General features: G+C 72.6%; 115 protein-coding genes, 1 pseudogene and 1 riboswitch (2 of these 117 cut by a window edge). Of the genes and pseudogenes, 47 read left to right on the top strand and 69 right to left on the bottom strand.

What is annotated here, in order from left to right:
- A protein-coding gene (locus JOD51_RS05235; RefSeq protein WP_204607330.1) for a TrkH family potassium uptake protein crosses the window boundary here: on the top strand, nucleotides 1-88 show its 3' portion. It extends 1349 nt beyond the left edge of the window; only the last 88 of its 1437 coding nucleotides appear in the window; its start codon lies off the left edge, out of view; it ends in the stop codon at nucleotides 86-88.
- Nucleotides 81-776, top strand: coding sequence for a potassium channel family protein (locus tag JOD51_RS05230; protein WP_204607329.1), 696 nt, complete (start codon nucleotides 81-83; stop codon nucleotides 774-776). Before JOD51_RS05235 ends, JOD51_RS05230 begins: the two co-directional genes overlap by 8 nt.
- A gap of 30 nt (nucleotides 777-806) precedes the next feature.
- Here the strand turns inward: JOD51_RS05230 and proC are convergent, their stop codons facing one another.
- Complete coding sequence (proC, locus tag JOD51_RS05225) at nucleotides 807-1637, bottom strand: pyrroline-5-carboxylate reductase (protein ID WP_204607328.1); 831 nt, start codon at nucleotides 1635-1637, stop codon at nucleotides 807-809.
- Between the two features lie 75 nt (nucleotides 1638-1712).
- Here proC and JOD51_RS05220 point away from each other — a divergent pair, with 75 nt between their 5' ends.
- A complete protein-coding gene (locus tag JOD51_RS05220) occupies nucleotides 1713-2669 on the top strand; it encodes a cation diffusion facilitator family transporter (RefSeq protein WP_204607327.1) in 957 nt (318 codons plus the stop codon).
- Between the two features lie 27 nt (nucleotides 2670-2696).
- Here the strand turns inward: JOD51_RS05220 and JOD51_RS05215 are convergent, their stop codons facing one another.
- Complete coding sequence (locus JOD51_RS05215) at nucleotides 2697-3128, bottom strand: nucleoside deaminase (protein WP_204610858.1); 432 nt, start codon at nucleotides 3126-3128, stop codon at nucleotides 2697-2699.
- 102 nt (nucleotides 3129-3230) lie between these two features.
- On the opposite strand from JOD51_RS05215, the gene upp reads away from it, so the two are divergent.
- From upp to JOD51_RS05185, 6 genes are all read left to right on the top strand, one after another.
- On the top strand, nucleotides 3231-3866 hold the full coding sequence (gene upp / locus JOD51_RS05210) for a uracil phosphoribosyltransferase (RefSeq protein ID WP_111074383.1): 636 nt from the start codon (nucleotides 3231-3233) through the stop codon (nucleotides 3864-3866).
- A 528-nt stretch (nucleotides 3867-4394) separates the two neighbouring features.
- A complete protein-coding gene (locus JOD51_RS05205; protein WP_204607326.1) occupies nucleotides 4395-5192 on the top strand; it encodes a winged helix-turn-helix domain-containing protein in 798 nt (265 codons plus the stop codon).
- Nucleotides 5193-5439: 247 nt separating this feature from the next.
- Nucleotides 5440-5928, top strand: coding sequence for a MarR family winged helix-turn-helix transcriptional regulator (locus tag JOD51_RS05200; RefSeq protein ID WP_258376664.1), 489 nt, complete (start codon nucleotides 5440-5442; stop codon nucleotides 5926-5928).
- Nucleotides 5925-7274: a cryptochrome/photolyase family protein gene (locus JOD51_RS05195; protein WP_204607325.1), complete on the top strand. Its 1350-nt coding sequence runs from the start codon at nucleotides 5925-5927 to the stop codon at nucleotides 7272-7274. Before JOD51_RS05200 ends, JOD51_RS05195 begins: the two co-directional genes overlap by 4 nt.
- A complete protein-coding gene (locus JOD51_RS05190) occupies nucleotides 7271-8785 on the top strand; it encodes a serine hydrolase domain-containing protein (RefSeq protein ID WP_204607324.1) in 1515 nt (504 codons plus the stop codon). Before JOD51_RS05195 ends, JOD51_RS05190 begins: the two co-directional genes overlap by 4 nt.
- Before the next feature lie 192 nt (nucleotides 8786-8977).
- Nucleotides 8978-9559 carry a TetR/AcrR family transcriptional regulator gene (locus JOD51_RS05185; protein ID WP_204607323.1) on the top strand — a complete coding sequence of 194 codons (582 nt, stop codon included), beginning with the start codon at nucleotides 8978-8980 and terminating at the stop codon, nucleotides 9557-9559.
- Nucleotides 9560-9757: 198 nt separating this feature from the next.
- Here the strand turns inward: JOD51_RS05185 and JOD51_RS05180 are convergent, their stop codons facing one another.
- The 5 genes from JOD51_RS05180 to JOD51_RS05160 all read right to left on the bottom strand — a co-directional run bounded on the left by JOD51_RS05180 (nucleotide 9758) and on the right by JOD51_RS05160 (nucleotide 16035).
- Complete coding sequence (locus JOD51_RS05180; protein ID WP_204607322.1) at nucleotides 9758-10372, bottom strand: superoxide dismutase; 615 nt, start codon at nucleotides 10370-10372, stop codon at nucleotides 9758-9760.
- A 45-nt stretch (nucleotides 10373-10417) separates the two neighbouring features.
- A complete protein-coding gene (locus JOD51_RS05175; protein WP_239539781.1) occupies nucleotides 10418-10984 on the bottom strand; it encodes a flavin reductase family protein in 567 nt (188 codons plus the stop codon).
- A gap of 223 nt (nucleotides 10985-11207) precedes the next feature.
- The gene (locus JOD51_RS05170; RefSeq protein WP_204607321.1) at nucleotides 11208-12731 is read right to left on the bottom strand and encodes an MFS transporter; all 1524 of its coding nucleotides are present in this window, start codon (nucleotides 12729-12731) and stop codon (nucleotides 11208-11210) included.
- A 281-nt stretch (nucleotides 12732-13012) separates the two neighbouring features.
- A complete protein-coding gene (locus JOD51_RS05165; protein ID WP_204607320.1) occupies nucleotides 13013-14029 on the bottom strand; it encodes a LacI family DNA-binding transcriptional regulator in 1017 nt (338 codons plus the stop codon).
- A complete protein-coding gene (locus JOD51_RS05160) occupies nucleotides 14008-16035 on the bottom strand; it encodes an aldo/keto reductase (protein ID WP_204607319.1) in 2028 nt (675 codons plus the stop codon). The genes JOD51_RS05165 and JOD51_RS05160 overlap by 22 nt, the downstream gene beginning before the upstream one ends.
- 124 nt (nucleotides 16036-16159) lie before the next feature.
- On the opposite strand from JOD51_RS05160, the gene JOD51_RS05155 reads away from it, so the two are divergent.
- A complete protein-coding gene (locus tag JOD51_RS05155; RefSeq protein WP_204607318.1) occupies nucleotides 16160-16708 on the top strand; it encodes a TetR/AcrR family transcriptional regulator in 549 nt (182 codons plus the stop codon).
- Between the two features lie 66 nt (nucleotides 16709-16774).
- Nucleotides 16775-16945, top strand: coding sequence for a hypothetical protein (locus tag JOD51_RS05150; RefSeq protein ID WP_181439189.1), 171 nt, complete (start codon nucleotides 16775-16777; stop codon nucleotides 16943-16945).
- 85 nt (nucleotides 16946-17030) lie between these two features.
- Here JOD51_RS05150 and ribH read toward each other — a convergent pair whose 3' ends face one another.
- The 7 genes from ribH to JOD51_RS05115 all read right to left on the bottom strand — a co-directional run bounded on the left by ribH (nucleotide 17031) and on the right by JOD51_RS05115 (nucleotide 27272).
- On the bottom strand, nucleotides 17031-17510 hold the full coding sequence (ribH, locus tag JOD51_RS05145) for a 6,7-dimethyl-8-ribityllumazine synthase (protein ID WP_204607317.1): 480 nt from the start codon (nucleotides 17508-17510) through the stop codon (nucleotides 17031-17033).
- On the bottom strand, nucleotides 17507-18235 hold the full coding sequence (gene ribB, locus JOD51_RS05140) for a 3,4-dihydroxy-2-butanone-4-phosphate synthase (RefSeq protein ID WP_372377684.1): 729 nt from the start codon (nucleotides 18233-18235) through the stop codon (nucleotides 17507-17509). The genes ribH and ribB overlap by 4 nt, the downstream gene beginning before the upstream one ends.
- On the bottom strand, nucleotides 18235-18909 hold the full coding sequence (locus JOD51_RS05135) for a riboflavin synthase (RefSeq protein ID WP_204607316.1): 675 nt from the start codon (nucleotides 18907-18909) through the stop codon (nucleotides 18235-18237). Before JOD51_RS05135 ends, ribB begins: the two co-directional genes overlap by 1 nt.
- A gap of 85 nt (nucleotides 18910-18994) precedes the next feature.
- Nucleotides 18995-19128, bottom strand: a riboswitch (FMN riboswitch).
- 195 nt (nucleotides 19129-19323) lie between these two features.
- Nucleotides 19324-21933, bottom strand: a complete 2610-nt coding sequence (locus tag JOD51_RS05130) for a DUF2156 domain-containing protein (protein ID WP_204607315.1) — start codon at nucleotides 21931-21933, stop codon at nucleotides 19324-19326.
- Nucleotides 21930-23294 (bottom strand): alpha/beta hydrolase, encoded by a 1365-nt coding sequence (locus JOD51_RS17510; protein ID WP_204607314.1) that lies wholly within the window; start codon nucleotides 23292-23294, stop codon nucleotides 21930-21932. The genes JOD51_RS05130 and JOD51_RS17510 overlap by 4 nt, the downstream gene beginning before the upstream one ends.
- A 342-nt stretch (nucleotides 23295-23636) precedes the next feature.
- Nucleotides 23637-25643 carry a hypothetical protein gene (locus tag JOD51_RS05120; RefSeq protein ID WP_204611385.1) on the bottom strand — a complete coding sequence of 669 codons (2007 nt, stop codon included), beginning with the start codon at nucleotides 25641-25643 and terminating at the stop codon, nucleotides 23637-23639.
- Nucleotides 25644-25730: 87 nt separating this feature from the next.
- Nucleotides 25731-27272 carry a hypothetical protein gene (locus JOD51_RS05115; RefSeq protein ID WP_204611383.1) on the bottom strand — a complete coding sequence of 514 codons (1542 nt, stop codon included), beginning with the start codon at nucleotides 27270-27272 and terminating at the stop codon, nucleotides 25731-25733.
- Between the two features lie 107 nt (nucleotides 27273-27379).
- Here JOD51_RS05115 and JOD51_RS05110 point away from each other — a divergent pair, with 107 nt between their 5' ends.
- A complete protein-coding gene (locus JOD51_RS05110) occupies nucleotides 27380-27811 on the top strand; it encodes a GNAT family N-acetyltransferase (protein WP_204607313.1) in 432 nt (143 codons plus the stop codon).
- Nucleotides 27812-27866: 55 nt separating this feature from the next.
- Here JOD51_RS05110 and JOD51_RS17505 read toward each other — a convergent pair whose 3' ends face one another.
- Genes JOD51_RS17505 through JOD51_RS05095 form a run of 3 tightly spaced genes read right to left on the bottom strand, consistent with a single transcriptional unit; the run spans nucleotide 27867 to nucleotide 29312 of the window.
- On the bottom strand, nucleotides 27867-28397 hold the full coding sequence (locus JOD51_RS17505; RefSeq protein ID WP_110902582.1) for an Lrp/AsnC family transcriptional regulator: 531 nt from the start codon (nucleotides 28395-28397) through the stop codon (nucleotides 27867-27869).
- A gap of 19 nt (nucleotides 28398-28416) precedes the next feature.
- Complete coding sequence (locus JOD51_RS05100; RefSeq protein ID WP_204607312.1) at nucleotides 28417-28926, bottom strand: hypothetical protein; 510 nt, start codon at nucleotides 28924-28926, stop codon at nucleotides 28417-28419.
- An 8-nt stretch (nucleotides 28927-28934) separates the two neighbouring features.
- A complete protein-coding gene (locus JOD51_RS05095; protein ID WP_239539779.1) occupies nucleotides 28935-29312 on the bottom strand; it encodes a DUF5997 family protein in 378 nt (125 codons plus the stop codon).
- A gap of 33 nt (nucleotides 29313-29345) precedes the next feature.
- On the opposite strand from JOD51_RS05095, the gene JOD51_RS05090 reads away from it, so the two are divergent.
- Complete coding sequence (locus JOD51_RS05090) at nucleotides 29346-30131, top strand: LysR family transcriptional regulator substrate-binding protein (protein ID WP_204607311.1); 786 nt, start codon at nucleotides 29346-29348, stop codon at nucleotides 30129-30131.
- A gap of 2 nt (nucleotides 30132-30133) precedes the next feature.
- On the top strand, nucleotides 30134-30637 hold the full coding sequence (locus tag JOD51_RS05085) for a GNAT family N-acetyltransferase (protein WP_204607310.1): 504 nt from the start codon (nucleotides 30134-30136) through the stop codon (nucleotides 30635-30637).
- Between the two features lie 14 nt (nucleotides 30638-30651).
- On the opposite strand, the gene JOD51_RS05080 is transcribed toward JOD51_RS05085, so the two are convergent.
- On the bottom strand, nucleotides 30652-31248 hold the full coding sequence (locus JOD51_RS05080; RefSeq protein ID WP_204607309.1) for a DNA-3-methyladenine glycosylase I: 597 nt from the start codon (nucleotides 31246-31248) through the stop codon (nucleotides 30652-30654).
- Between the two features lie 169 nt (nucleotides 31249-31417).
- Between JOD51_RS05080 and aroQ the strand changes: the two genes are divergently transcribed.
- Nucleotides 31418-31852: a type II 3-dehydroquinate dehydratase gene (aroQ, locus tag JOD51_RS05075; protein WP_204607308.1), complete on the top strand. Its 435-nt coding sequence runs from the start codon at nucleotides 31418-31420 to the stop codon at nucleotides 31850-31852.
- A gap of 53 nt (nucleotides 31853-31905) precedes the next feature.
- Here the strand turns inward: aroQ and JOD51_RS05070 are convergent, their stop codons facing one another.
- A complete protein-coding gene (locus tag JOD51_RS05070; RefSeq protein ID WP_204607307.1) occupies nucleotides 31906-32502 on the bottom strand; it encodes an NAD(P)H-dependent oxidoreductase in 597 nt (198 codons plus the stop codon).
- A gap of 106 nt (nucleotides 32503-32608) precedes the next feature.
- Between JOD51_RS05070 and JOD51_RS05065 the strand changes: the two genes are divergently transcribed.
- Complete coding sequence (locus tag JOD51_RS05065) at nucleotides 32609-33073, top strand: MSMEG_6728 family protein (RefSeq protein ID WP_204607306.1); 465 nt, start codon at nucleotides 32609-32611, stop codon at nucleotides 33071-33073.
- Nucleotides 33074-33196: 123 nt separating this feature from the next.
- On the opposite strand, the gene JOD51_RS05060 is transcribed toward JOD51_RS05065, so the two are convergent.
- The 5 genes from JOD51_RS05060 to JOD51_RS05040 are packed head-to-tail and all read right to left on the bottom strand — an operon-like array spanning nucleotide 33197 to nucleotide 38984.
- Nucleotides 33197-34336: a cysteine desulfurase family protein gene (locus tag JOD51_RS05060; RefSeq protein WP_204607305.1), complete on the bottom strand. Its 1140-nt coding sequence runs from the start codon at nucleotides 34334-34336 to the stop codon at nucleotides 33197-33199.
- A gap of 10 nt (nucleotides 34337-34346) precedes the next feature.
- Nucleotides 34347-35303, bottom strand: a complete 957-nt coding sequence (nadC, locus tag JOD51_RS05055; protein ID WP_204607304.1) for a carboxylating nicotinate-nucleotide diphosphorylase — start codon at nucleotides 35301-35303, stop codon at nucleotides 34347-34349.
- On the bottom strand, nucleotides 35300-36937 hold the full coding sequence (gene nadB, locus JOD51_RS05050; RefSeq protein WP_204607303.1) for an L-aspartate oxidase: 1638 nt from the start codon (nucleotides 36935-36937) through the stop codon (nucleotides 35300-35302). The genes nadC and nadB overlap by 4 nt, the downstream gene beginning before the upstream one ends.
- Before the next feature lie 2 nt (nucleotides 36938-36939).
- A complete protein-coding gene (nadA, locus tag JOD51_RS05045; protein ID WP_204607302.1) occupies nucleotides 36940-38274 on the bottom strand; it encodes a quinolinate synthase NadA in 1335 nt (444 codons plus the stop codon).
- A 29-nt stretch (nucleotides 38275-38303) separates the two neighbouring features.
- Nucleotides 38304-38984, bottom strand: a complete 681-nt coding sequence (locus JOD51_RS05040; RefSeq protein WP_204607301.1) for an NUDIX hydrolase — start codon at nucleotides 38982-38984, stop codon at nucleotides 38304-38306.
- A 135-nt stretch (nucleotides 38985-39119) separates the two neighbouring features.
- Between JOD51_RS05040 and JOD51_RS05035 the strand changes: the two genes are divergently transcribed.
- From JOD51_RS05035 to JOD51_RS05025, 3 genes are all read left to right on the top strand, one after another.
- Nucleotides 39120-39401 (top strand): acylphosphatase, encoded by a 282-nt coding sequence (locus tag JOD51_RS05035; RefSeq protein WP_204607300.1) that lies wholly within the window; start codon nucleotides 39120-39122, stop codon nucleotides 39399-39401.
- 131 nt (nucleotides 39402-39532) lie between these two features.
- A complete protein-coding gene (locus tag JOD51_RS05030) occupies nucleotides 39533-41032 on the top strand; it encodes an MDR family MFS transporter (protein WP_204607299.1) in 1500 nt (499 codons plus the stop codon).
- Nucleotides 41033-41128: 96 nt separating this feature from the next.
- Complete coding sequence (locus JOD51_RS05025; protein WP_204607298.1) at nucleotides 41129-42427, top strand: D-arabinono-1,4-lactone oxidase; 1299 nt, start codon at nucleotides 41129-41131, stop codon at nucleotides 42425-42427.
- Here the strand turns inward: JOD51_RS05025 and JOD51_RS05020 are convergent.
- Complete coding sequence (locus JOD51_RS05020) at nucleotides 42411-42908, bottom strand: 2'-5' RNA ligase family protein (RefSeq protein WP_204607297.1); 498 nt, start codon at nucleotides 42906-42908, stop codon at nucleotides 42411-42413. The genes JOD51_RS05025 and JOD51_RS05020 overlap by 17 nt on opposite strands.
- Before the next feature lie 228 nt (nucleotides 42909-43136).
- Here JOD51_RS05020 and JOD51_RS05015 point away from each other — a divergent pair, with 228 nt between their 5' ends.
- Genes JOD51_RS05015 through JOD51_RS05005 form a run of 3 tightly spaced genes read left to right on the top strand, consistent with a single transcriptional unit; the run spans nucleotide 43137 to nucleotide 45804 of the window.
- Nucleotides 43137-44099, top strand: coding sequence for a MetQ/NlpA family ABC transporter substrate-binding protein (locus JOD51_RS05015; RefSeq protein ID WP_204607296.1), 963 nt, complete (start codon nucleotides 43137-43139; stop codon nucleotides 44097-44099).
- On the top strand, nucleotides 44099-45136 hold the full coding sequence (locus JOD51_RS05010) for a methionine ABC transporter ATP-binding protein (RefSeq protein WP_204607295.1): 1038 nt from the start codon (nucleotides 44099-44101) through the stop codon (nucleotides 45134-45136). The genes JOD51_RS05015 and JOD51_RS05010 overlap by 1 nt, the downstream gene beginning before the upstream one ends.
- Complete coding sequence (locus JOD51_RS05005) at nucleotides 45133-45804, top strand: methionine ABC transporter permease (protein WP_204607294.1); 672 nt, start codon at nucleotides 45133-45135, stop codon at nucleotides 45802-45804. Before JOD51_RS05010 ends, JOD51_RS05005 begins: the two co-directional genes overlap by 4 nt.
- A gap of 744 nt (nucleotides 45805-46548) precedes the next feature.
- Here the strand turns inward: JOD51_RS05005 and JOD51_RS05000 are convergent.
- Together JOD51_RS05000 and JOD51_RS04995 are read right to left on the bottom strand one after the other, a co-directional pair.
- Nucleotides 46549-47256 (bottom strand): endonuclease/exonuclease/phosphatase family protein, encoded by a 708-nt coding sequence (locus tag JOD51_RS05000; protein WP_239539777.1) that lies wholly within the window; start codon nucleotides 47254-47256, stop codon nucleotides 46549-46551.
- A 211-nt stretch (nucleotides 47257-47467) separates the two neighbouring features.
- Nucleotides 47468-48916 carry an MFS transporter gene (locus tag JOD51_RS04995; RefSeq protein ID WP_204607292.1) on the bottom strand — a complete coding sequence of 483 codons (1449 nt, stop codon included), beginning with the start codon at nucleotides 48914-48916 and terminating at the stop codon, nucleotides 47468-47470.
- Nucleotides 48917-49123: 207 nt separating this feature from the next.
- Between JOD51_RS04995 and JOD51_RS04990 the strand changes: the two genes are divergently transcribed.
- Nucleotides 49124-50365 carry a putative hexosyltransferase gene (locus tag JOD51_RS04990; protein WP_204607291.1) on the top strand — a complete coding sequence of 414 codons (1242 nt, stop codon included), beginning with the start codon at nucleotides 49124-49126 and terminating at the stop codon, nucleotides 50363-50365.
- A 90-nt stretch (nucleotides 50366-50455) separates the two neighbouring features.
- On the opposite strand, the gene JOD51_RS04985 is transcribed toward JOD51_RS04990, so the two are convergent.
- From JOD51_RS04985 to JOD51_RS04975, 3 genes are all read right to left on the bottom strand, one after another.
- Nucleotides 50456-50947, bottom strand: a complete 492-nt coding sequence (locus JOD51_RS04985; protein WP_181439222.1) for a pyridoxamine 5'-phosphate oxidase family protein — start codon at nucleotides 50945-50947, stop codon at nucleotides 50456-50458.
- A 550-nt stretch (nucleotides 50948-51497) separates the two neighbouring features.
- Nucleotides 51498-52124: a hypothetical protein gene (locus JOD51_RS04980; protein ID WP_204607290.1), complete on the bottom strand. Its 627-nt coding sequence runs from the start codon at nucleotides 52122-52124 to the stop codon at nucleotides 51498-51500.
- A 275-nt stretch (nucleotides 52125-52399) separates the two neighbouring features.
- Nucleotides 52400-53509 carry an LLM class flavin-dependent oxidoreductase gene (locus JOD51_RS04975; RefSeq protein ID WP_204607289.1) on the bottom strand — a complete coding sequence of 370 codons (1110 nt, stop codon included), beginning with the start codon at nucleotides 53507-53509 and terminating at the stop codon, nucleotides 52400-52402.
- A 101-nt stretch (nucleotides 53510-53610) separates the two neighbouring features.
- Between JOD51_RS04975 and JOD51_RS04970 the strand changes: the two genes are divergently transcribed.
- Nucleotides 53611-54528, top strand: a complete 918-nt coding sequence (locus JOD51_RS04970; RefSeq protein ID WP_204607288.1) for an SDR family oxidoreductase — start codon at nucleotides 53611-53613, stop codon at nucleotides 54526-54528.
- A gap of 136 nt (nucleotides 54529-54664) precedes the next feature.
- Here JOD51_RS04970 and JOD51_RS04965 read toward each other — a convergent pair whose 3' ends face one another.
- The 3 genes from JOD51_RS04965 to JOD51_RS04955 form a co-directional block, all read right to left on the bottom strand.
- Entirely contained in the window at nucleotides 54665-54973 is a 309-nt protein-coding gene (locus tag JOD51_RS04965) for a transcriptional regulator (protein ID WP_204607287.1), read from the bottom strand.
- Nucleotides 54970-55401, bottom strand: coding sequence for a chemotaxis protein CheY (locus tag JOD51_RS04960; protein ID WP_204607286.1), 432 nt, complete (start codon nucleotides 55399-55401; stop codon nucleotides 54970-54972). The genes JOD51_RS04965 and JOD51_RS04960 overlap by 4 nt, the downstream gene beginning before the upstream one ends.
- Nucleotides 55402-55471: 70 nt before the next feature.
- Nucleotides 55472-56230, bottom strand: a complete 759-nt coding sequence (locus JOD51_RS04955; RefSeq protein ID WP_204607285.1) for an NRDE family protein — start codon at nucleotides 56228-56230, stop codon at nucleotides 55472-55474.
- A 54-nt stretch (nucleotides 56231-56284) separates the two neighbouring features.
- Here JOD51_RS04955 and JOD51_RS04950 point away from each other — a divergent pair, with 54 nt between their 5' ends.
- The 6 genes from JOD51_RS04950 to JOD51_RS04925 all read left to right on the top strand — a co-directional run bounded on the left by JOD51_RS04950 (nucleotide 56285) and on the right by JOD51_RS04925 (nucleotide 61708).
- Entirely contained in the window at nucleotides 56285-57667 is a 1383-nt protein-coding gene (locus tag JOD51_RS04950; protein WP_204607284.1) for a bifunctional phosphopantothenoylcysteine decarboxylase/phosphopantothenate synthase, read from the top strand.
- A gap of 125 nt (nucleotides 57668-57792) precedes the next feature.
- Nucleotides 57793-58194 (top strand): DoxX family protein, encoded by a 402-nt coding sequence (locus JOD51_RS04945; RefSeq protein ID WP_204607283.1) that lies wholly within the window; start codon nucleotides 57793-57795, stop codon nucleotides 58192-58194.
- Entirely contained in the window at nucleotides 58191-59015 is an 825-nt protein-coding gene (locus JOD51_RS04940; protein WP_204607282.1) for a DUF2071 domain-containing protein, read from the top strand. The genes JOD51_RS04945 and JOD51_RS04940 overlap by 4 nt, the downstream gene beginning before the upstream one ends.
- A gap of 148 nt (nucleotides 59016-59163) precedes the next feature.
- Nucleotides 59164-59814, top strand: coding sequence for a GntR family transcriptional regulator (locus JOD51_RS04935; RefSeq protein WP_204607281.1), 651 nt, complete (start codon nucleotides 59164-59166; stop codon nucleotides 59812-59814).
- A 188-nt stretch (nucleotides 59815-60002) separates the two neighbouring features.
- On the top strand, nucleotides 60003-60458 hold the full coding sequence (locus JOD51_RS04930) for a MarR family winged helix-turn-helix transcriptional regulator (protein WP_204607280.1): 456 nt from the start codon (nucleotides 60003-60005) through the stop codon (nucleotides 60456-60458).
- 365 nt (nucleotides 60459-60823) lie between these two features.
- Nucleotides 60824-61708 carry an aggregation-promoting factor C-terminal-like domain-containing protein gene (locus JOD51_RS04925; protein ID WP_239539776.1) on the top strand — a complete coding sequence of 295 codons (885 nt, stop codon included), beginning with the start codon at nucleotides 60824-60826 and terminating at the stop codon, nucleotides 61706-61708.
- Nucleotides 61709-61813: 105 nt separating this feature from the next.
- Here the strand turns inward: JOD51_RS04925 and JOD51_RS04920 are convergent, their stop codons facing one another.
- From JOD51_RS04920 to JOD51_RS04910, 3 genes are read right to left on the bottom strand one after another with little or no spacing between them, the layout of a single operon-like run.
- On the bottom strand, nucleotides 61814-62173 hold the full coding sequence (locus JOD51_RS04920) for a hypothetical protein (protein WP_204607279.1): 360 nt from the start codon (nucleotides 62171-62173) through the stop codon (nucleotides 61814-61816).
- Nucleotides 62170-62898: an Asp23/Gls24 family envelope stress response protein gene (locus tag JOD51_RS04915; RefSeq protein WP_204607278.1), complete on the bottom strand. Its 729-nt coding sequence runs from the start codon at nucleotides 62896-62898 to the stop codon at nucleotides 62170-62172. Before JOD51_RS04915 ends, JOD51_RS04920 begins: the two co-directional genes overlap by 4 nt.
- Complete coding sequence (locus tag JOD51_RS04910; RefSeq protein WP_259558839.1) at nucleotides 62895-63461, bottom strand: RNA polymerase sigma factor; 567 nt, start codon at nucleotides 63459-63461, stop codon at nucleotides 62895-62897. The genes JOD51_RS04915 and JOD51_RS04910 overlap by 4 nt, the downstream gene beginning before the upstream one ends.
- 153 nt (nucleotides 63462-63614) lie before the next feature.
- On the opposite strand from JOD51_RS04910, the gene JOD51_RS04905 reads away from it, so the two are divergent.
- Nucleotides 63615-64250, top strand: coding sequence for an MOSC domain-containing protein (locus tag JOD51_RS04905; protein WP_204607277.1), 636 nt, complete (start codon nucleotides 63615-63617; stop codon nucleotides 64248-64250).
- 43 nt (nucleotides 64251-64293) lie between these two features.
- Here the strand turns inward: JOD51_RS04905 and JOD51_RS04900 are convergent, their stop codons facing one another.
- Nucleotides 64294-64677: an MmcQ/YjbR family DNA-binding protein gene (locus JOD51_RS04900; RefSeq protein ID WP_204607276.1), complete on the bottom strand. Its 384-nt coding sequence runs from the start codon at nucleotides 64675-64677 to the stop codon at nucleotides 64294-64296.
- Between the two features lie 125 nt (nucleotides 64678-64802).
- Here JOD51_RS04900 and JOD51_RS04895 point away from each other — a divergent pair, with 125 nt between their 5' ends.
- A complete protein-coding gene (locus tag JOD51_RS04895; protein ID WP_204607275.1) occupies nucleotides 64803-65102 on the top strand; it encodes an excalibur calcium-binding domain-containing protein in 300 nt (99 codons plus the stop codon).
- Nucleotides 65103-65136: 34 nt separating this feature from the next.
- Here JOD51_RS04895 and epsC read toward each other — a convergent pair whose 3' ends face one another.
- The 4 genes from epsC to JOD51_RS04875 form a co-directional block, all read right to left on the bottom strand.
- Nucleotides 65137-65721 carry a serine O-acetyltransferase EpsC gene (gene epsC / locus JOD51_RS04890; protein ID WP_307839398.1) on the bottom strand — a complete coding sequence of 195 codons (585 nt, stop codon included), beginning with the start codon at nucleotides 65719-65721 and terminating at the stop codon, nucleotides 65137-65139.
- Nucleotides 65718-66656 carry a cysteine synthase A gene (gene cysK / locus JOD51_RS04885; RefSeq protein WP_204607274.1) on the bottom strand — a complete coding sequence of 313 codons (939 nt, stop codon included), beginning with the start codon at nucleotides 66654-66656 and terminating at the stop codon, nucleotides 65718-65720. The genes epsC and cysK overlap by 4 nt, the downstream gene beginning before the upstream one ends.
- Before the next feature lie 215 nt (nucleotides 66657-66871).
- The gene (locus JOD51_RS04880) at nucleotides 66872-67909 is read right to left on the bottom strand and encodes a dipeptidase (RefSeq protein WP_204607273.1); all 1038 of its coding nucleotides are present in this window, start codon (nucleotides 67907-67909) and stop codon (nucleotides 66872-66874) included.
- A gap of 50 nt (nucleotides 67910-67959) precedes the next feature.
- Nucleotides 67960-69069, bottom strand: a complete 1110-nt coding sequence (locus JOD51_RS04875; RefSeq protein ID WP_204607272.1) for a YeiH family protein — start codon at nucleotides 69067-69069, stop codon at nucleotides 67960-67962.
- Nucleotides 69070-69105: 36 nt separating this feature from the next.
- Between JOD51_RS04875 and JOD51_RS04870 the strand changes: the two genes are divergently transcribed.
- Nucleotides 69106-69633: an SRPBCC family protein gene (locus tag JOD51_RS04870; RefSeq protein ID WP_204607271.1), complete on the top strand. Its 528-nt coding sequence runs from the start codon at nucleotides 69106-69108 to the stop codon at nucleotides 69631-69633.
- Here the strand turns inward: JOD51_RS04870 and JOD51_RS04865 are convergent.
- The 8 genes from JOD51_RS04865 to JOD51_RS04830 form a co-directional block, all read right to left on the bottom strand.
- Nucleotides 69600-70427 carry a MurR/RpiR family transcriptional regulator gene (locus JOD51_RS04865; RefSeq protein ID WP_204607270.1) on the bottom strand — a complete coding sequence of 276 codons (828 nt, stop codon included), beginning with the start codon at nucleotides 70425-70427 and terminating at the stop codon, nucleotides 69600-69602. The genes JOD51_RS04870 and JOD51_RS04865 overlap by 34 nt on opposite strands.
- Entirely contained in the window at nucleotides 70424-71809 is a 1386-nt protein-coding gene (locus tag JOD51_RS04860) for an allantoate amidohydrolase (RefSeq protein WP_259558831.1), read from the bottom strand. Before JOD51_RS04860 ends, JOD51_RS04865 begins: the two co-directional genes overlap by 4 nt.
- Nucleotides 71806-73074, bottom strand: coding sequence for a pyridoxal-phosphate-dependent aminotransferase family protein (locus JOD51_RS04855; protein WP_239539775.1), 1269 nt, complete (start codon nucleotides 73072-73074; stop codon nucleotides 71806-71808). The genes JOD51_RS04860 and JOD51_RS04855 overlap by 4 nt, the downstream gene beginning before the upstream one ends.
- A 43-nt stretch (nucleotides 73075-73117) precedes the next feature.
- Nucleotides 73118-74770: an AtzH-like domain-containing protein gene (locus JOD51_RS04850; RefSeq protein WP_259558829.1), complete on the bottom strand. Its 1653-nt coding sequence runs from the start codon at nucleotides 74768-74770 to the stop codon at nucleotides 73118-73120.
- A complete protein-coding gene (locus JOD51_RS04845; RefSeq protein WP_204607269.1) occupies nucleotides 74761-75831 on the bottom strand; it encodes an acetamidase/formamidase family protein in 1071 nt (356 codons plus the stop codon). The genes JOD51_RS04850 and JOD51_RS04845 overlap by 10 nt, the downstream gene beginning before the upstream one ends.
- On the bottom strand, nucleotides 75824-77203 hold the full coding sequence (gene allB, locus JOD51_RS04840; protein ID WP_204607268.1) for an allantoinase AllB: 1380 nt from the start codon (nucleotides 77201-77203) through the stop codon (nucleotides 75824-75826). Before allB ends, JOD51_RS04845 begins: the two co-directional genes overlap by 8 nt.
- A complete protein-coding gene (locus JOD51_RS04835) occupies nucleotides 77200-77961 on the bottom strand; it encodes an aspartate/glutamate racemase family protein (RefSeq protein WP_204607267.1) in 762 nt (253 codons plus the stop codon). The genes allB and JOD51_RS04835 overlap by 4 nt, the downstream gene beginning before the upstream one ends.
- A gap of 156 nt (nucleotides 77962-78117) precedes the next feature.
- Nucleotides 78118-79677, bottom strand: a complete 1560-nt coding sequence (locus JOD51_RS04830) for an NCS1 family nucleobase:cation symporter-1 (RefSeq protein WP_204607266.1) — start codon at nucleotides 79675-79677, stop codon at nucleotides 78118-78120.
- A gap of 247 nt (nucleotides 79678-79924) precedes the next feature.
- On the opposite strand from JOD51_RS04830, the gene JOD51_RS04825 reads away from it, so the two are divergent.
- Nucleotides 79925-80854 (top strand): ABC transporter ATP-binding protein, encoded by a 930-nt coding sequence (locus tag JOD51_RS04825; RefSeq protein ID WP_204607265.1) that lies wholly within the window; start codon nucleotides 79925-79927, stop codon nucleotides 80852-80854.
- A complete protein-coding gene (locus tag JOD51_RS04820) occupies nucleotides 80851-81729 on the top strand; it encodes an ABC transporter permease (protein WP_204607264.1) in 879 nt (292 codons plus the stop codon). The genes JOD51_RS04825 and JOD51_RS04820 overlap by 4 nt, the downstream gene beginning before the upstream one ends.
- A gap of 115 nt (nucleotides 81730-81844) precedes the next feature.
- Here the strand turns inward: JOD51_RS04820 and JOD51_RS17500 are convergent, their stop codons facing one another.
- Nucleotides 81845-82582, bottom strand: a complete 738-nt coding sequence (locus JOD51_RS17500; protein ID WP_204607263.1) for a FadR/GntR family transcriptional regulator — start codon at nucleotides 82580-82582, stop codon at nucleotides 81845-81847.
- A gap of 115 nt (nucleotides 82583-82697) precedes the next feature.
- On the opposite strand from JOD51_RS17500, the gene JOD51_RS04810 reads away from it, so the two are divergent.
- Genes JOD51_RS04810 through JOD51_RS04800 form a run of 3 tightly spaced genes read left to right on the top strand, consistent with a single transcriptional unit; the run spans nucleotide 82698 to nucleotide 85983 of the window.
- Complete coding sequence (locus tag JOD51_RS04810; protein WP_204607262.1) at nucleotides 82698-83612, top strand: proline iminopeptidase-family hydrolase; 915 nt, start codon at nucleotides 82698-82700, stop codon at nucleotides 83610-83612.
- A 41-nt stretch (nucleotides 83613-83653) separates the two neighbouring features.
- On the top strand, nucleotides 83654-85045 hold the full coding sequence (locus JOD51_RS04805; RefSeq protein ID WP_204607261.1) for an APC family permease: 1392 nt from the start codon (nucleotides 83654-83656) through the stop codon (nucleotides 85043-85045).
- The gene (locus JOD51_RS04800; protein ID WP_204607260.1) at nucleotides 85042-85983 is read left to right on the top strand and encodes an acetamidase/formamidase family protein; all 942 of its coding nucleotides are present in this window, start codon (nucleotides 85042-85044) and stop codon (nucleotides 85981-85983) included. Before JOD51_RS04805 ends, JOD51_RS04800 begins: the two co-directional genes overlap by 4 nt.
- Before the next feature lie 134 nt (nucleotides 85984-86117).
- Here JOD51_RS04800 and JOD51_RS04795 read toward each other — a convergent pair whose 3' ends face one another.
- The gene (locus tag JOD51_RS04795) at nucleotides 86118-86840 is read right to left on the bottom strand and encodes a VIT1/CCC1 transporter family protein (RefSeq protein ID WP_111074707.1); all 723 of its coding nucleotides are present in this window, start codon (nucleotides 86838-86840) and stop codon (nucleotides 86118-86120) included.
- A 152-nt stretch (nucleotides 86841-86992) separates the two neighbouring features.
- Between JOD51_RS04795 and JOD51_RS04790 the strand changes: the two genes are divergently transcribed.
- On the top strand, nucleotides 86993-87784 hold the full coding sequence (locus JOD51_RS04790) for an SGNH/GDSL hydrolase family protein (protein WP_204607259.1): 792 nt from the start codon (nucleotides 86993-86995) through the stop codon (nucleotides 87782-87784).
- A 473-nt stretch (nucleotides 87785-88257) separates the two neighbouring features.
- Here the strand turns inward: JOD51_RS04790 and JOD51_RS17495 are convergent, their stop codons facing one another.
- From JOD51_RS17495 to JOD51_RS04770, 4 genes are all read right to left on the bottom strand, one after another.
- Complete coding sequence (locus JOD51_RS17495; protein ID WP_204607258.1) at nucleotides 88258-88803, bottom strand: GNAT family N-acetyltransferase; 546 nt, start codon at nucleotides 88801-88803, stop codon at nucleotides 88258-88260.
- 30 nt (nucleotides 88804-88833) lie between these two features.
- A complete protein-coding gene (locus JOD51_RS04780) occupies nucleotides 88834-90192 on the bottom strand; it encodes an LLM class flavin-dependent oxidoreductase (protein ID WP_204610838.1) in 1359 nt (452 codons plus the stop codon).
- Nucleotides 90193-90360: 168 nt separating this feature from the next.
- The gene (locus JOD51_RS04775) at nucleotides 90361-92832 is read right to left on the bottom strand and encodes a beta-glucosidase (RefSeq protein WP_204607257.1); all 2472 of its coding nucleotides are present in this window, start codon (nucleotides 92830-92832) and stop codon (nucleotides 90361-90363) included.
- Between the two features lie 58 nt (nucleotides 92833-92890).
- A complete protein-coding gene (locus JOD51_RS04770; protein ID WP_259558817.1) occupies nucleotides 92891-94159 on the bottom strand; it encodes an MFS transporter in 1269 nt (422 codons plus the stop codon).
- A gap of 130 nt (nucleotides 94160-94289) precedes the next feature.
- Between JOD51_RS04770 and JOD51_RS04765 the strand changes: the two genes are divergently transcribed.
- From JOD51_RS04765 to JOD51_RS04750, 4 genes are all read left to right on the top strand, one after another.
- Nucleotides 94290-94880, top strand: coding sequence for a TetR/AcrR family transcriptional regulator (locus JOD51_RS04765; protein ID WP_204607256.1), 591 nt, complete (start codon nucleotides 94290-94292; stop codon nucleotides 94878-94880).
- A 130-nt stretch (nucleotides 94881-95010) separates the two neighbouring features.
- The gene (locus JOD51_RS04760) at nucleotides 95011-95547 is read left to right on the top strand and encodes a P-loop NTPase family protein (protein ID WP_204607255.1); all 537 of its coding nucleotides are present in this window, start codon (nucleotides 95011-95013) and stop codon (nucleotides 95545-95547) included.
- 46 nt (nucleotides 95548-95593) lie between these two features.
- Nucleotides 95594-96094 carry a GNAT family N-acetyltransferase gene (locus JOD51_RS04755; protein WP_204607254.1) on the top strand — a complete coding sequence of 167 codons (501 nt, stop codon included), beginning with the start codon at nucleotides 95594-95596 and terminating at the stop codon, nucleotides 96092-96094.
- A gap of 250 nt (nucleotides 96095-96344) precedes the next feature.
- Nucleotides 96345-96551: a hypothetical protein gene (locus JOD51_RS04750; RefSeq protein ID WP_204607253.1), complete on the top strand. Its 207-nt coding sequence runs from the start codon at nucleotides 96345-96347 to the stop codon at nucleotides 96549-96551.
- 130 nt (nucleotides 96552-96681) lie between these two features.
- On the opposite strand, the gene JOD51_RS04745 is transcribed toward JOD51_RS04750, so the two are convergent.
- Together JOD51_RS04745 and JOD51_RS04740 are read right to left on the bottom strand one after the other, a co-directional pair.
- A complete protein-coding gene (locus JOD51_RS04745; protein ID WP_204607252.1) occupies nucleotides 96682-97008 on the bottom strand; it encodes a hypothetical protein in 327 nt (108 codons plus the stop codon).
- 152 nt (nucleotides 97009-97160) lie between these two features.
- Nucleotides 97161-97556, bottom strand: a complete 396-nt coding sequence (locus JOD51_RS04740) for a hypothetical protein (RefSeq protein WP_204607251.1) — start codon at nucleotides 97554-97556, stop codon at nucleotides 97161-97163.
- A gap of 211 nt (nucleotides 97557-97767) precedes the next feature.
- Here JOD51_RS04740 and JOD51_RS04735 point away from each other — a divergent pair, with 211 nt between their 5' ends.
- Nucleotides 97768-97869, top strand: a complete 102-nt coding sequence (locus tag JOD51_RS04735) for an Lsr2 family DNA-binding protein (protein ID WP_425551840.1) — start codon at nucleotides 97768-97770, stop codon at nucleotides 97867-97869.
- A gap of 230 nt (nucleotides 97870-98099) precedes the next feature.
- The gene (locus tag JOD51_RS04730) at nucleotides 98100-98999 is read left to right on the top strand and encodes a toll/interleukin-1 receptor domain-containing protein (protein WP_204607250.1); all 900 of its coding nucleotides are present in this window, start codon (nucleotides 98100-98102) and stop codon (nucleotides 98997-98999) included.
- Between the two features lie 356 nt (nucleotides 99000-99355).
- Here JOD51_RS04730 and JOD51_RS16910 read toward each other — a convergent pair.
- Nucleotides 99356-99562 (bottom strand): annotated as a pseudogene (locus JOD51_RS16910) (LbetaH domain-containing protein); the annotation flags it as partial.
- 88 nt (nucleotides 99563-99650) lie between these two features.
- Nucleotides 99651-99878: a VOC family protein gene (locus tag JOD51_RS17655; protein WP_372378309.1), complete on the bottom strand. Its 228-nt coding sequence runs from the start codon at nucleotides 99876-99878 to the stop codon at nucleotides 99651-99653.
- A 178-nt stretch (nucleotides 99879-100056) separates the two neighbouring features.
- Here JOD51_RS17655 and JOD51_RS04715 point away from each other — a divergent pair, with 178 nt between their 5' ends.
- A complete protein-coding gene (locus tag JOD51_RS04715) occupies nucleotides 100057-100299 on the top strand; it encodes a hypothetical protein (protein ID WP_204607249.1) in 243 nt (80 codons plus the stop codon).
- 277 nt (nucleotides 100300-100576) lie between these two features.
- On the opposite strand, the gene JOD51_RS04710 is transcribed toward JOD51_RS04715, so the two are convergent.
- Entirely contained in the window at nucleotides 100577-100945 is a 369-nt protein-coding gene (locus JOD51_RS04710; RefSeq protein WP_204607248.1) for a VOC family protein, read from the bottom strand.
- 61 nt (nucleotides 100946-101006) lie between these two features.
- Between JOD51_RS04710 and JOD51_RS04705 the strand changes: the two genes are divergently transcribed.
- The gene (locus JOD51_RS04705) at nucleotides 101007-101498 is read left to right on the top strand and encodes a MarR family winged helix-turn-helix transcriptional regulator (protein WP_204607247.1); all 492 of its coding nucleotides are present in this window, start codon (nucleotides 101007-101009) and stop codon (nucleotides 101496-101498) included.
- A gap of 3 nt (nucleotides 101499-101501) precedes the next feature.
- On the opposite strand, the gene JOD51_RS04700 is transcribed toward JOD51_RS04705, so the two are convergent.
- The 9 genes from JOD51_RS04700 to JOD51_RS04660 all read right to left on the bottom strand — a co-directional run.
- Entirely contained in the window at nucleotides 101502-102188 is a 687-nt protein-coding gene (locus JOD51_RS04700) for an alpha/beta fold hydrolase (RefSeq protein WP_204607246.1), read from the bottom strand.
- Between the two features lie 106 nt (nucleotides 102189-102294).
- Nucleotides 102295-102639 (bottom strand): hypothetical protein, encoded by a 345-nt coding sequence (locus JOD51_RS04695; RefSeq protein WP_204607245.1) that lies wholly within the window; start codon nucleotides 102637-102639, stop codon nucleotides 102295-102297.
- Nucleotides 102640-102842: 203 nt separating this feature from the next.
- Nucleotides 102843-104039 carry a cellulase family glycosylhydrolase gene (locus JOD51_RS04690; RefSeq protein WP_204607244.1) on the bottom strand — a complete coding sequence of 399 codons (1197 nt, stop codon included), beginning with the start codon at nucleotides 104037-104039 and terminating at the stop codon, nucleotides 102843-102845.
- Between the two features lie 241 nt (nucleotides 104040-104280).
- Nucleotides 104281-104730: a Fe-S cluster assembly sulfur transfer protein SufU gene (sufU, locus tag JOD51_RS04685; protein WP_204607243.1), complete on the bottom strand. Its 450-nt coding sequence runs from the start codon at nucleotides 104728-104730 to the stop codon at nucleotides 104281-104283.
- Nucleotides 104727-106052: an aminotransferase class V-fold PLP-dependent enzyme gene (locus JOD51_RS04680; RefSeq protein ID WP_372377669.1), complete on the bottom strand. Its 1326-nt coding sequence runs from the start codon at nucleotides 106050-106052 to the stop codon at nucleotides 104727-104729. The genes sufU and JOD51_RS04680 overlap by 4 nt, the downstream gene beginning before the upstream one ends.
- 108 nt (nucleotides 106053-106160) lie before the next feature.
- Nucleotides 106161-106373, bottom strand: a complete 213-nt coding sequence (locus JOD51_RS04675) for an antitoxin (RefSeq protein ID WP_204607242.1) — start codon at nucleotides 106371-106373, stop codon at nucleotides 106161-106163.
- A 126-nt stretch (nucleotides 106374-106499) separates the two neighbouring features.
- Nucleotides 106500-107783: a chloride channel protein gene (locus tag JOD51_RS04670; protein WP_204607241.1), complete on the bottom strand. Its 1284-nt coding sequence runs from the start codon at nucleotides 107781-107783 to the stop codon at nucleotides 106500-106502.
- A 112-nt stretch (nucleotides 107784-107895) separates the two neighbouring features.
- The gene (locus tag JOD51_RS04665; protein ID WP_204607240.1) at nucleotides 107896-110031 is read right to left on the bottom strand and encodes an alpha-galactosidase; all 2136 of its coding nucleotides are present in this window, start codon (nucleotides 110029-110031) and stop codon (nucleotides 107896-107898) included.
- Between the two features lie 101 nt (nucleotides 110032-110132).
- Nucleotides 110133-110653, bottom strand: the 3' portion of a protein-coding gene (locus tag JOD51_RS04660; RefSeq protein WP_259558793.1) for a magnesium and cobalt transport protein CorA. The gene runs 463 nt beyond the window's last position; only the last 521 of its 984 coding nucleotides appear in the window; its start codon lies beyond the right edge, outside the window — the gene reads right to left on this strand; the stop codon is at nucleotides 110133-110135.

Below are 110653 nucleotides of genomic sequence, written 5' to 3'. Positions count from 1 at the left end.
CGGTACAGTGACCATCGCCGCCGCGCTCGCAGCCAGTCAGAGCCGGCAGCTGTTCCGCCGTCCCGAGGAGAGGCCGATCGTTGGCTGACCGAAACCGCACGCACCACCAGCAGGGCCCCGTCAGCCACGACGCCCCGGTGCTGGTCATCGGACTCGGCCGCTTCGGTGCCGCCACCGCCGGGCAGCTCGAACGTCAGGGCCGCGACGTCCTGGTGGTCGACACCGACGCCGCGCTGGTGCAGAAGTGGTCGGACCGGGTCACGCACGCGGTGCAGGCCGACGCGACCGACATGGACGCGCTCCGGCAGATCGGCGCGCAGGACTTCGCGATCGCCGTCGTGGGCACCGGCTCCGACCTCGAGTCGAGCGTCCTGATCACCGCGAACCTCGTCGACCTCGGCGTGCCGCAGATCTGGGCGAAGGCGATCAGCCGCTCGCACGGCACGATCCTCAGCCGCATCGGCGCGAACCACGTGGTCTACCCGGAGCGCGAGGCCGGCGAACGGACAGCACACCTGGTGTCCGGCCGGATGCTCGACTTCATCGAGTTCGACGACGACTTCGCCGTGGTCAAGATGTTCCCGCCGCGGGCCGTCCGCGGCCGGGACCTGGCGACGACGGTGATCCGCACGCGCTTCGGCCTGACGGTGCTCGGCATCAAGCCACCCGGGCAGGCGTTCGTGCCGGCGACCCCGGACAGTGTGATCGGCGAGGACGACGTCATCATCGTGTCCGGCACCGAGACCGACCTCGAACGCTTCGCCGCACTCGAGTAGATCCGGTTGCCGGTTCGCGGGCCCGCCCGCTCAGAGCCGGGACAGCTCCTCGGCCCGGGCGATGGCGGCCCGCGCTGCCCGCTCGAGCGTCTCCGCCAGGTCGGCGTCCTGCAGCACGGCGACCGCGCGCTCGGTGGTCCCCTTCGGGCTCGTCACGGCGCGTCGGAGGTCCGCCGGCTCGCTGCCGGACCGGGCCAGGAGTTCGACCGCGCCCCGGACGGTGCCCTGCACCATGGTCCGCGCCTGCTCGTGCGTGAACCCGAGCGCCTCGGCGGCCTGCTGCCACTGTTCGACGAGCAGGAAGACGTACGCGGGGCCGGAGCCGGACACCGCGGACAGGGCGTCGAGCTGGGACTCCGGCACCTCGATGACCTCGCCCGAGACGGCGAACACCTGCGACGCCAGCGCGGTGGCGTCAGCGTCCGCCGATGCCCCGGCGCTGATTCCGGTGACCCCGAGGCCGACCCCGATCGGGGTGTTCGGCAGCGCCCGGACCACACGGACCCCCGCGGGCACGTGCGCCTGCATCGTCTCCGTCGTCACCCCGACGGCGACGCTGACGACGACCGTGTCCGGCGCCAGGTCCTCGGCGACCTCGTCGAGCAGGTCGACGATGCCGAACGGCTTCACCCCGAGGACGACGAGTCCGGCGCCCCGGACGGCCGCCCGGTTGGCGTCCGCGTCGGTCTCGGTCGCGGTGGCGTGGAGCCCGGTGGCACGGTGTGCCGCCGCCGAGGACTCGGAGCGGGTGGTCACGACGACCGTGTCGGGCGCCACGCCGGACGCCAGGAGGCCCTGCAGGACCGCGCCGGACATGGAACCGACGCCGAGCATGGCGACGCGGGGCAGTTCGAAGGTCATGGCCTCCAACCTAGCGACGACCGGCCGCCTAGGATCGTGGTCCAGGTCGGGTGAGAGAAGGGGTCGGACAGCCACATGAGCGCTTCCGGAGGGACGAAGGCGATCTTCGCCGCACTCGGTGCGAACATCGGGATCGCGGTCGTGAAGTTCATCGCGGCGGCGATCAGCGGATCCGCGTCGATGCTCGCCGAAGGGGTGCACTCCCTGGCGGACTCCGCGAACCAGCTGCTCCTGCTGCTCGGTGGCCGGAAGGCGAAGAAGGCCGCGGACGAGGAGCACCCGTTCGGCCACGGCCGCGAGCGCTACGTGTCCGCCTTCGTGGTCTCGATCGTGCTGTTCTCGGTCGGCGGCGTGTTCTCGCTCTACGAGGGCATCGAGAAGTTCAGCCACCCGCACCCGCTCGACAACTGGTGGCTGCCGGTGGTGGTGCTCGTCATCGCGATCGGGCTCGAGGGGTTCTCGCTCCGCACCGCCCTCAAGGAGGCCGCTCCGCAGAAGGGCGGGCAGTCCTGGATCCAGTTCGTCCGTCGCGCCAAGGCCCCGGAGCTGCCCGTCGTGATGCTCGAGGACACCGCGGCCCTGATCGGCCTGGTGTTCGCGCTGTTCGGCGTCGGCCTGACCGCGATCACCGGCAACGGGGTGTTCGACGCGATCGGCACGGTGCTCATCGCGGTGCTGCTCATCGCCGTGGCGCTCGTGCTCGGTGTCGAGACGAAGAGCCTGCTCGTCGGCGAGGGCGCGGGCTCCGGCGACGTCGAACGGATCAAGCAGGCCGTGCTCGACGGCCCCGAGGTCGACTCGATCATCCACCTCAAGACCCTCTACCTCGGGCCCGACGAACTGATGGTCGGCGTGAAGGTCGCCGTCGACGGCGACCGGCGACTCGGTGACGTGGCCGCCGGCATCGACACCGTCGAGCAGCGGATCCGCACGGCCGTCCCGATCGCCCGGGTCATCTACATCGAGCCCGACGTCCGCCACGACGGCCCGCAGCCGACGACCGAGGCGATCGTCCTGCGCGCCGCCGACTGAGGGAGACGCCTCGGGCTCGCTCTGGGGTCAGCGCCGCTCGGCGAAGAACGTGTCGAGGACGGCCGCGCAGTCGTCCTCGAGCACGCCGGCGACCACCTCGGCCCGGTGCGGCAGCCGGCGGTCCCGCGCGATGTCGTAGACGCTGCCGCTCGCCCCGGCCTTCGGGTCCCAGGCACCGAACACGATCCGCGGGACGCGTGCCGCCAGGGCTGCGCCGGCACACATCGGGCACGGCTCGAGCGTGACGACCAGGGTGTGCTCGGCCAGGTGCCAGTCCCCGGTGACGGCCGCGGCGGCGCGGAGCGCGAGGACCTCGGCGTGCGCGGTCGGGTCCTGGCGGGCCTGGCGTTCGTTCCGTCCGACCGCAACCACCGCACCGGAGGCGTCGAGGACCACGGCCCCGACCGGGACGTCGCCGGTGGCGAGACACGCGCGGGCCTCGGCCAGGGCGCGTTCCATCGCGGGGACGAAGGGGCGGTGCGCCGGGTGGTCCACGGGTGCTCCGATCGTCCGGTGGGACCGCGACCGACGGGAGGGGTGCGGCACGGTACGCTCGACCCTATGCGAGTCCACGTCGCCGACCACCCGCTCATCACCCACAAGCTCTCGGTGCTCCGCGACCGGACCACTCCCTCCCCCACGTTCCGTGCCCTGACGGAGGAGCTCGTCACGCTCCTGGCGTACGAGGCCACGCGCAACGTCCGGGTGACGGCCACGCCGATCACCACCCCGGTCGCGCAGACGATGGGCGTCGCGATCGCGAAGCCCCGCCCGCTGGTCGTGCCGATCCTCCGTGCCGGCCTCGGCATGCTCGAGGGCATGGTCAAGCTGGTCCCGACGGCCGAGGTCGGGTTCCTCGGCATGGCCCGCAACGAGGTCACGTTCGAGCCGCAGACCTACGCCGAGCGGCTGCCGGACGACCTGTCGAACCGACAGTGCTTCGTGCTCGACCCGATGCTCGCGACCGGTGGCACGCTCGCCGCGGCCATCGACTTCCTCTTCGCCCGGGGCGCCGTCGACGTCACCTGCGTCTGCATCCTCGGTGCTCCCGAGGGCCTCGCCGCGCTCGAGGCGGCCGTCGGCGACCGTGACGTGACCATCGTCCTGGGTGCGCTCGACGAGCGCCTCGACGAGAACGGCTACATCGTGCCGGGTCTCGGCGACGCCGGCGACCGGCTCTACGGCCTGGCCGAGTAGCCACCGCACCACGCCCCGGACGGGAGGCTGCCCACCGGACCGGTGGGGAGCCTCCCGTCCGTCGTCCGGCACTGTCCGCATCCGTCGACCGTCCGTGCGGACGGTTGACACGGCGTTGGTATACCGCGGATACTCCTTCCATGACTGCAACCGTGTCCACTCGCGCCCTCCACGAGGCCTCGGGGACCGTCGGCACGATGATGCCGACCACGGCGGTCATGCGTTGTCGAATGTGTGCCTGATCGGTACCCGTTCCAGCCGGATCCCCCGCGACACCACCCCCGTCGCGCGCGTGTGATCCCTCGGTGACGACCCCGTCGACGACGCGCACCACCGTCACGAGGTCGGACCCCGCTCCCCCGGATCAGCCCCGGTCCCCCGCGGACCGCAGGGCCACCCGGCGACCGCCGCCGCAGCCACTGCTGCGTGGACGGTCACCGACACCACCGCCGATCCGGGCCGACGCATTCGACACCGGCCGCTGCACCACCGCACTGCACGGCCCCTGCACCACCCGGAGACCGCACCATGTCGCTCACCATCGCCCAGCCCCGCACCACCACGACGCTCCGCACCGCCGCGCCGGCCGCCACCGACCTCGGCAGCGTGACCCCGATCCGCGGACGCCGCCCCGCCGTCCTGCCGGCGCAGCCCGCCCGCCCGGTCGCCGACCGCTCCGCCGTGCCGACCAGCCCGGCCGTCGCCCCGCCCCGCAACCGCGCCCTGCCGGAGGGCACGGAGGCCCGTGGGTTCGCCCTGTACGTCGGCCTCGACGAGGCCACCGCGGCCGCCGCCGGCACGACGCTGGCCGCCGTCGTCGAGCAGCTGAAGGCCCTGACCACCCAGCTCGTGCCCGGCGCCGAGACCTACGCGGCCGTCGCCGTCGCGGCCGAGGGGTCCGGCGGGCGTGACGTCGACGTGGTGCGCCTGGCCCTGCAGGACCGTTCGGCGGTCGCGGCACGCAAGCAGACCGAGAAGCCCGAGCCGGAGGAGACCGGGGTCGTCATCGACATCTCCCGGAAGCGCGTCGTGCTGGACGGCGAAGCGGCCCCGCTGACCTTCAAGGAGTTCGAGCTCCTGCAGTTCCTGGTCCTCCGCGAGGGCCGCACGGTCGACCGGTCGGCGATCATCGAGGGCCTGTGGTCCGACGGTGAGGACGAGACCCCGAACGAGCGCACCATCGACGTGCACGTGCGACGCCTCCGGTCGAAGCTCGGCGCGTTCGAGGAGATCGTCCGGACCGTCCGCGGTGTGGGCTACCGGTTCGACCGGCACGCCGACGTCTCGGTCCGCTACGCCTCCACCCCCTCGCCCGACCTCTTCTGAAACTGCTCTCGTGCGCCGATCGGACAACTCGCAGGATTCGACGGCGAGGCGCCCTTCCCCGGCGTTACCGCACCGTTATACAGTCGGTCGTGCAGACGGTGTTTGCTGTGGCACCGGCTGTGGAATGTGATTGCAGGAATCTCTTGGTGCAAGGGAGCGGGCCGGTCGTCCACCAGGACGGCCGGCCCGCATTCTGTGTCCGACCCCGTCGGTAGGGTGGTGGTCCACCAGACGGAGGGAAACACCCGTGAGCGATCACCGCACGGAGAAGGCCACCGCGGTCGCGGCATGGGAGTCGCTGTTCCGCGCCCAGGTCACCGTGATGCGGAACCTCAACACCGAGTTCCCGTCCGCCGAGATCTCGTTCAACGAGTACGACGTGTGCTTCAACCTGTCGACGCAGCCCGGCCGTCGCTGCCGCATGCGTGATCTGACCGGTCACCTGCTGCTCACCCAGCCGAGTGTCAGCCGACTGGTGGACCGGCTCGCCGCCAAGGGCATCGTCGAGAAGCAGCCCGACCCGACGGACGCCCGCGGGGTCATCGTCGCCCTCACCCCGCACGGCTTCGACGTGTACCGCACGGTCGCGGTGCAGCACGCCTCCACCATCGCGGCCCAGGTCGGCGCCGGGCTCGACGACGCCGAACTCCGGACGCTCACCGAGCTGTGCACGAAGCTGCGGGTCGGCGCTGCGGCGACCACCCCGACCCGTCGGTCCGTCGGGGCCCCGGCATGAGCGGCTCCCTCGTCTGGCTGCGGGACGACCTGCGCATCGCCGACAACCCGGCACTCCGCTCCGCCACCGACCGCGACGGCCCGGTCACGATCGTGTACGTCCTCGACGAGCAGAGCGACGGCATCCGCCCGTTCGGCGCGGCCGCACGCTGGTGGCTGCACCAGTCCCTGAGCGCGCTCGACGCGGACCTCCGCGAGTACGGCTCGCGACTGGTCCTGCGACGGGGTCCGGCGGCCGAGGTCGTCCCCGCCCTCGTGCAGGAGTCCGGCGCCGACGCCGTGTTCTGGAACCGGCGGTACGGCCTGGTGGAGCGTGAGCTCGACACGGGTATCAAGGCCGGCCTCATCGCGAGCGGTGTCGAGGCCCACAGCGCGGCGGCGAACCTGCTCTGGGAACCGTGGACGGTCCTCAGCGGCAAGGGCGAGCCGTTCAAGGTCTTCACCCCGTTCTGGCGTGCGGCGCAGGCGATGCCCGAACCCCGGCACCCCTGGCCCGAGCCGGACACCATCGCGGCACCGCCGGACGTGCACTCGGACACGCTCGACGACTGGGGCCTGCTGCCGACGACACCGGACTGGGCGGGCGGCATGCGCTACGCCTGGACGCCCGGCGAGCACGGCGCGTCGGACCGCCTCGAGCGATTCGTCGACGAAGCCCTCGCCGACTACGAGCAGCGTGACGAACCGGCCCAGGCCGCGACGAGCAGCCTGTCCCCGCACCTGCGCTGGGGCGAGATCAGCCCGTACCAGGTCTGGCACCGGATGCACGAGACGCTCGAGCCGGACCAGCGCCGCGCTGCCCCGGCGTTCCTCCGGCAACTCGCCTGGCGGGAGTTCAACTGGAACGAGTACTTCCACTGCGACGACATCGCGCGGACCAACGTCCGGCGCGAGTTCGACGCGTTCCCCTGGCGCGACGCCGACGAGTCGGAGCTCGACCGCTGGCGGCACGGCACGACCGGCTTCGACCTGGTCGATGCCGGCATGCGGGAGCTCTGGCACACCGGCGCCATGCACAACCGGGTCCGTCTGGCCACGGCGAGCTTCCTGGTGAAGAACATGCTCGTGGACTGGCGCATCGGCGAGCAGTGGTTCTGGGACACCCTGGTCGATGCCGACGCGGCCAACAACGCGGCGAACTGGCAGTGGGTCGCGGGCTCGGGCTTCGACGCGGCGCCGTACTTCCGCGTGTTCAACCCGGACCGGCAGCTCGAGCGGTTCGACCCGCACCGGGAGTACGTCCGCCGCTGGGTGCCCGCCGACGAGGAGCGTGCGGAACCGATGGTCGACCTCAAGGCCACCCGGCAACGTGCACTCGACGCCTACGCCGAGATGCGGCGCGCATGACCCGGCCGTCCGCCGCGGTGATCGACGCGGTCGACGCCCTGCACCGGCAGCGCGTCGCCGACGGCATCGCCCCGAGCAGCGTCTGGGGCGTGTTCGACCGGGACGGACTCGTCGCCTCCGGCGGCGCCGGCGACCGTGGGGACGGCAGCGCGCCGGACGCGGACACCGTGTACCGGATCGCCTCGTGCACGAAGAGCGTCACGGCGACCACGCTCCTGGGCCTCGTCGGCGACGGGCTGCTCTCGCTCGACGCCCCGGTCACCGACTTCGTGCCGGCGTTCCGGTCCGTGGCCCTGCCGACCGCGGACTCCCCCGTCCCCACCGTCCGGATGCTCCTGACGATGTCCGCGGGCTTCCCGACCGACGACCCGTGGGGTGACCGGCAGGAGAGCATCTCCGACGACGAGCTCGACGCCGTCCTGCGTGCCGGGCTGCTCTTCGACTCGGTGCCGGGCACACGCTTCGCCTACTCGAACCTCGGGTACGCGCTGCTCGGCCGGGTGGTCGCCGTCGTCGCCGGTGTGCCGTTCACCACCGTCGCCCACGAACGGGTCCTGGGTCCGCTCGGGCTCGACGACACCGTGTTCGCCGCGTCGGACGCGCGCGGACACGTCGTCACCGGGTTCCGCCGACACGGCTCGGAGTGGGAAGCCCTGACCACGCCCGGTCCCGGGGCGTTCTCGCCGATCGGTGGGCTCTTCTCCACCGTGCGGGACCTGGCCCGGTGGGGGTCCTGGCTCGCGGGGGCCTTCGACGGCACCACGCCGCCGTTCCCGGAGCGCGTCGCGGCCGCCCGCGGGCCCCTCGGCACGGCCGAGCGCCGCGCCATGCAGCAGGCGATGCGGATGGTGCCGCCCGAGTCCCTGCCCGGGTCGACCCGCTCGACCGGGTACGGCTTCGGGCTGTTCGTCGAGCACGACCCCGTCGTCGGGTCGATCGTGTCGCACTCCGGCGGCTACCCGGGGTTCTCGGCGCACATGCGCTGGTCGGTGTCGACCGGCATCGGTGTCGTCGCCTTCGAGAACGCTACGCAGGCGAAGGTCTCGGTGGCGGCCACGCGGGCGCACGACCTGGTCCTCGCCGACGTCCGGTCGACCGGCGGCACGTCGACGGGTGCCGGGGCCCAGACGTCAGCGCAGACGTCAGTGCAGACATCGGCGCAGACGTCGGCGCAGACGTCTGCGGTGCTGCCGGAGACGCGGGCGGCGCAGGGTGCCGTGCAGCGCCTCCTGGCCGACTGGGACGACGACCGGGCCGCGGTGATCTGCACGCCGAACGTGCCGATGGACGTCCCCTGGGACCGTCGGCGTGCGGCCCTCGCGGCCGCGGTCGCCGCGGTCGGTGCCGACCTCGCCGCGGCCCCCGTCGCCGAGGAGTCGACCACCCCGACGCACCTGCGGTGGTGGCTGCCCGGGGAGCACGGACGCCTGCGCGTCGAGATCCGCCTCGCGCCGCTGGCCGTCGGCCTGGTGCAGACGCTGACCGTGCGGGCGGAGCCGACCCCCGCCTGACCGCGACCGGAGGACCGGCCCGCCGGACATGCGTCGGCGGACACGAGTCGGCGGGCACGAGGCGGCCTGCCCTGCGCGAGCGGTGCCGCGGCGAGCGGTGACGAAGTCATCAGGACCGTCCGGTAACATGCGACATGTCCGCTCGGTCATCGTGGCGGTCATCGTCACGAACCACCGCCTTCGGAAGAGACCATGCCACGCAAACCGGACCCGACGCTCAAGCCCGCGATCGTCTGCAAGGTCACGGACCACCTCCACCACACCCGGGTCGAGGACGTCTCCGTCCGCAGCCTGGGACGGGTCCTCGGGACGAGCGCGTACCCGATCGTGTACCACTTCGGCTCCCGCGACGGCCTCATCGACGCCGTCGTCGACCACCTCAGCCGTCCGGTCGTGTCGGTCTGCCTCGACCCGGACGCGGACGAGCGGTCACTCGCCGAGCACCTGGTCCGGGTGTTCGGTGGCCTCGACGACGCCGAGCGCTTCCTGGCGGCACGCCTGACCTTCGAGCTCGGCTCGGTCGAGTGCCTGTCCGGCCACGAGCGGCACCGCCGGGTGCACCGCACCCACGTGGACGCTCTCGCCGCGTGGTGCCGCGCCCACGGAGCCGACGACGCCACGGCGCTCCGCGCGGCGCAGGCGGCCGTCCTCGCGGCGCGGGGAGCGCAGTGGGGCGCGGTCCTCGACGGCGACGTGGCCCAGACCGACGTGGTCCTCCGCGGGGTCGCCCGGCGCCTCGCGGCCGAGGTCGGCGCCGGCGTCGCCGCACGCTGACCGCGGTCCGCGGTCCGCGGTCCGCGGTCCGCGGTCCGCGGGACAGCCCGCACGACGGCTCGCGGCACCGCACGGCACAGCACGACACGACACGAAACGACACGACCGCACCACGGAACGACGGGAGGCCCGGTACCGACTGGTACCGGGCCTCCCGTTCCGTCAGGTGGTCGCCTCAGCGACCCGCGTCAGGGACGCTCAGAGCGTGACGAAGCTCTGCGACTTGGCGTTCTCGAAACGCGCGGCGACGTTCTCCCAGTCGACGATGTTCCACACGGCCTTGACGTAGTCCGCCTTGACGTTGAGGTAGTCGAGGTAGAAGGCGTGCTCCCACATGTCGAGCATGAAGATCGGGACGAGACCGAACGGGATGTTGCCCTGCTGGTCGAACAGCTGGAAGGTGGTGAGCTTCTGGCCCACGACGTCCCAGGCCAGGACGGACCAGCCGGAGCCCTGGATGCCGTTGGCGACCGCGGCGAACTGGGCCTGGAACTTCTCGAACGAGCCGAAGAACTCGTCGATGGCCGCGGCGAGCTCGCCCTCGGGGACCTTGGTGTCCGGGCCGAGGTTGGTCCAGAAGATCGAGTGGTTCACGTGGCCACCGAGGTGGAACGCGAGGTCCTTCTCGAGCTTGTTGATCGCACCGAAGTTGCCGGACTCGCGGGCCTCGCCGAGCTGCTGCAGGGCGGTGTTGGCACCGGTGACGTACGCCTGGTGGTGCTTGTCGTGGTGCAGCTGCATGATCTTGCCGCTGATGTGCGGCTCGAGGGCGGCGTAGTCGTACGGGAGCTCGGGCAGGGTGTACTCAGCCATGGGCGGTCCTTTCGATCGGTGGTGTGGGGTGCGGGGCTCCGCGGCTCACGAGAGCCGGGAACGATCGGTCAGGGAGTGGAATTCCCGGTTGTGGTAGACCAGCGGCTCGCCCCGGTCGAGCCCGACGACGATGTCGAGCACCTCGGCGACGACGACGGTCGAGCTGCCGATGGGCGTGGTCGAGAGCGGTCGGCAGCGCAGGGCGCTGGCGGCGTCGGGCAGGTACCGGTCACCCGAGGGCAGGCGTCCCCAGATCGGGTCGTCGGCGGCGGGGCTGCCGGTGGAGGCGAAGCGCTTGGCGAGGGCGACACCGCGGGCGTCCATCAGGTGCACGACGAAGGTCGGCGCGCCGAGGACGACGCCGGCGGACCCGGAGTTGGTGGACAGCGAGAACACCAGGACGGGCGGGTCGACCGCGACCGAGGCGACGCTCGACGCGGTGAGACCGGTGGGGCCGTCCGGGCCCTCGGCGGTGATCACGGCGACGCCGGCGGGGTGGCCCCGGAAGGCCTCCTTGTACGCGGCGGCGATGTCGGCCGTGCTGGCGTCGACCGTGGGCGGGACGGCAGGGGTGCCGGGCTGGGGGACGTCGACCGGGGCGGCGTCGGGCATGTCAGTCGTGGTCGTTCCTCGTTCGTGGGTGCGGCCGCGGTCGTCGCGGCCACCTCCCAACGTAGGACCTGGGACCGGGTGCCGGTCCACGATTCACAGGATCGGTGCACCTCCGGGCGTGCCGTGGTGCCGGCGGCGCGGCGCTCGCGGTGCCCGCCGCACGGCTCCCGCGGGGCCCGCAGCACTGCCGCCGCAGCGCCCGGGTCAGCGGGTCCACTCGGGGTCAGCGCCGCCGCAACATCACGACGGCACCCGCCGCCGCGACGACCATGAGCGCCGCCGCGACACCCGCCGTCGTCGTGACCCCGGAGTCGAACGCGGCACGCGCGGACTCCAGGAGCGCCTGACCCGCCGACCCGCCGAGCTGCGTCGCCGCGGTGACGGCACCGCCGAGGGTCTCCCCCGCGGCGGTGTGCGCCGTCGAGGACAGCCCGTCCGGGACGACGACGTGCGCTCGGTAGGCCGTGGCCAGGATCGTCCCGAGCACGGCGGTGCCGAGGACGGCACCGATCTCGTACGCGGTCTCCGAGATCGCCGAGGCGGCACCGGACTTGTGGGCCGGAGCGGTCGAGATGATGAGGTCGTTCGTGACCGTCTCGGACGCGCCGATGCCGATGCCGAGCAGCACGAACGCGAACGCCAGCGCGGCGATCGAGGCGTGGTGGCCGAGCACGGCGACGAGGGCGTACGCGGCGGCCGAGAAGAGCAGCGACACGGACACGACCCAGCGCGGTGCGACCCGGGCGACGACCGGCACGACGGCGAGGCCGGCGATGATCGTCAGGACCGCACCGGGGATGAGCACCACACCGCTGGCGAACGGGTCGAGGCCGGCGACGAGCTGCAGGTGCTGGGCGATGAAGAACAGGAACCCGGTGAGCGAGAACATCGCGGCCATGTTCATCAGCACGCTGCCGGTGAAGGCGGTGCTGCGGAACAGGCGCATGTCGAGCATCGGCGTGCGGGAGCGCAGCTGGCGGCGGACGAACGCGATGCCGCAGAGCACCCCGACGGCGACCATCGCGATCGCGAGGCCGCGCTCCTCCGGGTGGACGAGGGACTTGATCGCCCAGACCGTGGGGGCGAGGGCACCGAGGGACAGCAGCATGCTCGGGACGTCGACGGGCCCGGGCTCCGGGTCGCGGGACTCCGGCACGCAGAACGGCACGGCGACGAGCATCACGACGAGGATCGGCACCGCGACGAGGAAGACGCTGCCCCAGTGGAAGTGGGCGAGTAGGACGCCGCCGACCAGCGGGCCGAGGGCGTTGCCGGCGGCGAACATCGTCGACCAGACCGCGAGTGCCAGGCGCCGTTCACCGGCGTCGGGGAACACGTTGCGGATGATCGACAGCGTCGCGGGCATGAGCATCGCCCCGAAGACACCCATCACGAGGCGGGCCGCGACGAGCATCCAGGCCTCGGTGGCGAAGGCGGCCGCGGCGGACAGCAGCGCGAACCCGGTCGCGCCGATGACCAGGATCCGACGCCGGCCGATGCGGTCCCCGATGCTGCCCATCACGACGAGCAGGCCGGCGAGGACGAGCGGGTACGCGTCGACCATCCAGAGCTGGGTGGTGGCGTCGGGGTGCAGGGCGCGCGAGATCGAGGGCAGCGCGAAGCTCAGGACGGTGTTGTCGACCGAGATGAGCAGCACCGGCAGCATGAGCACCGCGAGCGCGGCGAACCGGGAGCCACGGCTGGCGGTGATCCGGGTGGCGACGGGGCTGGTGAGCAGGGCGGACATGGCGGACTCCAGGACTTCGAGCGTGTCGCGCCGTCGGCCGCGAGGGGCTGAGCGCAGACGAGACGGGACGCGGAAGTCGTCACGCGCCCCGTCAGGGTTCCGTTAGTGTACCGTCCGGACGGTGGTGGTTGCAACTGCAACCAATGGCGGACGGGAGGCGCGGGTCGGGGCCGCCCCGTGCCTCCCGTCCGGCGGTCGGCCGGTCTCGGGATCGGGCCGTCAGGCGATCCGAGGACCGGCCGTCAGGCGGAGCGAGGACCGGTCGTCGGGCCGTGCGCCGGTCAGGCCGACTCGCGCACCACCAGCCGGTGGCGGACCACCCGCTCGACCGACGGGCCGGACCGTGGCAGTGCGCCGTCCAGCATGCCGAGCGCCAGGTCGACCGCGTGGCGGGCCACCTCGTCGAGGTCGACCGCGAGCGTGGTGAGCGTCGGTGCGACGAGCGTGCCGAGCGTCAGCCCGTCGATGCCGACCACGCGGACGCGGTCCGGGACCTCGGCGCCGGCACGACGGCAGGCGGCGAGCGCACCGAGCGCCATCACGTCGTTGAACGCGACGACGGCGTCGAGCCGGGCGTGACGCTCGAGTGCCGCGGTCGTGCCCGCGGCACCGGCGTCGGCCGAGGCGGCCTGGGCGTGGACGTGCTCGGGCAGGTACCCGCGGCGGCGGAGCGCGTCGAGCAGGAGGGCGCCGCGGGTGCTCGGCTCCCCCGGTGCGCTCGCGGGCGCGTCGAGGACGAGCGGGTGCTTCACGCCGACCGCCACCAGGTGGTCGGCGAGGGCCTCCACCGCGTCCGTCGGGTCGAGCCGGACGGCACCGCGGGCGGGGACACCGTGCGGGTCGAGCTCCACGACCGGCACCGAGCCGAGTCGCTCGATCCACTCCGGTGCGCGCGCCCCGAGGTAGCCGATGACGACGTCACTCTGGGCGCCGAGGTCCTGCACCGACCGGTCCGAGTCACCCGCCAGCCCGACGTCGGCGAGCAGCACGTTCCACCCGCGCGCGGCCGCCAGCCGGAGGACCGCCGCAGCGAGTTCGGGCGAGTACGGGTTCCGCAGGTCGTCGACCAGCAGCCCGAGCTGGTGCGCGCCGCCGGACACGAGCCCCCGACCGAAGCGGGAGGGCCGGTAGTCGAGTGCCGCAGCGGCGGCGAGGACGCGCTCCTTCGTGGCCGTGCTGATCCCCGGCAGCCCGTTCACCGCGCGGGTCACGGTCTGCCGGGAGACCCCGGCGGCCGCGGCGACGTCGAGGATCGTCGCGCGGCCGCCGGTGCCGGTCAGCTGCGGAGGTCGAGCCATGCCACCTGCTCGGGCGTGAGGTCGACGGTCAGCCCGAGCATCGACGAGCGGGCCTCGGCGATGGTCCGCGGGCCGAACAGCGGGAACGTCGGGAACGGCTGGTGCAGCACGTAGGCCAGGGCGATCGCGGTGGCCGGGACGCCGTACTGCGCGCCGAGCTCCTCGGCCCGGCGCAGGCGCTCGAAGTTGGCGTCCGAGTAGTAGCAGCGGACGAGCTCGGCGTCGCTGGTGTCGTCCGGACGGGCCCGGCCGGTGAAGAACCCGCGGGCCTGCGACGACCAGGGCAGCAGCGGGACCTGGCGCTCCTCGAGCCACTGCTTCGAGGCGGCGTCGGTGACGTGTTCGCAGCCGGCCCAGGGGACGTCGAGGGCCTCGGCGAGCCCGAAGTGGTTGCTGAGCACCTCGAACCCGTGCTTGCCGTTCGCCGCGGCCCAGGCGTTCGCCTCGTCGAAGCGGGCGGGGGTCCAGTTCGACCCGCCGAAGACCCGGATGCGCCCGGCTCGGCGGTGCTCGTCGAGGACGTCGACGAACTCCCCGACCGGGATGTCCGGGTTGTCCCGGTGCATCATGTAGACGTCCGCGTAGTCGGTGCCCTGGCGTTCCAGGCTCTCGAGCAGCTGGCGGGTGAGCGACTCCGGGTCGCAGTACGGCGTGTGGGCGCCCTTGGTGATGACGACCACGTCCTCGCGGATGCCGCGGTTCCGGATCCAGGCACCGAGTCGGCCCTCGAGCACGCCGCCGCCGTAGATGTAGCCCGTGTCGAAGACGGTGCCGCCCTGCTCCACGAAGTGGTCGAAGATCGCGCTGGCGTGGGCCAGGTCGGGCTGGTTGTCGACACCCATCACGAGACGGGAGACGCGCTTGTCGATACCGGGCAGTCGGCCGTAGGCCATCGGGGCGTCCGACGCGACGGTGAGCGGGCGGCCGCTGACCGTGGGGATGTCGGCGGTCTCGGCCTCGAACGGGTAGCGCAGGCCGATCGCGGCGCGCCAGCGGTCGAGCGTGCGGGCCGCGGCCAGGCTCTCGTCGGTGGTCATCTGCGGCGCGTCGACCCGGCCGGCACGGAGTGCGTCGATGGTGGCGTCGGCCTCGAGCCCGTAGGGGGCGGCACCGGCGAAGGACGTCTCGGTCGGTGCGGCGTCGACGGTGCGGACCGCGATGACGGGGTCGCCGCCGATGGTCCAGGGGTCGCGGAGCGTGATCGTGCCGCGGGTGCCGTGCACCACGACGGCGTTCGTGTCCTCGACCTGGACGCCGGTGCGGAGGCTCGCGGTGATGCCCGTCGCGTACGTCGCGCTGGCGACGGTCCACTCGTCCACCCCGGTCGGCCCGAGGGTCCCGACGGCGTGCAGCTCGACCGGTTCGGCGACGGCGACCCCGGTGGCGGCCTGGACGATCGCCGCGGCCATGGTGACCGGGTAGCAGCCGACGTCGAGGATCCCGCCGCCGGCCGTCTCGACGTCGAAGAGCCGACCGGAGCGTTCCTCGGTCCGGAAGGCGAACGAGGCGTCGACGTGGGTGACCGTGCCGACCGCGCCGTCGCGGACCAGGTCGAGGAAGGCGGCGGTCTGCGGGTGGAAGCGGTACATGAACGCCTCGACGAGGGGCAGCCCGGCCTGTCGGGCGGCGTCGACGAGCGCCATCGTCGTGCCGTGGTTCGGCGTCAGCGGCTTCTCGCAGAGCACGGCCTTGCCGGCCCGGAGCGCCGCGAGGACGAGGGCTGCGTGCCCGGTGTGCACGGTCGCGATGTAGACGGCGTCGACGCGCGGGTCGGCGAGGACCTCGTCGTACGAGCCGGCGGTGACGTCGAGGAAGCCGTGCTCGGCGGCCTCGTCCGCGAAGGCCTGCGCTCGCTCCGGGGACGAGCTGCCGGCGGCGACGAGCCGGCCACTGCTCGTGGACAGCTGCGCGAGGAACCGGCGGGCGATGCCCCCGGGGCCGAGGACCGCCCAGCCGGGGGTCGAGTCGTTCGTGGTGGGCGTGGGGGTCGCGGTCTGCGCTGACATGCGGATCCTGTTCGTCGTGAACCTTCACGGTCGGAGCGAGGCTAGCGACTGTGGACCCAGCCGACAAGGGGCCGTGAACGTTCACGGCCCCTGCTGCGTCCGGTGGGTCCCTAGACTCGTGCGCATGGCAAGTGCTCGCGACCGCGTCCTCGACAGCTTCGTCGCCATCGTGTGCGAGGAGGGCGAGCGTCCCGCGACCCTCGACGCCGTCGCCGCGCGTGCCGGTGTCTCGAAGGGCGGACTGCTCTACCACTTCGGCTCCAAGGCGGCCCTGGTCGAGGGGCTGTGCGAACGGCTCACCGACCTGTCCGCGCTGGACATCGAACGGATGCGGGCGGCCGAGGACGGCCCGGCACGCTACTTCGTCGAGAACTGCCAGTTCGTCGGCAGCGAGCTCGACCTCGCCCTGCTCGCGGCCTCGCGCCTGCAGCAGGCCGGGTACGAGGAGGCCGGCCGGACCCTCGACGACACCGAGAACGCCTGGCTCGCCACCCTCGTCGAAGCGCTCGGGGACGTCCCCACAGCGCAGGCGGTCAAGCTCCTCGGCGACGGGCTGTACCACGCGGCGTCACTCGGGGCCGCGAGCGACGTCCGCCCGGACCGGGCCTCGGTCGACATGGCGGCGCTGCTCCAGGTCGTCGACCGCCTGATCGCGACGAAACCCGCTCCGTGAACCGACGGACCCGGTCCTGGGGATAGACTGAGTTCGTTCAACCCGCTGATTCCCGGAGGTACCACCGTGGGCCGCGTCATCGCTGCTGTCTTCTCGATCCTGCTGCTGCTGGTGTCGATGTACCTGTTCGGGTTCGCGTTCCAGGTCGCCTCCGGTCAGGCGTTCGTGTTCATCGCCGGCGTGCTGCTGATGAGCCTCTCCTTCTTCCTGCCGATCCACGTGTTCGGCAAGCGGTAGTCCCACACCGCACCACGCAGAACGGCCCCGTACCTCTCGGTACGGGGCCGTTCTGCATGCGGGCCGTTCTGCATTCCGCCACGGGCTAGGCGTCGGCGCGCAGCTCCCGCAGGGTGACGGCCGTGGCGATCGCGGCGTGTGCGGCCTCGGCGCCCTTGTCCTCCGTCGACCCGGGCAGTCCGGCGCGGTCGATGCCCTGCTGCTCGTCGTCGAGGGTGAGCACGCCGAAGCCGACGGGCTTGCCGGTGTCGATCGCGACCTTGGTCAGCCCGCTCGTCGCCGCGTCCGAGACGTACTCGAAGTGCGGGGTGCCGCCGCGGATGATGACGCCGAGGGCGACCGCTGCGTCGAAGCCGGACTCCAGCGCGGCCTTCGCGACGACCGGCAACTCGAAGCTGCCCGGCACGGGGACGACCTGGGCGGTGGCGCCGAGTCGTTCGATCTCGCGCTGGGCCCCGGCCAGGAGCCCGTTCGCGATGACGTCGTGCCACTGTCCGGCGATGACCGCGACCCGGATGCCGCTGCCGTCGACGAGCTCGCGCTCCGCCGCTCCTGCTCCGCTCATGCGTGTGTCCCTTCGGTGCGGGCGACGTCCGCCGCCCGGTCGGCCGCGTCGAGCCAGGAGGCCAGCGCGGCGATGGTGATGACGGGCACGCCCTCGCGTGTCCCGAGTCCGACGAGCTCCGGCAGACGCATCATGCCGCCCTGCTCGTCGACGATCTCGCAGATCGCCGCCGCGGGCCGGAGCCCGGCAGCGGTGACGAGGTCGATCGCGGCTTCGGTGTGGCCGGCACGCTCGCGCACCCCGCCCGGCCGTGCCCGCAGCGGGACGACGTGCCCGGGGCGGTGCAGGTCGTCGCGCACCGAGGTCGCGTCGGCGAGGACCCGCAGCGTGCGGGCCCGGTCGTGGGCGCTGATGCCCGTCGTCACGCCGACGGCCGCGTCGACGGTGACGGTGTAGGCGGTGCCGCGGACGTCCTCGTTGTGCTCGACCATCGGCGGCAGGTCGAGGGCATCGGCGATCTCGGTGCTGACGGGTGCGCAGATGAACCCGGACGAGTGCGCGACCGTCCACGCGATCCACTCCGGGGTCGCGAGTTCGGCGGAGAGGACGACGTCGCCCTCGTTCTCACGGTGTTCGTCGTCGGCGACGATGACCGGGCGGCCGGCGGCGATGGCGGCGATCGCCTGCTCGACGGAGGACAGCCCCGGGGCGGCGGCGGCCGGCGCGGTGGCGGGAGCGGGCGCGGTGGGGACCGCCTGCGAGACGGGGGCGGTGTCGGCGGCCATCACCGGGCCTCCACCCCGACCGGAGCGCCCACGGCACCGATGGCACCCACGGCACCGGCCGCGGCGTCCAGCCGCAGCATCCGGCGGACGTGCCGTGCCAGGACGTCGGTCTCGATGTTGACGCGGTCGCCGGGCACACGCGCGCCGAGGGTGGTGGCGGCCAGGGTCTCGGGGATCAGGCTGACCTCGAACCAGGCGGCGTCGGGTGCGACGGACTCCGCGGACACCGCGCTGACGGTCAGCGAGACCCCGTCGATCGCGATCGATCCCTTGTCGACGACGAGCGGGCTGAGCTCCGGGGTGAGCGCGAACCGCACCCGTCGCCAGCCGTCCCCGTCGTCGGTCTCGAGGACGGTCGCGGTGCCGTCGATGTGGCCCTGCACGATGTGGCCACCGAGGCGGTCCCCCACCGAGGCCGCACGCTCCAGGTTCACCCGGTCGCCGGACCGGAGCGACCCGTGCGCGCTCATGTCGAGCGTCTGCTTCATGACGAAGGCGGTGAAGCTGTCCGGAGTCTGCTCGACGACGGTCAGGCAGACGCCCGAGACCGAGATGGAGTCGCCGTGCTGCGCGTCGGAGACGACGAGCGGGCCGCGGACGGTGAGCGCGACGGAGTCGCCTCGTTCGTCGACGGCGGTGACGGTTCCGAGTTCCTCGATGATGCCGGTGAACACTGGTGTCCTCTCAACGGGACTCCAGGGCGCGCGACGGTCGTCGGCGGACGGCAGGCGGGGTCGCGGAACGACCATCACCTTCCGTCAGCGCTTCCTCCCGTCCGGACTCTCACCGTCGGTCCCGGAGTTTCACCGGGTCAACCCCGCACCGGGCGGACCCGGCGCGGCGCTCGTGGACTGTCACCACCGGTTCGGACTTGCACCGACCCCGGAGCGCTTGCGTGTCCCCGACGATACCCCAGCCCCCCGACCGTCGCGGGCGGAGCATCCGCCGGACGTCACGCGGCGTCTCGGAGGTGTGGCGGGCCTCCCGTCCGACGGCGGAACCGCCGCCCGCGGGACGGCGCACCCACCGCCCACGGGACCGCGCAGCCACCGCCCACACCACGGCGGCACCGCCGCCCGCGGGACCGCTCAGCCGCGCCCGCGGACCAGCGCGAGCGCCTGCCGGAGCGACAGGTCGGGCAGGTAGGCGCGCACCACCGCGACACCGATCGCGGGCAGCGCCACCGGGTCCGGGTAGGCCAGGACGAGCGGCTCGAGTTCCGGGCCGAACTTCCGCTTGAACCGGAGCAGCGACCGGAACCCGTAGACCGGCTCGAGGACCCCGCCGACCAGTTCGAGCAGCGTCTCGACACCGTCCCCGGTCGACCCGGTGCCGGGCGTGCGGGCGAGCGGCGCGGCGGAGAGGCCGAGCCGTTCCGCGCCCTGTTCCCGCATCACCTCGGCGGCGGAGGCGACCAGGAACTCCATCACGCCGTTCGGGGCGTCCGCCCGACGCCGCATCACGTCGAGTGTCCAGCCGACCACGCGGCCCTCGCGGTGGGAGGGCAGCCAGCTGGTGACGCCGAGGACGGTGCCCTCGGCGTCCTGGGCGACCAGGGTCCGGACGGCGGGGTCGCGCATCTCGTCCAGGCTGCCGAGCGTGAAGCCCATCTCGGGGAGCTCGCGGTCGGCGACCCACTCCTCGGAGATCGCCTCGATCTGCCGGGTGGTCGCCACGGGCAGTTCCTGCCACGACGACCAGGTGGCGGTGAAGCCCGAGCGGCGTGCCTTGTTGACGGCGGTGCGGACGTCCTGCTTCCGACTGCCGCTCGTGGTCCAGTCCCGCGGGTCGAACGACGCGTCCTCGGCGACCGGCAGGGTGCGCCAGCCGAGTCGGGTGAGGGCCGCTGCGCTCGTCGTGTCGATGCCGTGGAAGACCGCGGTCCAGCCGTTGTCGTCGCAGTGTCGGGCGAACTCGGTGAGGGCCGACACCCGGGCGTCCGGCCAGCCGAACGGGCCGAGCGCCACCGCGACGGTACCGGTGCGGCGGTAGGCGACGCCGGCGCGGCCGTCGGCGCTGAACCAGTGCGCGCTGCCCGGCCACGTCGCCATCCAGCCGAACGTGTCGCCACCGCCGGCGACGAGCAGCGCCCGGGCACGGTCGCGGTCCGCGGCGGAGACGTCGGCGTCGGCGTCGGCCACACCGGGTGCCGCACCGGCGGGCCGGATCGCGGCGACGGCGACGACGGCCCAGAGCAGCGGGCCGACGAGGCTCAGCACCGTCCTGAGGCCGGGGTCCCGGATCGGCAGGTCGCGGTGGTGCACGACCGGCGAGAGCGGTCCGAGCACGGCCACGACCAGGCCGAGCGGGTCGTGCACCCGCACCGGCGCGGCGTCGGCGACGACGAACACGAGCGTCGCCAGGACCGCGGCGGCGGCCAGGACGGTCACCGCGAACGCGAGGACACGACTGCGGGCGACGGCGACCGTGAACGACCGCCGCAGCAGGACGAGGACAAGCGCGGTGACGAGCGGTACCGCGATCGACGCGGCGATCGAGAGCACCACGACGACGTCGTCCTCGGACCCGCGGAGCTGCTCGACCCGACCGGGCACGTCGGTGTACGTGACGGCGGCGGCGATGCCCGTGACGGTGTCGACGACCACGACGAGCCACACCGCGAACCGGCTGCCACGGAACAGCCCGACCGCACCGACGACGAGCACGAGCAGCGGGGCGATCGCGAGCAGCAGGGACCACGGGTCCGTCGCACGGTAGGTCAGCAGGCGGTGCAGGCACTCCCCCGCGACCCCGCCGGCGCGACAGACCGACGGCTGGTCGGCCGGCCCCATCCCGACGACCGCGGCGATCGGCGCGAGCAGACCGACCCGGGCGCGGGAGACGAGGGCGATCACCGGTCCGACCGCCGACACCAGGACCACCGTGCCGAGCAGCACCCGTGTCTCGCGGTGCGAGCTGCGGGTCCAGCCGGTGCGCTTCGGGGTGCGGCGGAACACCTCGCCGAGCCCCCAGCCTGCGGCCGTCGCGACGACGGCGGACAGGTCGGCGGTGTGCCCGGCGTAGAGGAAGAGCGCCAGGACGACCGCCACCGCGTTCACCCGGATCCGACGACGCCAGAGCGGTCCGGCGAAGGCACTCGCCGTCGTGATCGTGCCGAGGATCGCCGTCCACGGGTCGAGTCCCTCGGCGCCGGAGAGCAGGGCGGCACCGCGCCGGCCGTCCGGGTCGATGACCCCGACGACCGCTGCGGCCGCCGCGCCGACGACGCTCGTCGCCAGGAACGCGGAGACGGTCCGGCGCGACCCCATCAGCCGCTCGGCGGCACCGACCAGCACGACGACCCCGGCGAGCGTCAGGATCAGCGCCAGGACGCCGGTGGTGACGGCGAACACGCGGAAGGGCACGAGGGCGTCCGGCACCGGCCGGCCGTCGGCGAACCGCAGGACCGCGGCGGTGACCGACGCGACGAGCACCAGCAGGAGGAGGACGGCGGTCACCGGCTGGCGGGTGACGGCGCGCCGGAACGTCCGGGAGGCCCGCCCCACGTCCCGCAGGACGCGTGCGGTGGCCGCGTGGCCGGCGCCGGTCGCGGTCCCGGTCGTGGCGGGGCGGGCTGCGTCGGGGGTCGTCGTGGGCTTGTCCGGAGCGGTCGTCGGCTTGTCCGGAGCGCTCGTGGGCTTGCCCGGACCGCTCGTCGGCGTGCCCGGAGCGGTCGCGCGCTCGTCCGGGCCGGTCATCGTCGGACCCCGTCCACGGGCAGGCCGAGGTGCGCGATCACGGCCGGGAGGCCGCGGCCGAGGACGTACCGGACGGTGTTCCAGTCGTGGGCGGAACCGGGCGAGACGATCAGGCGCGTCGTGATCCCGGCGCGGTCAGCAGCAGCACGGAGCGCGAGCGTCGACGCCTTGTACGGGGCGTCGTCCTCGCCGTACCCGAACACGGTGAGGTGGTCGTGGTAGGGCGTGTGGGCGGCGAGCAGCGCCTCCGGGGTGGCCCGGACGTAGGCCTTGCGGGAGCCGGCGAACCCGACCTCGATGGTGTGCTGGAGGTCGCCGTTCGCCGGGGCCAGCTCGCTGGAGATCGCGAGGGTCGTGCCGAACACCTCCGGGTACGCGCTCGAGAACTGCATGGCGCAGGTCGCCCCCTGCGAGAAGCCACCGATGCCCCAGGCGGCGCTCCCCGAGGCCACGTCGAGGTGCTGGTGGATCCAGCGGACCGTGTCCGTCATCACGTAGGTCGCACTCCGTCCGAGGCGGCGGCTGTCGACGCACATCGGGTTGTGGCCCGGTGCGCCGAGCTGGTCGGGCGAGACGACGATCGGCGCGATGCCGTGGTGCGCGGCGGCGTAGTGGTCGAGCAAGGCCCCGAGCCGGCCGGTCTGGAACATGTCGGCCGGCTGCCCGGGCTGCCCCGAGAGCGCGACGAGGACCGGCAGGGTCGGCGGGTCCGCGACCTGCGCCGCCGGCGGCAGCCAGACGACGGCGGGCCGGGCGTGGAAGTGCGAGACCGTCGCCGGGATCCGGACCGACACGGTCCGGCCGTGCCTGGGCATCCCCTTCGGTGCGGTCCAGGTCGCCGCGTCGACGACACGGGCGGCTGGTCGGGCCGCGTGCTCGTGGCCGAGGCTGCCCATCGGGTAGGGGTTCGGCGTGACGGCCTCGCCGATGGTCCGGTACGCGCCGAAGTCGACGTTGATGCCGAGGCCCGCGGTCAGGGCGACGGCCAGTGCGGCTCCGAGCCCGACGATCCGCCGGCCGTTGCCGCCCTGCACGAGGACGACCAGGAACAGCAGGACCGCGGCCCCGAGGAACGCGACCCACATGCGGGTCACCGGCGTGAAGGACACGCCGAAGAGGTCCTGGACGTCGCCGAACCACCACACGGCGACCAGGCCGATGCCGGAACCCACCGCCATCGCCGCGATCCGCACCAGCACCGCCGGCAGGCCCCGGTTCCAGCGTCGTCGCGGCGCGGCAGCGTCCTTCGACCGACCGCGCGGTGCGAAGACGGTCAGGAGGACGAGGACGAGGGCGACGACGTCCACCGGCACGAGCACGGCCGGGACGACGATCGGGAGGTGGAGCAGTTCTGATGGCACGGGTTCATCGTGCTGCCGTCCAGCTGACGCACAGCCACTGGTCGGCTGCCGCTGTGCTCAGCAAGTGGTGACGGTCGCTCAGGAGGCCCACAGCAGTCGTGTAGGAGGGGTCGCGATCACGACGTGTCGACTCGGGGCGGCCGGGCTGGGCGGGCTCGTGCGGGCGGGCTCAGGCGGGCCAGCTCGGGCGGGCCGGTTCGTGCGGGCGGGGCTCGCGCGGGCGGGCTCGTGCGGGCGCGGCTCGCGCGGGCGGGCGGGCTCGTCCGCGGCGGCTCCTCCGGGCACGCGGGTGCGGAGCACCGTGGAGGTCCCGGTGCTCCGCGCCCGTGCAGCGGGTCGGTGTCAGTGGCGGCGCCGCAGGGTCATCGTCCCGAGACCGGCCAGGAGCAGCAGCAGTGCCGCGAGGGCCGGCAGGACCGGACGGTCCGCTCCGGTGTAGGCGAGCGTGCCGTTGGTGCCGGCGGTGCCGGCGGTGCCGGCAGTGCCCGCTGCCGTGCGTGTCGTGCTGACTCCGGTGCCCGTCGCCGCGGTGTCGACCGTGGTGGCCGCGGTGCGGGTGGTGACCGGTGCGGCCGGGGTGACCAGCCCGGCCGGGACGGTCGTGCTCGGGGCGGTGGCCACCGGGGTGGCCGGGGTCGTACCCGTCACGGGCGTGCCACCGGTGCCGGGGTCGGTCGTCCCCGGGTTCGTGGTGCCCGGGTCAGTGGTGCCGGGATCGGTCGTCCCCGGATCGGTCGTGCCCGGGTCAGTCGTCCCCGGATCGGTCGTGCCCGGGTCAGTCGTCCCCGGATCGGTCGTGCCCGGGTCAGTCGTCCCCGGGTCGGTCGTGCCCGGGTCAGTCGTCCCCGGGGTGCTGCTGGAACCGCTGCCGATGACGCCGATGCCGTTCCCACCGATCGTGACCGGGAGGGTGATCACCGGGATGATCTGCGTCCCGGAGCCGATGCCGCCCGCACCCGAGGTGGTGCCGCCGCCGACGGTGGTCGTGCCGGTACCAGTGCCGGTGCCGGAGTTCGAACCACCGGTGCTCGTGCCGTCACCGACGATGCCGATGCCGTTCCCGCCGATCGTGACGGGGAGGTCGAGCACCGGGAGGACCTGCGTTCCCGACCCGATGCCGTCCGAGCCGGAGGTGCTGCCGCCGGAGACCGTTGTGGTGCTGGTCCCCGTGCCGGAGCCGGTGGTCGAGCCGCCGGTGCTCGTGCCCTCGCCGAGGACCCCGATCCCGTTCCCGCCGATCGTGACCGGGATCGACACGACGGGCGAGACCTGCGTGCCGGAGGCGACACCGTCCTCCCCCGAGGTCGTCCCACCCGAGACCGGCGTCGTGCCGGACCCGGTCCCCGTGCCGGTGGTCGAGCCACCGGTGCTCAAGCCACCGGTACTCGTGCCCTCGCCGAGGACGCCGATGCCGTTCCCGGTCACCGTGACCGGGACGGAGACGGTGCCGAGCAGCTGGGTACCCGAGATGAGACCGTCGGAACCCGACGTCGTCGGGGAGGACGAGCCTCCCGTCGAGCCGGAGCTGGACGGAGCGCCGGGAGCCGACGGCCCCGCGGTCGCGGACCCGTCCCCGAGGACACCGATGCCGTTGCCCGACACCGTGACCGGGACCGAGACGTCCGGCAGGACCTGCGTGCCGGACAGCAGTCCGTCGTCACCCGAGGTGGATGCCGGCGCAGCTGCCGGAGCGGCCGGTGCCGGAGCAGCGGATGCCGGAGCAGCGGTGCTCGAGCCGGTGCTGGCTGCGTCACCGGCGACGGCGACGGCGTTGCCGCCGACGGTCACCGGCAGGTCGACGTCGCCTGCGACCTGGGTGCCGGAGAGGACGCCGTCCTCGCCGGTGGTCGACGGAGCAGGTGCCGGGGCCGGTGCAGGTGCAGGTGCAGCCGACACCGGGGCCGGAGCGGGTGCTGCGGGTGCCGGAGCAGCCGGTGCCGGAGCCGGAGCGGCCGGTGCCGTCGCGGTGGCGTCGCCGAGCACGCCGACGGCGTTGCCGGTGGCGGTCACGGGAGCCGTGACCTCCGGCACTGCCTGCGTGCCGGAGGCAACGGCGTCAGCGCCGCTGGTCGTCGGCGCCGCCGGAGCTGGAGCAGGTGCAGGTGCAGCAGGGACGGCGGGAGCCGGCGCAGCCGCCGGGCTCGTGACGGTCGAGACCGCGTCGCCGACGATGCCGAAGGCGTTGTTCGTGACGGAGACCGGCGCGTCGACGATCGGCGCGATCTGGGTCCCGGAGGCGATGCCGTCCGCTCCGGTGGTCGTCGCCGCGTTCGCCGCGACGGCTCCACCGAGCGTCAGCCCGCCCACGCAGAGGGCGAAGAAGAGCCCTCGGGTGACGTTCTTGTTCATGGTCGTTCACTCCTGATCGAGATGGTTGGTCGACCGCGATGGTGCGGTCGGTGGCGCGTCCTGCCGTGGCGGGCAGGTGCGCCGATCTCAATCGGGAGCGACGTCGTGGTCGCCGACGAGCGATGCCGGGAGGGCCTCGTCGGTGACCGGGCCGCGGTGACCCGCGGCGAGGGGGGAGGTCTGTGCGTCGGCACCGACAGTGCCGATCGGGGTCGCGCCGCCCGAGCTGCCCGCGGCGGTTCCGCCTGCGGTGCCGCCGGTGGCACCCTCGAAGGGTGCGTGCACCGGCACGCCACCCTCCGGGAGGACGAGGGCCTGGCCGCCGAAGGTCGCGGCGGCGAGGGGGGTCGAGGGCGTCGCGGCGGCGAGCGGGCCGGCGACGATCGCCGAGGTGCTCGCGCGGACGACGGACGGGGCGGTCCAGGCGGCCGGCTCACCCGGAGCCACAGCGCGCACGGCGAGGGCGGTCGACACGTCCGTGGTCGTGACGGCAGGCGCGGTGCCAGCAGACGCGGGCTCGATCGGCCAATATCCGACGGGTCCGGAGACGCCCGGCCCGGAGGTACTCGGCACGGAGCTGCTCGGCACGACCGCGCCACCGGTACCGGGGGCGACCACGACGGGGACCGAGGGGACGTCGACGACGGGGAGGGAGCCTCCCGGCAGGAGGCCGCCACCGACGTCGGGCAGGTCGCCGACGACGTCGGGCACCTCGGACACGACGCCCGGCACGGCACCGACGACGACGCCGACCGCACCCAGCGCGTCGTCGACGGTGCCCGTGACGGGCGCCGTGACGGTGCCGAGGGTGCCGTCGCCGAGCAGTCCGTCGACGACCGGGAGGCTCCCGACCACCCGGTCGACGACGGCCACGATCGCGGTCACCGGACGGTCCTCCGCGACGTCCTGCACGGCCCCGGTTACGGGGTCGAGGACGGTCGCGACGGTGTCGGTGACGGGACGGGAGGCGCCGCTCACGGCCGACACGACACCGCCGACGAGCGAGGTGCCCGGGCGGGTCGTCGGCGTGGCTGCCTGCGGTGCGGGTGCGTTCCCCGGTGTGGCGGCGGGGTGCGTCGGCTGGCCGGCCGAGGCCGGCGCGGGGGCCGGGGCGGCGGCGGGGCTGGTGTGCGTGTCGGCGGAGACGGGGTCTGCGGCGGCGGGAGCGGCCTGGGCGGGCGCTGCCGGTGCGGGGGCTGCGGGAGCGGGTGCCGAGGGGGCCGGTGCTGCCGCGGGAGCCGGGGCTGCCGGAGCGGGCGCTGCCGGAGCCGGGGGTGCCGGTACGGGCGCTGGTGCTGGTACCGGGGGTGCCGGTACGGGTGCTGGTGCCGGCCGGGCCGGGACCGGCGCCGGCCGGACCGGAGCGACGACGCGCTCGACGGCCCGTCCGACACCTTCGACCGTGCCGCCGACGCCGGACACGACGCCGCCCAGCAGGCCGTCCGAGCGCTGCGACGAGGTCGTCGGTGAACCGCTCGTGGGCGACCCACCCAGACCGAGTCCGCCGGCCGCCGCAGCGGGACGGGCACCGAAGGCGAGCGAGAGCAGCACCAGTGCCACCGCGATCCCGGAGGCCATGAGAGCCCAGCGGATGACCGCGTTCAGGGGTGCACGCATCGATGCGTCCATGCGCTCACCTCCTGATCTCGGCTGCGCACGTAGAGTGGTTGACCGGCACGGTACGCCTCGACGGGCATCGTGCGGAACCCATTCCCAAGGAAAAGTCAGGAAACGACGTGCCCTCGACCTTCAGCGCCCCGACCCGCAACCTCGACGTCGTCACGCTGCACGAGATCCTCCGCCTGCGACAGGACGTGTTCGTGGTCGAGCAGGACTGCGCCTACGACGACATCGACGGCCGCGACCTGGAGCCCGGCACCGTGCAGTTCTGGGCCGGCAGCGGTTCGGTCGACGCGACGCTGCGCCTGCTCCGCGAGCCCGACGGCACCGAGCGGATCGGCCGGGTCGCGACGGCGGCGCACGCCCGTGGGAAGGGCCTGGGCGCCGCGCTGATGCAGGCCGCGATCGCCGAGAGCCGCTCGGAGAAGATCAGCATCAACGCGCAGGCGCACCTCGCCGAGTGGTACGCGCAGTTCGGCTTCGTGCGCTCGGGTGAGGACTTCCTCGAGGACGCCATCCCGCACACCCCGATGGTCCGGACCCGCTGACGGTCGGCTGTAGCGGCGGCGGCGGCGGCGGCTGCGGCGGCGGCGGCGGCGGCGGTCAGGCCTGCCAGCGGCGCAGTTCGCCGTACGACCGGGCCTGGTGCTCCCGGTCCGCGACCAGCCGTTCGAACACGATCGACGTCTGCGTCGTCGCGACCGACGGGTCCCCGCTCAGCTCGTCGGCGACGAAGTCCCGCAGCTGCTCGGTCGACGTGCACGCGATGTGCACGAGGAAGTCCTTGTCGCCGGCCAGGAACGACACGTCGAGCACCACCGGCACCCGGAGCAGGCGTTTCGCGAACTCCCGCAACTCGTGCCGTGCGGCGGCGTGCACCCGGACGGAGACCATCGCCTCGATCGAGAACCCGAGACGCGCGATGTCGACCTCGGCCCGGTAGCCGGTGATGATGCCGGCGTCCTCGAGCGCCCGGACCCGCACCAGGCAGGTCGACGGGGCGATGCCGACGGCGGCCGCCAGCCGGTTGTTCGGGATCCGGGCATCGGACGCGAGGACCCAGAGGATCCGCTCGTCGACCTCGTCGAGGCGCGGCGGTGGTGCGTCGGGGCGGCGGACGATGCGGTCGGACACGGCACCACCGTAACGCCGGTCACATCGCCAGGGTCATCCCGATCACGGCGACGGTCATCGCGAAGACCTCGCCGCTCCGGACCGCGCGTCGGTCCTCCCGGGCCCACTCGTAGCGGAGCAGCCACCCGCTGAAGGCGCAGTAGCCGATGACCCCGGCACCGAGCACGGCGGTCAGGACCAGGGCGTGCGCGTGCACGCCACTGCCCGCGAGTTCGGACGCGTGCCCCATCAGGAGCATGCCCGCCATCACCACGGCGGACAGCGCGCGGTGCACGTCCATCGGTTCGGCGCGTCGCCCGTCCTGCCGACGCCGGCGCATCACGGGCATCGGCGCGAGGAACAGCAGCAGCGCCGCGGCCAGGATCGTCCACGACGGACCGGCCTGCACGACCGGCATGAGCATGGCGACGAGCATCACGGCCGCAGGGACGATCACGCCGGGACGCGGGCGGTACCGGTCGCCGACGATGCAGCACACCGAGGCGAACTGCGGCACGACGAGCATGGCGTCGGCGACGGTCCCGTGCACGGGTGGGGTCAGCCCTCGGTGCGGGCGGCGCGCTCCTGCTTCACGCGCACGTTCTCGGTGCGGACCGCGGCCTGGGTCGACCGCTCCTGCACGAGCCACGCGGGCATCTCCTGCAGCAGCTCCTTGATCTGCTCCGTGGTGAGGACGTCGTCCACGCCGGCGCGGACGAGTCCGGAGATCGACACCCCGAGGCGCGCGGCGACGACCGGGCGGGGGTGCGGACCGTCACGACGGAGGTCCTGCAGCCACGTCGGCGGTTCGCTCTGCAGTTCGTCGAACGTCGTGCGAGCGATCGGGCCCGCACGGAACGACTCGGGCGTCGCCGAGAGGAGGATGCCGAGCTTCTTGGCAGCGGTCTCGGGCTTCATGGTCTGTTCCTGGGCCATGGTGACCAGAGTACGGCCCCTATGCTCGGGTGCATGACCGCGCTCTCCATCGCCTTCGTACCCGGGGTCTCCCCCGCCAAGTGGGTACGGGTCTGGCGTCAGCGCCGACCGGACGTCGACCTGGTCCTCATGCCGGTCACCGCGGACGACGTCCTCGACGTCATCGAGGGTGACGCCGACATGGTCTTCGCCCGGATGCCGGTCCCCGAACGGGCCGACGGCGAGCAGCCGCACGCGATCCCGCTGTGGACCGAGACGGCCGTCGTCGCCGCGCCGAAGGACTCCCCCCTCGCCGAGCTCGAGGAGGTCACCGAGGCGGACCTCGCCGGCGTCACCGTCCTCGACGCCGGGCCCGTCCCGTCGGACGTCGCGGCAGCACTCGACCTCGTCGAGGCCAACGTCGGCGTCGTCGTCCTCCCCCAGTCCCTGTTCCGCGCCGAGAGCCGGAAGTCCCTGGTCTCCCGGCCGCTCGCCGGCTCCCCAGGTACCCGCGTCGCGCTCGTCTGGCGTGACGAGGACGCCTCGGAGCTCACCGAGGAGTTCATCGGCGTCGTCCGTGGGCGCACCGCGAACAGCTCTCGGCAGCAGGACCAGCCAACAGGCGCAGATCCGGACGAGCAGGACGGCGCACGACAGAAGGCGTCCGGCAAGGCACCGGGTGGCAAGGCCACGGCGGCGAACGCGAAGACCGTCGCCAAGCGGAGCGCCACGAAGGGCACCGGCGCGAAGAGCGGCGGCGGCAAGAACTCCACCGGTCGCGGCCGCACCCCGCGTGGCATGTCCGGCAAGCCGAAGCGCGGCTCGAAGGGCAACCGCTGACGATGGACCAGACAGCGCCCGACACGACGCCACGCGGCAGCGGCGTGCGCCTCGTGCCGATGCCCGGAGAGCGGATGCCGGGCTGGTTGGACCGCGCGATGGCGGACTACGTCGCCTCGCGGATGCGGAGCGGTGAGAGCCGCGAGGCCGCCGAGGCGAACAAGCGGCAGTCGCTCGACAAGTGGTTCCCGGGCGGCTCGCCGGCAGCGGGTCACCACGTGTGGGAGCTGACGCTCGACGACGACACCGTGGTGGGGCAGCTCTGGGTGGGCCCGTTCACGGCGGGCAGCACCGAGTGGTGGGTCTTCGAGATCGAGGTCGACGCGGCACACCGACGGCAGGGCCACGCGCGGCGGGGGCTCGAGCTCGCCCACGTCATCGCGCGGGACGCCGGTGCGACGAGCATCGGGCTCAACGTCTTCGGCTACAACACCGGCGCGCGCCACCTGTACGAGGAGCTCGGGTACGAGGTCGCCTCGTTGCAGATGCGGCTCCCGCTCACCTGATCGTCGACCGGACCTCAGTCCGGCCAGATGCCCGAGGTCGCCCGTCGGTGGCTGCCGAGCAGGTGCGTGTCGACGATGCCCAGCGCCTCCATCAGGGCGTGCATCGTGGTCGGCCCGACGAAGGCGAAGCCGCGCTTCCGCAGCGCCTTCGACAGCGCGGTCGACTCCGGGCTGGTCGTCGGCACCTCGGCGGCGGTCCGGGGCCGGGGCGTGTCGGCCGGCTGGAAGGACCACACGAAGTCGGCCAGTCCCCCGTCCGCCCGGAGTGCGACGGTCGCGTTCGCGTTGGTGATCGTCGCGGCGATCTTCGCGCGGTTGCGCACGATGCCCGCGTCGCCGAGCAGCCGAGCGACGTCGTCGTCCCCGAAGTCCGCGACGACGTCCGGGTCGAAGTCGGCGAAGGCGGCCCGGAACGCCGGACGCTTCGCCAGGATGGTCCGCCACGACAGCCCGGACTGGAACGCCTCGAGCGAGAGCCGCTCGAACACGCCCCGTTCGTCGCGGACCGGCATCCCCCACTCGGTGTCGTAGTACGCGCGGAGCATCGGGTCGGTCGATGCCCAGAGCGGGCGGGCGAGCCCGTCCGCACCGGTCACCAGGTCGTCGGTCATCCCCCCATCCTGCCGCCGCCCTCCTCCGCAACACGCAACCCCGGCGCTTCCTCGCAGCGGTGTGCCCTTGCGGGACGCCGCCGGGGTTGCGTTTTGCGAGGGGTCTGGGCCGGAACGCCCTCGACGTCGCAGGGAGCCGCGCACCCGGGGCGCTCGGTAGGCTCCGGGTATGCGCATCCTCGTCCTCAACGGCCCGAACCTGGACATCCTCGGCCGCCGGGACCCGGCGCAGTACGGAACCGTCACGCTCGCCGACCTCGAGGGCATCGTCCGCGCCGAGGCCGCCGAGCACGGGCACGAGGTCGACTTCCGCCAGACCAACCGCGAGGGCGAGCTGGTCGACTGGCTGCACGAGGCGCTCGACGACCACGACGCCGTCGTCATCAACCCCGCCGCCTACGCGCACACCTCGGTCGCGCTGCACGACGCGGTCGAGGCGCTGAGCGTCCCCGTCGTCGAGGTGCACCTGTCGAACACGTGGAAGCGCGAGCCGTTCCGGCACGTCGACCACGTCGCCACGGCGGCCACCGCGGTCATCGCCGGCGCGGGTGCGGACGGGTACCGCCTGGCGGTCGCGCACGTCGCCACGCTCCTGCGCGGCTGACCCTCCTGACCGGCTGACCGGACCGGACCGGCGCCAGCCAGCCGGGAGGCCCGTCAGAACTCCGCCGGCCGCCGCACCTCGTCGACGCCCGCCGCCACGAACCCGCCGCGGATGATCGGCATCGCCCGACGGACGGCCTGGTCGATCCGCAGCTCGAGGTCGACGCTCGCGATGTCGTAGCCGCCGACGCGCTTGTCGAAGTCCCGCTCGTTGCCGAACACCGCCAGCGGCAGCGTCGTCGACTGGAAGAACCCGAACAGCGGCCGCATCTGGTGCTCGACGAGCAGCGCGTGCCGGTCGCTGCCCCCGGTCGCGGTGAGCAGCACCGGGGTGTCGACCAGGTCGTACTGGCCGATCCAGTCGAAGAAGAGCTTGAACGCCCCGGAGTACGCGGCCCGGAAGGCCGGGCTGCCGACGACCAGGACGTCGGCGGCTTCGACCGCTTCGAGCGCCGCACGGGTGGTGTCGGACATGTGCTCGCGGTCGACGGCGGCACCGAGGTCGGCCAGCAGCGGGCCGATCTCGACGACCACGGTCTCGGCGTCCGGCAGCTCGGCGGCGAGCCGGTCGACGGTCGCGGTGACGAGGGTCGAGGTGCGGGACGGGTCGGACGGGCTGCCGCTGACGCCGACGACGAGGGAACTGCTCATGCGGACGATGCTCACACGCCCCGCACGCGCCGGTCCGCGATGTGACGACATGTGTCGGCCCGCCGACGCGGGGCGTTCCCCGGCCCGCGGGCGTACCGTCCAGCAGATGCAGACCTTCCTGCCTTTCGCCGACTTCCGCGCCTCTGCCGAGGTCCTCGACGACAAGCGCCTCGGCAAGCAGCGGGTCGAGACCCTGCAGGTGATGCGGGCGCTGATCTTGCCGGACTACGGCTGGCAGCACCACCCGGTGACGGCGATGTGGCGGGGCTTCCGGCCGGCGCTGATGGCCTACCAGGAGGCGACGTGCCGGGTGTGGCTCGAGCGTGGGCACGCGGACACCTGCCTCGAGAAGACCCTGGCCGACCTGGCCCTCGTGCCCGAGGACCTGGCGGCCTACGAGCGCGGCGACTTCGAGGTGCCCTCGTGGAACACCGACGAGCGGGTGCACCTGTCGCACCGCTCGAAGCTCGTGCAGAAGGCCCCGGAGCACTACCGGCCGCTGTTCCCCGACGTCCCCGACGACCTCGACTACCGGTGGCCCGGGACGGTCGAGCACCGCACGACCACCTGAGCGAGACCGAGCCCACCCCGCCCCAGGGGGAACGGGACGCATCGTTCAGGGGTCGATGGCCCGGGAGGCCGCGGCGGGCCCGGTCGTTCCGGGACGACCCGGCAGAACGTCTGGTACACCGCGTCAGGCGAGCGACCGGACCGCCGTGACGGCGGTGACCACGGCCTCCACGACGACCGTCGCGTCCGCCGTCGTGAGGGTCGCGTCGAAGGTCAGTCGGACGGCCGAGCGGGCGAGGTCGTCCGGGAGGCCCAGCGCCAGCAGCACGTGCGAGGCCTCGGTGCTGCCGGCGGCGCAGGCGCTGCCGGAGGAGGACACGACGTCCCGTCGTTCCAGCTCGAGCAGCACCGTCTCGCCGTGGACGCCCGGGAAGCAGAAGGAGGCGTGCCCGGGTAGGCGGTCCTCGGCCGAACCGGTGAGCCGGGCGCCCGGCACCCGGTCGAGCACCCCGGCGACAACGAGGTCCCGGACGGCGGTCGCGTGTGCTGCCGCGGCCTCCCGCTCGAGGAGGACGCTCCGCCAGGCGGCGGCGAGGCCGACCGCTCCGGCGACGTCCTCGGTGCCCGAGCGTCGTCCACGTTCCTGCCCGCCGCCGTGCACGAGCGGTTCGAGCGGGACCCCGGCACGGACGGCGAGCGCGCCGGTCCCCTTCGTGGCGCCGAGCTTGTGCCCGGAGACCGACACCGCGTCGACCCCCAGGACGTCGAGGCCGACGGGCAGCCAGGGTGCGGACTGCACGGCGTCGGTGTGGAAGCGTGCCCCGACCTCGTGGGCGATCGCGGCGAGCCGCGCGATGTCCTGGACCGTGCCGATCTCGTTGTCGGCGTGCGCGATCGAGACGAGCGTGGTGTCGGGGCGGAGCGCGGCGCGCAGGGTGTCCGGCGCGACGGTGCCGTCCGGTTCGACCGGCAGCTCCGTCACGTCGAAGCCGTGGAACCGTTCGAGGTACCGGCAGCTCTCGAGGACGGCCTCGTGCTCGATCGCGCTCGTGACGACGTGGCGACCGCGGGGTGCGGCGAGGGCGATGCCCTTCACCGCGGTGTTCGCCCCCTCGGTGCCGCCGCTCGTGAAGACGACCTCGCCCGGGCGGCAGCCGAGTGCGCCGGCGACGACGGTCCGGGCGGCGGCGAGACCCCGTGCGGCCGCGTCCCCGATCTCGTGGGTCGACGACGGGTTGCCGAACGTCCCGATCAGGTAGGGCCACATCGCCTCGAGGACCTCGCGGCGGACCGGCGTCGTGGCCGCGCGGTCGAGGTAGAACACGCCTCGCGCCTCAGGCGGTGACGTCGACGTCGAGCCCGAGGTCGAGCGCCCGTGCCGAGTGGGTCAGGGCACCGACCGAGACGATGTCCACCCCGGTGGCGGCGATCGCGGCGACCGTGTCGAGGGACACCCCGCCCGAGGCCTCGACGAGTGCCCGGCCGGCCACGAGGGCGACGCCGTCCCGGAGCATCGGCACGGTGAAGTTGTCGAGCATGATCGTGTCGACGCCGGCGCTGACGACGGGTTCGATCTGGTCGATCCGGTCGACCTCCACCTCGAGGTGCACGGTGTGGCCGAGTCGGGTCCGGGCGGCACGGATGGCGTCCCCGATGCCGACCCCCTCGGCGAGCAGCACGGCCAGGTGGTTGTCCTTGGCGAGCACCGCGTCGGACAGTGACGTGCGGTGGTTGTGGCCACCACCGCAGCGGACCGCGTGCCGTTCGAGTGCGCGGAGACCGGGCGTGGTCTTCCGGGTGTCGACGATCCGGGCGCCGGTGCCGACCGTGGCGTCGACGTACCGCGCCGTCAGGGTGGCGATGCCGGACATCCGCTGCACCAGGTTCAGCGCGACCCGCTCGGCCCGGAGCACCGAGCGTGCCGACCCGGTGACGCTCGCGATGACGTCCCCGGCAGCGAAGGGCGCACCGTCGCGGAGTGCGAGCGCGACGACGAGGCCCGGGTCGACGGCGTGCATCACCGCGACGAAGACCTCGCCGCCGGCGAGCACGCCGGGTTCACGGGCCGCCAGGGTCGCGGTCGCGGTGGCCGAGGCGGGGATCAGCGTCTCGCTCGTGACGTCACCCCAGGGTGCGTCCTCCTCGAGGGCGGTCTCGATCACCCGGCGGAGTGCGTGCGGCGGGATCGTGCCCGGGTCGAGGACCGCCACGGGCGGTGCGACGGTCGTGCTGGTCGTGCTGGTCGTGCCGGTCGTGCCGGTCGTGCCGGTCGTGCTGGTCGTGCTGGTCATGCGAGTGCTCCCTGTCGGGCGGACGTGCGGAGGGGTGCGTCGGCGGCCGGCGCGGGCGTCGCGGTGACCCAGGCGGTCGTCGCGGGTGCGGACGGGTCGGTGTCCGGGTGGTCGGTGCGGGCGTGGGCACCGCGGGACTCCGTGCGCGCCTCGGCCGCGAGGGCGGTGAGCCGGGCGAGGTCGAGCAGGGCGCGGTCCTCGGCGTCCCGCACGGTGGTCGGTGCCGGCGCGGACAGTCCGGCCAGGGCAGCGCGGGCCCCGGCGAGCCCGGTCGCGTCGCGGAGCAGGCCGACGCGGTCGGTCATGACGGACTGCAGGGTCTGCCGGACCGGGGCGGTCCGGCCGAGGTGGGTCGGGCCTCCCGTCCGGTCGTCGACGGATGCGACGACGGCCGGGACGACCCGCGGGACGAGCGTCGCGTCGCCGCGCAGACGGAGCCGGCCCGGTCGCGGGCCGCCGAGCGCGTCGGCCGCACGGACCGCGAAGACGAGCCCCTCGAGCAACGAGTTCGACGCCAGTCGGTTGGCGCCGTGCACGCCGGTGCAGGCAGCCTCGCCGACCGCCAGGAGACCCGGGAGGCTCGTGCGGCCCTCCGTGTCGGTCGCGATCCCGCCCATCGCGTAGTGCGCGGCCGGGGCGACGGGGACGCCCTCGCGGGTCCAGTCGAGGCCGGCCGCCCGGGTGGCGCGCGTGAGTCCCGGGAACCGGCCGATGAGGAAGGCGGGGTCGAGTCCGGTCGCGTCGAGGAGGACCGGTCGGCCGTCCTGTGCCCGCACGGCCGCCGCGATGCCGCGCGCCACGACGTCCCGCGGGGCGAGCTCGGCGTCCGGGTGGACGTCCGTCATGAAGCGGTGCCCGGTCGCGTCGCGGAGGACGGCGCCCTCGCCGCGGACGGCCTCGGAGACCAGCCCGCCGTCCGGCACCGCGAGTCGGGTCGGGTGGAACTGGACGAACTCCAGGTCGGCGACGACGGCGCCGGCACGCCACGCGGCCGCGGTGCCGTCCCCGGTCGCGACGAGCGGGTTCGTCGTCTCGCGGTACAGGTGCCCGGCGCCCCCGGAGGCGATCAACACGGCGTCCGCGTCGAGCCGCCGGGGTTCGCCGAGCAGGTCGACGACGTCGATGCCGACGACCTGACCGTCGCGGACCACGAGGTCGGTGAGGCAGGTCCGTTCGAGGATCGTGACGTGTCGGCGGTGCAGGGCGGCGACGAGGGTCCGCTCCACGGCGGCCCCGGTCGCGTCGCCGTCGGCGTGCAGGACCCGCCAGCGGGCGTGTGCGGCCTCGCGTCCGCGGGCCAGGTCGTCGCCGTACCGGTCGAGGGTCGCCGGGTCGGTGCTGCGGTCGAACGGCACGCCGAGTGCGAGCAGGTCGCGGACCCGGGCCGGGCCGTCGGTGCAGAGGACGTCGACGGCGCGGGCATCGGCACTGCCCGCGGCGGCGAGGTGCGTGTCGTGCTCGTGCAGGGCGGCGGAGTCGTCCGCGCCGAGCGCCACCGCGATGCCGCCCTGGGCCCACGCGGTGGCGCCGTCGGCGAGCGCGCTCTTCGTGACGAGGGTCACGTCGTGCAGCGCGCTGGCGCGGATGGCGGCGGTGAGGCCGGCGATGCCCGACCCGACGACGACGACGTGCATCGTCAGGCCCGGACGTCGGTGGTCGTGGCCGTCGTCGCGGCGGGGCCCGGGTCGCGCTGGCCGGCGAGGGGGCGGGGCCTGGCGGCGAGCATCCGCTCGAGGGCGACCTTCGCGTCGACCTGCACCGCAGCGGGCACCACGATCTCGTTGAGGACCTCACCGCGGACGAGCGCTTCGAGCACCCAGGCCAGGTAGCCCGGGTGGATCCGGTACATCGTCGAGCACGGGCAGACGACCGGGTCCAGGCAGAAGATCGTGTGCTGCGGGTACTCGGCGGCCAGGCGGTTCACCATGTTGATCTCGGTGCCGATCGCGAACGTCGTCGGCTCGGTGGCGGCGGCGACCGTCTTCCGGATCAGGTCCGTGCTGCCGGCGACGTCGGCCGCGTCCACGACGGCCATCGGGCACTCCGGGTGCACGATGACCGTGACGCCCGGGTGCTCCCGACGGGCCTGTTCGATCTGGTCCACCGTGAAGCGGCGGTGCACCGAGCAGAAGCCGTGCCACAGGACGACCTGCGCCTCGAGCAGCTCGGCCGCGGTGTTGCCGCCGCCGGCCAGCCGCGGGTTCCACATCGGCATCCGGTCCGTGCTGATGCCCATCGCCTTCGCGGTGTTCCGGCCCAGGTGCTGGTCCGGGAAGAACAGCACGCGCTGCCCCCGCTCGAACGCCCACTCGAGCACGGTCGCGGCGTTCGAGGACGTGCAGACGATGCCGCCGTTCCGCCCGCAGAACGCCTTGAGGTCGGCGGCGGAGTTCATGTACGTGACGGGGATCACCGGCACCCGGCCGTCTGCGTCGGGCTCGGTGCCGTACAGCGCGGTGAGCTCGGCCCAGGCAGCCTCGACGCTGTCGATGTCGGCCATGTCCGCCATCGAGCAGCCGGCGGCCAGGTTCGGCAGGATCACCCGCTGGTCGTCGCGCGCCAGGATGTCCGCCGTCTCGGCCATGAAGTGCACGCCGCAGAAGACGATCGCCTCGGCGTCGGGCTTCGTCAGCGCCGCGTTCGCGAGCTGGAACGAGTCGCCGAGGAAGTCCGCGTGCCGGACGACCTCGTCCCGCTGGTAGAAGTGCCCCAGGACGACCACGCGGTCCCCCAGCGTCGCCTTCGCCCGCTCGATGCGCTCGTGCAGTTCGTCGTCGGGGGCGTTCCGGTACTCGTCCGGGATCACGCCCTGGCGCGGGGACGAGGTCGGGATGACGTCGGACATCGACGAACCGGGGCCGTAGCCGGGGACGCTGTCGAAGTCCCAGGTCGGCGCGGCGAGGTCGGGCGTGCAGGTGGTGCCGGCCGCCCGGCCGTTGGAGATCAGTTCGATGGTGGTCGCGATGGACACGGCGGTTCCCGTCTCGGCTCAGGGGTAGGTCAGGGCGTCGTCAGCGGGCCGTTGTCCGCGTACGACAGGTCGGGGTTCGAGCGGTACAGCCGGGCCGGTCGGTGCCGCCCGCCGCTCGTGGTCTCGTCGGTGGGCAGGACCGCGTCGCTCTGGGCGACCTGCCGACGGAAGTTCGCGGGGTCGAGCGTCTGCCCGAGCACCGCCTCGTACACGCCGCGGAGTTCGGCGAGCGTGAACCGGTCGCCGAGGAACGCCTGCGCGATCCGGGAGTACGACATCTTGTTGCGCAGGCGCCAGAGCGCGTACTCGACGATGCGGTCGTGGTCGAACGCCAGCGGCGGGTGTTCGTCGGCGAGGAACCACCGAACGTTCCAGTCGTCCGGTACGACGCTCGCCTCGTCCGGGTGCACGAGGGCCCAGTAGACGACCGACACGACGCGGGTCGGCGAGCGGTCGACGGCGCCGAACGCGTAGAGCTGCTCCAGGTAGCGCGGCTGCACCTTGGTGGTCTCGCGGAGGCGCGCGGCGGCCGAGTCGTCGAGGCCCTCGTCCGCCCCGACCCAGCCACCGGGCAGCGCCCAGGAGCCCGCGAACGGTTCGGTCACCCGGCGGACCAGCGGCATCCAGAGTGCGGGGACGCCGGTGTCCGGGTGCGGCCGGAGCGCGACGATGACGGTCGAGACCGCGAGCCGGATGCCGGTGTCGTCCATCGCTGCCCTCCGTCCTGCTGGGTTATGGTCATTTTGACCTGAACTGTTCAGGTACTGATGACCGTATCACGATGGTCACCGGACCGGAACGCAGCCGTGACGCCCGGGTAACACGCCGCTCGTAGCATCGGCCGCATGGGCAGCACCACGAGGAAGCACGCCGTCGTGACCGGGACCGTGCAGGGCGTCGGGTTCCGGTACTGGACGGCACGGAAGGCCGACGGGCTCGAACTCGTCGGGTACGCACGGAACCTGTTCGACGGCACCGTCGAGGTCGAGGCGGAGGGCCCCGGCCCCGCGGTCGACGCCCTGGTCGTGATGCTCCGCTCCGGCCCGTCCTCGGCCACCGTCACGGATGTCGCCGTCCGCGAGGTCGCACCGCTCGGCGAGGACGACGGCTTCCGCATCCTGCACTGAACCGGGCAACACGCGGAGTTCACCCCGCGTTCGGCGGCAGTCGGGAATGCTGTGGTCCTGTCAGCTCTTGCAGCCTCGGTACCCACCCCTCGTGGGTCCACCGTCACACCACGAAGACACCAGGAGCCCCCTTGACCCAGGCCGTCGACTCCGCACCCCGCACCGGGTCCGTCGAAGAGTCCTCCCCCGCGGGCAACCGCCTCGTGATCGGACTGCTGCTCGTCTCGGCGTTCGTCGTCATCCTCAACGAGACGATCATGGGCGTGGCGCTGCCGCGGCTCATGGACGACCTCGGCATCAGCGCCGCGACCGGGCAGTGGCTGACCACCGGCTTCCTGCTCACCATGGCCGTCGTGATCCCGATCACCGGCTACCTGCTGCAGCGCTTCAACACCCGTCCGGTGTTCGTCTGGGCGATGAGCCTGTTCTCCGTCGGGACGCTCATCGCACTGCTCGCGCCGGGCTTCACGATGCTGCTCATCGGGCGCATCGTGCAGGCCAGCGGCACCGCGATCATGATGCCGCTGCTCATGACCACAGTCCTGACCCTCATCGAGCCGTCCCACCGCGGCCGCGTGATGGGCAACATCTCGATCGTCATCTCGGTCGCCCCCGCGATCGGCCCGACGATCTCCGGCCTCATCCTCAACGCGTTCTCGTGGCGCTGGCTGTTCGGGTTCGTCCTGCCGATCGCCCTCGCCGCCCTCGTGCTCGGCATGGTGAAGGTCCGCAACGTCTCGACCCCGCGCAAGTCCGCGATCGACGTGTTCTCCGTCGTCCTGTCCGCCTTCGCGTTCGGCGGCATCGTCTACGGCCTGTCGAGCATCGGCGAGGCCGGCGACACCGGGTACGGCGTGCCGATCGGTGCACTCGTCGTGGGCTTCGTCGCCCTCGCCGTCTTCATCGTCCGCCAGACCCGCCTGCAGCGCCGCGACGCCGCACTCCTCGACCTCCGCACCTTCAGCACCAAGGGCTTCACAATCCCGATCGTCGCGATGGCGATCAGCTTCATGGCGATGTTCGGCACGCTCATCCTGCTGCCGATCTACCTCGAGCGCGTGCTCGGCCTCGAGGTCCTGCAGGTCGGACTCCTGCTGCTCCCCGGTGGTCTGCTGATGGGCCTGCTGTCCCCGATCGTCGGCCGTCTCTACGACCGCTACGGCCCGCGCATGCTGCTCATCCCCGGATCGATCATCATCAGCGCCGTGCTCTGGGCGCTCTCGACGGTCACCGCGGACACCAGCGTCACGTTCGTCCTCGTCGCCCACATCGTGCTGAGCCTCGGCCTGGCGCTGACCTTCACGCCGCTGTTCACCGCCGCACTCGGTGGCCTGCCGCCGCGCCTGTACTCGCACGGCAGCGCAGTCCTGGGCACCGCCCAGCAGCTCGCCGGTGCGGCCGGCACGGCACTGTTCGTCACGCTGCTGACGCTCGGCGCCACCGCCGCGGCGACGAACGGCGACGTCGCCGGTGCCGCGACCGCCGCCGAGGCAACCGCCCGGGCGACCGCGTCCGGCGTGCACTCGGCGTTCCTCGTCGGCGCAGTGATCTCGATGCTCGGCATCATCGCCTCGGCCATGGTCCGGAAGCCGGCCACCCCGGAGGGCGCACCCGCACCCGCCGTGCACTGACCGCTCCCGGAGCACCGAACGCTCCTGGACAGACCGCGCGCCCCCTCTTCCGGAGGGGGCGCGTCGTCGTTCCCAGCGACGTGGCATCGTGGGCACATGCGGTCGACGACGAGCGAGCTGAACTGGTCCGGCACGGTCACCTACACCGCCGAGCGGGTGGTGCGGCCGACCTCGCTCGACGACGTCGCCGACCTCGTCGCCCGCAGTCCCCGCATCCACGGGCTCGGCACCCGCCACTCGTTCAACGACGTCGCCGACACCCCGGGCGTCCTGCTCGACCTGACCGCCGTGCCGACCGACCTGGTCGTCGCCGCCGACCGCCGCACCGCCACGATGGGCGCCGGCACCCGGTACGGGCTCGTCGCGCCCGAGCTCGACGCGGCCGGGGTCGCCCTGCACAACGAGGGGTCGCTCCCCCACATCTCGCTCGGCGGCGCGATCGCCACCGGCACGCACGGCTCCGGCACCGCCCTCGGCTCGCTGAGCACCGCCGTCGCCGCGCTCGAGCTGATCGGCCCCGACGGCAGCACGACCACGATCCGACGCGGCGACCCGGACCTCGGCGGCGCCGCGATCCACCTCGGGCTGCTCGGCATCGTCACGCGCGTCACCGTCGACGTGCAGCCCGCGTACCGGATGCGCCAGGACCTCTACGGGCCGATCCCGTGGGACACGTTCACCGCCTCCGCCGCCGAGGTCTTCGCCGCCGGGTACTCCGTCTGCGCCTACACGCTGTTCGGCGACACCGTCTCGGAGGTGCTCGTGAAGTCGCGCGTGCCGGACGGGGCCGACGACGTCGAGGTGCCCACGGGCCTCCTGGGCGCGCCCCGCCTGCCCGGCTCGCCCGGTGACGGGCACCACACCGCGCACGACGGCTCGGTCGGGCCGTGGTGGGACCGGCTGCCGCACTTCCCGATCGAGTCGGTGCCCTCGGTCGGGTCCGAGGTGCAGAGCGAGCACTTCGTGCCGCTCCGACACGCGGCCGGCGCGCTCGACGCGCTGCGCGGGCTGGCGGACCGGATCCAGCCGCACCTGCACGTCTGCGAGCTGCGCACGATGGCGGCGGACGACCTGTGGCTCAGTCCGACACAGGGCGAGGACGTGCTCTGCATCGCGTTCACGTGGCGGAAGCACCCGGACGAGGTCGCGGCCCTGCTGCCCGACCTGGAGGCGCGACTCGCCCCGTTCGGTGGCCGTCCGCACTGGGGGAAGATGAGTTCCCTCGACGGCTCCGCCGTCGCGGCGCTGTACCCGCGGCTGGGCGCGTTCCGCGACCTGGTCGCGCGCCGTGACCCGTCGGGCAAGTTCGGCTCCGCGTTCGGCGAGCGGGTGCTCGGGCTGGAGAGGTCCGGGTCCGGGTCCGCGTCCGCGTCGGGGGTCAGCCGACCGGTGTGACGGTCGTCGTCTTCCCGTCCCAGTGCCGGACGCCGGCGACACCGAGGGTGTCCGGCAGCGGGACCGATGCCAGCACCTCGAGCATCCGCGGCAGGTCGACGTCCCGCGGACGGCGTGCGAGCGTCAGGTGCGGCGCCCACCGACCCGGCAGGGACGTGTCGACGCCGCCGGGGGCCGCGCGGTGCACGGCCTCGTGGAACGCGGCGAGCGCGCGGTCGACCACGACGGAGACCCCCAGGACGTGGCGGCCCGGACCGGCCGGGAACAGCAGGAGTCCGGCGGGGCGGAGGGCCGTCGGCCGGGGTGCGTCGAACCCCGACGGCACGGCCAGCGTCTCGCCCGCCGTCAGGGTCAGGTGCGGGGCGTTCGTCGCGGAGGTGTGCCGGCCCATGCTCGGCAGGTCGGCGGCGACGAGGGCCGCCCAGGCGTCCCGGACCGCCCGTTCGGCGTCCGGGTCGAGGACGAGTTCGATGCTGCGCATCCGTCGAGCCTGCCCGACGGCGAGCGCCGGCGTCACCTGACGACGCTGGCTGTGCGGCGACCCTGGCCCGTCGTGCGGCGACGCCGGTCGTAACACGGCGGAACGCGAATCGACCCGGTCCGGGGCCGCCGGGCACACTCGTGGCTGTCCCCGCCGGGCGACACCCAGCGTCGGGACCCACACAGCACCGTCCCTGCCACCAGGGCGACCCCCTCACGAGGAGCACCCATGTCCGCGACCCCCGTCCTGCCCGACCGTCCGCAGCGCAAGCGCCCGCTCGGGTGGATCATCGCCGCTGCCGTCGTCGTCGTCGCGATCATCGTCGCCGTCGTGGTCGTCGCCGTCCGCGGTGGCGGCTCCGACCAGGCCGGAGCCGCCGGCAGTGGTTCGGACCGGAAGGCGCAGACCGTCACGATCGGCGTCGCGGACAAGGCACTGCCGTACTGGAATACCTACACGGCGCTCGCGAAACAGCGGCTGAACGTCACCGTGAAGCTGACCAACTTCGCCGACTACTCGCTGCCGAACCCGGCGCTGAAGGACGGCCAGGTCGACATCAACCAGTTCCAGCACATCCAGTACCTGGCGAACTACAACGTCACCGCGAAGGACGACCTGCAGCCGATCGGCTCCACCGCCGTCTACCCGCTCCCCCTCTACGCCACGAAGTACGACGAGGTGTCCGCGATCCCCGAGGGCGCGAAGGTCGCGATCCCGAACGACGCCATCAACGAGGCACGGGCCCTGCTCGTCCTGCAGTCCGCCAAGCTGATCGAGCTGCGGGACGGCGGCAGCGCGTTCTCCACCACCGACGACATCGCGTCGCACAAGGTCGACGTGCAGCCGCTCGACGCCTCGCAGACCGCGAACGCGCTGCAGCAGGGATCGGTCGCCGCGGCCGTCGTGAACAACAACTTCGCCACCGCCGCCGGGCTGCCCGCCTCGGACAAGGTCTTCACCGACGACCCGTCGAGCTCATCCGCCGCCCCGTACGTCAACGTCTTCGCGGTCCGCAACGAGGACAAGGACAACACCACCTACCGGGACCTCGTCGAGCTGTTCCAGGACAGCGCCGTCCAGAAGGACTTCACGAAGGACTATCCGGACGCCGTCGCCCGGGACGAGAAGGCATCCACCCTGCAGGACGAGCTCGCGACCGTCGAGCGGGACGCGAAGGCAGCAGCCGAGTAGTGGCTGCCCTCGTCGAACTCCGCGGTGTCACCAAGAGCTACCGCCGCGCCGACACCGGAGAGACCGTCACCGCGGTCGAGGGTGTCGACCTCGACGTCCACCAGGGCGAGGTCCTCGGGGTGATCGGGTACTCCGGCGCCGGCAAGTCGACCCTGGTCCGACTCGTCAACGCACTCGAGCTGCCCACCTCGGGCACCGTCACCGTGGCCGGGCAGGAGCTGACCGCGATCCCCGAGCGGGAGCGCCGTCAGGCCCGCCGCCGGATCGGGATGGTCTTCCAGCAGTTCAACCTGTTCCGCTCCCGCACGATCGCCGGCAACGTGGCGTACCCGCTCAAGGTCGCCGGTGTCGCGAAGGCCGAACGGGACCGCCGCGTCGCGGAACTGCTCGACTTCGTCGGACTGCTCGACCGCGCCTACGCCTACCCCGAACAGCTGTCCGGCGGGCAGAAGCAGCGCGTCGGCATCGCCCGGGCGCTCGCGTCGAACCCCGAGCTGCTGCTCGCCGACGAGGCGACCAGTGCCCTCGACCCGGAGACCACGTCGGAGGTGCTCGCGCTCCTCCGTCGCGTCAACCGCGAGCTCGGGGTCACGATCATCGTCATCACCCACGAGATGGACGCCGTCCGCCGGATCGCGGACCGCGTCGCCGTGATGGAGCAGGGCCGTGTGGTCGAGGTCGGCGACGTCTACGACGTGTTCTCCGCCCCCACCACCGAGGCCACGCAGCGCTTCGTCCGCACCGCGCTGCACGACCGCCCCTCGGCCGAGACCGTCGCACGCCTGCACGAGCGCCACCCCGGCCGGATCGTGTCCGTCCGGATCACCGACGAGTCCGGGCTGCAGGGTCGCATCGACCAGGCGTTCCGCGACACCGCGGTCACCGCCGAGCTCGTCTTCGGCGGGGTCAGCGAGATCCGCGAGCGCCGCATCGGGTCGCTCACGTACGAGCTCGGGGGCCGCAACACCGACGTCGACCGGGCGGTCGGTGCCCTGCGTGCCGCCGGCATCACCGTCGTCGAGGAGGCACGCGCATGAACAACTCGTTCCAGAGCGTCATCGACTCGTTCGACGTGTTCCTGGCCGCGACCCGGGACACGATCGTCATGTCCCTGGTGTCGCTCGTCATCGCGGGCGTCATCGGCCTGGCCCTCGGCCTGCTGCTCTACGCCACCCGACCGGGCAACCTGCTGTCGAACCGCACCGCGTACACGGTCATCAACCTGGTCGTGAACCTGGTGCGTCCGATCCCGTTCGTGATCTTCCTCGCCGCGATCGCACCGCTGTCGCGCGTCGCCGTGCAGACCACGATCGGCGTCCCCGCGGTGACGTTCGCGATCTCGCTCGCCGCGGCGTTCGCGGTGTCGCGGATCGTCGAGCAGAACCTGCTCGCCATCGATCCGGGCGTCGTCGAGGCGGCACGGGCCTCCGGTGCGCACCCGGTGTCGATCCTGCTGACCGTGCTGATCCCCGAGGGGCTCGGTCCGCTGATCCTCGGCTACACGTTCATCTACATCGGCATCGTCGACATGACCGCGCAGGGCGCCCTGGTCGGCGGTGGCGGGCTCGGCGAGTACGCGATCACCTACGGGTCGCAGCGGTACGACTGGTGGGTCGTCTACGTGTCGGTCGCCGCGATCGTGGTCATCGTGCAGCTCGGCCAGTTCGTCGGCAACCGCCTGGCGCGGGCCACGCTCCGCCGCTGACGCCTGCCCCGGCTGCGCCGCCCGCCGACCGGTCACGAACCGTCGCTCCGGGCGCGCCAGAACGACCGTTCGTGACCGCTCGGCGGAGCGCGTGCGGGGTGTCGTGACCGGTGAGGCGGCGGGCTACCGGCGCGCAGGCCGCCGCCCGCACGCCCGGCTGCCGCCGTCGACCGGTCACAAATCGTCGCTCCGGGCGCGCCAGAACGACGATTTGTGACCGCTCGGCGGAGTGCGCGCGGGGTGTCGGACGGGAGGCGCGGGGCGGGCCCATCACGCGCCTCCCGTCCGGCAGGGGCGCAGGCACGCCCGGCTGCCGCCCGCCGACCGGTCACAAATCGTCGCTCCGGGCGCGCCAAAACGACGGTTCGTGACCGCTCGGCGGAGCGCCTGCGGGGTGTCGTGACCGGTGAGGCGGCGGGCTACCGGCGCGCAGGCCGCCGCCGGCACGCCCGGCTGCCGCCCGCCGAGTGGTCACGAACCGTCGCTCCAGGCACGCCAGAACGACGGTTGTCGACCGCTCAGCGGAGTGCGCGCGGGGTGTCGGACGGGAGGCGCGGGGCGGCCCCGTCACGCGCCTCCCGTCCGGCAGGGGCGCAGGCACGCCCGGCTGCCGCCCGCCGAGTGGTCACGAACCGTCGCTCGAGGCACGCCAGAACGACGATTCGTGACCGCTCGGCGGAGCGCAGGCGGGGTGTCGTGACCGGTGAAGGGGCGGCCTCGGCAAGCGCCTCCGACCGGCAGGGGTCAGGCGACCGCGGACGCCGTCCCGGCAGCCGACGCGGGCGCCTCGTAGTTCGCGCGCACCAGGATCGGCCGGTGGTCGGAGATGCCCGCGGGCAGGGTCTCGACGCCGGCGATGTGCAGCCCGACGCTCGTGGCGAAGTCGAAGTGCCCGGTGAACTTGCGGTAGCGCAGGTACGTCGGCTGGTCCGAGAGGGACAGCGCGAACCCGGACTCCTCGATCTTCCGGCGCAGGTTCGTCTGGAACCACGGGTAGTTGAAGTCGCCGACCATGATCGCCGGGGCCTCGCTCGACAGGTCGCGGACGAAGTCGTGCGCGGCCTCGATCTGCTTGCGACGCAGCGAGTTCGTGGCGGTCAGGGGTGAGGCGTGGAACGAGGCGACGATGACCTCGGCCTCCGCCTCCTTGTCGTACAGGTGCATGGCGATCAGACGCTCGTGCGCGGGCGACAGGACCCGGTCGTGCAGGGACTTCTGCAGTGAGTGGATGCCGAAGTCCTGCACCTCGAAGCGGTCGTCGCGCTTGTAGATGGCGAGACCGAGGCGGTTCGCCTGGGTCGACGCGGCGAGGGTGAGTCCGCCGACGGAGCTGGCGAGGTCGGTGCTGTCGCACTCCTGCACGCAGAGCACGTCCGCCTGGGACGCCTCGGCCAGGGCCGCGAGCTCACTGTTGGCGGTGTGCTCACGGAGGTTGTAGCTCACGACGCGCAAGGTCCTCTGTCCGACTCCGGTGGTCGGTTCGGTCGATCCCTGCTCGTGTGGCGCCGCCATGCTGCCTTCCGTCCTGGGCCCTGAACGGCCCGCTCTCCTGCCGCGGTCACGGTACTCGGGGATGGCAGCAGGTAGCTGAGACTGTAGCGTGCTGCGCATCGCGGACACGTGACCTGCGGGTGCACGATCGATGACGAGCCGTGGTGCCCGATCAGTCCTGCGACGCACCCCGAGGACCGGCCGGAACCGCTGGCCGGACACGTCGCTCCGGCCGCACCGTCTCCCCCGCCGTCCGGCTCATCAGGAGCCCCTCGACACAGGCGACGACGAGCAACACCGCGATGACGACGAACGCGACCGCGTACGGACCGGAGCCGGCGAGACCCTGACCGCCGACCCCGGCGGCGGCGCGGAGCACGACGGCGGCGACCGCGACGCCGAACCCGGCGGCGGTCTGCTGCAGCGTCGAGGACAGCGTGTTCGCCGCGGTCATGTCGGGCTGCTCGACGTCGGCGAACGCGATGGTGTTGTAGGCGGTGAACCCGACCGAGCGCGCGGCCCCGCTGACGACGAGGAGCACGACGAGCAGCCAGAACGGGGTCGACGGCGTGAGGAACACCATCGCCACGACGGACAGTGCTGCGACGGCCGAGGACACCACGATCACCGGCCGGTACCCCCACCAGCGGAGGAACGGCGTCGTCGCGGGCTTGATGCCGAGGTTGCCGACGAAGACCCAGAGCACGGCGGACCCGGCCTCGAGCGCGGTCCACCCCCAGGCGTCCTGGAACAGCAGCGGCAGCACGAACGGCACGGCCGACACGGCCAGGCGGAACAGGCTGCCGCCGGCGTGGGACACCCGGAACGTCTCGAGCCGGAACGCCCCGAGCCCCATGATCGGGTGCCGGGCCCGCAGGAAGTGACGGATCGCCAGCCAGGTGCAGAGCGCCCCGACGACGCCCGCCAGCACGGCGGGCACGACCGGCACGGTGTCGAGTGCGAGCAGCGAGGCCATCACCACGAGGGCGCCGAGCCCGAGGCACGCCAGCACCGACCCGAGCCAGTCGAACGGCACCCGCTCCGGCGCGCGCTCCTGCGGCACGAGCAGGAGTGCCGCGACGAGGGCGATCACCCCGAGCGGGATGTTGACGAGGAAGATCCAGTGCCACGACAGCGTGTCGACGAGCACCCCGCCGAGGAACGGGGCGATCACCGGCGCCGCGAGCGCCGGCCAGGTGAGGATCGCGATGGCCGTGACGAGTTGGTCGCGACCGGCGCTGCGGAGGACCACGAGCCTCCCGACCGGCACCATCAGCGCGCCGCCGAGGCCCTGCAGGATCCGCCAGAGCGTCAGCTCGACCAGTCCGGTGGACGCGGCGCAGAGCGCGGACGCGATCGTGAACAGCGCGATGGCGCCGACGAAGACGGTGCGGGACCCCACGCGGTCGGTGATCCACCCGCTGACGGGGATGAAGACGGCGAGCGTGACGAGGTACGCGGTGATCGCGACGCCGACGGCCGCCGAGTCGACGCCGAGGTCCCGCCCCATCGCGGGCGCCGCGGTGGCCAGGATCGTGCCGTCCAGGAGCTCCATGAAGTAGGTGCCGGCAACGAGCACGGCGACCGCCGTGCTGCTCGTCCGTCGTGTCGTCGTCGTCATCGCCCTGGATGCTAGTCCGGCTCGGGTCCTGCCCGACGCAGTCGGCGCCGCCGCGACCGGTCCCGCCGCGGACGTGTCAGGGCCGGTCGGGAGGCCCGGATCTCCTCCCCGGGGACGCCACGACACGGCGTGTCCCGGTTCTCCAGGGATCGCCGACTAGCGTGGGGTCGTGCAGTCTGCCGACACCGACCTCCGCGGATCGCGCGCGTGAGCCGCCTGGACGGGGTCCTGTCGGGCTCGGTCGCCGCCGGCCGTCGCCGCGTGGTCGACACGGTCGTCAGCCTGCCGGCGTGGGCCGCCGTCCTGCTGCTGTGGGCCGTCGGGCGCTTCGTGTCCACGATGTGGCTGATGGCCGCCTACCCGCTGATGGCGCGCGTCCAGCCGGACAACGCCCTGTGGGGCAACGACCAGGGGTTCACGGCGTTCCTGACCTCGTGGGACGGCCAGTACTACGAGGCGATCTCGCTGCACGGCTACCCGTCGGTCCTGCCGCTGGACGCCACGGGGCACGTCGCCCAGAACGCGTGGGCGTTCCTGCCGGCGTTCCCCTTCACGATCCGGCTGCTGACGGTCTCCACAGGTCTGCCGTTCACGATCGGCGGGCCGGCCGTCGCGATCATCGCCGGGCTCATCGCCGCGTTCCTGCTGCACCGACTCGTCCAGGAGCACGCCGGCGACACGGCGGCGCTCTGGGCGGTCTTCTTCTTCACGTGCGGTCCGCTGTCGTTCCTGCTGCAGGTCGGGTACGCCGAGACCGCGTTCCTGGCGCTGACCTTCGGGGCGCTGCTCGCCATGGAGCGGCGGCGGTACGGGCTGCTCACCGTGCTCGGGGTCGTCGCCGCGTTCACCCGACCCGGTGCGCTCGCGATCCCACTGACCCTCGGCGTCATCGCTCTGGTCCGCTACGTCGGTGCCCGTCGCTCCGGCACCCGGACGCTCGACGAGTTCCCGGTCCTCGAGCGCGTCAAGGTCGTGGCCGCCGGCGTCGTGATGGCCGCCGCCGGTGCCGCGTGGCCGGTGATCGCGGGCTGGGCCACCGGTCGGCCCGACGCCTACCTGGCGACCGAGATGTCCTGGTGGGTGAACTTCATCGGCCGGGTGCACTTCGTCCCGCTGTCGCCGTGGTTCCTGACCACCGCGAAGTGGCTCGGCGTGGGCGGGGTGCTCATGGTCGTCGTGCTGCTCGTGCTCTACACGGTGTGGTTGTCGCGCCGGTCGACGCGGAAGCTCGGGACGACCACGATCGTGTTCGCCGCCGGGTACGCGCTCTACGTGTTCGCGGTGTCGCTGCCGATGGCGTCGACCCCGCGGCTGCTCATGCCCCTGGCGCCGCTGATGGGGTCGCCGGGGATCGTGGCGAAGCCGGCGATGCGGTGGACCCTGGTCACCGGGGCGCTGGTGCTGCAGCCGGTGTTCGTCGCGGTGCTCTGGCTGCTCGGACCGCCCTGACCTCGTTATGTGATGTCCGGACACGCCGGACGCGCCGAACGCTCCGGACGCTGGAACGCCCGGGCGTGCGAGCCCGGGCGTCCGGCGTGGCTAGACCTCGAGCGTGCCGTGGCTGCCGAGGTCCGGCTGCGACTGGTGCCCGAGTGCGGCCTTGAGGGTCTGCACGAGCGACCCGACCGGCCCGGTGTCCTGCGTCCAGTACTCGACCGAGACGCCCTCGACGGTGAGCAGTCGGATCGAGGGGTCGTCGCGGCCGTCCGGGAACCAGGCCTCGGCGAACGGCGACCACAGTTCGTCGATGACGGCACGGTCCTCGCTGACCGTGGCCGTGCCGGCGATCGACAGGTAGCCGCCCTGGGACTCGATCGCGACGTTGACGTGCGGGTTCCGGGCGATGTCCTCGACCTTCTCGCTGCCGTCCTGCACGAGGAACCGCAGGCTGCCGTGGAAGGACTTGTCCTGCACGGCGAGGGGTCGGGCGTGCAGCTGGCCGTCCTCGCTCACCGTCGTGAGGAGGGCCGTGCGGGCACCGTGGACGATGTCCGAGATGGCGGCGCGGTGGTCGGTCTGGGTGTCGGTCATGATGCTCCTTTGCGTCGTGCGCCCCGTCCCCACTGACACGTCAGCCGGGCACCGGGCGCGAACCGTTCCGACCAGTGTGCCCCCGCTCACTGGACGCGCGCGCGGTACCGGCGCCGTGCCTCCCGCCCGGTGCTCCGCTGCGCCGGCCGCACGCCGAGCGCCGAGGCTCGGCCGAGCGGACACATTGCGGCATCCGCGCGGCGCATCCTGTCCGCCAGGCCGAGCCTCGGCGCCAGCGGCCCGCGCCCGCGGCCGCGCCAGCGGCACGCGACTGCCCGCCGGCCGGCCGCCGAGGCTCGGCCGAGCGGACACATTGCGGCATCCGGACGGCGCATCCTGTCCGCCTGGCTGAGGCTCGGCGCCAGGGGCCAGCGGCCAGCGGCCGGCGCCGGCAGCCGCGCCAGCGGCCGCCAGCCTGCGAGTGCCGAGGCTCGGCTGGGCGGACACCCTGCGGCATCCGGACGGCGCATCCTGTCCGCCAGGCCGAGGCTCGGCGCCAGCGGCGCGCCAGCGGCGCGCGCCAGCGGCGCCGGCGGCGGCGGCGGCCGCGTCAGGGGCGCTCGCGGATCGTGGTCTCGACGTCGACGACCTGCGGGATCCGCGGCAACGAGGCGAAGCCGAACCGCACCGGCGGGTCGAGCGGCGCGAGCTCGCCGAGCGGCTCCCCCGCCCAGGTACCGCGGACGCCGACGACGTCGTGCGCGCCGGTGACGCCGTAGTACTCGCGGCGGCCGTTGCCCGCGGTGCCGGCGGTCCCGGCCCCCGGCGCGACGAGCTTCGCGACGGGGTCGATCACGGTGAGCCAGCGGGGGTCGCGGGCGATGCGCTTGGGGACGATGCGCAGGACCCGGCCGAGCGGCGAGATCGCGCCGACGTCGACCGAGGCGACGAGCGGGCCGGCGTCGAGTTCGAGACCGCGGGCGGTGCGGCGGGCCTCGATGTCGACCACGGACACGGCGTCGAAGCGGTAGGTGCCGGAGACGTAGGCGGCGACGATCTCGTCCGGTGCCAGCAGGACGCTCGAGCCGTCGGGCAGCTCCACGAACACGTCGGTGAACGCGCCGAACGGCGAGGACTCCCACATGCCGACGACGAACCGGACGCCGGAGGTGCTCCCGGCGCCGAGGATCCGCCCGCGGAACCGTCGTTCGGTGGTCTCGTTGCTACTCGGCGACATGCGCCCGACGCTACCCGCGTCGCCCCGGGAGCCGCCGTGCGGGCGTGCCCCGCGCCTCCCGGCCGAGGCGCCTTCCGGCCGCGGCACCTTCCGCGCCGACATGCGCACAACGGAAACCGGCCCGAACCATGGGATCCCATGGTTCGGGCCGGTTGTCGCTGTGCGCATCCACCGCGCGCCGCCCGGCCGCGACCGCGACCGCGACCGCCCACCGGACCGGAGGCGCCGCTCAGGCCGGACCGGAGGCGCCGCACCGCCAGGACGGGAGGCGCGGCTCAGGGCACCGGGACCGGCTCGGCCAGCAGCTCGCGGACCCGCGGCGCGACGCGCGTGCCGTAGAGCTCGATGGACCGCATCATGTCGGCGTGCGGCAGGTGCCCGGTGGCGTAGCGCATGTCGAACCGCGAGACGCCGAGGATCCGCATGTTGCGGGCGACCTTCCGGGCGACCGTCTCGGGCGAGCCGACGTAGAGCGAGCCGCCGGCGGAGAGCCCGGCGCGGTACCCGGCCTGGTCCAGGGGCGGCCAGCCGCGCTCCCGGCCCAGCTGGTCGGTGACGGCCTTGTGGTACGGCCAGTAGCGCTCGGCCGCTTCCTCGTCGGTCTCGGCGATGAAGCCCGGGGAGTGCATGGCGATCGGCTGCTGCGGGAGCTCGAGCTGGTCGAGTGCCTGGCGGTAGAGCCGCGCGAAGGGGGCGAACTGCGCGGGCTGACCGCCGATGATCGCGAGGAACAGCGGCATGCCGTAGGACGCGGCACGGATGACCGACTGCGGGGAGCCGCCGACACCGATCCAGGTCGGGATGGGGCCGTGCTCGAGCTTCGGGAAGACGTCCTGCTCGACGAGCGAGGCGCGCTTCGTGCCCTGCCAGGTGACGGTGTCGCCGCCGCGGAGGGCACTCCACAGCTGGAGCTTCTCCTCGAACAGCACCTCGTAGTCCTGCAGGTCGAAGCCGAACAGGGGGAACGACTCGGTGAAGGACCCGCGGCCCAGGATGACCTCGGCGCGGCCGTTCGAGAGGGCGTCGACGGTGGCGAAGCGCTCGTACACGCGGACCGGGTCGTCCGAGGACAGCACGGTGACGGCGGAGCCCAGGCGGATGCGCGACGTGCTGGCGGCGATCGCGGCGAGGACGACCTCGGGGGCGCTCACCGAGTAGTCGGCGCGGTGGTGCTCGCCGACGCCGATGAAGTCGATGCCGACCTGGTCGGCCAGGACGGCCTCGTCGACGAGGTCGCGGAGGGTGGCGGCGTGGGTCTGCACGCCCCCGTCGGCGGACTCGGTGACGTCGCCGAACGTGTCGAGGCCGAGCTGCACGGGGCCGACGCGGTCCGGTGCGGGGGGCGGGACGTCCGAGGGACGGTCGGTACCGAAGGCGTTGCTCATGTGACCCTCCCGGATCTCGCAGTCGATCAATGCGAACGCATGAAAACTAGCACGATCTGCCCGTGCCCGCACCCCCAGCACGACTGTGTACGGTCCGACGCATGGTGCAGCCCTCGAACCTCCCCGACCAGACCGGCCGACGCATCGTCGTCACCGGGTCCAACAGCGGCACCGGCAAGGAGACCGCACGCCGGCTCGCCGGGGCCGGCGCGAGCGTCGTCATCGCCGTCCGCACGGTGTCCAAGGGCGAGGCCGCTGCCGCCGAGATCCGCCACGAGCACCCCGACGCCGACCTCGAGGTCCGCGAGCTCGACCTCGCCGACCTGTCGAGCGTGCACCGCTTCGCCGACGGGATCATCGCCGACGACCGCCCCCTCGACGTGCTCGTCAACAACGCCGGCGTGATGGCCCCGCGGGAGCGCTTCGAGACCGTGGACGGCTTCGAGCTGCAGTTCGGGACGAACTACCTGGGCCCGTTCGCCCTGACGAACCTGCTGCTGCCGACCCTGCTGCGCGCCGAGGCGCCCCGGGTCGCGACGATGTCGAGCCTCGCCGCCGTGCCCGGCAAGATCCACTTCGACGACCTGCAGTGGCAGAGCGGCTACCAGCCGTGGCTCGCCTACGCACAGTCGAAGCTCGCCGACCTGCTCCTCGGTCTGCACCTGCACCAGGTCGCGGTCACCCGCGGCTGGGAGCTGTCGTCGACGTTGGCTCACCCCGGCTTCACCCGTACGAACCTGCAGACGGCCGGGCGCTCCCTGGGCCGCGACCGTCCGGTGCGGTCGAGCGACCGGGCGACGCCCTTCACGCAGGACGTCGAGCAGGGCACCGAGCCGCTGCTCTACGCGACCGTGGGCCGCAACGCCGCCTCGGGCGCCTACTACGGGCCGGCTGGGGCGCTCGGACTGACCGGGCCGACGACCCTCGCCTCGATCCCCCGCTCGGCGCGTGGCGTCGACCTCGCACGCTCCCTGTGGGCCGTGGCCGAGGACCTCACCGGCACGCGCCTGCCGGAGTGACACGAGCGGGCCTCCCGACCGGTCGGCACACGCCGCTCCGGCCGGGAGGCCCGCCACACCCCCGTCCCGCTCCCCCGGTCCGGCAGTCGGTCACCCCCGGTGATCAGCCGTCCCGACGGCGTGGCCGTGCCGCCGGTCAGTCCGTCCCGGCGATCTGGCGGAGCGCCGCGAGGTGCGAGCGCCAGGCGGCCCGGCCGGAGCGGCTGAGCACCAGGGTCGTCCGCGGCACCTTGCCGACGAAGCCCTTCTGCACGTCGACGATCCCCGCGGCCTCGAGCGCCGACACCTGCTTGCTGAGCACGGAGTCGCTGACCTCGACCACGTCCCGCACCTCGGCGAACCCGAGCTTCTCGGCCTTGTCGAGCGCGGCGACGATCGAGAACCGCACCGGGTGCTGCAGGACGTCGACCAGGCGGTGTCGCGGGTGCACCTGCTCCGCGGTCACCGACGGGCCTCCACGGCGGCGCACACGGTCGTGACGAGCAGCACGAGCCCCGAGGTGACGGCCGCCGCGACGACGTTGCCGTGCGCCCACCCGACGACCGCGATCGCCCCGAGGTAGGTGACCACCCAGGCGCCCATGTAGAGCGACCAGCGGCGGCTCCACGAGAACGCCCGTCGGCCCTGGATCGTGATGCAGAAGAAGATGATCAGCGCGAACACGGCGACCATCGTGCCGACGTAGGCGACACCGAAGGCCGACCCCTCGGTCAGGGCCATCGCCAGGGTGCCGAACGCGGTGCTCGTGCCCAGCCCCACCAGGAACGTGACGTAGGGCCAGCGGGTCGCGTCGTGGGCCCGGCGGCTGACGCGGTCGGCCTCGTCGAGCAGTCGACGGGCCTCGGTCGGGCTGAGCTGCGTTTGGTCGGTCATGGTGTGCCTCCTTCGGCTGCCTCCAGCATGACCGGTACTTTCCAATTTGGCAAGTACTTTCCAGAACTGGTCAGCGGGGCTGCAGCTCCCCCGGCTCCGCGAGCCGCGTGTGCCGGAGCACCGTCCGCCCGGGCCCGACCGCCGCGGCCACGATCGACAGCGTCGCGAAGTGCCCCTCCGGCTCGACGGTGTCGCGGAGGATCGCGTCCCGGTCGTCCGGCGCCAGCGCGGTGGACCCGGCGAGCACCCCGAACCACGGCGCCCACCCGTCGTCCGGCGACGTGCGGAGTTCCTCGGCCGGCGCCGCGTCGGGCGGACCGGTCGGCGCCGGCACCGCTCGGAACGCGTCGAGCCACCGCCCGATCCGAGGTGCGGCCGGGTCGTCCGGTTCGCCGTGCGTGACCATGTGCACGCCCGGCCCGAGCACCGTCGTCCGGACCTCGGCGCCGTCCCACGTGACGACCTCGGCACCCTCGGCGGTGCCGCGGACCAGGTTGAACGCCCGACTCGTCGGCAGCGCACCGTCCGCACCCGGGACGACGTCGTCCGCGACCGCGTCCAACGGCAAGGTCCCCCGGGTGCTCCACGTGCCGCCGACGCCCGGGGTCGGCTCCCACCGGTTCAGCACCACGGCCAGACCGTTCCGGTCCGAGGCGGCCAGCCACGCGCCTCCCGCCTGCTGGTCGCGGACACCGACGACGCCCGGGTCACGCTCCGGCCACCACACGGCCGGCGGGTCCCACGGCCGGTCCGGCGACTCGTCCCGGAGCGCGAGGACGGTCACGGGCCACGCCGCGCCGGGATCGACACGGACGACGACGGTGCACATGGGTGCGATCCTGCCACCCGGTCCTCCGCACCCCCGCCGGGTAGCGTGAGCGGTGTGAACGACGCAGCCCCGCAGCCCGCCCGTCCCCGCACCGTCGTCGTCGGCATCACCGGCGGGATCGCCGCCTACAAGGCCGTCGGCGTCGTCCGCGACCTCGTCAAGCGCGGCCACGACGTGCACGTCGTCCCCACCGAGGGAGCGCTGCGGTTCGTCGGGCTGCCCACCCTGGAGGCCCTCAGCCGCAACCCCGTCTCCACCAGCGTCTGGGACGACGTCGCCGAGGTCCGGCACGTCGCGCTCGGCCGCCGCGCCGACCTCGTCGTGATCGCCCCCGCCACCGCGGACAGCCTGGCGAAGATGGCCGCCGGACTCGCGGGCGACCTGCTCGGCACCACCCTCCTGGCCACCGAGGCACCGGTCGTCGTCGCGCCGGCCATGCACCCGCAGATGTGGGAGCACCCCGCCACCCGGGCGAACCTCGCCACCCTGCGCGAACGGGGCGTGCACGTCGTCGGACCGGTCGTCGGCGCCCTGACCGGGGACGACGCGGGCATCGGGCGGATGTCCGAGCCGGAGGACATCGTCGTCGCAGCGCTCGCCGTGCTCGAAGCATCCGAGGCGGCCGAGGCGGCCGAGGCGGCCGAGGCGGCCGGGGCGGCCGAGGCGGTCGAGGCGGTCGAGGCGGTCGAGGCGACCGACACCGACGAGCGCGCCGACACCGACGGCACCACCCCGGCCCGCCACACCGCCGCCCGCGGCGAGCAGGGCGACCTGGCCGGCGTCCGCGTCGTCGTCAGCGCCGGCGGCACCCGCGAACCCCTCGACCCGGTCCGCTTCGTCGGCAACCGGTCGAGCGGCCGACAGGGCGTCGCGCTCGCCGCCGAGGCCGCCCGCCGCGGTGCGGACGTCACCCTCGTCGCCGCGAACACCGATCCCGGGCTCACCGAGGGGCTGCCGATCCGGATCGTCCGGGTCGGGTCGGCACAGGAGCTCGCGGCCGCCATGCACGCGGCAGCGCCGGACGCCGACGTCCTGGTGATGACCGCCGCGGTGGCCGACTACCGCCCGGCCGAGGTGCTCGAGTCGAAGCTCAAGAAGGAGCAGCAGGGCGACCGGATGACGCTCGAGCTGGTGCGGAACCCCGACGTCCTCGCCGAGCTCGTCGCCGCCCGCCGGGTCGGTCAGGTCGTCGTGGGGTTCGCCGCCGAGACCGAACCCGACCGCGAGGCTCGCCTGGAACTCGGCCGCGCCAAGATCGCCCGGAAGCCGGCCGACCTGCTCGTCGTGAACCACGTCGGCTGGGCGCACGGGTTCGAGCGCGAGGAGAACGCCATCGAGGTGCTCGTCCCCGGCGGCCAGGTCGTCCGTGAGACCTCGGGCACGAAGGCCGAGGTGGCCACCGCGGTGCTCGACCTGGTCGCGACCGCGCTGGCCTGATCAGAGGTGGCCTGACCAGAGCTGGCCTGACCAGACGCGATCTGCAGGGACACGACCTGCGCTCGTCCGGCCGCGCCTGGGCCACAGCTGGGCACGGGCACCGTCCGATCGGGCACGATGGGACGATGCGACGGCGGACCGAACGTGCACGACGTGCCAGGAGGACCGCCGGTGTCCTCGCCCTCATCCTCGGCGGCGCCGGGGTGACCCACTTCCTGCGGCCCGCGGGCTACGACCGGATCGTCCCGGAGACGCTGCCGCCCCGGACGACGACCCTCGCCTCCGGCCTCGCCGAACTCGGCATCGCCGTCGGCCTCCTCGTCCCCGCCACCCGGCGACGCGCGGGCTGGGCGGCGGCCGCCCTGTTCCTCGCGGTGTTCCCGGCCAACGTCAAGATGGCGAGCGACCTGCTCGACAGCCCACGGGCCTCCCGGGCGGGACGACTCGTCGCGGTCCTCCGGCTGCCGCTGCAGGCGCCGCTGGTCGCGTGGGCGGTGCGCGTCGCGCGCCACGCCCCGCGACGATGACCGACGACCAGGAGCAACCCGCCGACCTCGGACCCGGTACGGCCGATCCGCGCACCCGGGCCGCGGTCGCCCTGCGGCACCGACCGGTGACCGTGCACGCGTGGGACGACGTCGTCTTCGCGCACTGGCGGTCCGAGCCGGAGGCGCTCGCCCGCCTGGTCCCCCGGGGCACACGGCCCGACGTCGTCGACGGCAGCGCCTGGGTCGGCCTGGTCGCGTACGTGTTCCGCGAGACGCAGGTGCCGCCGTTCCCGCCGTCCACCCGCCTGGGCTCGATGACCGAGGTCACCATCGAGGTCCTCACCGTCGACGACGCCGGCCGACACGGCATCGCGTACCTGACCGTCGACACCCCGAACGTACCCGCGATCGTCGCCGCCCACGCCCTGCTCGGCGTCCCCTACACGTTCGCGTGGGCGCGGTCCCGCCGCCGAGGCGAGACCGTCGGACACCGGTCGGTCCGCCACCCGGACCGCGTCCGGCACCCGATCCGTGCGGTCCGTCAGGCCCGCCGGACGGGAGGCACGTCCGGCCCCCGCCACGCCGCCTCGGTCCGCGTCGTGGCCGGTGAGGTCGACCGGTCGCCGCTGGCCGCGGAGCTCACCACCCGTGCCGGGATCCACGCGCGACTGCTCGCCCAGACGCTGTTCTGGCAGCGCCAGCACCCGCCGCTGAGCGTCCGGTCGGCCACGCTGGAACGCCTGGAGGGTGACCTGCCGGACGCCGTCGGGCTGCCGGGGTTGTTCGACCGTGCGCCCGACTCGCTGCTCGTGGTCGACGGCACCACCGTGCGGTACGCGTGGGGGGACGTGGTCCGGTGAGTGATCCGGCGCGGGACCCGTTCGAGGGCGCCGAGGACCCGGAGACGCTGCGGCTGCTGGCGCGGTGAACGTCCGTGGTCGCGGCAACCGTCCGGTACCACATCAGGTACGGTGAGCGGGCACCCGTCCCGAACCCGGAAGGTCCCCCATGCCGGTCCCCAGCAGCGCCCCGACCGAGCACAAGCTGCTCCGCGACACCGTCCGTCAGAAGATCCACGAGGCGATCATGGACGGCACGCTCGAGCCCGGGGAGCGGCTCAACGACGACGAGCTCATCGCGTGGCTCGGGGTGTCCCGCACGCCGATCCGCGAGGCGCTGAGCCAGCTCGCGCGCGCCGGCCTGATCGAGATGGCGCCGAACCGGTACACGCGGGTCACGACGCCGGACCCGACCGAGGTCATCGAGGCGATGCAGACGCTCGGTGTGCTCTTCGGCGGGGTCGTCCGGCTGGCGGTCCCCCGACTCGGCACGGCGTCGCGGAAGCGGATCCTCAGTGCGCTCGACAAGACGATCACCGAGCTCGAGGCGCACGACGTCCCGGCCGTGAACCGCGACGCCCTCGGGGTGTTCGCGCTGTACGTCGACGAGTGCGGGAACGAGAACCTGCAGCGGGTCTGCCAGGACACGATGGACGGTCTGGCGTTCCGGCTGCGGCTGCCGAACCTGGACGAACTGCTCGACTGGGACCAGATGACCGAGGACTTCCGACGCCTGCGCGCGGCGACGGCGGACGGCGACAACATCGCCGCCGAGCTGGCCACCGAGGCGATCCACATGCTCCCCGGGGAGAAGCGCTGACCGTCGCGTCCGGAACCTGCTGAACATCCGTACAGGGAACCGCCCACCTCGGCCGATCGAGGTGGGCGGTCCGCGTTCCCCGGCCAGGACGTCCCCCGCGGTGGCGGACTCGGTGTCCCCCGATCGGCGTGCGTTCGCCGACCGATACGATCGTGCAGACCCATCCGAACGACACCCGCGGAGCGACCATGACCGACCTCGACCCGGACCGCACCGAGGTCGCCGCGCGCCTCGCCGCGGCCGTCGGCCGGATCAACCGACGAGCACGGACCGACTCGGCCTCGCTCGGCTACGGGATCGTGTCGGCGCTGGCGTCCATCGTCCAGCACGGACCCCTGCGCCCCGGCGACCTGTCGCGGATCGAGGTCGTCACCAAACCGACGATGACCCGCATCCTGATCGAGCTCGAGCAGCGTGGGTTCATCGCGCGCGATCCGGACCCTCGGGACGGTCGGGCGTTCATGGTGAGCGCCACCCAGGCGGGCATGGACGCCGTCGACACCGCCCGGTCGCAGCGCACCGGCATCGTCGCCGAGCTCATCGCCGACCTGTCCCCCGATGACGTCGACGCGATCGCCCGGGCACTCGACGCCCTGGAGCGGGTCGCGCAGAGTCCGACGACCCCGGCGACGCCCGCGCGCTGATCCCGGGCGGGTCGTTACCGAACCGTTACCGCCCGGTGGACCGACCGTTCTGGGAGCGTCTGTTGACGGGGCGCCCAGACTCGCGGGTCATCGTTGCCGCTTCGCCCCCGCGAGTGACGTGATCGTCACCGCACCGAGGCGGAACGGACGGGCCCCACATCACCGTCCGGTCCTCCCCCGGCTCGCGGGTCCACGCGACGACGCGACGACCGCAGGTCCCCCACCCTGCTGTCCACCCCGGCGTCCCGGCCGTCCCCCGACGGCCCACAGACACCGGTGACCGGCGCGCGCACCACCCGCGTGCGCCCGTCGTGCCTCGACGCCCCGACGGACCCGCACCACGAGCCGGCTGACACCCGGAAACGATGACGAGAACCACTCCCCGCACCAGTACCCCGGCTCCCGGCACCCGCCGCGCAGCCCTCGACACCCCGTCCCGACGGATGCGCCGGACCCTCCGCAAGCACGGCATCGCGATCGCCGGCGGCGCAGCGGTCGTCGCCATCGCCGGCGGTGCCCTCACCATGACGCAGCCCGCACTCGGCGAGGCGCTCGGCGTCCCCAGCGCCTCCGCCACGCCCCGCCTGTCCGGCACCGAGCTCGACCGGGCCCAGGCGGCCGCCACGCTCTCGACGGCCCGCACCGTGGTCCGGGACGCGAACGACAAGACCGACACCGGGCGACTCGAGCAGCGGATCGCGTCGCTGTCCGACTACAGCTCGCTCTCCGGCGCTGCCCTGACCGAACGGATCGCCTCGACGGTCGACACCGTGCAGGACGTCGCCCAGGCGAGCGCCGACCAGGACCACGCCGATGCCCAGGCAGCCGCCGCCCGCGAGGCCGCTGCGAAGCGTGCCGAGGACGCCGCCGCAGCCGCGAAGGCCGCCGCCGAGAATGCCGCGGCGGAGCAGGCAGCCGCCGAGGCCCAGGCGCGGGCGAACACCCCCGCCGGCGCCAAGGCCGCCGCTGCCGCGCTCGCGTCGTCGCAGTACGGCTGGGGCTCGGACCAGTTCCAGTGCCTCGACAGCCTGTGGACCAAGGAGTCCGGCTGGAACTACCGTGCGGTCAACCCGAACGGCGGCGCGACCGGCATCCCGCAGGCGCTGCCCGGCTCGAAGATGGCGTCGATCGCCGCGGACTGGCAGACGAACGCCGCCACGCAGGTCGCCTGGGGTCTGCAGTACATCAAGGGCTCGTACGGCACGCCGTGCAGCGCGTGGTCGCACTCGCAGTCGGTCAACTGGTACTGAGCCGGGCCCGTCCGGTCCGGTCCAGCGTGGTCTGCTCCGGCCTGGCCCGCTCCGGCTCGGTCTGCTCCGGCCTGGCCCGCTCCGGCTCGGTCAGCTCCGGCCCGGTCAGCCGATGCGCGCGACGCGGACGTCGATGCGCGTCGGCTGCCGGCCGGACGCCCGTGCCGCTGCCAGCACCGCGTCGTGCACCGCGTGCGCGACCGTCGGTGCCGGCGCTGCACCGTCCGTGCCGATGACGATCCGGAGCGCCGTGCCGTCGACCGCGATCCGCGGTGCGGCCTCGGACGACCCGAGTCGGCGGACCGCGGCGACCGCACTCCCGACCGCGTTGCCGACCGACGTGCGCCCGCGGTAGAGGTCGGTGACGCCCGGCACGTCGAGGACGACCGCCTCGACGGCGAGCAGGGCGTCGTTGGTCCAGGCGAGCTCCGGAGCCGGCTCGGTGCCCAGGGTGTCGTCGGTCATCGTGCTGCCTCCTCGTCGGTGCCGGTGCCGGTGCCGGTGCCGCTGGTCGCCGACCCGTCCGCGGTCGCGGTGCTGTCGGCAGTCGGGACCCCGTCCGCGGTCGCGACCCCGTGCGCGGTCTGGGTCTGGGGTGCGATGAGGTCGCGCACGAGCACGTCCACGGCCTCGACCGTCAGGTCCGTCTGGGCGGCCAGGATCTCCTCCACCGCCAGGCGGACGGCGTCGGCGGTCGGCACGATCCGGTGGCCGGCGACGACCGCGATCTCGACGCTCACGCGCACCGGCGAGGCAAGCTCGGTGACGTCCCCGTCGAGCACGCAGCGGGACACCACGACGCCGGGCACCTCGTCACCCGCACGGCGCACCAGCGATCGGACGGCGCCCTCGGTCATCACCGGGTGCTCCGTCGGCGCCGCGGCACGCAGCGGGATGTCCCGGCCCGCGCGGACCTCGAACGAGATGTTCGCCAGGACCCCGCCGATCCAGGACTCGTCGGCGGGGGCCTCGGCCTTCGCCGCTTCGTCCAGGGACCCGAGCGAGGCGTGCCGCAGGCGCATGATCGCGGCGAGGGCGTTCTGGCACGCCGGGGAGTCGTCGATCGTCGGGTCCGCGGGCACCATGCCCGCGTCGAGGTAGTCGGCGAGCTCGTCGATCGTGTGGCCGTCCAGGTCCTCGGGTTCGAGGGCGGCGAGGTCGGGCTCGTGTGGTCCGGGTGCGGCGGTCATCGCCATCCCTCCATGAGTCTGATCATGTTCTTCCGGGCACGGGACAGCAGCCCGCGGACGGTCGAGGTCGGCAGGCCGAGCTCCTCGGCGATGTCCTCGTACCGGTACTCCAGCACTTCCTTCATCACCCAGCAGCGCCGTTGGTCCGACGGCAGCTCGGCCAACGCCCGGTCGACGGCGTCCTCACGGGACCGCGCCTCGGCGACCCGTTCGGGAGCGCCGTCGGGCGGTGCCGGCACCTCGAGCTCGGTGACGTCGTCGTGGTCGCGCCGAGCCCGGATGCGGTCCAGGCACTTCCTGCTGAGGATCCGCATCAGCCACGCCTTGACGCGACGTCGGTCCTCGAGCGCGTCCAGGCGCTCCCACGCCGTGATGAACGTCTCCTGCACCACGTCGTCGAGCTCGTCCGTCGAGCCGAGGGTCCGGCGGGCGTAGGCGCGGAGCAGGGGCGTGTGCCGGCGGATGAGCACCTCGAACGCCCGGACGTCGCCGTCGGTGGCACGGGCGGCGAGCACCTCGTCGTCGAGGTCGACGAGTTCCGTCCGGTGTTGCAGCGGTTGCACGGTTTCCTTCTACTGGTGCCGGGGTGGATCGGCCCGCGTGTCGAGTGCGGACACGGATGTGACGTGTTCCGAGCCAGGATCGTCACACCGTCCCGCGATCGTCCAGGTGACTGCCAGGTGTGCACCGGGTCCGCGGTACGGCAGGGTGGACCCATGCCCCTCGTCACCGCCGTCTGCCGCGTCGAACAGCTGCTCCGTGACTCCGGCACGATCGGCATCACCGCGATCGACAAGCGCCCCGTCGACGGCCCCGTCCGCGTCCGTCCGCTCGGCCTGCACGCGGACGTGCAGGCCGACCGCAAGCACCACGGCGGCGAGGACCAGGCCGTCTACGTCTACGCCGACGAGGACGCCACGTACTTCGCGGAGCAGCTGGACCGGCCGATCCCGCCCGGACTCTTCGGTGAGAACCTCCGGACGACCGGCGTCGACGTCACCGGCCTGGTCATCGGGGAGCGTCTGCGCATCGGCGAGACCCTGGAGCTCGAGGTCACGATCCCCCGGATCCCGTGCGGGACCTTCGCGCGGCGCATGAAGGTCGACAAGTGGGTCAAGCGCTTCGCCGAGGAGGGCCGCCCCGGCGCCTACCTCCGGGTCCGCAGGTCGGGTCCCGTCGCCGCCGGCGACGCGGTGACGGTGCTCGAGCGGCCCGAGCACGGGGTCACGATCGGGCAGATGTTCGCCGGGCTCACGGCGGAACAGGCGACCGCGGTGCTCGCCGTGGGCGACCGGCTCGCGCCGAAGGTCGTCCGGGAGGCCCAGCTCGCCCTCCGGCGCGCAGCCGTCTGACCGCAGGGCCTCGCCCTGGCCACCCGCCAGGTCATGCAGCGCATCAGGCCGGTCCGGCGCCCCGGCCCGGGTCGAACGGCCGGCGAGCCCGCGGCAGGCCGGCGACGACGAGGTCCCAGGCGTTCGCGACGAGGTCCTCGACCATCTGCTCGTCGATCGCCTCGCCCGGTGCCAGCGTGATCCAGTGCCGCTTGTTCATGTGCCAGCCGGGCGTGACCTCGGCGAAGTCCCGCACCAGTGCGGCCCCGTGCGGTGGGGCGCACTTGAGGTTCACGATCGCCACACCCCGCAGTTCCGAGGTCATCGCGAACATCTTGTCGACCACCTTGTAGACGTCGGCGCCCTCGCCGAACGGCTGCGTCGCGGTCACCGCCGGCAGCGCCATCGCGGTCCTGGCGACGACCGCGTGCAGCGTGCTCCCGTCCATGCTCCCAGGATGCCCGATGCCACCGTCTCCCGCCTCGTTGTGGGGGTGAAGTTCTCTCACAGAACGGCAGTAGCCTCGTCGTGCCGCGTACCCGACGTCGGCGACCACCCCTCCAGGAGGAACCCGTGCAGACCGCCCGCACCCTCGGCATCGCCGCCGTCACGCTCGCACTGACCATCGGCGGTGTCGCCGGCACCGCCACGAGCGCCTCCGCCGCGCCGAAGACCTACGCCAACTGCACCGCCGTCAACAAGGTCTACTCGGGCGGCATCGCGAAGAAGTCCGTCACGAAGAACAAGGTGACCTCCGCCGGGAAGACCACCTCCCGCGCGCTCAAGGGCACCGTGAAGAAGGACGACGCCCTCTACAACGCGAACAAGAAGATGGACCGCGACGCCGACGGGATCGCCTGCGAGAAGAGCTGACGCTGCCCTCCCCGGGACACCGGGGCGCTCCGCTTCAGAGTTCCGGCACGCCCTCGCGCCCGGACCGCGGCCGCGCGGTGCCGGCGACCCCGGTCACGACCGAGTGCGCCGGCACGTCCTTCGTGACGACGGTCCCCGCACCGATGACGGCGTCGTCGCCGACCGTGATGCCGCCGATCAGCGCCGAACCGGCGCCCAGGACGACCCGGTCGCCCACGGTCGGGTGACGCCGGGAACCCGGCCCCGGGCCTCCACCCCGACCCCCCAGGGTCACGCCGTGGAAGACGAGGACGTCGTCACCGACGACCGCCGTCTCGCCGATCACGACACCGATGCCGTGGTCGATGAAGAACCGGCGGCCGATGCGGGCGCCGGGGTGGATCTCGATGCCCGTCAGGGTCCGCGTGACCTGCGCGAGGATCCGCGCCACCGTCCGTGCGCCCGGTAGCCCCTCGGCGATCCAGAGCCGGTGCGTGATGCGGTACGCCCAGATCGCGTGCAGCCCCGAGTACACGATCGCGTTCTCGAGGTCCCCGCGCGCGGCGGGGTCTCCGCGGCGAGCGGCGGCGAGGTCCTCCCGGACGGTCCGCAGCACGCCGCGACGTGGAGCCTTCCTCACGCAGTGAGCCCCTCGTAGAGCACGGTCGACAGGTACCGCTCGCCGGTGTCGCAGACGATCGCGACGATGCGCTTGCCGGCGTTCTCCGGACGGGCCGCGACCTGCAGCGCCGCGTGGATGATCGCGCCCGACGAGATGCCGGACAGGATGCCTTCCTCGGTCGCCAACGCCCGCGCCACTCGCAGGGCGTCGTCGAGTTCGACGTCGATGACCTCGTCGATGACGGAGCGGTCGAGGACCTCGGGGATGAAGTTCGCCCCGATGCCGGCGATCTTGTGCGGGCCGGCGGTGCCCTTGGTGAGGAGGGGCGAGTCGGCCGGCTCGACGGCGATGATCTGGACCCCGGGCACGCGCTCCTTGAGCACCTGACCGACGCCGGTGATGGTGCCGCCGGTACCGACGCCGGCGATGAACACGTCAACGTGCTCCTCGGTGTCGCGGAGGATCTCCTGCGCCGTCGTCTTGCGGTGGATCGCGGCGTTCGCCGCCGTCTCGAACTGGTGGGCGAGGATCGCGCCCGGCGTCTCGTCCACGATCTGGGCCGCGCGGGAGACCGCGCCCTTCATGCCCTCGGAGCCGGGGGTCAGGACGATCTCGGCACCGTAGGCGCGCATGACGGCTCGACGCTCGACACTCATGGTCTCGGGCATCGTCACGATGACGTCGTAGCCGCGGGCGGCGCCGACCATGGCGAGGGCGATGCCCGTGTTGCCGGACGAGCCCTCGACGATCGTGCCGCCGGGCTCCAGGTCACCGGACTCCTCGGCCGCGTCGATGATCGCGACGCCGAGACGGTCCTTGACGCTGGCGCCCGGGTTGTAGAACTCGAGCTTGGCGAGGATCTCGGCCCCGCCCTCCTGGGGCAGTCGGTTCAGCCGCACGAGCGGGGTGTTGCCGAAGGCCTGGGAGATGTTGTCGTAGATGGTGCCGGTCATGCGTTGCGTCCTCACGTCGGTCCCACGGCCTCCATCCCAGGAGGCTCGGTGTGCGGCCGATCCTAGCGATCCGTCACGGGGTGTCTCCCCGGTGTGACGCCGGCGGCGTCCGGGCCGTGTCGGGCTGAGCTGGGCTGAGCTGGGCTGAGCTGGGCTGAGCTGGGCTGAGCTGGGCTGAGCTGGGCTGGGCTGGGCTGGGCTGGGCTGAGCTGGGGTCAGTGGACCAGGGCGGTGCGGGCGAACCGGTCGTCGGTGGCCTCGAGCACACGGAGCACGTTGCCGCCGGCCAGCGCGCGCAGGTCCGCGTCCCCCCAGCCGCGGCGGCGGAGTTCCTCGGCGAGCACCGGGTACCGCGAGACGTCGCGCAGGTCCGGCGGCAGCACCGGCGTGCCGTCGTAGTCCCCACCGAGGCCGATGTGCGCCGCACCCGCGAGGTCGCGGGCGTGCTCGACGTGGTCGGCGACGTCGGACACCGTGACGAGGGGCGGCTCCCCGGTCGCGCCGCCCTCTTCCCAGTCGGCCCAGGCCCGGGAGACGAACTTCGGCACGAACGTGATCATGACCACGCCGCCGTTGTCGGCGAGACGCGCGAGCACGTCGTCCGGGACGTTCCGCGGGTGGTCGTCGATCGCGACGGTCGACGAGTGGCTGAAGACGACCGGCCGGGTCGCGACGTCCAGGGTGTCCCGCATGGTGGCCGGTGCCGTGTGGGACAGGTCGACGAGCATGCCGATCCGTTCCATCTCGGCGACGACCTCGCGACCCCGGTCGGACAGGCCGCCGTGCGCCCGGGCACCGGTGGCCGAGTCCGCCCAGGGGGTGTCGTCGTTGTGCGTCAGCGTCATGTAGCGGACGCCGAGCCGGGCGAAGACGCGGAGGACGGCCAGGTCGTCGCCGATCGAGTGCCCGCCCTCGGCGCCGAGCAGCGAGGCGATCCGGCCCGAGCCGACCGCGGCACGCACCTCGGCGGCGGTCCGCGCGAGCGCCAGGTCGTCCGGGTACCGCTCGACGATGCGGTGGGCGAGGTCGATCTGCTGCAGCGTCGTCCGCACCGGGTCGGGTTCCTCGACCGGCACGAACACCGACCAGAACTGCCCGACGACCCCGCCGGCGCGGAGCTTCGGCAGGTCGGTGTGCAGGGAGTCGGTCTCGGAGTCGATGCCCTCGACGCCGGACCCGTGCGTCTCGCGACGCTCCCACGGCAGGTCGTTGTGGCCGTCGATGACGGGGAAGGCGAGGGCGTCGAGGTCCATGCCCCGACCGTACCGGGCGGGGCCGTGCCGGGCGGCGCCGTGCCGGGCGCTCAGATGCTGCCGGTGAGGGCCTGCAGTCCGAGGCTCGACACGGACACCACGATCCAGAGCGCCCCGCCGAGCACCAGCGGCCGGAACCCGGCGCGGCGGAACCCGGCGACGTCCGTGGACAGGCCGATGGCGCTCAGGGCCACGGTGATCAGGAACGCGGCGACCGTGGCGATCGCCGGGTGCACCGGCCCCGGGATGACGCCGGTGGAGTTCACGGCGGCCACCAGCACGAAGCCGATGAGGAACCACGGCACGAGCCGGAACACGCGGCGCGGGGACCACTTCCCGCGAGGCGGCACGGCCGTGGGCTCGATCGCCGACCCGTCCAGTGCCACGCCTCCGGCCGCCGACCCGTCTCCGGTACGCGCCCCTGCCGTCTTCTCCGCCCGACGTCCGACCAGCCACGCGAGGCCGAGGACCACCGGGATGATCATGAGCGTCCGGACGAGCTTCACGACGACCGCGAAGTCCGCCGCACCCGGACCGTACGTGCTCGCTGCGGCGACGACCGAGGAGGTGTCGTTCACCGCCGTGCCCGCGAACAGCCCGAACGCGTGCTGACTCATGCCGAGGGCGTGCCCGACCACGGGGAAGACGACGACCGCGGCCACGTTGAACAGGAAGATCGTCGACACCGCGTACGCGACCTCGATCGACACGGCGCCGATCACCGGGGTGACGGCAGCGATCGCCGACGCGCCGCAGATCCCCGTCCCGACACCGATCAGGGTCCGCAGGTTCCCGACCACGCCGAGGGCCCGGCCGATCCCCCACGCTGCGAGCAGGCAGACGACGAGGGTGCCGAGCATCACCGGCAGCGACTGCACCCCGACGCGGGCGACCTGCAGGAGCGACAGCTGCGCCCCGAGCAGGACCACGGCGACCTGCAGCACGGTCTTGCTCGCCGTCGTGATGCCCGGCCGGAACAGCGGTCCCGGACGCCGCACGGTGCCGAGGACCGCCCCGATCACGACGCCGCTGACCGGCGCTCCGACGACCGGCAGGAACCGCCCGATGACGGTCGCGACCACGGCGATGCCGGTGGCGAGCGCGAGACCGGGGACGAGCCTCCCGGCACGGTCGAGCGGGGTCGGGGCGGCGTCGGTCACGTGACCATCCTGCCGTCCGTGCACCAGGATCGAGGGGTGAGCGCTGCTTTCCGGATCGTGACCGACCTGCCCGTGCCGCCCGAGCGGGCGTTCGCCCTGTCGCTGGACATCGGCGCGCACCTGCGGTCGATGGCGGCGACCGGCGAACAGGCGATCGCCGGCACGACGGACGGGCTGATCGGGATCGGCGAGAGCGTCACCTGGCGTGCCCGCCACTTCGGGATCGTCTGGCGGATGACGAACGAGATCACCGCGCTGGAGGCTCCCCACGCGTTCGTCGACGAACAGGTGCGTGGGCCGTTCGCCCGGTTCCGGCACCACCACCGGTTCGAGGCGACACCGACCGGCACCCGCATGGTCGACGAGATCACGTTCCGGGCACCGTTCGGGGTGCTCGGACGCATCGCCGAGGGGCTGGTGCTGCGGCGGTACCTGATGCGGTTGATCCGCGAGCGGAACCGCTTGCTCGCCGCCGAGCTCGCGGGTCCGCGGACGGGGACGGGGACAGGGACAGGGACAGGCGCCACCGGTCAGGGGCCGGCGAGTTCGCCGAGCGTGTCGTAGGCGCTGGCCACGGCCTCCACCCGGGTGCGACCCGACGGCCCGGAGGCCTCGTACACGTCGTTCGTGATCGCCGCGACGACCGCGAACAACGCCGCCAACGAGTCGAACGCCGACGGTGAGTCGACCGGGCAGAGCACCGCGGTGGTCGCCGGCGCCGCGATGACGGCGGCGGTCGGGTCCCCGATCACGACGACGTCCGCGCCGGTCCCGACGCAGTGCCGGACGACACGGTCGACCCCGGCGGCGTGCCGGCGGACGGTGACGATGACCACGAGGTCCCGGCGGTCGAGGTCGGCGACCTCCTCCCCCAGACGCTGGCCCGGTGCCGGCCCGACCCGGACGTCCGGACGCACCTGCGCGAGCTGGGCACGGAGCTGCAGCGCGATCGGGTAGGCGCCGCGCTCGCCGAAGACCAGGACCCGCCGTGCACGGACGATCCGCCGGGCGAGGCGTGGCCGGTCGGCACGGGCGAGCGAGGCGAACGCCGCATCGAGGTTCCGCGCCTCCACGGCACGCTGGTCGACGTGGGCGGCGTCCTCGGCAGCCCACGGCAGACCGGTCCCCCGGGCGGACATGAGGTTCTGCCGGACCTCGGCGGCGTCCTGGAACCCGAGAGAGCGAACGAGTCGCGAGACCGTCGCCTTCGAGGTGCCGGACTCGGTGGCGAGCTGCGCCGAGGTGCCGACGAGCAGCAGTTCCGGGTCGTGCCGGATCATCGCGGCGACCCGGCGTTCGGCGGGTGACAGGCGCTCCCAGACCGCGTCGATGCGTCCGCGGACGTCGGGGGTGCTCATGCGTCGACCCCGGTCGTCGTCGGGTGGACCGTCCCGAGCCCCGCCGTGGCGGTGTCGCTCGTGCGGGCACCGGGGCCGGCGGGGAGGTGCCCGGTGGGCAGGTGCGCGGTGGCGGGGCGCTCAGCGGCGAGGTGCGCGACCGCTCCGGCGAGTGCGTCGAGGCCGAGGGCGACGTCCGCTGCGGAGACGAACTCGTCGGGATGGTGGCTGATGCCGTCCGGGTTGCGGAGGAACAGCATCGCGACGTCGGTGACCAGGCCGAGCGACATCGCGTCGTGCCCGGCTCGTGAGAACAGCTCGAGCGGTTCCGGTTCGCCGGTGCTGACGATGCCCGTGCGGACGGCGTCCATCAGGTGCGGGGCGCAGAACACCGCGGGCGCCCGGTGCACCTCGGTCGGGGTGACGTCGACGCCGCGGCGCGCACCGATCTCGCGGAACGCCTCAGCGATCTCGTCCCAGACCCGGTCGCGGCCGTCGTCGAACTCTCCGCGCAGGTCGACCGCGAACGTGGCCAGGCCGGGGACGACGTTGACCGCGCCGGGTTCGACGGCCATCGTGCCGACCGTGCCGATGTGCTGCTCCGTCCGGCAGATCCGCTCGACGGCCAGCGCGGCCTCGGCGGCGGCGAGCAGGGCGTCGTGGCGCCGTTCGTACGGGGTGCCGCCGGCGTGCCGGGCTTCGCCGACCGCGCGCACGGTGAACCGGCGGGCGCTCGCGATGCTGGTGACGACACCGAGCGCCTGGTCGGCCTGCTCCAGGTACGGCCCCTGCTCGATGTGCGCCTCGAGGTAGCCGACGAGCGACGCGGGGTCGACGGCAGCCTGCCCGACCTCGGCCGGGTCCAGCCCGAAGGACTCGAAGGCGGCGCGGAGGCTGGTGCCGTCGCCGTCGCGGAGGTCCCACCACGACTCGTCCCAGACCCCGGCGACCGCGGAGGAGCCGAGCAGTGCCTTGCCGAACCGGGTGCCCTCCTCGTCGGAGAACGCGACGACCTCGAGCGCGAACGGCAGGTCGGCGTGCTCCTGCTGCAGGTGCGCGACGACCTCGATCGCCATGAGGACCCCGACGATGCCGTCGTACCGGCCGGCGTCGACGACGGTGTCGAGGTGCGACCCGAGCAGCAGGACGGGGGCGTCGGGTGTGCTCGGAGTCGTCCGGCCGTGGAGGTTGCCGGCGGCGTCCTGCCAGGTGTCGAGTCCGGCGTCCTGCATCCAGGTGCGGACCACGGCGTTGGCCCGGGCGTGCTCCGGGGACAGGTAGACGCGGGTGATGTGGCCCGCGGTCTCGCTGATGGCGGCGAGTTCGTCGCAGCGGGCGACGATGCGGTCGGCGGCAGCACGCGCCGCCGGGCTGGCGACGGGGGCCGGCACGGCCGCACTCACGCGAGCGCTCCGGCGCCGACCTCGGTGTCGACCGCGGCGTCGAGCTCCGCACCGCGCCCGGCGTAGACGTCGAGGGCTGCGTCGACCCCGCCGCCCTGCGGCACCGACTTGCCGCCCCGACGGAGGCACTGTTCGAGGGCGGACAGGGTCCTCACGACGGTGTCCTTGCGGGCGTTGTAGCCCATCGTGCCGATCCGCCACACCCGTCCGTGCAGGGGGCCGAACGAGGTGCCGATCTCGATCCCGTGGTCCTCGAGCATCGCGGAGCGGACCGCGTCACCCTGGACCTCGTCGGGGATCTCGACGGCGACGACGTTGTGCATCTTGTGGCCGACGTCCCCGAACACGGTGAGCCCGAGGCCGCGGACCCCCTCGAGCATCGCGCGGCCGGCGAGGGCGTGCCGCTCGACCACGGCGTCACGGCCCTCCTCGAGCAGGATCCGGGCGCACTCGTTCGCGGCGTAGAGCATCGATGCGGCCTCGGTGTGGTGGTTGAGGCGGCGAGGTCCCCAGTAGTCGATGATCATCGCCAGGTCGAGGTAGTTCGACTGGATCGGGTGGTCGGACACGTCGTCACCCGGTTCGCGGATGCCGGCCTCGACACTCCGACGGCCGTCGAGCACGGCCACCGCTCGGGGCGAGAGCGACAGGGGTGCGCTGCCGGAGGGGCCGCCCAAGCACTTCTGCAGTCCGGCACTGACGGCGTCGATACCCCAGGCGTCGACCTCGAGCGGATTCCCGCCGACGGAGGCCGTGACGTCCGTGTAGAGCAGCACGCCGTGCCGTTCGCAGATCGCCCCGAGTTCGTCGAGCGGCTGGTTCATCGTCGTCGAGGTGTCGCCCTGCACGACGGCCAGGAGCTTCGGCTCGACCCGGGTGATCGCGTCCTCGATCACCGAGGTCGGGAACACCTGCCCCCACTCGGTCTCGATCGTGTGCACGGTCGCGCCGGCCCGACCAGCGATCTCGGCGAGCAGGTGCCCGAACCGGCCGAACACCGGGACGAGGACGCTGTCCCCGGGGGCGAGCAACGAGACGAGGGCGGCTTCGATGCCGGCCCGGGAGGTGCCGTCGACGAGGACGGTGGCCTCGTTCCGGGTGCCGAAGACCCGGCGGTACAGCTCCTGCGTCTGGTTCATCGTCTCGGTCATCCACGGGTCGTACTGCCCGACCAGCGGGGTCGAGAGCGCGCGGAGGACGCGGGGGTCGGCGTCGATCGGGCCGGGGCCCATCAGGAGACGTGCGGGTGGGTTCACGGGGTGCATGGTTGATCCTTCCGTTCCATGAACGAGAGTACTGGAACGTGCGTTACGAACGTGTTGCGGGTGCGGATGTCGATGCGGGTGCGGGTGTCGATGCGGGTGCGACTGCCGTCGCGCGGGCGAGGTCGATCGCGAGGTCGACCAGCGCGAGGTCGGTGCTGGCCGGTCCGACAAGACACACCCCGACGGGGGCGTCCTGGAGGTCGAGCGCCGGGATCGTGACCGCGGGCAGCCCACCGATCCCGGCGACGGACGTCATGCGGAGGGTGGCCCGACGGGTGACGAGCACGGCAGCCGTGTCGGCCGTGCGGCTCGGTGCGGGTCCGGGCACGGTCGGCAGGGCGAGCACGCCGTTCCCGAGGACGCGCCGGAGGGCGGTGCGCAGTTCCACGAGACGCGCACGCGCGGACGACTCCTGCTCGGCGGTGACGGCCGCTGCTGCCGCGAACCGCTCGGCGACGTCGGCTCCGAGTGCTGCCGGGTGCGCGGCGACCCAGGCACCGTGGTTCCGGTGTGCCTCGGCGGCCTGGACGACCCGCAGTGTCTCGGCGAGGTCGTCCAGGTCCGGCAGCTCCACCGTCTGGACCGGTCGACCGGTCCGTCCGACCCACGCCAGGAACGCACGCCGGGTGTCGGGTTCGGCGGCGTCGAGCACCGCGTCGCTGAGGAGCAGCGGGTCACCCCGGAGAACCGTGTCACCCCGGAGCACCGGGGTCGCTCCGAGCGCGTCGGCGCCGGCGTCGCCCGTTCCCGCCGCGTCGGCACCGAGAGCGATGCCGGCGACCCGCCGGAGCAGCTCGGGCTCGCGCGTCAGCCAGCCCACCGTGTCGAAGGTCTGCGCGAGCGGCAGCACGCCGCTCCGCGGGACGGCACCGTGGGTGGTGCGCAGCCCCCAGAGCCCCTGGTACGACGCGGGGACGCGGATGCTGCCCGCCGTGTCCGTGCCGAGCGCGAGGTCCGCCTGTCCGAGCGCGACCGCCGAGGCCGCCCCGGAGGTCGACCCGCCCCCGATCCGCTGCGGCGCCGCTCCGTTCGGTGTCGTCCCGGAGTGGGCGTTCCGGCCGGCGAGCGCGTAGGCGAACTCGTCGGTCCGGGCGATGCCGGTCACGTCGGCCCCGGCGTCGAGGAGCACGGCGACCGCGGGAGCGTGCTCGTCCTCGACGCTCGCCTCGGCCTGCCACGTGGGGTTGCCCGCGCCGACGACCTGGCCGCGGACCGCGACGAGGTCCTTCACCGCCACCCGGACACCGGCGAGCGGCCCCGGGCCGACGCCCGTGCCACTGCCCGGCACGAGCGGGTCGCCGAGCACGCGCCAGACGGACCGGTCGAACGCCGGCGCCCGCCCGGTGACGTGCGCCGTCCGGATCCGCCACGCGCCGTCCGTCCGGCACCAGAGCTGTGTCTGCAGGCCACGACCGCCGTCCTGGAACCGCGACTCGCCCACGACCAGCGCCGCGTCGGGGCCGAGGACCTGGACGTCCACGCTGACCAGCACACGACGGGCGACGCCGCCGCGGGACGACCGGAAGGCGCTGATCTGCTCGTGCCCGCGGAGCAGGCCGGCACCGTCACCACGGAGCGTGCTCGGGCCGGGTTCGAAGAGCGCGTCGAGCACGCCGGTGTCGTCCCGCATCAGGGCGGCCTCGTACTCGTGGAACGCCGACTCGAGACCGGCGGGCCACGTCCCGGTCAGTCGCACGGCGGCACCGCGTCGAAGTCCGCCTTGCGGATCGTCGCGTGCGCACCGCAGACGAGGTCCACGACCTGGGAGATGCGGAAGTCGGTCGCCGCGCTGAGGTACGCGTACGCCAGGTGTTCGTCGACACCCCAGCGTGCCCGGAGCAGCGTGATCGCGGCCCGGACGCACCGTCGCACGGCTTCGTCGAGGTCGGCGTCCATCCCGGTCGGGACGAGGAACTCGGTCGTCTCGGCGACCGGGCCGACCAGGGCACCGAACCGTCGGAGCGCCGTGGCACGCGGGACGACGTCGAGGCGGAGGCTCAGGCGGAGCGAGGCCTCCATCGCGGTGAGGGCGACCTCGCCGTCCCCCTGGGCGAAGTGCGGGTCGCCGACGTACACACCGGCACCCGGTACCTGCACGGGCAGGTGGAGCGTCGACCCCGCGGTCAGCAGCGCGATGTCGATGTTCCCGCCGTGCGACCCCGGCGGGACGGAGTGCGGTCGGACGTCGCTGTCGACGGTGACGCCGAGGATGCCGGGGAACGGCCGGAGCGGGAAGGTCACCACACGAGGACCGCCCGCCACGACCGGCAGCCGGCCGTGGTCGACGCCGTCGCGCGTGACGACGTCGGCGAACACGGAGACGGGGTCGTCACCACGCGGCAGCTCCCCCGGCAGCGCACCGAGTCCGTGCCGGTTCGAGATCACCCCGTACGGCACGCGCGGGACCGCGGCGAGGATCGACACCGACAGGACGTCCCCCGGCTCTGCCCCGGCGACCGCGATCGGCCGTGACACGACGTGCGGCCCGTGGGCGGGATCGTGGTCGAGGTCCCGCACGATGTCGATCGCGTCCTGCAGCACCTGACCCGCTTCGACGCCGTGTCGCCCGAAGAACGCCACGGGGTCGGACCCCTGGTCGGCCAGCAGCCCTTCGTGGCTGACGGTGTCGATGGTCACGACGGTGCCCGGTGCGACCGTGCGGACCGGGGCGTCGTCGCGGCTCGGCAGCTGGCCCCACAGGACGTCGTCGGGCGTCGACCGGAGGTGCGCGTCGGCGGCGGTGCGCGTCTCAGCCACGGTCGACCAGCTCTCCGGCGACGAGGTCGACCGTCGTGACGCCGTCCGCGGCGCCGGTGATGCGCCTGCCCCGCAACCACGTCTGGGTGACCCGTCCGCGGACCGGCAGCCCGTCGAACGCGGACACCGGGTTCCGGTGCGCCAGGGCCTGGACGTCGACGGTCGCCTGGGCGTCCGGGTCGAACACGGCGAAGTGCGCGAGCGCACCCGGCGCGATCCGGCCGCGGTCGGTGAACCCGGCGAGCGCCGCCGGTCCGGTCGTCACGGCGGGCAGGACCGCGTCGAGGGACAGCCCGCGCCGGGCGGCCTCGGTCCACAGCGCGCGGAACCCGACCTGCAACCCGGCGATGCCACCCCAGGCGAGGCCCCAGTCGTCGACCTTGAGGTCGGCGGTGGAGGGCGAGTGGTCCGAGACGACCATGTCGATCGTGCCGTCGAGGAGCCCGGCCCAGAGTGCGTCCCGGTTGGCGTCGTCGCGGATCGGCGGGCAGCACTTGTACGCCGTCGCACCGTCGGGGATCGAGCCGGACTCGAAGGCCAGGTAGTGCGGGCACGTCTCGACGGTGAGGCGGACGCCGTCGTCCTTCGCGGCGCGGATCATCGGGAGCGCACCGGCGTCCGAGAGGTGGAGGACGTGCACCCGGGCACCCGTCTGGCGGGCGCCCTCGATCACGCGGGCGATCGCGGACCGCTCGGCCTGGACGGGTCGGGTGTCGAGGAAGTCCTGGTACCGCACACCCAGTGCGTCGTGGTCGACGAGGTGGTCGGGGTCCTCGGCGTGGACGATCAGGAGCGCGTCGAGTGCGGCGACCTCGGCGATCGCAGCACGCAGCTGGGTCGGGTCGAGGTGTGGGAACTCGTCCACCCCGGACGGCGCGGTGAAGCACTTGAAGCCGAAGACCCCGGCGTCGTGCAGGCCGGCGAGGGTTCCGGCGTTGCCGGGGACCGCTCCGCCCCAGAACCCGACGTCGACCGCGACGCGTCCGGTGGCGCTCGCGCGCTTGACCTGCAGCGCGGGGACGTCGACGGTCGCCGGGATCGAGTTGAGCGGCATGTCGATGATCGTCGTCACGCCACCGAGTGCGGCGGCGCGGGTGGCCGAGGCGAAGCCCTCCCACTCGGTACGGCCGGGCTCGTTGACGTGGACGTGGGTGTCGACGAGCCCGGGCAGCAGGACGTGCGCGTCGGGGACGGTCTCGTCGTGGTGCGCGGTGACGTCGACGTCGAGCGGTTCGACGGCCGCCACACGCCCGTCGCGGACGACGACGGCAGCGGGGCGGAAGGCACCGTCGACCCAGGTCCGGCGGGCTCGGAGCACGAGCTCCGCAGGCGTGACGGTGTCGGCGACCGTGGCGGTCTGGAGGCTCGTCATGCGCCCGCTCCGACCATCGCGCGAGCCGCGTCGAGCTCGAACGACGCCAGCGCACCGGTGAACCGCTTGGGCGGCGGCGGGGCGTACTCGCCGTGCTTGCCGGTGGTCAGCCCGAGTCGGACGAGTGACTCGGCGAGGAGTGTCGCGGCACTGACCCCGTCGACGACCGGTGCGCCGATCTCGGCGGCGACGGATGCGCAGAGCTCCGCCATCCCCGCGCAGCCGAGGACCACGGCGTCGGCACCGTTCGCGATCACCCGACGGCACTCGTCGACGACGAGCTCGCGGGCACCGGAGGCCGGGTGCTCGAGCTGCAGGACGGGCACCTCGCACGCCCGGACCTCGGTCAGCAGCGACGCACAGCCGTAGCGGTCGGCGAGTTCGTACGCGCGGCCGGTCGTCCGTGCGAGCGTGGTCACGACACCGAAGCGTCGTCCGAGCAGCGCGGCGGTGTGGAACGCACACTCGGCGATGCCGATCACCGGGCCGCGGGCGATCTCGCGCGCGGCGTCGATGCCCGGGTCCCCGAAGCAGGCGACGACGGTGGCGTCCACACCCTGCTGCTCCCCCGCGAGCACCTGTTCCAGGAGCCCCGGCACGGCGAGTGCTTCCTCGTAGTGGCTCTCGATCGACGCCGGACCCATGCTGGGCTGCACGGCCTCGACGAGGGTGCCGGGTCCGGCGACGGCCGCGGCGGCTCGGCCGACGGCCGCCGTCATCGACGCGGTGGTGTTGGGGTTGACGACGCGGATGCGCATCGGGGTCCTTCCGGTGGAGCGGGTGGAGCGTGGGTGGTGACGATCCTGGCGGGGTGGTGGCGGGCCTCCCGGCTGTCCACAGGGGCACCTGCCGGAGTCGATGCGGCGATGCCCCTGTGCAGGACGGGTCCCCCGGTCAGGCGCGTCCGAGGGCGGTCAGGCGCGACCGAGGGCGGCGCCGTCGTCGACCGTCGGGTCGTCGGCGTCGAGCAGTGGCATCCGCGGCGAGCGGCGTTCGAGCGCCCAGAAGACGACGAGTCCGAGACCGCAGCCGATGAACCAGCTGTAGCTGCTCAGCCACGGGACGACCCCGAGCGCCGGCGGCAGCACGGCGCTGGCGACGGACACCGCACCGGTGACGACGAGGGTCCAGACGGCGTTCGGGTTGAACCCCTTGCGGTACCAGTACCGACCGGCCGGGTCCTTCGAGTACATGTCGTCGACGGCGACCCGCTGCTTGCCGACGATGTAGTAGCCGGCGATCAGGATGCCGAAGAGCGGGCCGATCAGTGCCCCGAGGACGCCGAGCGTGTAGAGGATCGCCTGGTCGTTGCCGTACCAGTTCCACGGGGTGAGCAGCACGGAGCCGACCGCGGCGATCATGCCGCCCATCCGCCAGCTGATGCGGTGCGGGGCGACGTTCGAGAAGTCGAACGCGGGGCTGATGAAGTTCGCGACGATGTTGATGCCGACCGTCGCGGTGACGAACGTGAGCCCGCCGAGCAGGATCGCGAACGGGGCGCCGATCGCCTGGACGGTCTCGATCGGGTCGGTGATGAGCTTGCCGAACACCGGGACGGTCGCGCTGGCGCAGAGCACCGTGAGGATCGAGAAGAACAGGAAGTTGACCGGCAGGCCGAGCAGGTTGCCGCGCTTCACGGCCGCGAAGGACCTGCCGTACCGCGAGAAGTCGCCGAAGTTGAGCATCGGACCGGAGAAGTAGCTGACGACCAGGGCGACCGCGGAGAACATCACCGGGATGCTCGCGCCGAACGACATCGGGGCGCCGACCGAGAGCGTCAGCGAGATGTTGCCGAGGCCGGCGGTGGCGACGAGGTACACGGCGAGCGCGATCATCACGACGTACACCGCGGGGCCCGCCCAGTCGATGAACTTCCGGATCGCGTCCATGCCCATCCAGAACAGGGCGCCCTGCGCGACCCAGAGCACGGCGTACGAGATCCAGCCGAGCGCGTCCAGCCCGAGGAACGACGGCTCGAGGAGCGCGGCCGACCCGGGGATGAACTTGAGGAAGACGATGTTCAGCGACTGCGCGGCGAGGAAGGTCTGCACCCCGTACCAGGCCATCGCGATGAGGCCGCGGATGATCGCGGGGACGTTCGCGCCGAGGACGCCGAAGACCGCGCGGTTGATCACCGGGTACGGCACGCCGGTGCGCTGGGAGGGCTTGGCGACGAGGTTCGCGAAGACCTGCACGATGAGGATGCCGACGACCAGGGCGACGAGCACCTGCCAGCTGGCGATCCCGAGCGCGAAGAGCGAGCCGGCGGTGACGTAGCCGCCGACCGAGTGCACGTCGGACATCCAGAACGCGAAGACGTTGTAGCTGGTCCAGGTCTGCTTCCGCAGCGGGGCGAGGTCCTCGTTCGTGAGGGCCGGGTCGTACCCGGGCTTGACCACGCCGGCACCCGCGGGGGCGGCCGGCGTGAGGGGGGCGTGGGGCGCTGCGACGGGTGCCGCGACTTCTGTTGCCATGACGTCCTCCGGGAGTGGGAGAGGGTGAGGTCGGCGTCTGCCTGGGCACGAAGCTACGGACCCCGGTCGCGCCGCCCGTTTCCCCTGTGTGACGACCGTGTGACATCGCACCCGTCTCGGAACGATCGTTCCGAGACGGGCGGGCAGGCGGCGGGCGGGAGGCTGTCGGCAGGATGACGAGGAACGGTGCGATCTCCGCCTCCAGGGGGAGGCGGCCGCATCCGCGGCCCCCGTACGGTGGGCGGCGATGATCGAAGTACAGCACCTCTCCAAGCGCTACGGCCCCAAGCTCGCGGTCGACGACGTCTCGTTCGTCGTGCACCCCGGCAGCGTCACCGGCTTCCTCGGCCCGAACGGCGCCGGCAAGTCGACCACCATGCGCATGATCATGGGGCTCGACCAGCCGACCTCCGGCACGGCGACCGTCAACGGCCGGCCCTACCAGAGCTTCCGCGACCCGCTCCGTCAGGTCGGCGCGCTGCTCGAGGCGAAGGCGGTGCACTCCGGTCGGAGCGCGTACAACCACCTCCTCGCGCTCGCAGCGACGCACGGCATCCCCAAGCAGCGGGTGCACGAGGTCATGGACATGACCGGCATCGAGTCCGTCGCCCGCAAGCGCGTCGGCGGCTTCTCGCTCGGCATGGGGCAGCGACTCGGCATCGCCGCGGCGCTGCTCGGCGACCCGCAGACCCTGATCCTCGACGAGCCGGTCAACGGTCTCGACCCGGACGGCGTGCTCTGGGTCCGGCAGCTGGCCCGCCGGATGGCCGGCGAGGGCCGCACCGTGTTCCTCTCCAGCCACCTCATGAGCGAGATGGCCCAGACCGCCGACCGCGTGGTCGTGCTCGGCCGCGGCAAGGTGCTCGCCGACGCTCCGATCGCGGAGTTCGTCGCCGGTGCCGGGGGTCCCGCTGGCCAGGTCAACCTGGCGCGCGTGGTCGTCCGCACCCCGATGCCCGACCAGCTGTTCACGGCGATCGGCCCGAGCGCGACGGTCACCCAGCGCGAGGACGGCTCGTTCCTGGTCGTCGGCCCGGACGCCCCGACCGTCGGCGACATCGCCGCGCGCGCCGGTGTCGTCCTGCACGAACTCACCCCGACCGGCGCGAGCCTGGAAGAGGCCTACATGGCCCTGACCCGCGACGACGTCGAGTACCGATCGGAGGGAGCACGATGAGCGCCCCGCAGAAGACCGACCAGCCGGCGACCCAGCAGCACCGCCACCGCGGGGACCTGTCCTCGCGCGACGTGCACCTCGGGTACACCCGGTTGGTCCGCAGCGAGTGGATCAAGTTCCGGAGCATCCGGTCGACGTTCTGGTGCTACGCCGTCATCGCCTTCCTGACGCTCGGCCTCGCGGTCCTGCTCGGGTCCGTCTCCGAGCCGTCCACGGCCGAGCAGACGGCGGTCGGCGCGAACGCCACGATCGTCAGCATCAACACCGTCAGCGTCTACCTGACCGCCCTGGTCGTCGGTGTGCTCGGCGTGCTGATCATCAGCGGCGAGTACGCCACCGGCCAGATCCGGTCGACCTTCACCGCCGACCCCGGTCGGGTCGGGGTCCTCGCCGCGAAGGCGACCGTGCTCGCGGTCACCACCTTCATCGTCAGCGCGGTGGCGAACTGGATCGGCGTCGCGATCTCGACGGCACTGCAGGCCGGCAAGGGCCTCGAGCCCGACCTGGCGGACCCGTCCGTCTGGATGCCGATCCTGGGTGCCTCCATCGACGTCACCCTGCTGGCACTGCTGGCGTTCGGCATCGGCCTCCTCGTCCGTTCGAGCGCCGGTGGCATCGCGATCACGCTCGGCATCCTGCTGGTCCTGCCGGTGGTCATCAGCCTGGTCGCCGCGCTGGCGAACCTGGACTGGCTGAACGACGTCGCGAAGTTCCTGCCCGACGCAGCCGGTGCGCACCTGTACCAGTTCGACACGGGCGCGCCGGCGCCGAAGGGCCTCACGCTCAACGGCTGGAGCGGTGGCGGCGTGCTGCTGGCCGAGGTCGTCGTCGTGAACGCGTTCGCGATGACCGTGGCCAAGCGCCGCGACGTCTGACCCGGACGGCACCACCAGCACGACCAGCACCACCGGCACGACACGCACCACCAACACCACCAACACCAACACGGGAGGCCCGTGGCGACTCCGCCACGGGCCTCCCGTCGTCCCGTCACACCCGCCCGGTCGGCACCTGCCCCGCCCGGAGCATCGCCCGCTCCAGCAGCTCGACGTCGATCCCCACGTGCTGCCGCGCGATCCGCCCGGCCTCGGCCACCCGTCCCGCACAGACCGCGTCGACGAGTTCCTCGTGGTCCCGCAGCGCTCGGGCCTCCATCGCCGCCATCCCGTCGACGGTCCCCCACAGGTGCGCCGGCGCCGCGATCGAGATCTGCGACTCGAGCGAGGCCAGGGTGTTCCGCAGCACGTCGTTCTGCGCCGCGTCGATGATGCTCCGGTGCAGGACCGCGTCGGCCTGCTGCTTCTCGAACCCCGAGCTGGCGGCGCGGAAGGCCTCGAGCCGTTCCCGGAGCCCGGCCGCCTGGTCCGCGGTGATCCGTTCGGCCGCGGCGGCGGCGAGCGCCCCGTGCAGGATCGCGATGGCGTCCGCGGTGTCCTGGATCCCCGCCCACCGAGCCAGCAGGGTGCGGCCGACCGAGTCGGAGGCGGCGCCGGCCTCCTGGTCACGGACGAAGGTCCCGCCGCCGCGGCCACGTCGGGTCTCGAGCAGGCCGCGGTCGACGAGTCGGGCGAGCGCTCCGCGGACGGTGACGCGGGCGACCCCGAGCAGTCCGGCGAGTTCGCGTTCGGGTGGCAGCCGGGAGCCGGGCAGGTACTCGCCGACGGCGACGGCGGTCACGAGCCGGTCTTCGACCTCGTCGACCCGGGTCTCCGTCGCGCGATCCGTCACCGGCACCCCTTCCGCCCTCCAGCCTGACCCCGGTCGACCGGGTGTCCTGTTACGGCCACGTTAAACGAGCGGAAAAGGTCTTGCCTGGGACCTTTCGACGGGCCATGCTCACCCCATGTCCCGCATCACCGAGAGCACGATGCCGTTCCAGGACGGCCAGACCTGGTACCGGATCACGGAACCCGACCACCCCGTCGCCGGCGCGCTGCCCCTCGTCGTCCTGCACGGCGGGCCGGGGATGGCGCACGACTACGTCCGGAACCTCGAGGCCTTCGCCGACGAGACCGGTCGCACCGTCGTCCACCACGACCAGTTCGGCTGCGGCCGGAGCAGCCACCGCCCGGACGCACCCGCCGACCTGTGGCAGCCGCAGCTGTTCGTCGACGAGTACTTGGCGCTCGTCGCGCACCTGGGCCTCGGCGAACACCACGTCCTGGGCCAGTCGTGGGGTGGCATGCTCGGCGCCGAGATCGCGGTCCGTCGGCCGGGCGGCATCGCGAGCCTGTCGATCTGCAACTCCCCCGCGTCGATGCAGCTCTGGGTCGACGGAGCTGCCGAGCTCCGCGCGCAGCTGCCCGCCGACGTGCAGGCGGCGCTGATCCGGCACGAGGACGCCGGCACCGTCGAGGATCCGGAGTACGTGGCCGCGACCCAGGTCTTCTACGAACGCCACGTCTGCCGGGTGGTGCCGATGCCGGCCGACTTCGTCGCGTCCGAGGAGCAGATGGAGGCCGAGCCCACGGTCTACCACACCATGAACGGGCCGAACGAGTTCCACGTCATCGGCTCGCTGCGCGACTGGTCGGTGATCGACCGCCTGCACCGGGTGGACGTGCCGACGTTCGTCGTCGCCGGCGAGCACGACGAAGCCACCCCCGCCACCTGGCAGCCGTTCGTGGAGCAGATCCCCGACGCCCGCCACCACGTCTTCCCCGGCGCGAGCCACTGCACCCACCTGGAGCAGCCGGAGGAGTTCCGCCGCGTGGTCGGCGCGTTCCTGGCCGACGACGACGCCCAGCCCACCGGCTGACCGCACCCCTGCACCGTCCCTCCTCCCCGAACGGAACCGACATGTCGCAGCAGCACAGCGAGCTCTCCGCCCAGCAGCAGCTCGAGGCCTACGGCTACAAGCAGGAGCTGAAACGCTCCGTCTCCACCACCGACCTGCTCGTCTACGGGCTCGTCTTCATGGTGCCGATCGCCCCGTGGGCGATCTTCGGCACCGTCTACAACGCGTCCTCCGGCATGGTGCCGCTGGTCTACCTGGTCGGCCTGGTCGCGATGATCTTCACCGCCCTGGCCTACGCCCAGATGGCGAAGTCGATCCCCCTCGCCGGCAGCGTCTTCTCGTACGTCGGCCGTGGCATCCACCCGACGGCGGGCTTCTTCGCCGGCTGGGCGATCCTGCTCGACTACCTGCTCGTCCCGACGCTGCTCTACGTGTTCGCGGCCGAGAGCATGGTCGGCATCTTCCCGGGCACCCCGCGGTGGCTCTGGGCGCTGGTGTTCGTGGCGATCAACACCGTCATCAACCTGGCCGGGGTGTCGTCCCTGAAGCTCGCGAACCGCATCTTCCTGCTCATCGAGCTCGTGTTCGTGGTGATCTTCGTCGTCATCGCGATCGTCGCCCTGACCGGTGGCACAGTGCCGGGCGCGTCGTTCAGCACCGACCAGGTGTTCGACCCGGCGAAGGTGTCGGCGCCGTTGATCGCCTCGGCGCTGTCGATCGCGGTGCTGAGCTTCCTTGGCTTCGACGGCATCTCGACCCTGTCGGAAGAATCGACCGGTCGCCGCGGCGGTGCCGGCCTCGCGATGATCCTGGCGCTCGTCATCGTCGCGTTCCTGTTCGTCGTGCAGACCTGGCTCGCCAGCGCCCTGGCTGCCGGACGCGACTCGTTCTCGGACAGCGAGGCGGGCAACGCCTTCTTCACGATCGTCGAGCAGGCCTCGTCGAGCGGCTGGGCGACCGCGTTCTTCGCCGTCAACGTCCTGGCCGTGGGCATCGCGAACGCGATGGCCGCGCAGGCCGCGACGAGCCGCCTGCTGTTCTCGATGAGCCGTGACCGGCAGCTGCCCGCGTTCCTGCACAAGCTCAACGGCCGCCTGGTTCCGCAGAACGCGATCCTCGTCGTCTCGGTGCTGTCCGCGATCCTGGTGCTCTTCTTCGTCGGGCAGATCGACACGATCTCGTCGCTGGTGAACTTCGGCGCCCTGTTCGGCTTCATGCTGCTGCACGTCTCGGTGTTCGTGCACCACATGGTCAAGGGGACGTCGCGGAACTGGCTGCTGCACCTGGTCGTCCCGCTGATCGGGTTCCTGATCATCGGGTACGTGCTGCTCAACGCCGCGGTCGAGGCGAAGGTGGGCGGCATCATCTGGCTCATCGTCGGCGCCGGTGTCTTCCTCTACTACCGTTCCACCGGCCGTTCCACCGAGGTCGGCGCTGAAGGAGAGATCCGATGACCCCCGACCACCACCTGCCGAACACGCTCGGCCGCCCCGGGTACACCGCCGACCGCGAGCCCGTGCTGACCATCGCGCCGGGCACCGGTGAGACGATCGGCTTCGAGACCACCGACGCCGTCTACGCGGAACTCGACGACCACCACGACATGGCGCAGCTGCAGGCACCGATCAACCCGGTCACCGGCCCGGTGTACGTCGAGGGTGCGGAGCCGGGCGACACCCTCGCGGTGACGATCCACGACATCCAGCTGACGACGCACGGCTGGTCGGTCTCGCTGCCCGGCTCCGGCGCCCTGCAGCACGTGATGGGCGACCGGGTCTTCACCCGCCGCTGCCCGATCGAGGACGGCGTCGTCCGGGTGTCGGACCGGCACACGTTCCCGGTCCGGCCGATGATCGGCTGCATCGGCACCGCCCCGGCCGAGGGCGAGAACTCCACGATCATGCCCGCGTACGCCGAGGGCGGGAACATGGACGTGACCGAGGCCCGCCCCGGCTCGACGGTGTACCTGCCGGTCCGGGTGCCGGGAGCGCTGCTGTCGATCGGCGACATCCACGCGATCATGGCCGAGGGCGAGTCCTCGTTCGTCGCGATCGAGGCGCAGGGCACCGCCATCGTCTCCGTCGACGTCGTCAAGGGCGGCCCAACACTCCGGGCGCCGCGCATCGAGACCGACGACGAGTGGCTGTTCGTCGGCCTGGGCGAGCCGGTGCAGGAGAGCATCCGTCGCGGGTACGAGGACGCGTTCGCCTTCCTCGTCGACGACCACGGCTGGAGTGCGGACGACGCCTACGCGGTGCTCAGCGCGGTCGGCGACTCGAAGCTCGGCGGCCCGACGGGCTCCGGCGCTCCGGATCCGCTGCACCCGTTCGACGCGATCGGAGCGGTGACCCTGCACCGGGTCCCGAAGGCGGTGCTGACCGCCGGGGTCTGACCGGACGCCGTGCCGAACGGGAGGCCCGGATCACGTGACCGACGTCGGTTGCGTGATCCGGGCCTCCCGTCCGCGGAACGGCCGCCCAGCGGCAGCCGAGTGCGGAGCGCGCGGACCCAGCAGGACGCACCTCGTCAGGACGCGTGCGCCCCGAGCAGGGTGCCGGCGCCGTAGGTGGCGGCGAGGGCGAGCGCTCCCCCGAGCACGACGCGGATCGTCGCCCGCCCCCGGGGCGCTCCGCCGAGGGTCGCGCCGGTGGTGCCGGTGACGGCGAGCGCGATGAGGACGGCGACGACGGTCACCAGGATCTGGCTCGACGCCGGAGCGAGGAGCATCGCGAGGAACGGCAGGGCGGCACCGACGGTGAAGGTCGCGGCGGAGACCCAGGCCGCGCGCCAGGGGCTGACGACCTCGTCCTCGGCGTCGCGGAGGGCTGCTGCCGCCCGGCGGTCCCGGACCTCGGGGCGGACGAGTTCGGCGGCGACGGTCTCGGCGACGTCGTCCGAGACCCCGAGTCCGCGGTAGTGGGCGGCGATGGTGGCCTGGTCCTCGGACTCGGCCTCGAGCTGCGCCTGGTGTGCGGCCTGTCCGGTGCGCTGGGCGTCGCGCGCGCCGCTGACGGAGACGTACTCGCCGAGCGCCATCGACACCGCACCGCCGACCAGGGCAGCGGTGCCGGCGGCCAGGACCGGTCCGGCGGCGGCACCGGTGCCGGCGACGCCGACCAGGACAGCGGCGACGGAGACGATGCCGTCGTTCGCGCCGAGCAGTCCGGCTCGCAGCCAGTTCAGGCGGGCGGCGCTCGTGGCGTCGTCGTGCTCGGTGGCGGGGAGCGCGAGGTCAGCAGCGGTGGACATGAGGAAAGGAAAGCACCTGCGCGCGAATCGCACCAGCAAGGGAAGGCTGCCCTGACCGGGGCTTTCGTGGTGAGGCAAGCCTTCCCTCAGCACGTTCTGCGCCGGAGGAGCACGATGGAGTTCGCTCCGACCACGTCCCACCGAGGAGGACCATGTCCGCCGTCCCCGCCCGCACCGACCCCGTCCGCTACGTCGCCATCGGGGACAGCTTCTCCGAGGGTGTCGGTGACGACGGCGACGTCCTGTTCCCCGGATGGGCCGGACGGTTGGCCGTCGGGCTGGCGGACCACCTGTCGGGTCCGGTGTCCTACGCGAACCTGGCGATCCGCGGCCGCCTGCTCGCCGGGGTCCTCGACGGGCAGCTCGACGCGGCCCTCGCCCTCGACCCGGCGCCCACCCTGATCACCCTCTGCGGCGGCGGCAACGACATGCTCCGGCCGGGCTACGACGTCGACGTGCTGCTCGGACGCCTGGCCGAGGCCGCGGACGCCGTCGCCGCCCGCGGGATCCGGCTCGCGCTCCTCAGCCCCGCCGACCCGAGCGCGCGGTTGCCCCTCGGCCGGATGATCAACGCCCGCGGTGACGCCTGGGCCGAGGCGCTGACCGGGTTCAGCCGAGAGCGCGGCCTGCCGTTCGTCGACGTCTCGCGCGATCCGCACCTCGGCCGCGCCGAGTTCTGGTCCGAGGACCGTCTGCACATGAACCCGCTCGGACACCAGCGGGTCGCGGACCTCGCACTGCACGCCATCGCCGGCGGCCCGGAGGCAGCCGTGCCCGCCGTGCCCGATCCGTCACGGCGGAGCGTGTCGGAGGAGCTGCGCTACTACCGCGACCACGTCGTGCCTTGGGTGCGGCGGCGGGTGACCGGGCGCTCCTCCGGTGACGGGAGGGTCGCCTCGCACGGCGACTGGACACCGGTGCCGCCGGCGCAGCACCGACGCTGATCCGTCAGCGGACACCGAGCGAGTTCTGAGCGATCCCGGAGGATCACCGGCCTCGGGCCGACCTACGATGACCGCGTGGCCGGCGCGGTGCCGGCCACACGGGACGACAGCGTTCCGCCGTACGTCGTCCCGCAGGCCCGTCTCGTCGAGGAGGTCCGCGTGGCAGGACGCATCGCATCCCGCACCGGTGGCTCGGTCGCTGTCGGTGCACGTGGCGCGCTCGGAGTCGACGACGACGTGGTCCGCGCCGCTGAGCAGGTGGTCGTCGACGCGCTGTTCGTGGACATCACCCGCGTACTGGTCGGCACGTTCACCACCACGGCCGCGCGGCCGTGGGCGGCGTCGTGCGTGGACCGGACGCTCGGCGAGCACCGGGCTCGACCCTCCGGGGCCGACCGGACCACCCTGCGGCCGTGGGCGCGGTCGCCGCCGTCACCGTCCCGGCCGCGCGGCCGGGAGCGTCTCGTCCCCCTTCAGACGACGAAGGTCCGGGTGGGACGACGGCTGAGCGCGTGCGGGAACGACTCGCCGACGGGCCGGAACCCGGCGCTGCGGTAGAGGCGCACGGCGGGTGCGTTGTCCTCGATCGCGTGCAGCGTGCAGTGCTCGTGGCCGGCATCCCGCGCGGCGTCGACCGCGGCGACCAGGAGTGCCCGCCCGAGGCCGCTGCCCTGTGCGGACGGTGCCACGGCGAGCAGGCTGATGTAGGCGGCGTCCGCCGGCTCCGCTGCCCCGCTCGTGCCGGTACCGCTGCTGTCGGTGCTGGTGTCCGTGTCGCCGGTGCCACCCGTCCCCGGGGCGGTCACGAGCGCGAAGCCACGGATGCCGTCGTGGCTGTCGGGTGCGACGACGAGCGCGACGCGTGCGGCGGCGAACTTCGCTGCCGCTCGCGCCCGGACCGCCGGGTCCTCCGGACGTCCGTCACGTGAGGCGACCGCGGCGGCCCAGAGGTCGATGCACGCGGCGTCGGTCTCGGCATCGACTGCCGCGACCCGCACGGCTGCCGTCGACTCGATCACCCGTCCACCCTACGACCGGGCCGCTGCGCGTCAGGCAGAGGCGACCGCGGACTCCCGCACCCGGAACGACGCACCGCGGTGCTCCTCGGGCAGCCGGTCGCCGCGGCCGAGCAGCTTGTTCCGGAGCGACCCCTCGCGGTAGCCCTCGGGGTAGGCGCCACGGGCCCGGAGCTCGGGGATGACGAACTCGATGACGTCTTCCCACGTGCCCGGGGTCACCGCGTAGGCCAGGTTGAAGCCGTCGACGTCGGTCTGCTCCTGGATGTCGACGAGCCGCTGGGCGATGGTCGCGCCGCTGCCGACCTCGACCGGGCCCAGGCCACCGATCGCCGTCTGCCGGGCGATGTCCCGCACCGTCCACGTGGTGCCGTCCTCCCCCGTCGCCGCGGACAGGTTCGCGGCCGCCGACTGGATCGCGTTCGACTCGATGTTGCCGAGCGGCTCGTCCAGGTCGTACTGCGACAGGTCGACGCCCATCCAGCCGGAGTTGAGGACGAGCGCGCCCTCCTCGGATGCGTAGGACAGGTAGTCGCGGTACTTCGCCTGCGCGAGCTCGTCGGTCTCGTCGGTGATCACGGTGAGCAGCGTGTAGATCTTGGCGGCGTACCGGTCGCGACCAGCGGCCTCCAGGGCGTCCCGGATCTTGGCGACCGTCGCGGCCAGCTGCGGCAGGGTCGGGGCGCCGACGAAGACGGCCTCGGCGTTCTCGGCCGCGAACCGGATCCCCCGCGGCGACGCACCGGCCTGGTAGATGACGGGCGAGCGCTGCACGGACGGCTCGGACAGGTGGATGCCCGGCACGTCGAAGTGCTCGCCGTGGTGCTCGATCGGGTGCACCTTCGCCGGGTCGGTGAAGACGCCGGTCTCGCGGTCCTCGATGACGGCGTCGTCCTCCCACGAGCCCTCCCACAGCTTGTAGAGGACCTCGAGGTACTCGTCGGCCACGTCGTACCGGTCGTCGTGGCTCAGCTGGTCGGTCTGGCCCATGTTCCGGGCGGCGCTCGGCAGGTACCCGGTGACGACGTTCCAGCCGACACGGCCCTTCGTCAGGTGGTCGAGCGTCGAGATGCGTCGGGCGAACGGGTACGGGTGCTCGTAGGCGGTGCCCGCGGTGATGCCGAAGCCCAGGTGCTCGGTGACGGCGGCCATCGCGGACACGAGCAGGATCGGGTCGTTCACCGGCACCTGCGACCCGGTGCGCAGCGCTGCCTCGTTCGTGCCGCCGTAGACGTCGTAGGTCCCGAGGACGTCGGCGATGAAGATGCCGTCGAACGCCCCGCGCTCGAGCGTCTTCGCCAGGTCGGTCCAGTACGACAGGTCGTTGTAGTGCCGGGAACGGTCGCGCGGGTGGCGCCACAGTCCGGACGACTGGTGGGCGACGCAGTTCATGTCGAACGCGTTGAAGCGGATCTGCCGGGGTTCGCGGTTCGTGGTCACGACGCGACCGTACGACGGGGACCGTGCGTCCGTCACGGACCGTGACGCCACGTGACGCCGAGGCGCCGGGGCGTTGGGCGCAGGGGCGCCGAGGCGCACCCCGCACCCCGGCGCCACGCGTCACTCCAGCTCGACGCCCGTCGTCCCGGCCTCGTCGAGCACGGAACCCCCGACGTGCAGGGTGAACCGTCCGGCTTCGTACCGCCACGAACCGTCCCAGTGCGCGAACGCCCGGGCCGGGACCTCGATCGAGACCTCGGTGGACTCGCCCGCTCCGAGACGGACCGGCGCGAAGCCCACCAACCACCGGACGGGGCGGTCCACCTCGGACCCGTCGCGCGATGCGTAGACCTGCACGACGTGCTTGCCGGCACGGGCCCCGGTGTTCGCGACCGTCGCCGTGACGATGACCGCATCGCCCTCGGACACCGTCGGCGTCGCGGTGATGCCGTCGATCGTCCAGGTCGTGTAGCCGAGTCCGTGCCCGAACGGGTACGCCGGTTCGGTGCCGGCGCGGAGCCACGCCCGGTAGCCGATGTGCACACCCTCGTCGTACGGCACCTTCCCGTCGACCGGCGTGACGTCGAGCACGGGGACGTCCGCCATCGCGACCGGCCAGGTGGTGGGCAGGCGCCCGCCGGGCTCCTGGGCACCGGTGAGCACGTCGGCCAGGGCGTTGCCGTACTCCTGCCCGCCGAACCAGGTGAGCAGGACCGCGGCGACGTCGTTCCGCCACGGCATCTCGACCGGCGAACCGGCGTTCACGACGACGACCGTGTTCGGGTTCGCCGCGGCGACCGCACGGACCAGGTCGTCCTGGTGCCCCGGCAGTGCGAGCGACGACCGGTCGTACCCCTCGGACTCGACCCGGGAGTTCGTGCCGACGACCACCACGGCGACGTCGGCCGTGCGGGCAGCCTCGACTGCCGCGTCGATGAGCACCGACGGGTCCTCGTCGGACGGCTCGGTGCCGAACTGGTACGCGAGCACGCCGCCGAGCGTCTCGTCCTGGATGACGTCGTACTCGATGCGGATCGCGAGCTGCTGGCCGGACGTCACGGAAACGGGCACCGAGCGTGCCGGGGGGTTGAGGAAGGCCGCACCGAGCTGGTCGCCGTCGAACGGCACGTCCTCGTCGAGCACGAGCTCGCCGTCGATCCACATCCGCGACCGGCCGGCCGCACCGATGCCGATCCGCACGGTGCCGGTGGACTCCGCCGTGTACGTCGTGGTGATGTCGAGCCGGTCGGCCTCGCGCGTCGGGGCGTCGCCGCCGAACCAGAACAGTGCGGTGGCACGACGGTCCTCGACGTACAGCTCCTCGCCGTCCTTGACGAACGTCACGCGCGCGCCGGGCTCCCCCGTCGCCGGGTTCGTGATGGTGGACAGCGGGAACTCCGCGATGCCCTCCTGCACGACGGCACCGATGGCGTGGTCGACCGTGGCGCCCGGGAACGCCGAGCGGATCCCGTCGAGCGGTGACACGACCTGCGAGGGCACGACCGTGGCCGAGCCGCCGCCCTGCGTGCGGGCCTGGTCGGCGTTGTGCCCGATCACGGCGATGTGCGACACCGCGGGGGCGTCGAGCGGCAGGACGCCGGTGTTCCGGACCAGCACGGTGCCCTCGGCCTCGGCCTCGCGGACGAACGCGATGCCGTCCTCGACGTGCACCGGCTGCGCGGCGACCGGCTCGAAGCCCTCGAGTGCGCCGACCCGGGCGGCCAGGGTCAGGATGCGGCGGACCTTGCGGTCGATCGCCTCGATCGGCACGTCACCGGACTGCACGGCGGCGAGGAGCGGGCCCTCGCTCCACCACGGGTTCGGGCCGGGCATCGCGACGTCCTGCGACGCCTTCGCGGAGTCGACCGAGCGCACGCCGGTCCAGTCGGACACGACGATGCCGTCGAAGCCCCACTCCGAGCTCAGCGGGGTCTCGAGCAGGTCGTGCTCCGACGCGGTGACCCCGTTGACCGAGTTGTAGGACGACATGACCGCCCAGGCGTGTGCCTCGGTGACGGCCTTCTCGAACGCCAGCAGGTACAGCTCGCGCAGGGCCCGGTCAGAGACCTCGGTCGACGCGGTGAAGCGGTCGGTCTCGTAGTCGTTCGCGATGTAGTGCTTCGGCGTCGCGGCGACACCGTTCTCCTGCACCCCCGCGACGTACGAGGCCGCGAGGTCGCCGGTGAGCACCGGGTCCTCGCTGAACGCCTCGAAGTGCCGGCCACCCAGCGGCGACCGGTGCAGGTTGATCGTCGGACCGAGCACGACGTCGACGCCCTTGCGACGCGCCTCCACCGCGGCCGCAGCGCCGTAGCGCTTCGCGATCGCGCGGTCCCACGACGCGCTCAGCGCGGTCGCCGACGGCAGGTTGAGGGACGGGTCACGCTCGTCCCACACCTCGCCGCGGACCCCGGAGGGCCCGTCCGACATGAGGATCCGGCGCAGCCCGATCTTCTCGATCGGCCAGGTGGTCCAGAAGTCACGCCCGGTGAGCAGCTGCACCTTCTCCTCGGTGGTCAGTTCGGCGAGCAGCTCGTCGATGCGCTCCGCCGTCGGACTGGAGGCGGTGGTGGCGGTGTGCAGGTCGGTCACGGTGATCGGTCCCTTCGTGGAGAGCAGTGGAGAGCAGGCGGGTCAGCAGGTCAGCGGGTCAGCGGACGCCGCGGATGCGCGAGACCGAGAAGATCCCGACCAGCCCGATGACGGCGCCGGTGATGAAGAACCCGGGGTACCCGCCGGTCACGGCGATCACGCCGGGAGCGGCCGCCGGCACGAGCGACTGCGGAAGCGCCTGGGCGATGTTGACCACGCCGAGGTCCTTCGCGTTGTCCTGGTCGGACGGCAGCACGTCGGTGATCAGTGCGAGGTCGACCGCGTAGAAGACGCCCATGCCGGCACCCATCACGAACTCACCGACGAGGACCATGCCGAGTGACGGGGCGAGCGCGATGATCACCAGACCGGCGACACCGACGATGCCGGCGACCGCGACGAACAGCTTCCGCCGGCCGAGTCGGTCGGAGAGCCACCCGGCCACGAGCGAGGTCAGGACGATCCCGATGACGTTCCAGAGCGTGCCCTGGAACACGGCGTTCGCCAGGTTCGTCTTATCGACCCCGATGTCGTCGCGCAGGAAGTACGTCAGGTAACTGACCGCCGTGTACTGCGCCGCGACCATCATGAACCGCGTCAGCCACGCCCAGCCGAGGTCCGGGTGCTTCCGGGGGTTGAACACGAACGACCCGAACAGCTGACCGATCCCGAGCTTCGACATCGGCTTCGCATTGAGCACGCGGTCCCGGAAGACCACCGCGTACAGCACGACCACGACCGAGCCGATCGCCCCGGGGATGATCATCTGCGACGCCGACGTCGAGAAGAGCTGCACCAGGAAGGTGCCGCCCACGAGTGCGAGGTTCTGCGCGAGCCCGAGCAGCGCCGCGACCCGACCGCGCTGCGACCGTGTGACGTGGTCCGGCAGGACCGCCGTGAGCGCCGCGATCGTCGCGTTGTAGGCGATCTGCGCCACGGCCCACCCGATCACGAGCACGACGGTCGACGACGTCGTCGCGACGACCACGAGGGCTGCGAACCCGACCACGGTGCCACCGATGATCCACGGACGACGCATGCCGAGCCTCCCGGCAGTCCGGTCGCTGAAGCGACCCGCCAGGGGGTTGGCGACCATCGCGGCGAACGCGCCGATGCCGAGCGCCAGGCCGAGCACGCCCGCCTGGTCGTCCGGGGCGATCTCGGCGACCTTGAGCGCCATCGCGACGAGCACGGGCGGCAGCAGGGCGATGTACAGACCGAACATCGCGAGCGGCATGCCGATCGTGTACATGAGCGGGCTTCCACGTCCGACGGTGGGAGCCACCGCGGTCGGGGTGTCGGGGACGAGTCGTGCGTCGTTGGCCACGGCAACCTCTTCTCGGGAACGCCACCGCCATCGGTGACTCGCACGCCTCCGTCGGCGGCTGTCGTCACCGTAACACCAAAACCGTTTGACACTAGGTTTTTGTCGGGAGTCCGACCGGTACAGTCCTGCCATGGCACGACGAGGTTCGTACGCGAAGGGCATCGCGAAGCGCGAGGAGATCCTGACGGTCGCGCTCGACCTCGTCGCCTCGCAGGGTTTCCGACGGACGAGCATCAACGACATCGCCACCGCCGTGGGGCTCACCCAGGCCGGCCTGCTGCACTACTTCGACTCGAAGGACGACCTGTGGGTCGAGATCCTCCGACGCCGCGACCAGCTCGACCAGGAGCACGACTGGCACGCCGCGGACCCCGCGGCGCTGCTCATCGCGATCGTCCGGCACAACGTCGAGGTCCCCGGTCTCGTGCAGATGTTCGTCAACCTGTCCGCCGCGGCCGCCACCGACCCCGAGCACCCGGCGCACGCCTACTTCCGGGAGCGCTACGAGCGCAGCCGCCGTGACCTGTCCGCGGACTTCCGCACCATGCAGCAGGACGGCCCGCTCCGACCGGACGTCGACCCGGTCGAGCTGACGACCGTGCTGCTCGCGGTGTCCGACGGCATGCAGCTCCAGTGGCTCTTCGACCCGTCGTACGACATGGCGCGGCACGTCGAGTTGGTCGCGCGGCTCGCGATCGCGCAGGCGGTTCCTGCGGGCTGAGGTCGGGCCACCGATCGGGAGGCGCGGCTCGCGTCCGGCGGGACGGGGACGGCGGCGGGTGGGACGGGGACCGGCGGCGCCCTGCGGCGCCCGGTGGCCCGGGCGACCACACCCCTGCGAGACTCGCCAGATGGACCTCGACGACCTCGGCCGACGGATCTGCGTCCTCGGGCCGTCCACCAGCGGTAAGTCGACCCTCGCCGCAGCCATCGGTCGAGCCTGCTCCCTCCCGGTGGTCCACCTCGACCAGTACCGCCACCTGCCCGGAACACAGTGGGTCGAGCGTCCCGACAGCGAGTTCGAGCGCATGCACGACGAGGCGGTGGAGGCTGACGAGTGGGTCATCGAGGGCAACTACTCGCGCTGGCTCCCCGGCCGGATGCGACGAGCGACCGGTCTCGTGCTCCTCGATGCCTCGACCGCCGCGAGCATCGTGCGGTACTTCCGTCGCACGCTGTTCGAGCCCGACCGTGCCGGGAGCCTGGACGGCACTCGTGACCGGGTCCGCGTCGAGATGATCCGGTTCCTGCTCGGACCCGCCCGGAAGGGTCGGGTCCGGTACCGGCACGCCTTCGACGAGTTCGAACGGCCGAAGGTGCTCCTGCCGGACCGTGCAGCCCTGGAGGAGTACTACCGGCGCAACGGCTTGACGCGACGCGGTCGATGACCTTCGACGCCTCTGACGACTGATCGGCGGCCGGTACGGTGCTGAGATGCTCCCCGCTCCCACCACGCGGCTCCGATTCCGTGAGATGACCCCGGCAGACCTCGACGACATGGCCGACCTGCTCGGAGACCCACAGGTCATGGAGTTCTACCCCGCAACGAAGAGTCGTGACGACGCGGCGCGATGGATCGCCTGGAACCAGGACAACTACGCCGCCCACGGCTTCGGACTCTGGATCATCGAGACGCATGCAGGGCAGTTCGTCGGTGACTGCGGACTGACCTGGCAGGACGTCAACGGCGTCCCGATGCTCGAGGTCGGCTACCACGTGCGCGCGACGTTCCACGGGCAGGGCTTCGCAACCGAGGCAGCGGCTGCCTGTCGGGACTTCGCTCGTGCTGCACTCGACGCGGCCGAACTCGTCGCGATCATCCATCCCGACAACATCGCTTCTGAGCGGGTCGCGCAGAAGATCGGGATGACCCGCCGAGCGGACGACCACGGCGGGGCCATCGCTGTTCGCACGGTGATGGGGATGACGCTGTGAACGCGTCTCGATGGGCGATCCGGGAGCCAGAACAGGTGTCCGGCGAACAGCACGGTGCCGGTGACGATTCTGGGACGTGCCAGCACGCTGCCGTGCGCGTGGCATGAAGTTCGTCCGAGGAGTCATCGCCGGAACGTCATGCGTGAATTGCAGACCTGTCCGGATGGCGGCGAAACCGACAAGGACGGCGACCACGACAGTCTGAATTCCCGGCTGGTCGCTGCGGTCGTTGCTGAACCAAGATAAGTGGATGACTTTCCCGTTGTTCAGCGTTGTGCTCGGTGCCTTGGTGCTCGTGGGTGGCGTTCTGCTCCTCACTCCGCTCGGACGAGAGCGTCGCACTGTCGTGACCGTGGCGATCGTGCTGTTGAGCGCGGTGGTGTTGGCAGGCCTCGAGATCATGGCGTTGTTCCTCGGCGTCCTCTCCAGTTCGGATTGGCTGCCCGACCAGAATTAGCGGGTGCCGGCACGTCCATGATCTTCCGCGCCAGGCAGAGGCACGGAGATCGATGCCCGTCCGGTGACCGGAGAGTGTGGACCCGAAGTCGGCGGCCCCGTGACTCGGGCGTGGATCACCGTGCGGAGACCTAGAACACCGGTCGGTCCGCGGTGGACACGATCACTGCTGTGAGTACGGCGAGAACGCAGACCGTGCCAGACACACCCCACTGCCACCGCGGCACTGTGCGCCGTGTGACGACGAGGAGATGCGCGAGAAGCGCCAGGGTGGCGAGGGCAGAAACCACGGTGCCCACGATCGCTGGTTCGAACAGTGCGATCTGCTTCGTCGCGACTCCGCTGGCGCCAGGTGCGGAGTACCGCGTCAGGCCGATCTGGCTCGCGGCGACGACCAGTGCGAGAGCAGCAGCCAGGAGGAAGCCGGAGGCGATGATGATGCGCTGAGAACGGGGCATTGCCTCAGTATGGAGATCTCGACGGTCCGCACGCCGCGTCGCGCGCAAGGACGTGAGAGATCAGAACTCAAGCCTCTGACCATTGCGCCCACGTTGACCGTCCGACCTCAGCCCTGATGTCTCGGCAGTCGAGTCCCGCTCTCAGCTGCGGGTCAGCTCAGGTTCTTCGGCAGACCGCGACTCATGCGCAACTTCTGCGCACGTCGCTCCCGCACGTAGTAGACCCACGACCACACCGGGAAGACGTAGAAGACAAGGACGAAGAACCACATCACCGGATCCAGGTTGGCGTCACCGGGAGTCGGTTCGATCAGTCCGAGACTCTGCGCGACCAAGAACCCGATGCCGACTGTGACCCCGACCATGATCACGGTCAGCACGATCGAGATGATGAGCAGCCCGGATGCAGAGTTGACCGGGGGCACCGCGCTCCCGACGCTGCCTTTGTAGACGCCGTACTCCTCCGAGCTCAAGCCACGGCGCTTGGCGTCTTCCTGGGCCAGCCGCTCGTAGTAGCCCGGTCCGTGTTGCATCGGCTCCTCGGTCATGGCGAGCAGCCTCGCACACCTGCGGCAAGATCTCGGCAGGTAGCCATCAACTCCTTCTCTCTCAGGATCGGGACACACCGGGCCTCGTCCCGCTAGCCGATCCGGTTTCGAGAGTGCGGGTTGTCGACAAAGCACCGCTCCGCGTCAGATCTCAGAAGGGGGGTCCGCATGACAGCCCGGCGCCGGTGACGGTTCTGAGACACGCCAGGAACTGGGCAAGATCCGCGAGTGGGCCGCAGCCAACGGCCACGAGGCCTCCTCCCGCGGCCAGATCAGCCAGGCCGTTCGCGATGCGTACGACGCGGCACACTGACGCCACTCCCCCACCTACGGCTACGACTGGCGCCCCGGAGGGGTGGCCGGCCGTTGCCTATCGCGCCGATAGTGACCTCTTATGTCAGACTTGGCGGCGCCGGGCCCCCATCACTCCCCACTGACTGTGAGATGGCGAATCGTTAGACTCCTGGTCAGTGAGTAGTGCAAGAAAATTTAGACGACGGGCCGCACCCTCCCGGGCTACCGCAGTCGCGATACATTCGTCCCGTGAAGATATTCATCAGTTGGTCCGGACAGCGAGAGCGCGCCGTCGCGGAGGCCCTTCGAGAAGCGCTCCCCGATCTGTGCGTGACCGAAGTTGAGGTATTCGTCTCCAGCAAGAGCATCACCAAGGGTGCCAACGGTACCTCGGTGATTGAGGCGAACCTAGACGCCTCGGACTACGGCATCGTTCTCGTGTCACGGGAAAATCAGGATGCACCCTGGCTGAACTATGAGGGCGGCTGGCTTGCCAGCACCCTTAGCCGCCCCGTTTCCACGATCTGCCTAGATCTGCGGCCCGGCGACGTTACGTCTCCACTTGCGCCACGTCAGGCCACTCAATTCGAGAGTGAGGAAGATATGACGGAACTGTTGCGGCAGATTGCCGAAACAGCAAACCCCTCCATCCCGCCTCGAGCCTTCAACACTCTACTGAAGTCAGTCTGGCCAAGCATTCGGGACTCCTGGAAACCAGATAAAGCCCACAGTGCGGGCGAACAGAATCAACGGTCGGAGCAAGACATGCTCGCGGAGATCGTCGAGCGCGTGCGCAACGTTGAATCGGAGCTGAAGTCAAATCGGACTACCCCTTTATCCGCCCGGCAGCAAGATCGAGCAACCGCTGAACGCATCGAATTCGAAGCGGCGAAAGTTCGAGCACTAGTCTCCGAAGTAGCACAAGGCAATGTTTATCTTGTGGAACACGACTTCGGGGCAACTCCACCTCGTGTGGTTCTTGTGAGCAACCCGGAGGCCAGCGCCGCAGATCGCGATCGGGCGGTGACGGCTGTCAAGGAAGCGCATCCGACGGCAAGAGTAACGGTTTCACATATCCGCCCTCTTACGGAGCCTGATGAACACGGTCTACGAAAGTTCGTAGTGGATCAAGTTGAACAACACGAGTGAACTCGACGCCAGGAATGGCATTGAGGAATTGCCGCTCGGGACGGGCCACGTCTCATAACAACGTGCGGGGCGTCGCTACCGTCGTTGCATGGCCCCGCATTGGCATGATTGCCTCGGGTCGCGGCGGGTTTCTGGTGACTGGCCCGCATCTGGCGTGGCCGTAGCGGTGTGACCAATCGCCTTTGTGTGTGTCGTTCTGAGGTATACCCCAGAGCGACAGGCAATCGAGAGCCCTGTCGGCGTGGTTCTAGAGTCCGCTTGACCTTTTCCGCCACAGATCTGTGCGGAGGTCCAGACGTGATGCAACACAGGACGCAAGCGGTCGCCTCGTGCGAGTCAGTTCGGCCGATCAGAACCAGGTCATGGACGACGACGGAGCCGGCGCCGATGACGCTGTCGTCGCCGATGCTCACGCCGGGGCCGACGATGACACAGCCTCCACGCCACACGTTGTTCCCGATGCTGATCGGGGGGGCTACTCCGAGCTTGTGGCGGCGCGGCGGCGGATCAATGGGGTGGGTCGGTGTCAGCAGCTGGACGGTCGGCGCGATCTGGCAGTCCTCCCTACGGTGATCGCTCGTCACAGACCCTGACGCCGCATGCAGTCACCGGCCGCGCCGCGGTCCGCCCCGGCACCGGTCCTCCCCAGACTCACGCCCGGTCGTGCACCGTCACGTGGTACCCGTCCGGGTCGGCGAACGTGAACGTCCGCCCGAACGGCCCGTCGATCGGACTCGAGACGATGCGGTGCCCATCGGCCAGCAGGGCGTCGTGCATCGCCTGCACCTCGGTACGGTGCGGCCCACCAACACCCCCCCCGCCCGGCAACGGCCAACCATCCCGGGGGAGGAGGAGGTCGTGATCGGCCGCGCCGATCAGCGCCTGCTCGCCGGCGAGGGAGTAGCGGACGACGACGTCGATCTCGTCCGCGACCAGCAGCAGGCCAACGGTCTAGGCATGCGCGGGACACCGTCGCTGACCCGTTGTGAGCATCGCGCCGATCTGCGGCACAATGGCGCTCGTGTCAGCTCCTCAGCAGCACCTGTCTCGTCGGGCCGTGATCCTCGCGACGGCAGGCTTCGTGCTGCTGGTCATCGGGATCGGCATCACGGTCTGGCAGTGGACCCATCCCGTCCGGTCCGGCTGGTTCGCGTACGCGCCACTCAGCGACACCGTCTTCAACCCCACCGTGGTATCGAGCGGGCCACTGGTGCTCGGCTACTGCCTCACGGTGCTCGGCGCACTCGGGCTCGGCGCCGGGTGCGGCATCTCCGCGGTCGCACGTCGCGGACGCGGGTAGGCCCCGAACCGCCGGGTGCTCCGCCGTGACGCTTCCTGCGCGGTTCCCTCGAGGATCTCGGGCTGCCTCACCGCTTGATTGCGCTCAAGCCGCGCCCGCGTCGATCCCTGCACGTTCTCCGCGCCCCTCGGGGTGCGGCCGGCCGCCCGCGCCTCGGCCACGTCACGAACCGTGACGCCGTATGCCGCCGCCGGGCCGGGCCCGGCCCCGGCACGGGTCCCGGCACGGGTCCCGGCACGCGCCACGCTCCGCACCAGCAGACCGCTCCTCCCCAGACTCACGCCCGGTCGTGCACCGTCAAGTGGTACCCATCCAGGTCGGCGAACGTGAACGTGCGCCCGAACGGTCCGTCGATCGGACTCGAGACGATGCGGTGCCCATCGGCCAGCAGCGCGTCGTGCATCGCCTGCACCTCGGTGCCGTGCAGCCAGAGCGCGACGCCGACACCGGGCTGTCCGGCGGCGTCGAGGTCGGTGCCGGGGACGACGTCCCGCAGCGCGAAGGCGATCGGCGTCGTGGTGAAGACGACGGCGTGCGGGGGTCCGGCGGGTGAGCGGACCAGGCCGAGGTACCGCTCGTAGAACGCCTGCGAGGCGTCGAGGTCGCGGACCTGCAGGGAGACGAAGTCGGGGCCGGTGACGGGCATGGGTGCTCCTCGTTTTGATGTCAGTTGTCTGACATCGAGCAGCGTATGTCAGACTGCTGACATGAGTCAAGACGGACCCGGCGTCGACCTGCCGACCTCGATCGGCTACCTGCTCAAGGAGACCGCGACCGCACTCCGCACCGCGATGGAGGCCGTGCTCCGCCCGCTCGGCATGACGGTGACGCACTACTCGTGCCTGGAACTGCTGGCGCAGCGTCCGGGTTCGTCGAACTCCGAGCTCGCCCGCGGCACCTTCGTCACCCGGCAGTCGATGAACGTGCTCCTGCAGACACTGGAGCGGGACGGCGTCGTCACCCGCCCGTCGGAGGCCCGCTCCGGCCGGGTGATGCCGGCGCAGCTCACCGAGCGCGGACGTCGGGACCTCGCCGCAGCGACAGCGGCGGTCCGCGGCGTCGAGGACCGGATGCTCAGTGACCTCGACGAGGACGACCGAGCGGCCGCCCGGCGCCTCCTGCAGAGCATGGTCCGGTCACTCCGCGGCGCGGACCCGACCCCGGCAGCGAGCGGTCCACAGGACGACGACGCGGGCTGAGGGTCAGACCTCGTCGAGGAACGCCCGGACGACCCCGACGGCGTCGGGATGGTCCTGCGGCCGGTGTCCATGCCCGGCGAGCGTCACGTGACGGGCACCGACGATCCGGGAGGCGATGGCCTCGTACTCGTCGTTCCACCCGCCCGTCACCACCAGGGTTGGTAAACCGATCCGGTCCGGGGTGTCGAGGCTCCACGGCCCAGGTAGGCGGCGCTGCCGCTCCGCCGCGAGCAGGTCCGCTGCTCCCGTCGGCGGTGCGATGCTCTGCCCGGCGAGTGCCGCTGCGAAGGCCACGGCGAACTCCGCCGCCGAGAGCGTCGATGCCCGGTCGAGCACCGGCTGCACCCGGCGGATGTGGTCCTCGATCGCCGGCTTCCCCCGCGCCAGGGCGTAGGCGGCGGGCTCGAACAGCACGAGCGCCCGGACCAGGTCCGGACGACGAGCGGCGGCACGCATGGCGACCGGCCCGCCGAAGGAGTGCGCCACCACGGTCGCTCCGGCATCGCACGTGCCGAGCAGCCGGGCCTCCCAGCGGTCCTGGTCGAACGTGGCCGGCACATCCGTGCGGTACCCGGGCATCACCGCGAACAGCGCACCGGGGAGATCCCCGACCGCCGACCAGGCCCGGTCCGGACTCCGGTTCGAGGCGTGCAGGAACACGATCCGCGCGCCCGTCCCGTCGTCCGCCATGGACTGCAGGGTAGCGCTGCCGTCACGACGGACGACGGCCCGTCGGGGACCGGACCACCGACGGACGGGAGGCGCGGCACCCGCTGGCACCGCGCCTCCCGTCCGGTCACTCGCCGGCGAGGACGGGGTTCATCGCGATCCACACCGGAACCCACGGAGCGCAGAGCGCGAGGACCAACGCGACCGCGGCACCGACCCGGTGCACACCTCGCCACAGGAGGACGACCGCAAGGACCACGGTGGTGGACGCTGCCGCGACACTGACGACCGCCGCCGCGTTCAGGCTCGCGCGGCCGCTCGCCGTCGCGGCCGGTGTCGGCATCACCCCGAGGGTGAACACGTCCAGCATCGCACCGAACCACAGCATCGCGACGACGACCCCGCAGCCCAGGACGAGCACCACCCACATCGCCGCGGCGACCCCGCGCTCACCCGTCCGCATGTCGCTCATCGACGTCATCGGAGGTGCAGCTGCTCACCGTCGGTCGCGATGGCCGATGGCCCTGCTGCACCCGAGCGGCGCCGACCCGGTCGGACGCACGACCCGCCGGACCGGCATGCGACGGACGGGAGGCGCGGCACCCGCTGGCACCGCGCCTCCCGTCCGTCGGTCAGTCAGTCAGTCAGGCAAGACCGGACCGCCGAGCACCCGGCTCAGCGAACCGCGAAGGGCGCCCGGCGCCCCTCACCCCACGCCCAGTGCAGCAGCGCGAGCCCGGAGTCGTTCGTGACCCGGAGCGAGAGGTTGCTGCCTGAGCCGCGGATGGTCTCGAGGCTGTACGTGTCGTCGGTCCGGAGCCCCGGCCAGTAGACCGCGCCGAGGTGCCGCTGCCGGACGACGGTCGCCACGGTCTGCAGGAACGCGACCGAGTTGTCCGCGTCGGCGTTGCCGGTGGTGTCGGAACCGCGGTAGTCGACGCCGGTCGTCATCGGCACGCCGAACTCGTCGAGGACGGTGCGGTTCGAGCACGCCTGGTCGCCGAGTCGGCTCTCGAAGTCGGCCTTCCACTCGGCGGCGTTCCGGGTGCCCCAGTAGCCGTAGTAGTGCTGTGAGACGTAGGTGCCGTCGAGTGCGGGTGCCGCGCAGATCGCGTCGACGTGGTCGTTGTAGCCGGTGCCGCTGACGAACACCCGGTCCCGCGGGATGCCCTGCGCGGTGTAGCGCTGCACCCACGTCGTGGCGAGCTGCACCCAGTCGGCCGGGGCGTACCCGAACGGCTCGTTCATCGGCTCGAAGAACACGCCGGAATCGTGGCTGTACGTGCGGGTCAGGGTGTCCCACATGCCCCACCAGGCGGCGGGGTCGTCGACCTTGCCGTCCTTGCTGGCGTCGCTGCCCTCCCAGTAGCCGAGGACGACCTTGACGTCCCGGTGCCGGGCGGCGTCGATGACGGCACGGTAGGAGTTCCACCAGGTCGTGCCGACGGAGTACGGGTTGACGGGCAGGCGGACGGTGTCGGCGCCCAGGTCCTTCCGGAACTCACGGATGACCCGGTCGGCCTTGCGGTATGTGGTCCGGTAGTCGTCCGAGGTGGACAGGCCCGACAGCACGACGGGTCCGTTGACGTAGTTGTCGCGCGGGTCGGCCCAGTTCACGCCGTGGAACCGGGTGGGATCGAGCCGGGCGTCGGGCCGGGCGTCGGGTCCGGCATCGTGGCCGTGGCGGGCGGCGGCGACGGCGACCGAGGTGCCGGTCGTCGTCGCCGGTGTCGCGGACGCGGTCGTCGGCACCGCGAGGGCGAGTGCCGTGACGCCCGCGCAGACGGCGGCAACGACGGTCGCGATCCGGCGGAGGCGCCCTCGTGTCGGTCGGCCCCTGCCGTCCGTCGAGGTGGTGGTGTGGATGGTCATGGTGTTCCCTCCTGCTCCGTCATCGGAGCACCCCGGACGCCGTCGTCCGAGGGTCGCGGACGCTGCGGGACCGGCCCCCGACCGGTGATGGCAACGTCAACACGGCGAGGATTGCACTCCGCACCACGAGTGTCAACCGGCGGTCGCGGGATGCGTCGACGACGGACGGGAGGCGCGGTGCCAGCTGGCACCGCGCCTCCCGTCCGGTGGTCCGACCGTCCCGCACGCCGGCGGCTGGCGCTCAGCGCGCGGCGACCGCCTGCTGCGCCGCGGTCTCGGCGGCGACCCACGCGAGCATCCCGCACTTCACCCGCATCACGAACTTCGAGACCCCGTGGAACGCGACGAGGTCCTCGAGCACGTCCTCGTCCGGCTCGCCGACGCCGCGGGAGCGCATCATCGTGCGGAACTCCTCGGTCAGCGCCAGCAGCTCCGGCACCGTCCGCCCGACGGCCATGTCGGTCAGGACCGAGGCGGACGCCATCGAGATCGAGCAGCCGTCCCCCCGCCAGGCGACCTCGGCGATGCGGTCGGTGCCGGGCTCCAGACGCACCCGCACGGTGATCTCGTCACCGCACGTCGGGTTCCGTTCGAAGTGCTCGGCGTCGGCGTGCTCGAGCGGGCCGTCGCCGTGCCGGGCCTTGGCGTGGTCCAGGATGACCTGCTGGTACAGGCTGTCGAGGCCGTTCACGAGGCGTCCTCGGCACCGAAGTACCCGCGGATCTCGGCGACGGCGGTGACGAAGCGGTCGACGTCTTCCTCGGTCGTGTACACGTACGTGCTCGCCCGGCTGGTGGCGGTCAGGCCGAGCCGGCGGTGCAGCGGTTGGGCGCAGTGGTGGCCCGAGCGGACCGCGATGCCCTGCGCGTCGAGGTACTGCGACACGTCGTGGGCGTGCACCCCGTCGACCACGAACGCGGCCAGGCCGCTGCGTGCGACCCCGGCGGGCGGCCCGACGACCGTGACGCCCGGCACGGTGGCCAGCCCGGTCAGCATCCGCTGCGCCAGGTGTTCCTCGTGCGCCTGCACCCGCCGCATGCCGATGCGTTCCAGGTAGCGGACGGCCTCGGCGAGCGCGACGGCCTGGGACACCGGCTGGGTGCCGGCCTCGAAGCGCTCGGGGGCCGGCATGAAGTCGGTGTGCTCCATGGTGACGGTCGTGATCATCGAGCCGCCGGTGCGGAACGGCGGCAGGGCGTCGAGCAGCTCCTTGCGGCCCCAGAGGACACCGATGCCGTTCGGGCCGAGCATCTTGTGCCCGGAGAACGCGGCGAAGTCGACGTCGAGCGCACGGACGTCGAGCGGCCGGTGCGGTGCGGACTGGCAGGCGTCGAGGACGACGAGGGCACCGACCGCGTGCGCGGCGGCGACGACCTCGGCGACCGGGGCGATCATGCCGGTGACGTTCGAGACGTGGGAGATCGCGACGACCCGGGTGCGATCGGTGACCTGTGCGAGGGCGTCGGCCGCGGTCCAGCAGCCGGTGTCGTCGACGGGCACCCAGCGGAGCGTCGCGCCGGTGGCGGCGGCGAGCTCCTGCCACGGCACGAGGTTGGCGTGGTGCTCGGCCTCGGTGACCAGGACCTCGTCCCCGACGCCGAGTCGGAAGCGCTCCGCCTCGGGGCCACCGCGGCCGGCGCTGGCGTTCCGTAGGCCGTACGCGACGGTGTTCAGCGCGTCGGTGGCGTTCGCCGTCCAGACGACCTCGGACGGGCTGGTCGCGCCGATGAAGCGGGCGACGGTGGCACGGGCGTCCTCGTAGGCGTCGGTGCTCAGGGCGGCGAGGGTGTGCGCACCGCGGTGCACGGCGGCGTTGTCGTGCTCCAGGAAGCGACGTTCGGCGTCGAGCACCTGCACGGGTCGCTCGGCCGTGGCCCCGGAGTCGAGGTAGGCCAGGGGCCGCCCGTTGACCGCTTGCTGCAGGATCGGGAAGTCGGCCCGGATGCGGGCGACCTCGTCCTCGGTGAGCGGTTCGACGGAGTCGTCCGTCGGCGCTGGTGCAACGATCGTCACGGTACTGGCCCTCCTGAGCGTCCTGCGGGACACAACCCGTCAATCGTGGTCGTTCTTCCCCGGGGCGTCCAGTCGGGCCAGCACCGTGCGGTCGTCGTGCAGCTGGCGTTACTCGTTGCCGATGCGCTTGTCCGCCTCGTCGCGGGCCTTGTCGATCTTGTCGTCGTACTTGCCGCCGGTGACCTTCTTCACGGCGTCGGCGACACCGTCGAACACCTTGTCACTGACGTCTTCGGCCTTCTCGCTCTTGAGCGCGTCCTGCACCTTGCCGTCCTGCAGGAAGGACTGGGCCTTCTTCGTGATGTCGTCGAACCCCGCCATGAGCGGCTCCTCACCTCGCCGCGGTGCCTGGTGCCCCGCGTCCTGGCGCCGATGGTAGCCACGGAGCCACCGCTCGGTCCGGTCCGTTCACCGGATGTGCAGGGGCGGTCGGGCGGTCGGTCCGGCTCAGGTCATCTGCGCGCTGCGGCGACGGGCCAGGACGTACGCGACGGCGACCGACCCGCTGACGGCCAGGAGGGACGGGATGAGGATGTCGGTCCCCTGCTGCGTGAACTCGGCGACGAGCACGAGTGCCGTGAACGGTGCGCGCATGGTGGTGGCCAGGAACGCGGCGGCCCCGATGAAGGCGAACGAGGCGATGCTGCCGCCGTCCACCGGCCAGAGCAGCAGCCAGGCGGCGCCGAGGAACCCGCCGAGCGCCGACCCGATGGCGATCGACGGCGTCAGGGTGCCACCGACCGCGCCGGCACCGATCGTCGCGGCCGTCGTGACGGTCTTCAGCAGGCCGAGCACCAGCAGCGCCAGGAGCGGTGCCATGCCGAGCAGGGTCGGGCCGTCCAGGTCGGCGTTCATCGCGGCGACGCCGAGCGCCCGACCGTTGCCCATCACCTCGGGGAACGGCACCGCGACCAGGCCGACGAGCGCGAACACGACCGGCAGCACCACGAGGAGCTTCCACCCGGTCGGGGCGATGCCCTGCAGCCGGTTCGTGGTCTTCACGAACCCGACGCCGGCGAACCCGAGCAGCGGCCCGACGACGACCGCCCAGACGAGCAGCGACGGCGAGAGGTGCATCGCGGGCACGTGGTAGAGCACCTCGTCCGGGATCACGAGCCGGGCGACGAACGCCGCGACCGCACTCGTCACGAACGCGGGCAGCGCGGTGCCCAGGGTGAGCTCGCCGAGCAGGACCTCGACCGCGAACAGGGCACCGCCGAGCGGGACGTCGTAGACCGCCGCGAGGCCCGCCGCCGCACCGCAGGCCACGAGCACCTTCGTCTCGCGACGACTCAGGCCGGCCCGGACCGTGAGCAGCTGGGCGGCCCAGGCGCCGATCTCACGCGGTGCCACCTCTTTCCCGATGGAGGCGCCGAGCCCGACCGCCAGGATCTGCACGCCCGCGTTACCGAGGGTCACGAGGGACGGCATCCGCTTGCCGCCGACCGCCGCGGGCACGCCGACGACGGGTCGCCCCCAGCGGCGGATCGCCCACCACGCCACCGCCGTGAGGACACCGGCGGCCAGGACCGCCAGGAACCGGTTCAGCCCCGAGGGAGCGTCGGCGGCCTCGTGGTGTCCGGCGAACGGGTACCCGAAGGCGACGAACTGGATGAGCTGGAGCGCGAGCCACACCGCGATCCCCGCGGCTCCGCCGGCGACACCGACGAGCCCGGTGACCACGGCGAGCTTCAGCACCCAGGCCGGACCGGCGTGACCGTTGTGTGGCATGTCGGCAAGCGTAGCGGGAGCGCTCCCCCGGGACGGACGGGAGGCCCGGCTCGCCACCCGCGGTCCGGTCCCGACCTGCGGATGGTGATCCGGGCCTCCCGGCCGGGTCGTTTCAGACGGCCGTCACGCGGAACGGCACCACCGTCTCGGGGAAGGTCATCGGCGCCTGGACGCCGACGACCTCGAGCACGCGGCCCGGGAAGACCCGGTCGCCGGACCACCACGGTGCCGGCTCGAGGCCGGGGACGTCGCCGATGACGAGCGGGTCGACGCGGTACCGGGTCTCCGGGTCCAGGCCACGGAACGTGATCCGGCCACGGGGGCTGACCTCGGACCGACCGACGCTGGCCAGGAAGAACAGGGCCTGCCGGCGGTCCGGCGCGACCGACCCGTAGACGAGCTGCGTGTCGTCCGCCTGGTCGACCCGGACCAGGTCGCCGCCGTGCAGCAGCGGACGGACCTGCTTGTAGGTCGCGATCCACTCGGTGAGCTCGCGCTCCTCGGCCTCGGTCGCCCGTGCCAGGTCCCACTCGATGCCGAGGTGCCCGTACAGGGCGGTGCCGGCCCGGAAGGCCAGCGTGTGCTGCCGCCCGGTCGTGTGGTTCGTGCCGCTGGCGATGTGCGAGCCGAGCATCTCGGCGGGCAGCAGCTGCATGGTCCACCGGTTCATCTGCTGCCGCTCGAGCGGGTCGATGCAGTCCGAGGTCCAGACCCGATCGGTGTGCTCGATCACACCGAGGTCGACGCGGCTGCCACCGGACGAGCACGACTCGATCTCGAGCGCGGGGAACCGTTCCTTCAGCGTCGCCATCAGCCGGTAGGCGGCGAGGGTCTGCTCGTGCACGGCGGCACCGGCGCCGCGGGTGCCGGCCTCGACCAGGTCGCGGTTGTGGTCCCACTTGACGTAGTCGACGCCGACCTCGCCGATCACCGCGGTCAGACGGTCCAGGACGTGCTCGTACGCCGCCGGGATCGCCAGATCGAGCACCTGCTGGTTGCGGGCACGGACCGGCAGTCGGCCGTCCGCCTGCATGATCCACTCCGGGTGCTCGCGGGCCAGATCGCTGTCCTCATTGACCATCTCCGGCTCGAACCAGAGCCCGAACTCCATGCCGAGCGACCGGACGTGGTCGACGAGCGGGGCGAGGCCGTCCGGCCAGACGTCCTCGTCGACGAACCAGTCCCCCAGCCCGGCACGGTCGTCCCGGCGGCCCCGGAACCAGCCGTCGTCGAGGACGAAGCGCTCGACGCCGATCCGGGCCGCGCGGTCGGCCAGGTCGGTCAGGCGTGCCAGGTCGTGGTCGAAGTACACCGCTTCCCAGACGTTGATCGTCATCGGACGCGGGCGGCTCGGGTGCTGCGGGCGCTGCCGGAGCCAGTCGTGGAAGCGTCGGGCCTGCGCGTCGAGGCCGTCGCCGTACGCGCCGTACACCCACGGGCCCGCGTAGGACTCGCCGCGTCCGAGCCGGACCTCGCCGGGCAGGAGCAGTTCGCCGCCGCCGACGACCTGCCGACCGTTGCTGACGCGTTCGGCGTGGTGGCGGTGGTTGCCGCTCCACCCGACGTGCACGCCCCAGACCTCACCGCTCGCGAAGCCGAACCCGGGCGTCCCGACGCTGAGCACCGTGGCGGCGTCCGGACCGGTGCGACCACGGCGTCCCTCGCGCTGGTGCGTGCCGACGACGAGTTCGTGTCGCTGCGGGGTCCGCTCCTTGCCCCAGCGGCCGGCGAAGTCCAGGACCTCGCGGGCGCGTTCGGGGACGGGGAGCGCGACGGTCAGGTCGTCGAGCGTGTACGTGCCGTCGGCGGTGTTCGTCACCGCGGCGCGGAGGCGGACCAGGCCCGAGACGAGCATCTCGACCTCGAGACGGAGCGACAGGCCGGCGACCTCGTCCGCGGCGTCCACGACCAGGCGCTGCGCGGTGCCGGCGCCACCGGTGCGGGCGACGTCCGACACCGTGAACGCCGGCGACCAGTCGGCGCCGTCGCGGTGTCCGGCGACGCCCGGGCGGCCGGTCCACCCGGTGTGCGGCTCCGGCAGCACGCTCAGACGGACGGCGACGTCGGGGGTGCTCGGCTGCAGGGGCAGGACGTCGGCCCGGGCGAGCGCGGTCAGCTCGGCGTCCGACAGCTCCCCGAGGGCCGCACCCCAGTGCACGACGGCGGGCAGTCGGCCGTCCGAGCAGTCGAGCACCAGGGAGACGCCGCCGGCGCTCAGGTGGACGGGGACGGTGGGGAGCTGCGACATCGGGTCTCCTCGGTGCGGACGGACGGGGACGAGCCTCCCGGTCCGGGGCGGTGCGCCGCAACCCGACGCGCTGGTGCACTCAGAACCAGCGGCTGGTGCACTCAGAACCAGCGTTTGGCCTTGAACACGGCGTACAGGACCGCGGCGAACAGCACCATCGCCAGGATCGAGAGCGGGTAGCCCCAGGTCCAGGTCAGCTCGGGCATGTGGGTGAAGTTCATGCCGTAGATCGCGGCGATCAGCGTCGGGGCGAACAGGATCGCCGCCCAGGCGGAGATGCGCTTCGTGTCGTCGTTCTGCTTCTGCGCGGCCAGGGTCGAGTCGACCGTCAGCGCGTTCTGCAGCAGCTGCCGGAAGGTGTCCAGGCGCTCGACGACCCGGATGACGTGGTCGAGCACGTCACGGAACCGCCGCTGCAGCTCGACCGGCAGGTGGTACTTCTCGGCGCCGCGGTGCAGGTCCTCGATCATCCGGATGAGCGGTCGCGCTGCCCGCTGGAAGTCGACGACCTCGCCGAACAGCTCGTAGACGCGGCGGGACACCCCGGCCGAACCCGAGAACAGCTGTCCCTCGATCTGGTTGATGTCCTCTTCCAGACCGTCGATGACCGGGCGGTAGTCGT

The organism is Curtobacterium herbarum (genome assembly GCF_016907335.1).
Taxonomy (GTDB): Bacteria; Actinomycetota; Actinomycetes; order Actinomycetales; family Microbacteriaceae; genus Curtobacterium; species Curtobacterium herbarum.
Note: the sequence above shows the minus strand (reverse complement) of the source record. Positions and strands in the feature narration are given on the sequence as shown.

Coding starts and splice junctions, on each gene's coding strand:
- JOD51_RS05025 (WP_204607298.1), top strand. CDS start 41,129: ATGCGGTCGACGACGAGCGAGCTGAACTGGTCCGGCACGGTCACCTAC.
- JOD51_RS04755 (WP_204607254.1), top strand. CDS start 95,594: ATGCTCCCCGCTCCCACCACGCGGCTCCGATTCCGTGAGATGACCCCG.
- JOD51_RS04915 (WP_204607278.1), bottom strand. CDS start 62,898: ATGACCGCCGCACCCGGACCACACGAGCCCGACCTCGCCGCCCTCGAA.
- JOD51_RS05005 (WP_204607294.1), top strand. CDS start 45,133: ATGAACAACTCGTTCCAGAGCGTCATCGACTCGTTCGACGTGTTCCTG.
- JOD51_RS04675 (WP_204607242.1), bottom strand. CDS start 106,373: ATGGCGGGGTTCGACGACATCACGAAGAAGGCCCAGTCCTTCCTGCAG.
- JOD51_RS04855 (WP_239539775.1), bottom strand. CDS start 73,074: ATGCACCCCGTGAACCCACCCGCACGTCTCCTGATGGGCCCCGGCCCG.
- JOD51_RS04780 (WP_204610838.1), bottom strand. CDS start 90,192: ATGAACTGCGTCGCCCACCAGTCGTCCGGACTGTGGCGCCACCCGCGC.
- JOD51_RS04935 (WP_204607281.1), top strand. CDS start 59,164: ATGCCGGTCCCCAGCAGCGCCCCGACCGAGCACAAGCTGCTCCGCGAC.
- JOD51_RS04955 (WP_204607285.1), bottom strand. CDS start 56,230: ATGTGCACCGTCGTCGTCCGTGTCGATCCCGGCGCGGCGTGGCCCGTG.
- JOD51_RS04705 (WP_204607247.1), top strand. CDS start 101,007: ATGAGTCAAGACGGACCCGGCGTCGACCTGCCGACCTCGATCGGCTAC.
- JOD51_RS05040 (WP_204607301.1), bottom strand. CDS start 38,984: ATGGACGACACCGGCATCCGGCTCGCGGTCTCGACCGTCATCGTCGCG.
- JOD51_RS05015 (WP_204607296.1), top strand. CDS start 43,137: ATGTCCGCGACCCCCGTCCTGCCCGACCGTCCGCAGCGCAAGCGCCCG.
- ribB (WP_372377684.1), bottom strand. CDS start 18,235: ATGGCCGCCGACACCGCCCCCGTCTCGCAGGCGGTCCCCACCGCGCCC.
- JOD51_RS05165 (WP_204607320.1), bottom strand. CDS start 14,029: ATGGCTCGACCTCCGCAGCTGACCGGCACCGGCGGCCGCGCGACGATC.
- JOD51_RS05155 (WP_204607318.1), top strand. CDS start 16,160: ATGGCAAGTGCTCGCGACCGCGTCCTCGACAGCTTCGTCGCCATCGTG.
- JOD51_RS04760 (WP_204607255.1), top strand. CDS start 95,011: ATGGACCTCGACGACCTCGGCCGACGGATCTGCGTCCTCGGGCCGTCC.
- JOD51_RS04805 (WP_204607261.1), top strand. CDS start 83,654: ATGTCGCAGCAGCACAGCGAGCTCTCCGCCCAGCAGCAGCTCGAGGCC.
- JOD51_RS05205 (WP_204607326.1), top strand. CDS start 4,395: ATGTCGCTCACCATCGCCCAGCCCCGCACCACCACGACGCTCCGCACC.
- JOD51_RS04980 (WP_204607290.1), bottom strand. CDS start 52,124: ATGTCGCCGAGTAGCAACGAGACCACCGAACGACGGTTCCGCGGGCGG.
- JOD51_RS04900 (WP_204607276.1), bottom strand. CDS start 64,677: ATGGACGGGAGCACGCTGCACGCGGTCGTCGCCAGGACCGCGATGGCG.
- JOD51_RS05170 (WP_204607321.1), bottom strand. CDS start 12,731: ATGTCCGCCCTGCTCACCAGCCCCGTCGCCACCCGGATCACCGCCAGC.
- JOD51_RS05115 (WP_204611383.1), bottom strand. CDS start 27,272: ATGGACGCATCGATGCGTGCACCCCTGAACGCGGTCATCCGCTGGGCT.
- JOD51_RS04985 (WP_181439222.1), bottom strand. CDS start 50,947: ATGACCGACACCCAGACCGACCACCGCGCCGCCATCTCGGACATCGTC.
- JOD51_RS05190 (WP_204607324.1), top strand. CDS start 7,271: ATGACCCGGCCGTCCGCCGCGGTGATCGACGCGGTCGACGCCCTGCAC.
- JOD51_RS04690 (WP_204607244.1), bottom strand. CDS start 104,039: ATGACCATCCACACCACCACCTCGACGGACGGCAGGGGCCGACCGACA.
- JOD51_RS04880 (WP_204607273.1), bottom strand. CDS start 67,909: ATGGACCTCGACGCCCTCGCCTTCCCCGTCATCGACGGCCACAACGAC.
- JOD51_RS04835 (WP_204607267.1), bottom strand. CDS start 77,961: ATGCGCATCCGCGTCGTCAACCCCAACACCACCGCGTCGATGACGGCG.
- JOD51_RS05070 (WP_204607307.1), bottom strand. CDS start 32,502: ATGAGCAGTTCCCTCGTCGTCGGCGTCAGCGGCAGCCCGTCCGACCCG.
- JOD51_RS04750 (WP_204607253.1), top strand. CDS start 96,345: ATGACTTTCCCGTTGTTCAGCGTTGTGCTCGGTGCCTTGGTGCTCGTG.
- JOD51_RS05130 (WP_204607315.1), bottom strand. CDS start 21,933: ATGACCGGCCCGGACGAGCGCGCGACCGCTCCGGGCACGCCGACGAGC.
- JOD51_RS05080 (WP_204607309.1), bottom strand. CDS start 31,248: ATGACCGACGACCTGGTGACCGGTGCGGACGGGCTCGCCCGCCCGCTC.
- JOD51_RS04670 (WP_204607241.1), bottom strand. CDS start 107,783: ATGCCACACAACGGTCACGCCGGTCCGGCCTGGGTGCTGAAGCTCGCC.
- JOD51_RS04820 (WP_204607264.1), top strand. CDS start 80,851: ATGAGCGCCCCGCAGAAGACCGACCAGCCGGCGACCCAGCAGCACCGC.
- JOD51_RS04790 (WP_204607259.1), top strand. CDS start 86,993: ATGTCCGCCGTCCCCGCCCGCACCGACCCCGTCCGCTACGTCGCCATC.
- ribH (WP_204607317.1), bottom strand. CDS start 17,510: ATGAGCGGAGCAGGAGCGGCGGAGCGCGAGCTCGTCGACGGCAGCGGC.
- JOD51_RS05035 (WP_204607300.1), top strand. CDS start 39,120: ATGGGCAGCACCACGAGGAAGCACGCCGTCGTGACCGGGACCGTGCAG.
- JOD51_RS04830 (WP_204607266.1), bottom strand. CDS start 79,677: ATGGCAACAGAAGTCGCGGCACCCGTCGCAGCGCCCCACGCCCCCCTC.
- JOD51_RS05095 (WP_239539779.1), bottom strand. CDS start 29,312: ATGGCCCAGGAACAGACCATGAAGCCCGAGACCGCTGCCAAGAAGCTC.
- upp (WP_111074383.1), top strand. CDS start 3,231: ATGCGAGTCCACGTCGCCGACCACCCGCTCATCACCCACAAGCTCTCG.
- JOD51_RS04745 (WP_204607252.1), bottom strand. CDS start 97,008: ATGCCCCGTTCTCAGCGCATCATCATCGCCTCCGGCTTCCTCCTGGCT.
- JOD51_RS05180 (WP_204607322.1), bottom strand. CDS start 10,372: ATGGCTGAGTACACCCTGCCCGAGCTCCCGTACGACTACGCCGCCCTC.
- nadB (WP_204607303.1), bottom strand. CDS start 36,937: ATGCACGTCGTCGTCGTCGGGTCGGGCATCGCCGGCCTCACCGCCGCC.
- JOD51_RS04800 (WP_204607260.1), top strand. CDS start 85,042: ATGACCCCCGACCACCACCTGCCGAACACGCTCGGCCGCCCCGGGTAC.
- JOD51_RS04930 (WP_204607280.1), top strand. CDS start 60,003: ATGACCGACCTCGACCCGGACCGCACCGAGGTCGCCGCGCGCCTCGCC.
- JOD51_RS04975 (WP_204607289.1), bottom strand. CDS start 53,509: ATGAGCAACGCCTTCGGTACCGACCGTCCCTCGGACGTCCCGCCCCCC.
- JOD51_RS04920 (WP_204607279.1), bottom strand. CDS start 62,173: ATGACCGACGACACCCTGGGCACCGAGCCGGCTCCGGAGCTCGCCTGG.
- allB (WP_204607268.1), bottom strand. CDS start 77,203: ATGACGAGCCTCCAGACCGCCACGGTCGCCGACACCGTCACGCCTGCG.
- JOD51_RS04970 (WP_204607288.1), top strand. CDS start 53,611: ATGGTGCAGCCCTCGAACCTCCCCGACCAGACCGGCCGACGCATCGTC.
- JOD51_RS05020 (WP_204607297.1), bottom strand. CDS start 42,908: ATGCGCAGCATCGAACTCGTCCTCGACCCGGACGCCGAACGGGCGGTC.
- JOD51_RS05065 (WP_204607306.1), top strand. CDS start 32,609: ATGCAGACCTTCCTGCCTTTCGCCGACTTCCGCGCCTCTGCCGAGGTC.
- JOD51_RS04945 (WP_204607283.1), top strand. CDS start 57,793: ATGCGACGGCGGACCGAACGTGCACGACGTGCCAGGAGGACCGCCGGT.
- JOD51_RS04740 (WP_204607251.1), bottom strand. CDS start 97,556: ATGACCGAGGAGCCGATGCAACACGGACCGGGCTACTACGAGCGGCTG.
- JOD51_RS04995 (WP_204607292.1), bottom strand. CDS start 48,916: ATGACGACGACGACACGACGGACGAGCAGCACGGCGGTCGCCGTGCTC.
- proC (WP_204607328.1), bottom strand. CDS start 1,637: ATGACCTTCGAACTGCCCCGCGTCGCCATGCTCGGCGTCGGTTCCATG.
- JOD51_RS04700 (WP_204607246.1), bottom strand. CDS start 102,188: ATGGCGGACGACGGGACGGGCGCGCGGATCGTGTTCCTGCACGCCTCG.
- JOD51_RS04710 (WP_204607248.1), bottom strand. CDS start 100,945: ATGCCCGTCACCGGCCCCGACTTCGTCTCCCTGCAGGTCCGCGACCTC.
- JOD51_RS05220 (WP_204607327.1), top strand. CDS start 1,713: ATGAGCGCTTCCGGAGGGACGAAGGCGATCTTCGCCGCACTCGGTGCG.
- JOD51_RS05120 (WP_204611385.1), bottom strand. CDS start 25,643: ATGAACAAGAACGTCACCCGAGGGCTCTTCTTCGCCCTCTGCGTGGGC.
- JOD51_RS04940 (WP_204607282.1), top strand. CDS start 58,191: ATGACCGACGACCAGGAGCAACCCGCCGACCTCGGACCCGGTACGGCC.
- JOD51_RS04795 (WP_111074707.1), bottom strand. CDS start 86,840: ATGTCCACCGCTGCTGACCTCGCGCTCCCCGCCACCGAGCACGACGAC.
- JOD51_RS04765 (WP_204607256.1), top strand. CDS start 94,290: ATGGCACGACGAGGTTCGTACGCGAAGGGCATCGCGAAGCGCGAGGAG.
- JOD51_RS04825 (WP_204607265.1), top strand. CDS start 79,925: ATGATCGAAGTACAGCACCTCTCCAAGCGCTACGGCCCCAAGCTCGCG.
- JOD51_RS04810 (WP_204607262.1), top strand. CDS start 82,698: ATGTCCCGCATCACCGAGAGCACGATGCCGTTCCAGGACGGCCAGACC.
- JOD51_RS05090 (WP_204607311.1), top strand. CDS start 29,346: ATGACCGCGCTCTCCATCGCCTTCGTACCCGGGGTCTCCCCCGCCAAG.
- JOD51_RS04695 (WP_204607245.1), bottom strand. CDS start 102,639: ATGAGCGACATGCGGACGGGTGAGCGCGGGGTCGCCGCGGCGATGTGG.
- JOD51_RS05185 (WP_204607323.1), top strand. CDS start 8,978: ATGCCACGCAAACCGGACCCGACGCTCAAGCCCGCGATCGTCTGCAAG.
- JOD51_RS04925 (WP_239539776.1), top strand. CDS start 60,824: ATGACGAGAACCACTCCCCGCACCAGTACCCCGGCTCCCGGCACCCGC.
- JOD51_RS05175 (WP_239539781.1), bottom strand. CDS start 10,984: ATGCCCGACGCCGCCCCGGTCGACGTCCCCCAGCCCGGCACCCCTGCC.
- JOD51_RS05160 (WP_204607319.1), bottom strand. CDS start 16,035: ATGTCAGCGCAGACCGCGACCCCCACGCCCACCACGAACGACTCGACC.
- JOD51_RS04905 (WP_204607277.1), top strand. CDS start 63,615: ATGCCCCTCGTCACCGCCGTCTGCCGCGTCGAACAGCTGCTCCGTGAC.
- aroQ (WP_204607308.1), top strand. CDS start 31,418: ATGCGCATCCTCGTCCTCAACGGCCCGAACCTGGACATCCTCGGCCGC.
- JOD51_RS05085 (WP_204607310.1), top strand. CDS start 30,134: ATGGACCAGACAGCGCCCGACACGACGCCACGCGGCAGCGGCGTGCGC.
- JOD51_RS04865 (WP_204607270.1), bottom strand. CDS start 70,427: ATGAGCACCCCCGACGTCCGCGGACGCATCGACGCGGTCTGGGAGCGC.
- JOD51_RS05215 (WP_204610858.1), bottom strand. CDS start 3,128: ATGGAACGCGCCCTGGCCGAGGCCCGCGCGTGTCTCGCCACCGGCGAC.
- cysK (WP_204607274.1), bottom strand. CDS start 66,656: ATGACCGGCACCATCTACGACAACATCTCCCAGGCCTTCGGCAACACC.
- nadC (WP_204607304.1), bottom strand. CDS start 35,303: ATGACCAGCACGACCAGCACGACCGGCACGACCGGCACGACCGGCACG.
- JOD51_RS04960 (WP_204607286.1), bottom strand. CDS start 55,401: ATGACCGACCAAACGCAGCTCAGCCCGACCGAGGCCCGTCGACTGCTC.
- JOD51_RS04665 (WP_204607240.1), bottom strand. CDS start 110,031: ATGTCGCAGCTCCCCACCGTCCCCGTCCACCTGAGCGCCGGCGGCGTC.
- JOD51_RS05195 (WP_204607325.1), top strand. CDS start 5,925: ATGAGCGGCTCCCTCGTCTGGCTGCGGGACGACCTGCGCATCGCCGAC.